This is a genomic window from Mesorhizobium sp. CC13 (assembly GCF_039907765.1).
Taxonomy (GTDB): Bacteria; Pseudomonadota; Alphaproteobacteria; order Rhizobiales; family Rhizobiaceae; genus Aminobacter.
On record NZ_JARDJI010000004.1, the window covers coordinates 169,032 to 283,398 of the forward strand.

The 114,367-nt window shown below is 66.7% G+C and carries 104 protein-coding genes, 1 tRNA gene, 2 pseudogenes and 1 riboswitch (2 of these 108 only partly in view); of the genes and pseudogenes, 65 read left to right on the forward strand and 42 right to left on the reverse strand.

The features are described from left to right. From PV773_RS08725 to PV773_RS08825, 21 genes are all read left to right on the forward strand, one after another. Positions 1–249 carry the 3' portion of a MotB family protein gene (locus PV773_RS08725; protein ID WP_347965974.1) on the forward strand. It extends 1,089 nt beyond the left edge of the window, so only the last 249 of its 1,338 coding nucleotides appear in the window; the start codon falls outside the window, past its left edge; it ends in the stop codon at positions 247–249. Then, positions 246–1,592, forward strand: a complete 1,347-nt coding sequence (locus PV773_RS08730; RefSeq protein ID WP_347965975.1) for a chemotaxis protein MotC — start codon at positions 246–248, stop codon at positions 1,590–1,592. Before PV773_RS08725 ends, PV773_RS08730 begins: the two co-directional genes overlap by 4 nt. Next, positions 1,589–2,875 carry a flagellar hook-length control protein FliK gene (locus PV773_RS08735; protein ID WP_347965976.1) on the forward strand — a complete coding sequence of 429 codons (1,287 nt, stop codon included), beginning with the start codon at positions 1,589–1,591 and terminating at the stop codon, positions 2,873–2,875. The genes PV773_RS08730 and PV773_RS08735 overlap by 4 nt, the downstream gene beginning before the upstream one ends. After that, positions 2,811–3,395, forward strand: coding sequence for a transglycosylase SLT domain-containing protein (locus PV773_RS08740; RefSeq protein ID WP_347966087.1), 585 nt, complete (start codon positions 2,811–2,813; stop codon positions 3,393–3,395). The genes PV773_RS08735 and PV773_RS08740 overlap by 65 nt, the downstream gene beginning before the upstream one ends. Positions 3,396–3,608: 213 nt before the next feature. After that, the gene (locus PV773_RS08745; RefSeq protein WP_340036714.1) at positions 3,609–4,277 is read left to right on the forward strand and encodes a response regulator transcription factor; all 669 of its coding nucleotides are present in this window, start codon (positions 3,609–3,611) and stop codon (positions 4,275–4,277) included. Between the two features lie 73 nt (positions 4,278–4,350). Beyond that, entirely contained in the window at positions 4,351–5,616 is a 1,266-nt protein-coding gene (locus PV773_RS08750; protein ID WP_347965977.1) for a flagellar hook protein FlgE, read from the forward strand. Between the two features lie 34 nt (positions 5,617–5,650). Beyond that, positions 5,651–7,105: a flagellar hook-associated protein FlgK gene (flgK, locus tag PV773_RS08755; RefSeq protein ID WP_347965978.1), complete on the forward strand. Its 1,455-nt coding sequence runs from the start codon at positions 5,651–5,653 to the stop codon at positions 7,103–7,105. A gap of 3 nt (positions 7,106–7,108) precedes the next feature. After that, the gene (locus PV773_RS08760; protein ID WP_347965979.1) at positions 7,109–8,155 is read left to right on the forward strand and encodes a flagellar hook-associated family protein; all 1,047 of its coding nucleotides are present in this window, start codon (positions 7,109–7,111) and stop codon (positions 8,153–8,155) included. 22 nt (positions 8,156–8,177) lie between these two features. Then, a complete protein-coding gene (gene flaF / locus PV773_RS08765) occupies positions 8,178–8,525 on the forward strand; it encodes a flagellar biosynthesis regulator FlaF (protein ID WP_340036710.1) in 348 nt (115 codons plus the stop codon). Further along, positions 8,522–8,962, forward strand: coding sequence for a flagellar biosynthesis repressor FlbT (flbT, locus tag PV773_RS08770; protein ID WP_347965980.1), 441 nt, complete (start codon positions 8,522–8,524; stop codon positions 8,960–8,962). Before flaF ends, flbT begins: the two co-directional genes overlap by 4 nt. Next, positions 8,962–9,387: a flagellar hook assembly protein FlgD gene (gene flgD, locus PV773_RS08775; protein WP_347965981.1), complete on the forward strand. Its 426-nt coding sequence runs from the start codon at positions 8,962–8,964 to the stop codon at positions 9,385–9,387. Before flbT ends, flgD begins: the two co-directional genes overlap by 1 nt. Continuing rightward, positions 9,384–9,650, forward strand: coding sequence for a flagellar biosynthesis protein FliQ (gene fliQ, locus PV773_RS08780; RefSeq protein ID WP_340036707.1), 267 nt, complete (start codon positions 9,384–9,386; stop codon positions 9,648–9,650). The genes flgD and fliQ overlap by 4 nt, the downstream gene beginning before the upstream one ends. Positions 9,651–9,785: 135 nt before the next feature. After that, entirely contained in the window at positions 9,786–11,426 is a 1,641-nt protein-coding gene (locus PV773_RS08785) for an MFS transporter (protein WP_347965982.1), read from the forward strand. Between the two features lie 475 nt (positions 11,427–11,901). After that, positions 11,902–12,843, forward strand: coding sequence for a helix-turn-helix domain-containing GNAT family N-acetyltransferase (locus PV773_RS08790; protein ID WP_347965983.1), 942 nt, complete (start codon positions 11,902–11,904; stop codon positions 12,841–12,843). A gap of 777 nt (positions 12,844–13,620) precedes the next feature. Beyond that, positions 13,621–15,711 (forward strand): flagellar biosynthesis protein FlhA, encoded by a 2,091-nt coding sequence (flhA, locus tag PV773_RS08795; RefSeq protein WP_347965984.1) that lies wholly within the window; start codon positions 13,621–13,623, stop codon positions 15,709–15,711. Beyond that, positions 15,708–16,460, forward strand: a complete 753-nt coding sequence (gene fliR, locus PV773_RS08800) for a flagellar biosynthetic protein FliR (protein WP_347965985.1) — start codon at positions 15,708–15,710, stop codon at positions 16,458–16,460. Before flhA ends, fliR begins: the two co-directional genes overlap by 4 nt. Before the next feature lie 2 nt (positions 16,461–16,462). Beyond that, positions 16,463–16,849: a hypothetical protein gene (locus tag PV773_RS08805; RefSeq protein WP_347965986.1), complete on the forward strand. Its 387-nt coding sequence runs from the start codon at positions 16,463–16,465 to the stop codon at positions 16,847–16,849. 62 nt (positions 16,850–16,911) lie between these two features. After that, positions 16,912–17,496 carry a rod-binding protein gene (locus PV773_RS08810; protein ID WP_347965987.1) on the forward strand — a complete coding sequence of 195 codons (585 nt, stop codon included), beginning with the start codon at positions 16,912–16,914 and terminating at the stop codon, positions 17,494–17,496. A 10-nt stretch (positions 17,497–17,506) separates the two neighbouring features. Beyond that, on the forward strand, positions 17,507–17,914 hold the full coding sequence (locus PV773_RS08815; protein ID WP_347965988.1) for a hypothetical protein: 408 nt from the start codon (positions 17,507–17,509) through the stop codon (positions 17,912–17,914). Next, a complete protein-coding gene (locus PV773_RS08820; protein WP_347965989.1) occupies positions 17,911–18,435 on the forward strand; it encodes a hypothetical protein in 525 nt (174 codons plus the stop codon). Before PV773_RS08815 ends, PV773_RS08820 begins: the two co-directional genes overlap by 4 nt. Positions 18,436–18,600: 165 nt before the next feature. Then, entirely contained in the window at positions 18,601–18,885 is a 285-nt protein-coding gene (locus PV773_RS08825; RefSeq protein ID WP_347965990.1) for an SCP2 sterol-binding domain-containing protein, read from the forward strand. 225 nt (positions 18,886–19,110) lie between these two features. On the opposite strand, the gene PV773_RS08830 is transcribed toward PV773_RS08825, so the two are convergent. After that, positions 19,111–19,677 (reverse strand): N-acetyltransferase, encoded by a 567-nt coding sequence (locus PV773_RS08830; RefSeq protein ID WP_347965991.1) that lies wholly within the window; start codon positions 19,675–19,677, stop codon positions 19,111–19,113. Positions 19,678–19,841: 164 nt separating this feature from the next. Beyond that, positions 19,842–20,975: an ornithine/lysine decarboxylase gene (odc2, locus tag PV773_RS08835; protein WP_347965992.1), complete on the reverse strand. Its 1,134-nt coding sequence runs from the start codon at positions 20,973–20,975 to the stop codon at positions 19,842–19,844. Between the two features lie 545 nt (positions 20,976–21,520). Here odc2 and PV773_RS08840 point away from each other — a divergent pair. The 4 genes from PV773_RS08840 to PV773_RS08855 all read left to right on the forward strand — a co-directional run bounded on the left by PV773_RS08840 (position 21,521) and on the right by PV773_RS08855 (position 25,439). Then, positions 21,521–22,729 carry an amidase gene (locus tag PV773_RS08840; RefSeq protein ID WP_347965993.1) on the forward strand — a complete coding sequence of 403 codons (1,209 nt, stop codon included), beginning with the start codon at positions 21,521–21,523 and terminating at the stop codon, positions 22,727–22,729. Positions 22,730–22,733: 4 nt separating this feature from the next. Then, the gene (locus PV773_RS08845; protein WP_347965994.1) at positions 22,734–23,648 is read left to right on the forward strand and encodes a LysR family transcriptional regulator; all 915 of its coding nucleotides are present in this window, start codon (positions 22,734–22,736) and stop codon (positions 23,646–23,648) included. Positions 23,649–23,710: 62 nt separating this feature from the next. Beyond that, positions 23,711–24,370 (forward strand): DUF1007 family protein, encoded by a 660-nt coding sequence (locus PV773_RS08850; protein WP_347965995.1) that lies wholly within the window; start codon positions 23,711–23,713, stop codon positions 24,368–24,370. Positions 24,371–24,374: 4 nt separating this feature from the next. Beyond that, positions 24,375–25,439: a nickel/cobalt transporter gene (locus PV773_RS08855; protein ID WP_347965996.1), complete on the forward strand. Its 1,065-nt coding sequence runs from the start codon at positions 24,375–24,377 to the stop codon at positions 25,437–25,439. A gap of 98 nt (positions 25,440–25,537) precedes the next feature. On the opposite strand, the gene denD is transcribed toward PV773_RS08855, so the two are convergent. From denD to PV773_RS08870, 3 genes are all read right to left on the reverse strand, one after another. After that, a complete protein-coding gene (denD, locus tag PV773_RS08860; RefSeq protein WP_347965997.1) occupies positions 25,538–26,509 on the reverse strand; it encodes a D-erythronate dehydrogenase in 972 nt (323 codons plus the stop codon). Between the two features lies 1 nt (position 26,510). Further along, entirely contained in the window at positions 26,511–26,717 is a 207-nt protein-coding gene (locus tag PV773_RS08865; RefSeq protein WP_347965998.1) for a hypothetical protein, read from the reverse strand. Between the two features lie 174 nt (positions 26,718–26,891). Beyond that, positions 26,892–27,578 (reverse strand): GNAT family protein, encoded by a 687-nt coding sequence (locus tag PV773_RS08870; RefSeq protein ID WP_347965999.1) that lies wholly within the window; start codon positions 27,576–27,578, stop codon positions 26,892–26,894. Positions 27,579–27,661: 83 nt separating this feature from the next. On the opposite strand from PV773_RS08870, the gene PV773_RS08875 reads away from it, so the two are divergent. Next, a complete protein-coding gene (locus PV773_RS08875; RefSeq protein ID WP_347966000.1) occupies positions 27,662–28,846 on the forward strand; it encodes a pyridoxal phosphate-dependent aminotransferase in 1,185 nt (394 codons plus the stop codon). Positions 28,847–28,905: 59 nt separating this feature from the next. On the opposite strand, the gene PV773_RS08880 is transcribed toward PV773_RS08875, so the two are convergent. The 3 genes from PV773_RS08880 to PV773_RS08890 form a co-directional block, all read right to left on the reverse strand. Further along, positions 28,906–29,661, reverse strand: coding sequence for an SDR family oxidoreductase (locus tag PV773_RS08880; RefSeq protein WP_347966001.1), 756 nt, complete (start codon positions 29,659–29,661; stop codon positions 28,906–28,908). Between the two features lie 280 nt (positions 29,662–29,941). Further along, complete coding sequence (locus PV773_RS08885; protein ID WP_347966002.1) at positions 29,942–30,697, reverse strand: tellurite resistance TerB family protein; 756 nt, start codon at positions 30,695–30,697, stop codon at positions 29,942–29,944. 99 nt (positions 30,698–30,796) lie between these two features. Further along, positions 30,797–31,729 (reverse strand): rhodanese-related sulfurtransferase, encoded by a 933-nt coding sequence (locus tag PV773_RS08890; protein ID WP_347966003.1) that lies wholly within the window; start codon positions 31,727–31,729, stop codon positions 30,797–30,799. A gap of 171 nt (positions 31,730–31,900) precedes the next feature. Here PV773_RS08890 and PV773_RS08895 point away from each other — a divergent pair, with 171 nt between their 5' ends. Continuing rightward, complete coding sequence (locus tag PV773_RS08895) at positions 31,901–32,764, forward strand: N-acetylmuramidase domain-containing protein (RefSeq protein ID WP_347966004.1); 864 nt, start codon at positions 31,901–31,903, stop codon at positions 32,762–32,764. Positions 32,765–32,862: 98 nt separating this feature from the next. After that, complete coding sequence (locus tag PV773_RS08900) at positions 32,863–33,501, forward strand: 2-dehydro-3-deoxy-phosphogluconate aldolase (RefSeq protein WP_347966005.1); 639 nt, start codon at positions 32,863–32,865, stop codon at positions 33,499–33,501. 109 nt (positions 33,502–33,610) lie between these two features. Here PV773_RS08900 and PV773_RS08905 read toward each other — a convergent pair whose 3' ends face one another. Together PV773_RS08905 and PV773_RS08910 are read right to left on the reverse strand one after the other, a co-directional pair. Continuing rightward, positions 33,611–35,284, reverse strand: a complete 1,674-nt coding sequence (locus PV773_RS08905) for a DUF882 domain-containing protein (RefSeq protein WP_347966006.1) — start codon at positions 35,282–35,284, stop codon at positions 33,611–33,613. Positions 35,285–35,675: 391 nt separating this feature from the next. Further along, positions 35,676–37,187: a sigma-54 dependent transcriptional regulator gene (locus PV773_RS08910; RefSeq protein WP_347966007.1), complete on the reverse strand. Its 1,512-nt coding sequence runs from the start codon at positions 37,185–37,187 to the stop codon at positions 35,676–35,678. A gap of 141 nt (positions 37,188–37,328) precedes the next feature. On the opposite strand from PV773_RS08910, the gene PV773_RS08915 reads away from it, so the two are divergent. The 6 genes from PV773_RS08915 (at position 37,329) to PV773_RS08940 (ending at position 43,990) form a co-directional block, all read left to right on the forward strand. Beyond that, positions 37,329–39,164 (forward strand): M3 family oligoendopeptidase, encoded by a 1,836-nt coding sequence (locus tag PV773_RS08915; RefSeq protein ID WP_347966008.1) that lies wholly within the window; start codon positions 37,329–37,331, stop codon positions 39,162–39,164. Between the two features lie 24 nt (positions 39,165–39,188). Continuing rightward, the gene (locus PV773_RS08920; protein WP_347966009.1) at positions 39,189–40,343 is read left to right on the forward strand and encodes an aminodeoxychorismate synthase component I; all 1,155 of its coding nucleotides are present in this window, start codon (positions 39,189–39,191) and stop codon (positions 40,341–40,343) included. Further along, the gene (locus PV773_RS08925; RefSeq protein WP_347966010.1) at positions 40,292–40,954 is read left to right on the forward strand and encodes an aminotransferase class IV family protein; all 663 of its coding nucleotides are present in this window, start codon (positions 40,292–40,294) and stop codon (positions 40,952–40,954) included. The genes PV773_RS08920 and PV773_RS08925 overlap by 52 nt, the downstream gene beginning before the upstream one ends. A 42-nt stretch (positions 40,955–40,996) precedes the next feature. Continuing rightward, the gene (locus PV773_RS08930) at positions 40,997–41,476 is read left to right on the forward strand and encodes a hypothetical protein (RefSeq protein ID WP_347966011.1); all 480 of its coding nucleotides are present in this window, start codon (positions 40,997–40,999) and stop codon (positions 41,474–41,476) included. Between the two features lies 1 nt (position 41,477). Next, complete coding sequence (locus PV773_RS08935) at positions 41,478–42,404, forward strand: DUF3445 domain-containing protein (protein WP_347966012.1); 927 nt, start codon at positions 41,478–41,480, stop codon at positions 42,402–42,404. A gap of 140 nt (positions 42,405–42,544) precedes the next feature. Then, positions 42,545–43,990 carry a homospermidine synthase gene (locus PV773_RS08940; protein ID WP_347966013.1) on the forward strand — a complete coding sequence of 482 codons (1,446 nt, stop codon included), beginning with the start codon at positions 42,545–42,547 and terminating at the stop codon, positions 43,988–43,990. Positions 43,991–44,060: 70 nt separating this feature from the next. Here PV773_RS08940 and PV773_RS08945 read toward each other — a convergent pair whose 3' ends face one another. The 3 genes from PV773_RS08945 to PV773_RS08955 are packed head-to-tail and all read right to left on the reverse strand — an operon-like array spanning position 44,061 to position 46,318. Then, a complete protein-coding gene (locus PV773_RS08945; RefSeq protein ID WP_347966014.1) occupies positions 44,061–44,348 on the reverse strand; it encodes a PTS sugar transporter subunit IIB in 288 nt (95 codons plus the stop codon). Between the two features lie 21 nt (positions 44,349–44,369). Continuing rightward, complete coding sequence (locus PV773_RS08950) at positions 44,370–44,831, reverse strand: PTS sugar transporter subunit IIA (protein ID WP_347966015.1); 462 nt, start codon at positions 44,829–44,831, stop codon at positions 44,370–44,372. A gap of 56 nt (positions 44,832–44,887) precedes the next feature. Continuing rightward, entirely contained in the window at positions 44,888–46,318 is a 1,431-nt protein-coding gene (locus PV773_RS08955) for a PTS transporter subunit IIC (protein ID WP_347966016.1), read from the reverse strand. Between the two features lie 270 nt (positions 46,319–46,588). On the opposite strand from PV773_RS08955, the gene PV773_RS08960 reads away from it, so the two are divergent. From PV773_RS08960 to PV773_RS08985, 6 genes are all read left to right on the forward strand, one after another. After that, positions 46,589–46,972 (forward strand): hypothetical protein, encoded by a 384-nt coding sequence (locus PV773_RS08960; RefSeq protein WP_347966017.1) that lies wholly within the window; start codon positions 46,589–46,591, stop codon positions 46,970–46,972. A 106-nt stretch (positions 46,973–47,078) separates the two neighbouring features. Next, positions 47,079–48,332, forward strand: coding sequence for an AMP-binding protein (locus PV773_RS08965; RefSeq protein WP_347966018.1), 1,254 nt, complete (start codon positions 47,079–47,081; stop codon positions 48,330–48,332). A gap of 133 nt (positions 48,333–48,465) precedes the next feature. Continuing rightward, positions 48,466–50,355, forward strand: coding sequence for a 5'-nucleotidase C-terminal domain-containing protein (locus PV773_RS08970; RefSeq protein ID WP_347966019.1), 1,890 nt, complete (start codon positions 48,466–48,468; stop codon positions 50,353–50,355). Between the two features lie 216 nt (positions 50,356–50,571). Further along, positions 50,572–51,636: a ferrochelatase gene (gene hemH, locus PV773_RS08975; protein ID WP_347966020.1), complete on the forward strand. Its 1,065-nt coding sequence runs from the start codon at positions 50,572–50,574 to the stop codon at positions 51,634–51,636. A 147-nt stretch (positions 51,637–51,783) separates the two neighbouring features. Further along, on the forward strand, positions 51,784–52,728 hold the full coding sequence (locus PV773_RS08980; protein WP_340036663.1) for an SPFH domain-containing protein: 945 nt from the start codon (positions 51,784–51,786) through the stop codon (positions 52,726–52,728). Between the two features lie 25 nt (positions 52,729–52,753). Beyond that, positions 52,754–53,218 (forward strand): NfeD family protein, encoded by a 465-nt coding sequence (locus PV773_RS08985; protein WP_347966021.1) that lies wholly within the window; start codon positions 52,754–52,756, stop codon positions 53,216–53,218. Between the two features lie 127 nt (positions 53,219–53,345). Here the strand turns inward: PV773_RS08985 and PV773_RS08990 are convergent, their stop codons facing one another. After that, complete coding sequence (locus tag PV773_RS08990) at positions 53,346–54,344, reverse strand: KpsF/GutQ family sugar-phosphate isomerase (RefSeq protein WP_347966022.1); 999 nt, start codon at positions 54,342–54,344, stop codon at positions 53,346–53,348. 206 nt (positions 54,345–54,550) lie between these two features. Between PV773_RS08990 and PV773_RS08995 the strand changes: the two genes are divergently transcribed. Continuing rightward, positions 54,551–56,197 (forward strand): outer membrane beta-barrel protein, encoded by a 1,647-nt coding sequence (locus tag PV773_RS08995; RefSeq protein ID WP_347966023.1) that lies wholly within the window; start codon positions 54,551–54,553, stop codon positions 56,195–56,197. On the opposite strand, the gene bluB is transcribed toward PV773_RS08995, so the two are convergent. Together bluB and galU are read right to left on the reverse strand one after the other, a co-directional pair. Beyond that, a complete protein-coding gene (gene bluB, locus PV773_RS09000; protein WP_347966024.1) occupies positions 56,194–56,946 on the reverse strand; it encodes a 5,6-dimethylbenzimidazole synthase in 753 nt (250 codons plus the stop codon). The genes PV773_RS08995 and bluB overlap by 4 nt on opposite strands. Before the next feature lie 25 nt (positions 56,947–56,971). Then, positions 56,972–57,155, reverse strand: a riboswitch (cobalamin riboswitch). 66 nt (positions 57,156–57,221) lie between these two features. Next, positions 57,222–58,109, reverse strand: coding sequence for a UTP--glucose-1-phosphate uridylyltransferase GalU (gene galU / locus PV773_RS09005; protein ID WP_347966025.1), 888 nt, complete (start codon positions 58,107–58,109; stop codon positions 57,222–57,224). 245 nt (positions 58,110–58,354) lie between these two features. Here galU and PV773_RS09010 point away from each other — a divergent pair, with 245 nt between their 5' ends. After that, entirely contained in the window at positions 58,355–59,581 is a 1,227-nt protein-coding gene (locus tag PV773_RS09010; protein WP_347966026.1) for a lytic murein transglycosylase, read from the forward strand. A gap of 16 nt (positions 59,582–59,597) precedes the next feature. After that, positions 59,598–60,830: a DUF459 domain-containing protein gene (locus tag PV773_RS09015; protein WP_347966027.1), complete on the forward strand. Its 1,233-nt coding sequence runs from the start codon at positions 59,598–59,600 to the stop codon at positions 60,828–60,830. A gap of 207 nt (positions 60,831–61,037) precedes the next feature. Here PV773_RS09015 and PV773_RS09020 read toward each other — a convergent pair whose 3' ends face one another. Continuing rightward, entirely contained in the window at positions 61,038–62,492 is a 1,455-nt protein-coding gene (locus PV773_RS09020; RefSeq protein ID WP_347966028.1) for a glutamate synthase subunit beta, read from the reverse strand. Between the two features lie 115 nt (positions 62,493–62,607). Further along, complete coding sequence (gltB, locus tag PV773_RS09025; RefSeq protein ID WP_347966029.1) at positions 62,608–67,338, reverse strand: glutamate synthase large subunit; 4,731 nt, start codon at positions 67,336–67,338, stop codon at positions 62,608–62,610. 490 nt (positions 67,339–67,828) lie between these two features. On the opposite strand from gltB, the gene PV773_RS09030 reads away from it, so the two are divergent. Continuing rightward, positions 67,829–68,887, forward strand: a complete 1,059-nt coding sequence (locus PV773_RS09030; RefSeq protein ID WP_347966030.1) for a low specificity L-threonine aldolase — start codon at positions 67,829–67,831, stop codon at positions 68,885–68,887. Here PV773_RS09030 and PV773_RS09035 read toward each other — a convergent pair. Both PV773_RS09035 and PV773_RS09040 read right to left on the reverse strand, forming a co-directional pair. Beyond that, a complete protein-coding gene (locus PV773_RS09035) occupies positions 68,879–69,346 on the reverse strand; it encodes a HEPN family nuclease (protein WP_347966031.1) in 468 nt (155 codons plus the stop codon). The genes PV773_RS09030 and PV773_RS09035 overlap by 9 nt on opposite strands. 111 nt (positions 69,347–69,457) lie before the next feature. Further along, on the reverse strand, positions 69,458–69,925 hold the full coding sequence (locus PV773_RS09040) for an Hsp20 family protein (RefSeq protein ID WP_347966032.1): 468 nt from the start codon (positions 69,923–69,925) through the stop codon (positions 69,458–69,460). Positions 69,926–70,374: 449 nt separating this feature from the next. Between PV773_RS09040 and PV773_RS09045 the strand changes: the two genes are divergently transcribed. Continuing rightward, a complete protein-coding gene (locus tag PV773_RS09045) occupies positions 70,375–71,334 on the forward strand; it encodes an alpha/beta hydrolase (RefSeq protein WP_347966033.1) in 960 nt (319 codons plus the stop codon). Positions 71,335–71,364: 30 nt separating this feature from the next. On the opposite strand, the gene hisN is transcribed toward PV773_RS09045, so the two are convergent. Both hisN and PV773_RS09055 read right to left on the reverse strand, forming a co-directional pair. Then, complete coding sequence (gene hisN / locus PV773_RS09050; RefSeq protein ID WP_347966034.1) at positions 71,365–72,138, reverse strand: histidinol-phosphatase; 774 nt, start codon at positions 72,136–72,138, stop codon at positions 71,365–71,367. A 221-nt stretch (positions 72,139–72,359) separates the two neighbouring features. Beyond that, on the reverse strand, positions 72,360–73,250 hold the full coding sequence (locus PV773_RS09055) for an N-formylglutamate amidohydrolase (protein WP_347966035.1): 891 nt from the start codon (positions 73,248–73,250) through the stop codon (positions 72,360–72,362). A 228-nt stretch (positions 73,251–73,478) separates the two neighbouring features. On the opposite strand from PV773_RS09055, the gene PV773_RS09060 reads away from it, so the two are divergent. Together PV773_RS09060 and PV773_RS09065 are read left to right on the forward strand one after the other, a co-directional pair. Continuing rightward, positions 73,479–73,841, forward strand: coding sequence for a response regulator (locus PV773_RS09060; RefSeq protein ID WP_018429348.1), 363 nt, complete (start codon positions 73,479–73,481; stop codon positions 73,839–73,841). A 203-nt stretch (positions 73,842–74,044) separates the two neighbouring features. Beyond that, positions 74,045–74,119, forward strand: a tRNA-Val gene (locus PV773_RS09065). Positions 74,120–74,209: 90 nt separating this feature from the next. On the opposite strand, the gene PV773_RS09070 is transcribed toward PV773_RS09065, so the two are convergent. After that, positions 74,210–75,697 carry an NAD(P)/FAD-dependent oxidoreductase gene (locus tag PV773_RS09070; RefSeq protein WP_347966036.1) on the reverse strand — a complete coding sequence of 496 codons (1,488 nt, stop codon included), beginning with the start codon at positions 75,695–75,697 and terminating at the stop codon, positions 74,210–74,212. An 85-nt stretch (positions 75,698–75,782) separates the two neighbouring features. Next, positions 75,783–76,235 carry a cupin domain-containing protein gene (locus PV773_RS09075; RefSeq protein ID WP_347966037.1) on the reverse strand — a complete coding sequence of 151 codons (453 nt, stop codon included), beginning with the start codon at positions 76,233–76,235 and terminating at the stop codon, positions 75,783–75,785. 221 nt (positions 76,236–76,456) lie between these two features. On the opposite strand from PV773_RS09075, the gene PV773_RS09080 reads away from it, so the two are divergent. Further along, a complete protein-coding gene (locus tag PV773_RS09080) occupies positions 76,457–77,452 on the forward strand; it encodes an AraC family transcriptional regulator (RefSeq protein ID WP_347966038.1) in 996 nt (331 codons plus the stop codon). Positions 77,453–77,457: 5 nt separating this feature from the next. On the opposite strand, the gene PV773_RS09085 is transcribed toward PV773_RS09080, so the two are convergent. Continuing rightward, positions 77,458–77,895, reverse strand: coding sequence for an Lrp/AsnC family transcriptional regulator (locus PV773_RS09085; protein WP_347966039.1), 438 nt, complete (start codon positions 77,893–77,895; stop codon positions 77,458–77,460). Positions 77,896–78,025: 130 nt separating this feature from the next. On the opposite strand from PV773_RS09085, the gene PV773_RS09090 reads away from it, so the two are divergent. Together PV773_RS09090 and PV773_RS09095 are read left to right on the forward strand one after the other, a co-directional pair. Then, positions 78,026–81,079: an aminotransferase class III-fold pyridoxal phosphate-dependent enzyme gene (locus PV773_RS09090; RefSeq protein ID WP_347966040.1), complete on the forward strand. Its 3,054-nt coding sequence runs from the start codon at positions 78,026–78,028 to the stop codon at positions 81,077–81,079. 114 nt (positions 81,080–81,193) lie between these two features. Then, positions 81,194–82,204 carry an amino acid ABC transporter substrate-binding protein gene (locus PV773_RS09095; protein WP_347966041.1) on the forward strand — a complete coding sequence of 337 codons (1,011 nt, stop codon included), beginning with the start codon at positions 81,194–81,196 and terminating at the stop codon, positions 82,202–82,204. Positions 82,205–82,261: 57 nt separating this feature from the next. Here PV773_RS09095 and PV773_RS09100 read toward each other — a convergent pair whose 3' ends face one another. Then, complete coding sequence (locus PV773_RS09100) at positions 82,262–84,457, reverse strand: esterase-like activity of phytase family protein (protein WP_347966088.1); 2,196 nt, start codon at positions 84,455–84,457, stop codon at positions 82,262–82,264. 226 nt (positions 84,458–84,683) lie between these two features. Further along, on the reverse strand, positions 84,684–85,454 hold the full coding sequence (gene phnF / locus PV773_RS09105) for a phosphonate metabolism transcriptional regulator PhnF (RefSeq protein ID WP_347966042.1): 771 nt from the start codon (positions 85,452–85,454) through the stop codon (positions 84,684–84,686). A 90-nt stretch (positions 85,455–85,544) separates the two neighbouring features. Here phnF and phnG point away from each other — a divergent pair, with 90 nt between their 5' ends. From phnG to PV773_RS09120, 3 genes are read left to right on the forward strand one after another with little or no spacing between them, the layout of a single operon-like run. Next, positions 85,545–86,009, forward strand: a complete 465-nt coding sequence (phnG, locus tag PV773_RS09110; protein WP_347966043.1) for a phosphonate C-P lyase system protein PhnG — start codon at positions 85,545–85,547, stop codon at positions 86,007–86,009. Beyond that, positions 86,009–86,617, forward strand: coding sequence for a phosphonate C-P lyase system protein PhnH (phnH, locus tag PV773_RS09115; protein WP_347966044.1), 609 nt, complete (start codon positions 86,009–86,011; stop codon positions 86,615–86,617). The genes phnG and phnH overlap by 1 nt, the downstream gene beginning before the upstream one ends. Before the next feature lies 1 nt (position 86,618). Continuing rightward, positions 86,619–87,728, forward strand: coding sequence for a carbon-phosphorus lyase complex subunit PhnI (locus PV773_RS09120; RefSeq protein ID WP_347966045.1), 1,110 nt, complete (start codon positions 86,619–86,621; stop codon positions 87,726–87,728). Between the two features lie 23 nt (positions 87,729–87,751). On the opposite strand, the gene PV773_RS09125 is transcribed toward PV773_RS09120, so the two are convergent. Together PV773_RS09125 and PV773_RS09130 are read right to left on the reverse strand one after the other, a co-directional pair. Continuing rightward, positions 87,752–88,183: a type II toxin-antitoxin system HicB family antitoxin gene (locus PV773_RS09125; protein ID WP_347966046.1), complete on the reverse strand. Its 432-nt coding sequence runs from the start codon at positions 88,181–88,183 to the stop codon at positions 87,752–87,754. 54 nt (positions 88,184–88,237) lie between these two features. Beyond that, entirely contained in the window at positions 88,238–88,441 is a 204-nt protein-coding gene (locus PV773_RS09130; RefSeq protein ID WP_347966047.1) for a hypothetical protein, read from the reverse strand. A 110-nt stretch (positions 88,442–88,551) separates the two neighbouring features. Between PV773_RS09130 and PV773_RS09135 the strand changes: the two are divergent. The 5 genes and pseudogenes from PV773_RS09135 to PV773_RS09155 all read left to right on the forward strand — a co-directional run. After that, a pseudogene (locus tag PV773_RS09135) lies at positions 88,552–89,412 on the forward strand (alpha-D-ribose 1-methylphosphonate 5-phosphate C-P-lyase PhnJ); the annotation flags it as partial. Positions 89,413–89,574: 162 nt separating this feature from the next. Then, positions 89,575–90,351 carry a phosphonate C-P lyase system protein PhnK gene (gene phnK / locus PV773_RS09140; RefSeq protein ID WP_347966048.1) on the forward strand — a complete coding sequence of 259 codons (777 nt, stop codon included), beginning with the start codon at positions 89,575–89,577 and terminating at the stop codon, positions 90,349–90,351. A 2-nt stretch (positions 90,352–90,353) separates the two neighbouring features. After that, positions 90,354–91,061 (forward strand): phosphonate C-P lyase system protein PhnL, encoded by a 708-nt coding sequence (gene phnL, locus PV773_RS09145; RefSeq protein WP_347966049.1) that lies wholly within the window; start codon positions 90,354–90,356, stop codon positions 91,059–91,061. Further along, the gene (locus tag PV773_RS09150; RefSeq protein ID WP_347966050.1) at positions 91,058–91,675 is read left to right on the forward strand and encodes a DapH/DapD/GlmU-related protein; all 618 of its coding nucleotides are present in this window, start codon (positions 91,058–91,060) and stop codon (positions 91,673–91,675) included. The genes phnL and PV773_RS09150 overlap by 4 nt, the downstream gene beginning before the upstream one ends. A 159-nt stretch (positions 91,676–91,834) precedes the next feature. Beyond that, a pseudogene (locus PV773_RS09155) lies at positions 91,835–91,951 on the forward strand (acetyltransferase); the annotation flags it as partial. A 276-nt stretch (positions 91,952–92,227) separates the two neighbouring features. Here the strand turns inward: PV773_RS09155 and PV773_RS09160 are convergent. After that, a complete protein-coding gene (locus PV773_RS09160) occupies positions 92,228–93,229 on the reverse strand; it encodes a Tim44 domain-containing protein (protein WP_347966051.1) in 1,002 nt (333 codons plus the stop codon). Between the two features lie 326 nt (positions 93,230–93,555). On the opposite strand from PV773_RS09160, the gene phnC reads away from it, so the two are divergent. The 6 genes from phnC to PV773_RS09190 all read left to right on the forward strand — a co-directional run bounded on the left by phnC (position 93,556) and on the right by PV773_RS09190 (position 99,770). After that, entirely contained in the window at positions 93,556–94,398 is an 843-nt protein-coding gene (gene phnC / locus PV773_RS09165; protein WP_347966052.1) for a phosphonate ABC transporter ATP-binding protein, read from the forward strand. Between the two features lie 92 nt (positions 94,399–94,490). Further along, positions 94,491–95,402 (forward strand): phosphonate ABC transporter substrate-binding protein, encoded by a 912-nt coding sequence (gene phnD, locus PV773_RS09170; RefSeq protein ID WP_347966053.1) that lies wholly within the window; start codon positions 94,491–94,493, stop codon positions 95,400–95,402. A 75-nt stretch (positions 95,403–95,477) separates the two neighbouring features. Further along, entirely contained in the window at positions 95,478–96,431 is a 954-nt protein-coding gene (gene phnE, locus PV773_RS09175; protein WP_347966054.1) for a phosphonate ABC transporter, permease protein PhnE, read from the forward strand. A 2-nt stretch (positions 96,432–96,433) separates the two neighbouring features. Beyond that, a complete protein-coding gene (phnE, locus tag PV773_RS09180; protein ID WP_347966055.1) occupies positions 96,434–97,819 on the forward strand; it encodes a phosphonate ABC transporter, permease protein PhnE in 1,386 nt (461 codons plus the stop codon). A gap of 105 nt (positions 97,820–97,924) precedes the next feature. After that, positions 97,925–98,632: a DUF1045 domain-containing protein gene (locus PV773_RS09185; protein WP_347966056.1), complete on the forward strand. Its 708-nt coding sequence runs from the start codon at positions 97,925–97,927 to the stop codon at positions 98,630–98,632. Between the two features lies 1 nt (position 98,633). Continuing rightward, positions 98,634–99,770 (forward strand): alpha-D-ribose 1-methylphosphonate 5-triphosphate diphosphatase, encoded by a 1,137-nt coding sequence (locus tag PV773_RS09190; protein WP_347966057.1) that lies wholly within the window; start codon positions 98,634–98,636, stop codon positions 99,768–99,770. A 6-nt stretch (positions 99,771–99,776) separates the two neighbouring features. On the opposite strand, the gene PV773_RS09195 is transcribed toward PV773_RS09190, so the two are convergent. The 12 genes from PV773_RS09195 to PV773_RS09250 form a co-directional block, all read right to left on the reverse strand. Then, positions 99,777–101,432 carry a GMC family oxidoreductase N-terminal domain-containing protein gene (locus PV773_RS09195; protein WP_347966058.1) on the reverse strand — a complete coding sequence of 552 codons (1,656 nt, stop codon included), beginning with the start codon at positions 101,430–101,432 and terminating at the stop codon, positions 99,777–99,779. Between the two features lie 10 nt (positions 101,433–101,442). After that, a complete protein-coding gene (locus PV773_RS09200; RefSeq protein ID WP_347966059.1) occupies positions 101,443–102,219 on the reverse strand; it encodes a 3-ketoacyl-ACP reductase in 777 nt (258 codons plus the stop codon). After that, positions 102,216–103,721: a GMC family oxidoreductase gene (locus PV773_RS09205; protein ID WP_347966060.1), complete on the reverse strand. Its 1,506-nt coding sequence runs from the start codon at positions 103,719–103,721 to the stop codon at positions 102,216–102,218. Before PV773_RS09205 ends, PV773_RS09200 begins: the two co-directional genes overlap by 4 nt. Before the next feature lies 1 nt (position 103,722). Continuing rightward, positions 103,723–104,838 (reverse strand): ABC transporter ATP-binding protein, encoded by a 1,116-nt coding sequence (locus PV773_RS09210; RefSeq protein WP_347966061.1) that lies wholly within the window; start codon positions 104,836–104,838, stop codon positions 103,723–103,725. A gap of 4 nt (positions 104,839–104,842) precedes the next feature. After that, the gene (locus tag PV773_RS09215; protein ID WP_347966062.1) at positions 104,843–105,724 is read right to left on the reverse strand and encodes a carbohydrate ABC transporter permease; all 882 of its coding nucleotides are present in this window, start codon (positions 105,722–105,724) and stop codon (positions 104,843–104,845) included. Further along, on the reverse strand, positions 105,721–106,641 hold the full coding sequence (locus tag PV773_RS09220; RefSeq protein ID WP_347966063.1) for a sugar ABC transporter permease: 921 nt from the start codon (positions 106,639–106,641) through the stop codon (positions 105,721–105,723). The genes PV773_RS09215 and PV773_RS09220 overlap by 4 nt, the downstream gene beginning before the upstream one ends. Positions 106,642–106,707: 66 nt before the next feature. Beyond that, the gene (locus tag PV773_RS09225; RefSeq protein WP_347966064.1) at positions 106,708–107,961 is read right to left on the reverse strand and encodes an ABC transporter substrate-binding protein; all 1,254 of its coding nucleotides are present in this window, start codon (positions 107,959–107,961) and stop codon (positions 106,708–106,710) included. 93 nt (positions 107,962–108,054) lie between these two features. Next, positions 108,055–109,575, reverse strand: a complete 1,521-nt coding sequence (locus PV773_RS09230; RefSeq protein WP_347966065.1) for an aldehyde dehydrogenase family protein — start codon at positions 109,573–109,575, stop codon at positions 108,055–108,057. Continuing rightward, a complete protein-coding gene (locus PV773_RS09235; protein ID WP_347966066.1) occupies positions 109,575–110,354 on the reverse strand; it encodes an enoyl-CoA hydratase/isomerase family protein in 780 nt (259 codons plus the stop codon). Before PV773_RS09235 ends, PV773_RS09230 begins: the two co-directional genes overlap by 1 nt. After that, positions 110,347–111,957, reverse strand: a complete 1,611-nt coding sequence (locus PV773_RS09240; protein ID WP_347966067.1) for an acyl CoA:acetate/3-ketoacid CoA transferase — start codon at positions 111,955–111,957, stop codon at positions 110,347–110,349. The genes PV773_RS09235 and PV773_RS09240 overlap by 8 nt, the downstream gene beginning before the upstream one ends. A gap of 2 nt (positions 111,958–111,959) precedes the next feature. Beyond that, entirely contained in the window at positions 111,960–112,961 is a 1,002-nt protein-coding gene (locus tag PV773_RS09245) for a Gfo/Idh/MocA family oxidoreductase (RefSeq protein WP_347966068.1), read from the reverse strand. Then, positions 112,958–114,001 (reverse strand): LacI family DNA-binding transcriptional regulator, encoded by a 1,044-nt coding sequence (locus PV773_RS09250; RefSeq protein ID WP_347966069.1) that lies wholly within the window; start codon positions 113,999–114,001, stop codon positions 112,958–112,960. The genes PV773_RS09245 and PV773_RS09250 overlap by 4 nt, the downstream gene beginning before the upstream one ends. Before the next feature lie 330 nt (positions 114,002–114,331). On the opposite strand from PV773_RS09250, the gene PV773_RS09255 reads away from it, so the two are divergent. Then, positions 114,332–114,367: the beginning of a dihydrodipicolinate synthase family protein gene (locus PV773_RS09255; protein ID WP_347966070.1), read on the forward strand. It continues 1,131 nt past the right edge of the window; the window shows 36 of its 1,167 coding nt (coding positions 1–36); it begins with the start codon at positions 114,332–114,334; its stop codon lies off the right edge, out of view.

Genomic DNA, 114,367 nt, shown 5'->3' on the forward strand with positions numbered 1-114,367 from the left:
GCCCATGACGGCAAGGTCTCGATCAACGGCCACACCGACGCGCGCCCGTTCAAGAGCGGCACCTACGACAACTGGCGGCTTTCTACCGCCCGCGCCCACTCGGCCTATTACATGCTGGTCCGCGCCGGGCTCGACGAGAAGCGCATCGTCGAGGTCGCCGGCTTCGCCGACCGCAAGCTGAAGGACCCGGCCAATCCCTACGCGGCCGTCAACCGACGCATCGAGATCCTGCTGGAGCACGACGAATGAGGCTGGTGGCGACCCTCTCCGGCGCCGCTGCCCTTGTCGCGCTGTTCGCCGCCGGCGCGCCCGGCGCTGCGCGCGCCGCCGAGGCGCCGGCGCTGGAACCCTACCAGATGGTGCGCTGCCTGCAGCTGGTGCAGGACCGCATCGCCGCCGGCGACCTCGCCTCGCTGCCGATGCAACGCAAGCTGCTGGAGCTGACCGACCAGCGCATGCGCTCCGCCGAACCCGGCGAGTTCAGCGACAAGAAGAACTTCCGCGCCCTGCTCATCTACGCCATGAGCGGCGGCAATCCCGTCACCATCGAGCAGGTCGTGTCGCGCCTCACCCTCGAGGAGGCCGACCGGACCATGGCCCAGGGCGTCATCGACTATCTGCGCGGCAAGCCCAGGGGCACCATCGCGGCGCTGGCAGCCGTCGAGCCGCTGGCGCAGACCTCCGAGCTCGGCGCCTTCCTCGCCCTGGTCAAGGGCTCGGTGGCGATCACCGAGACGCCGGAGACGGCGGTCGAGCTGTTCGACCAGGCGCGCCTGCTCGCCCCCGGCACGCTCGTCGAGGAGGCGGCGCTGCGCCGCTCGGTCGGCCTTGCCCCCCGGCTCGCCGACGGCGGCCGCTTCCTGCGCAACTCCACCCAATATGTCCGCGCCTATCTGCGCTCGCCCTACGCCAGCCAGTTCGCCGATGCCTTCGTTGCGGGCGTCGTCGCGCTTAACGGCCAGATCAATCTCGACGCGCTGGCCGACATCACCGCCATGATGGACGCCGAGCAGGAGAAGGTCGTCTACCTGCGCATCGCCCGCCGCGCCGCCATCGACGGCCTCACCGAGCTTTCCGCCTATGCCTCGCGCAAGGCCGAGCAGGGCCGCGACGGCCAGCGCAACGACGCCGACCCGCGCACCCAGCTCTATTCCGGCTTGTCCGCCGTCACCTCCGGCTCGGTCGAGGAGATGCTGGGCAAGCTCGGCGGCATCGACCGCGAAAAGCTCTCCAAGGGCGACCGTGCCCTCCTCGACGCCGCCGAGGCGGTGGCCTCCGAGGTGGTTTCCAGCGTGCCCACCGGCTCGCCGACCGGCGCCCCGCCCACCGACATCGGCGACCTGCCGCCGGCCTCGATCGACATCGACACCGCCGCTCCCGCCGACCCGATGGTGCCGGACGCCATGGAGCCCGTGCCCGAGGCCACGGCGGCCGCGCCCGCGACGATCCGCGAACCGGCCGTGCCGGCCGTCGCCGACCCCGCCCCCATTGCCGCGCAGCCGGCCGCCGCCGAGCCGGGCGATCCAAGGATCATCGACGCCCGCCGCAAGCTCGAGGCCATCGACGAACTTCTCGGAGGCTCCCCCAAATGACCGACGCCATCCGCCCGGCGCTGGCCGGCCCGCTCGCCAGGCAGGCGCCCGCAACCGGCCGTTCCGCCCTCGCCGGCGACGAAGAGGCCGCCGATTTCGGCAGCGCCCTGCTCGAGCCCAGGCAGTCGCCCAAAAGCCAGGCCGGCGCCGAAGCGCCGCACGGCAAGCGCCTGCAGCAGCTGCTCGAGCGGCTGGCCGAAGCATCGTCCGCCGCCGAACCGCCTGAGCCGCTGGCGACCGCCGCCGCGGTCGAGGAGAGCGAGGCAACTCCGTCCGACGAGACCTCGCCTGCCGTCGCCGAAGCCGACGCCGAGCCCAAGGCGGCGGATGAGGCGCCGGGCGCCGCCATGCCGTTGCTCATAGCGCTTAGCGAACTGCGCAAGGCTGCGAGCCAGCCGGCCGACGCCGCTTCGGAGGACGGCGAGGCCGCCGCCGAAAGACATCCCGGCGCTTCGGGCGACACGCCCGCCGCCAGCCGCCCGTCGCTCGTGCTCGCCGGCCTGCAGCCGCGCAATCCCTCCGACGGCATTTCGCCGCCGCCGGGCATGGCCGTGTCGGCCGAGGCGCGTGGCTCGGAGAAGCCGGGCGCAACCCCCGGCGAAGCCCCCGGCCAGCTGGTCAAGGACATCGTGGTCGATGCCGAGAGGCCGCGGCCCGCTCAGCAGTCCGGCCAGGCGGACCAGCCGGCCGCCCCTGCCCGCGTCTCCGTGGTTGCCGAGCAGTTCATTCCGGCACCGGCTTCCCCCGGCCCGAGCGGGACGACCGGCGCACTGGCGCTCGCCATCGCATCCTCAGCCCCCGGCAGGTCGGCTGCCGCCGCCGCAGCGCAGGTCCACGATGGCACTTCCGCGCCGGGCGCGACCCATGTTCTGAAGATCCAGTTGCGGCCCGTCGAGCTGGGCATGGTCACTGCCAGCCTGCGCCTCTCCGGAGAGCAACTCAGCGTTGAGATCGAGGTGGAGAACGCAGAGGCCTACCAGCGCCTTTCGGCCGATCGCGAGGCGCTCACCAGTGCCCTGCGCGGTCTCGGCTTCGAGGTCGATCGCCTCACCATCCAGCAGCCCCAGGCCAACGCCGGCACCCCGGCCCGCAACGACGGTTCGGCCTTCGCGGGTGGGGCGGGCGGACGCGACCAGCCGGCCTTCCAGTCGGGCGGCACGGGCAGCGAGAGCGGCGGGTCGGGCAGCGGCCAGGCAGGACGGAGAGCACCGGATGAAGATGGCAACCTGCGCAATATCTCGACGCTTGACCCTGGCCGTCCTGGCAGCAGCCTCTATATCTAGCGTTTCGCTGGCCTCGGCATCCGCCGCCGTCAATCCGTGCGAGCCGGAGATCCTGCGCGCCGCCGATCGCTACGGCGTGCCGGTCGGCATCCTCTATGCGGTCGGCCTAACCGAGACCGGCAAGAAGGGCAGTCTTCAGCCCAATGCATTGAATATAGAAGGAAAAGCGGTGTTTCCGCGCAATCCGGCCGAAGCCCTCGCGGCGTTCGAGGCCGCGCGCGGCGAAGGCAAGACCCTGATCGACCTCGGCTGCATGCAGATCAACTTCCGCTACCACGCGGCCGAGTTCAGCAGCGTCCGCGACATGCTCGATCCGCGCCTCAACGTCGACTACGCCGCGCGCTTCCTCGTCAGCCTGCGCAAGCGCCACGAGAGCTGGTCGATGGCCGTCGCCCGCTATCACGCCGGCCCCGACAACGACCCGGCGCAGAAGCGCTATGTCTGCCGCGTCATCGCCAACATGGTCGCCACCGGCTTCGGCCAATGGACCTCGAACGCCAGGAGCTTCTGCAACTCCTAGGCGTCTTGACCCCAACGCCCGGCCGCCCGCCGGGCCGTCGACCGCATTTTTCGAACCGCATTGCCGCTGCACGCATGTCGTGCAGCGCTGCAACCTGCGCGATTCACGACTCCCCAAAAAATATAGGCAAGATCTCGCGATTGGAGACACCCGCCGGCGACCGCTACCGATTGGTTAACGGGGCATTAACTTTTCGATTCGGAGGCGGGGCCGATGATAGTGGTTGTCGACGAGCGCGAGCTCGTCACCAAGGGATACAATTCGCTTTTCGACCGGGAAGGCGTGGCTTGCGCGGGTTTCCGCTCCACCGAATTCGGCGAATGGGTTTCGAGCGCTCCCGACGAGGATCTCCGCTCGGTTCGCGCCTTCCTCATCGGCGACTGCCGGGAGGGCGCCATCTCGCCGCGCCAGCTGCGTGACCGCACCAAGGCGCCGGTGATCGCGCTCAGCGAGCAGAACAACCTCGAAAACACCCTCAAGCTTTTCGAATCCGGCGTCGATGACGTCATTCGCAAGCCGGTCCACATCCGCGAGATCCTGGCGCGCATCTCGGCGATCCGCCGCCGTGCCCAGGAGGACACCGGCTTCACCCAGATCGGCGCGATGCGCATCTTCATGGATGGCCGCGATCCCGAGATCGACGGCGAGCCGCTGCCTCTGCCGCGCCGCGAACGCCGCATTCTCGAATACTTGGCAAGCAACAGCGGCCGCCGCGTCACCAAGACCCAGGTGTTCAACGCCATCTATGGCGTCTTCGACGAAGAAGTCGAAGAAAACGTCGTCGAGAGCCACATCAGCAAGCTTCGCAAGAAGCTGCGCGAGCGTCTCGGCCACGACCCGATCGATTCCAAGCGCTTCCTCGGCTACCGCCTGATCGTCTGACCTGAGCCGCCAGCCTCGCGCAAGACATGCCACGTAGCTTGCTCTCGTGGCATGAGATTTGGGGAGACCATCGATGAGCCTCTACGGAATGATGCGGACCGGCGTGTCGGGGATGAACTCCCAGGCAAACCGGCTCTCGACGGTCGCCGACAATATCGCCAATTCAAGCACCACCGGCTACAAGCGCGCCTCGACGGAGTTCTCCTCGCTGGTGCTGCCCAGCACCGCCGGCAGCTACAATTCCGGCGGCGTCACCACCACGGTGATCAACTCGATCAGCAAGCAGGGCGCGCTGCAGTACACCACCTCGGTGACCGACCTCGCCATCGACGGCGACGGCTTCTTCGTGGTCCAGGACCCGAGCGGCACCTCGTTCCTGACACGCGCCGGCGCCTTCGTGCCCGACAAGGACGGCTACCTCGTCAACACCGCCGGCTACAGGCTGCTGGGCTGGGACCTCGCCAACGGCCCGCGTCCCGACGCGCCGGTCAACCCCGGCGACATCGCGCCGATCAGGATCGACGACACCACGCCGCAATGGGCCGCCAGCGAAAACGGCAAGTTCGCGGCCAACCTGCCGAGCAGTGCCACCGCCGTCGCCGCGGCAAACCTGCCGTCCGCCAACGGTGCGGGCGGCGCCACGCCGGCCTACACCGCCAAATCCTCGCTCGTCGCCTACAACAGCGGCGGCGGCCAGGTCATCCTCGACGTCTACCTCACCAAGACGGCGGCCGGCGAGTGGGAGGTCGCGGTGTTCGACCAGGCGCAGGCGGCAGCCGGCGGCGGCTTCCCCTATGCCAGCGGCCCCCTCAGCACCGAGACGCTCGATTTCGACGTGGCAGGCAAGCTTGCCGCGGGCAGTGCGACCGACATCACCCTGACGGTGCCGGGCGGCGCCCCGCTGACCATCGACCTGTCCGGCATGACCCAGGCCGACGCGCCCTACAGCGTTTCCAAGGCCGTGCTCGACGGCAGCCCGCTGAGCAAGATCGAGCGCATCGAGATCGACAAGGACGGCACCGTCTACGCCCAGTACGCCAACGGCTCGATGAAGGCGATCTTCTCGATCGCCATGGCCAACGTGCCTAGCCCCGACAAGCTGACCGTCATCTCCGGCAACGTCTTCGGCCAGAGCGCGGATTCGGGCGCCATCAGCATCGGCTGGCCGACCGAGGGCAAGAGCGGCAAGATCGTCTCGGGCGCGCTCGAGAACTCGAATGTCGACATCGCCGAGGAACTCACCAACATGATCGAGTCCCAACGCAACTACACCGCCAATTCCAAGGTCTTCCAAACTGGTGCGGACCTCATGGATATCCTCGTCAACCTGAAGAGATAGGATTGACGGGCCCTAGGCCCGCGAAAGACTGCGCATGTCCCTGACGTCTGCTCTCAGCATTGCCCAATCGGCGCTCCAGAACACCTCGCGCCAGACCAGCACCGTTTCCCGCAACGTCTCGGAAGCGCAGAACCCCGACTATGCGCGCCGAACGGCCTTGCTTTCGAGCACGGGCCCCGGCGCGCGGGTGGTCGCGATCCAGCGCGTGACCAACGACCTGCTGTTCCGGCAGAACCTCTCGGCGCTCGCCTCCTTCTCCGGACAGAGCACCCTGCTCGCCGGCCTGCAGCGGCTTACGCTCGACGTCAACGGCAGCGACAACGCCACCTCGCCGGCCACCGTGCTCGGCAAGTTCCAGGAGGCGATGCAGCTCTATTCCGCCGCCCCCTCCAACCAGAACCTCGGCGTGGCGGCCATCGACGCCGCCCGCCAGGTGGTGCGCACGCTCAACGACGGCAGCGACGCGATCCAGAGCTTCCGCACCAGCACCGACGGCGACATCGCCACCGCCGTCTACGATCTCAACAAGCTGCTTTCGGATTTCGAGCAGGCCAACAAGGCCATCATGGCCGGCACGCGCACCGGCCGCGACGTCAACGATTCGCTCGACCAGCGCGATGCGATCCTGAAGCAGATATCCGAGATCGTGCCGGTCTCGACCTTCACCCGCGGCGACAACGACATGGTCATCACGACCACCGACGGCATCACGCTGTTCGAGACCGTGCCGCGCGCCGTCAGCTTCTCGCCCTCGGCCGGCTACGCCCCGGGCGCGCCCGGCAACAAGGTCTATATCGACGGCGTGCCGCTCCAGCCCGGAACCGGCGCCAACACCGACGCGGCCGGCAAGCTCGCCGCCATGCTGCAGCTGCGCGACAGCGTCGCCGTCACCATGCAGGCGCAGCTCGACGAGACGGCCCGCGGCCTCATCACCGCCTTCCGCGAAACGGCGGCCGGATCGCCCGACGCCACCGGCCTGTTCACCTGGCCGGGCTCGCCCGCCGTGCCGCCCGCCGGCACGCTGGTCAACGGCCTCGCCGGCTCGATCAGCCTCAGCCTGGCTGTCGATCCGCTCGCCGGCGGCAATCCGAAATTGTTGCGCGACGGCGGCATCAACGGCGCCGCCTACAACCGCAACCCGTCCAACAACGCCTCCTACGCCGAGCTGCTGATCGCCTATGGCGATCGCATCGGCGAGCCCATGGCCTTCGATCCGGCGGCCGGCATCAGCACCAATTCGAGCCTCAGCGACTTCACCACCAATGCCATCGGCTGGTTCGAGGGCATGCGCAAGCAGGCCTCGGCCGCTTCTGAAACCAAGGAGGCGCTCGCCGTGCGCACCGCCGAGGCGCTGTCCAACGAGACCGCCGTCAATGTCGACGTCGAGATGTCGCTGCTGCTCGATCTCGAGCAGGCCTACCAGGCCTCGGCGCGCCTCATCAAGGCGGTCGACGACATGCTGCAGTCCCTGCTCGCGGCGGTGAGGTAGTCGATGAAAACCACCTTCGTCTCGTCCTCGGCGGTCTCCAGCGCACTGCGCTATTCGATCCTGCGCCAGCAGGCCGAACTGACCAGGGTTCAGAAGGAGGCCACCACCGGCTTCGTCGCCGACAGGGGGCTGGCGCTCGGCGCCCGCACGGCCCAGTCGGTCACCCTCAACCGCGACCTGGAGCGGCTTTCCGGCATCGTCGATTCCAACGGGCTGGTCTCGTCGCGGCTGGCCGCCACGCAGAAGGGCCTCATCCAGATCGGCGACGCCGCCCAGTCGTTCCTGTCGAGCCTCACCAGTTCGGCCTCCGGCGACGCGGCCTACGCGCTGACCCAGAAGAGCGCGCGCAGCACGCTCGACACGCTGACCTCGGTGCTCAACACCAGCCTCAACGGCGAATACCTGTTCGCCGGCACCAACACCGACGTCAGGCCGCTCAACGATTTCGAGCCGGGCTCGCCCGCCAAGGCGGCCTTCGACGCGGCCTTCGCCGGCTATTTCACCTTCGCCAAGGACGATCCCGCGGCCCAGGGCATCACCGCCGCCCAGATGGACGACTTCCTCACCACCGTCGTCGAGCCGATGTTCCTCGGCGCCGGCTGGCAGGGCACCTGGTCCAACGCCACCGACCAGGGCATCACCAGCCGCATCACGCTCAACGAGACCACCGAAACCTCGGTCAGCGCCAACGACGAGGGCATCCGCAAGATCGCCATGATGTCGGCGGTGGTCGGCGACCTGCTCGACAGCAATGTCGGCAATGCCGCCCGCAAAGCGCTGGTCAACCGCGCCGTCTCGACCATCGGCGCCGCCATCGGCGAGATCAGCCAGCTCGAGGCGCAGACAGGTATCATCGAGCAGCGCGTCAGCAGCGCCACCGACCGCATCAAGATGCAGATGGACCTGTTCGAGCGCCACATCCTCGACACCGAGGGCGTCGATCCCTACCGGGCCTCGAACCGGGTTTCGGAACTGCTCTCGCAGATCGAGAAGTCCTACGCCATCACCGCGCGCATCCAGCAGCTGAGCATCCTCAACTACCTGTCCTGAACGGCAAGCCAAAGAGACGCATATGTATCAATTCTCCTATGCCGACATTCAGACCGATTCCGTCGCCGACGCGCGGGATCGCGAACGCCAGCTGCTCAGCCGTTCGGTCGAGCTGCTGATCAAGGCCAACGAGGCCGGCCCCAAGTCGCGCGAGGCCGTCGAGGCGCTCAACTTCACCAACCGCATCTGGACCTCGCTGATGGACGACCTCGGCAACCCCGAGAACGCCCTGCCCAAGGAGCTGCGCGCCAACCTCATCTCCATCGGCCTGTGGCTCCTGCGCGAGGCCGAGGACATTCGCCAGGGCCGCCGCGACAGCTTCGACGGCCTGATCGAAGTCTCGCAGATCATCCGCGACGGCATCCAATGAAGAACACCCTGAAGATCTCGCTGAAGGCCAACGAGAAGATCTACGTCAACGGCGCGGTCATCCGCGTCGACCGCAAGGTCTCGCTCGAGCTGCTCAACGACGTGCAGTTCCTGCTCGAGGGCCACGTGCTGCAGCCCGAGCAGGCGTCGACGCCGCTGCGCCAGCTCTACTTCATCCTGCAGGTGATGCTGATCGATCCCGACGGCGCCGGCGATGCGCGCGACATGTTCCGGCGCTCGCTGCCGCTGCTGCTCGCCACCTTCGACGACCCCGAGATCCTGGCGAGCCTCAAGCACGTCGATCGCCTCGTCGCCGAGGATCACGTCTACGAGGCGCTCAGGACCATACGTTCGCTCTATCCCCTCGAACGGCGCGTCATGGCCGGCACCGAAGCCGAGCAGCCGACAGCACGCGTCGCCGCCGGAGGCACATTCTGATGGCCATCGACTACACCACGACCCCGCCCGTCGGCACCAGCACCAAGACCGCCTCGGGCACCCAGTCGGCGGCGTCCAAGGCGCAGGTCGACTACAACTCGTTCCTGAAGCTGCTGGTCGCGCAGATGAAGAACCAGGACCCGACCAAGCCGATGGACTCGACCGAATACGTGGCGCAGCTCGCCACCTTTTCGCAGGTCGAGCAGTCGGTGCAGATGAACTCGCGGCTGGACCAGATCCTGCAGGGCTCGGCGCTCGCCCAGGCCGACGCGCTGATCGGCCGGACGGTCACCTCGCCGGACGGCAAGACCTCCGGCGTCGTCGCCGAGGTGCGCCTGTTCAAGGACGGCGTCGTCGCCGTTCTCACCGACGGCAAGCAGGTCGTCATCAATCCCGGGGTCTCGATCAAGGCCACGCCGGCGTGAACGAGGCCGATGCCCTCGACCTGGTCCAGTACGCCATCTGGACCGTGCTGACCGCCTCGGGACCCGCCGTGGCGGTGGCCATGCTGGTCGGCGTCGGCATCGCGCTCGTCCAGGCGCTGACCCAGATCCAGGAAATCACCCTCACCTTCGTGCCCAAGATCGTCGCGATCCTTTTGGTCACCGCACTCACCGGCCCGTTCATCGGCGCCCAGATCTCGTCCTTCACCAACGTCATCTTCGAGCGCATCGAAACCGGCTTCTGACGCGGCTGGCCCGCAGCAGCGGTCCCGCTGGCCCATGCAGCGGCCGACAAATGGGTTCACCCCGCCGCCCGATCGTGGTCTAGTCGTCCGAACGCGATTCAGAACGAGGACAGCCGGCTGGGCCGGCTGTGGCGCATGGACGACCACAAGATCGAGCAGGGCTCGGCGCTCGAGCCACTCAAGCACGGCATCTTCCGCTCGGTCTGGTTCGCAAGCCTCGGCTCCAATTTCGGCGGCCTGATCCAGTCCGTCGGCGCCGCCTGGCTGATGACCTCGATCGCCACCTCCTCCGACATGGTGGCGCTGGTCCAGGCCTCGATCACGCTGCCGATCATGCTGTTCTCGCTCGCTTCGGGCGCACTCGCCGACAGCTACGACCGCCGCCGCGTCATGCTCACCGCCCAGTGCTTCATGCTCGCGGTCTCGGCGCTGCTCACCCTGGTCGCCTATTTCGGCCTGATCACGCCCTGGCTGCTGCTCTCCTTCACCTTCCTCATCGGCTGCGGCACCGCCCTCAACAACCCCTCGTGGCAGGCCTCGGTGGGCGACATGGTGCCCCGCCCGGTCGTGCCGGCTGCGGTCGCGCTCAACTCCATGGGCTTCAACATGACGCGCAGCGTCGGCCCGGCCATCGGCGGCATCATCGTCGCCGCGGCCGGCGCCGCGGCCGCCTTCGCCGTCAACACGCTGAGCTATTTCGCGCTGATCTTCGTCCTGTTCCGCTGGCGCCCCGACTATCCCGGGAGCACGCTGCCGCGCGAGACGCTCGGCCAGGCCATGGGCGCCGGGCTGCGCTACATCGCCATGTCGCCCAACATCGGCAAGGTGCTCCTGCGCAGCTTCACCTTCGGCTTCACCGCGGTTGTCATCCAGGCGCTGCTGCCCCTGGTCGCGCGCGACCTCGTCGCCGGCGGCCCGCTCACCTACGGCATCATGCTCGGCGCCTTCGGCATCGGCGCAGTCGGCGGCGCGCTGATCAGCGGCCGCATCCGCCGCAGCATGTCGAGCGAGGCCATCGTGCGTTCGGCCTTCATCGGCTTCGCCCTGTCGAGCTGGATCGCCGCCTGGAGTTCGAACGCCTGGCTGACCAGCGCCGGCCTGCTCATCGGCGGCGCCTGCTGGGTGCTGGCGCTGTCGCATTTCAACATCTCGGTGCAGATGTCGACGCCGCGCTGGGTGGTCGGCCGGGCGCTGTCGATCTACCAGATGGCCACCTTCGGCGGCATGGCGCTGGGCAGCTGGGTCTGGGGCCTCGTCGCGGAGGGCCAGGGTCCTGCCGCGGCACTGGTCGCCGCCGGCCTCGTCATGCTGGTCGGCGCGGCCATCGGGCTCTTCCTGCCGCTGCCCGAGCACACCGTGCTCAACCTCGACCCGCTCAACCGCTTCCGCGAGCCGCATCTGGCGCTCGACGTGCAGCCGCGCAGCGGCCCCATCGAGATCACCATCGAGTTCATCATCCGCGAGGAGGACGTGCCGGCCTTCCTCGAGGCCATGGCCGAACGCCGCCGCGTCCGCCGCCGCGACGGCGCCCGCCACTGGACGCTCGCCCGCGACATCGAAAATCCGGAGGTCTGGGTCGAGAGCTACCACACCCCAACCTGGCTCGAATATGTCCGCCACAACCAGCGCGCCACCCATGCCGACGCTGAGATCGGCGACCGCCTGCGGGCGCTGCACAGCGGCCCGCAGCCGCCGCGCGTCCGCCGCGTCATCGAGCGCCCCACCTCCCTCGCCGCCGCCGTCGTCACCCCCAAGGGCCCGATCGACCTGCATTGAAGGGGCTGAGGCACTCGGTCGTCATCCCGGGGCGGCGAGGCGCGCAGCGCCGTCGCGGAGACCCCAGGATCCATGCCATGCCCCCTTTGCACGTGGACAGCTTCTCCACGGCGGGACAATTTTCTTCCAGGCCGTGACGGCGGAGCTGCCAATCTCCCCCCTTGCGGGGGAGATGGGCGGCAGCCCAGAGGGGGGTGGGAAGGAATGAGACGCCGACGACCGTTCAGCCGCATCGTCTGTGAATACTCCCACCCCTACCCCTCCCCACAAGGGGGAGGGGGACGTGCTCGCCGCCGTTGTCGCCAAAATCTTCGCCAGTTGGTGCGTGACGGCGGGCCACAGAATCCCCCTCCCCCTTGTGGGGAGGGGTTAGGGGTGGGGGTACCGCGCCGGTCGCAACTCCGCCTCCCAACCTCGTGTTGACTCAATCAACAAATCATTGTTGACTTGGTCAACACATACCGGACAACCGCACATGACCGACGAACACCCCGACATAGCCGCACTTCGCGCCTTCAATCGGCTCTATACCCGTCGCCTCGGCCTGCTCAACGCCCACCTCGACAAGAGCCCGTTCACGCTGACCGAGGCGCGCATCCTCTACGAGCTGGCCCATCGCACGCCCCCCACGGCGGCCGAGGTCATGCGCGCCCTCGACCTCGATCGGGGCCAGCTCAGCCGCACGCTGAAGCGGTTTGCCGGTCGCGGATTGGTCGAGACGGCAGGCCATCCCGAGGGCGGCCGGCGGCGTCCGGTTTCGTTGACGGCCGCCGGACGCAAGGCGTTCGCCGGGCTCGAGCGCAGCGCGCGCCAGGCGATGGGCTCCCTGCTCGACGGCCTGCCGCCGGATCAGCGCAAGGGCCTGGTCTCGGCCGTCAAGGACATCACTCGGATATTCGAACCTGCGAGTGCCCGCGAAATGCTGCTGCGCGACCCGAAACCCGGCGACCTCGGCTGGATCACCCACCGGCAGGCCGTCCTCTATGCCGAGGAATATGGCTGGAACGGCGACTATGAGGCGCTCGCCGCGCGCATCCTGGCCGATTTCGTGCAGTCCTTCGACCCCGCCCACGACGCGGCATGGGTGGCCGAGATCGACGGCCGCGTGGTGGGATCGGTCTTCCTGGTGCGCGGCGACCGGCCGAGGCTGGGAAAGCTGCGATTGCTCTATGTCGAGCCGGAAGCGCGTGGGGTGGGCGTCGGCGCCCGGCTCGTCGACGCCTGCATCGAGCGCGCCCGCGCCGTCGGCGACGAGCGGCTCGTGCTCTGGACCAACAGCGTGCTTGCCGCGGCCCGGCGCCTCTACGAACGCGCCGGGTTCAGGCTCGTCGACGAGGCGCCCCACCATTCCTTCGGCAAGGACCTTGTCGGCCAGACCTGGGAACTGGATCTCGGGAACGGCCCTGCCCCGAACTGATTTGTCAGGAACTCTGTCAGCAATCGGCGTGGAGAAACCGGCGCGTTTTTCCACCCCCTGCAAAACCTCCCGTATTCTTGTGCCATCGCCCTTGTCGGGACCTGGTGCGCACCGGGTGTCAGGAAGGGCGGCGGTGACCTCCCGCCACGGCTGCGGTAGCCGTGGCTCCGAGGGCCCGTCGACAGGCCGGCGTCGTCCGGCGCGCGCCGCAAATGGCGGGTGCCGGAGGATGCGGAGAAGCCGCGGGTTCAGGCCACGAAAAGACCGTGGGACGGACCTGTGACCGGCCGACCGAGGGACAGACACCGGGCGGGGCGCGGGGTTCGCGCCACGTATCAATCTATCGGACGGCTCGGCCGCGCGCCCCGCTTCCCGAACCACCTCCCGCAAAGGGAGTGTTCTTTGACAATGGCCAGGCGCGAAAGCGAGCGTGGCAATGGATAGGTGCGGATAGGCTTGCGGGACAGCACCCCCCTCTGGGCTGCCGCCCATCTCCCCCGCAAGGGGGGAGATTGGGCCTTCATCAAGGTCCCGACCTTGAGGAGAGGCAGAAAAGGGTGAGACGCCGAAGCTGCCAATCTCCCCCCTTGCGGGGGAGATGCCCGGCAGGGCAGAGGGGGGTGGGAAGGATGAGGCGTGGCAGCCCCATGAGGATCGGTGCGAGGTCGCCCGAGGCAGCGCGTGACGACGCCCCCCTCTCCCACCCTCGCGCAAGCTTGGAGCACTAGGGTCAGGCGGCCGTGGCATGGGTCGCGGCGGCATTCGATCGGGTAAGTCATGGCGATCAGCGAATCCATATCGGCGATAGGCGCTCCCAAGGGCAACGGCCGCGACGTCTTCTTCGCGCTCGGCATCGTCGTCATCCTGGCCGTGCTGTTCCTGCCGATCCCGGCCTTTCTGATCGACATCGGCCTCGCCTTCTCCATCGCGATCTCGGTGCTGATCCTGATGGTGGCGCTGTGGATCCAGCGGCCGCTCGATTTCTCGTCCTTCCCGACCGTGCTTTTGATCGCGACGATGCTGCGCCTGTCGCTCAACATCGCCACCACGCGCATGATCCTGTCGCACGGCAACGAGGGCACGGCGGCCGCCGGCTACGTCATCTCCGGCTTCTCCAACCTCGTGATGTCCGGCGATTTCGTCATCGGCCTGATCGTCTTTCTGATCCTCATCGTGGTGAACTTCATCGTCATCACCAAGGGTGCGACGCGTATCGCCGAGGTCGGCGCCCGCTTCACCCTCGACGCCATCCCGGGCAAGCAGATGTCGATCGACGCCGACCTCTCGGCCGGCATGATCGACGACAAGACGGCCCAGCTCCGCCGTCGCGAGCTGGAGGAGGAAAGCTCCTTCTTCGGCTCGATGGACGGCGCCTCGAAATTCGTCCGCGGCGACGCCGTCGCCGGCCTCATTATCACCGCCATCAACATCGTCGGCGGCATCGCCATCGGTTACTTCCGCCACGGCATGGGCATGGGCGAAGCCGCCGACGTGTTCATCAAGCTGTCGGTCGGCGACGGCCTGGTCACTCAGATCCCGGCGCTCATCGTCTCGCTCGCCGCCGGCCTGTTGGTGTCGAAGGGCGGCACCCGCGGCTCGGCCGACCAGGCCGTCTTCGGCCAGCTCGGCGCCTATCCGCGCGCGCTCTACGTCGCCGCCGGCCTGCTGCTCCTGCTCGCGCTGATGCCGGGCCTGCCGATGTTCCCCTTCGTCACCCTGGCGGCCGCCATGGCCGCGCTCGGCTACATCATCCCGCTGCGCCACAACCGCCGCGTCGCCGCCGCCGAAGCCGAGAAGAAGCAGGCCGAGGACGCCAAGGTCGAGGAGGAGAAGAATTCGGTGAAGGCCTCGCTCGCCACCGCCGAGATCGAGCTCCTGATCGGCAAGCAACTGTCCACGCGGCTGCTGTCGTCGCACCAGGAACTCGCCTTCCGCATGGCCAAGATGCGCAAGAAGTTCGCCACCCAGTACGGCTTCGTCGTGCCCGAGGTGCGGCTCACCGACGATTTCTCGATCCCGCCCAAGAGCTACCAGATCAAGATTCACGGCACCGTCGTCGCCGAGTACCAGATGCGCGTCGGCGAACTCATGGTGCTGCTCGGCTCGCGCGCCATGCCCGACATTCCCGGCGAGGAGGTGCGCGAGCCGGCCTTCGGCATGCGCGCCTTCTCGGTGCTCGATTCCTTCGCCGAGGATCTGAAGCGCGAGCAGTTCACCTTCGCCGACAACATGTCGGTGCTGCTCACCCACCTCTCCGAGGTGATCCGCAACAACCTGCCGCAGCTCTTGTCCTACAAGGACATGAAGGCGCTGCTCGACCGCCAGGACCCCGAATACCGCAAGCTCGCCGACGAGATCTGCTCCTCGCACATCACCTATCCCGGACTGCAGGCGGTGCTGAAGCTGCTGCTCGCCGAGCGCGTGTCGATCCGCAACCTGCATCTCATCATCGAGGCCATCGCCGAGATCTCGCCGCATGTGCGCCGCACCGAGCAGATCGTCGAGCACGTGCGCATCCGCATGGCCCAGCAGATCTGCGGCGACCTCAGCGAAGGCGGCGCGCTCAAGGTGCTGCGCCTCGGCAACCGCTGGGACCTCGCCTTCCACCAGAGCCTCAAGCGCGACGCCAAGGGCGAGGTGCGCGAATTCGACATCGACCCGCGCCAGCTCGAGGAGTTCGGCCAGGACGCGTCCAAGGCGATCCGCACCCATCTCGAGGCCGGCGAGCGCTTCGTCATCGTCACCGCGCCGGACGCGCGCCCCTATGTCCGCATGATCATCGAACGGCTGTTCCCGACCCTGCCGGTGCTCAGCCATGTCGAGATCGCCAAGGGCGTCGAACTGCGCGTGCTCGGGACCATCTCGTGAACGCCGCCGCGCAAGGTCTCGTCCTTGCGGCATTCCTCGCCTTCTGCCGCATCGGCGCCTGCTTCATGCTGATGCCCGGCCTGTCGAGCGCGCGCGTCTCGCTGCACATCCGGCTGTTCGTGGCGCTTGCCGCCACCGGCGGGCTGCTGGTCCACCTCTGGGACCAGATCGCGCCCTTCGTCGACCCACGCCCCGGCGTGCTGATGCCGATGATCGCCTCCGAGCTGCTGATCGGCGGCCTCATCGGCCTGATGGCGCGGCTCTACATCCTGGCGCTGATGTTCATCGGCTCGGCCATCGCCATGCTGATCGGCTTCAATGGCATCGGCGGCAGCGCCATCGAGGAGAACGAGCCGCAGACGGCGCTCGCATCGATCATTTCGTTCTCGGCGCTGATGCTGCTCTTCGTCTTCAACTTCCACCACGAGGTCATCCGCGCGCTGGTCGCCTCCTACAAGGTCGCGCCGGTCAACATGCTGTTCAATCCCCAGGCCGCCCTCGTCGACGTCACCGACACGCTCGCCGAAAGCTTCATGGTGGTGCTCAGGCTGGGCAGCCCGTTCATCGCCTATGCGATCCTGGTCAACCTGACGATCGGCTTCGTCAACAAGCTGACGCCGCAGATCCCGGTCTACTTCATCTCGCTGCCCTTCGTCGTCGCCGGCGGCCTGGTGCTCATCTATTTCGGCCTGGGCACCATGCTCAGCCTGTTTGCCGACGGCTTCGTCGACATCACCATCGGGAGATAGGAATGACCCAGCGCAGGGACAGGCTGAAGAAGCTGGTGAAGGTCCAGGAACAGCTCAAGGCGCTGCACGAGACCCGTCACGCCGGCTTTGTCGCGCAGGCCGTCGCGGCCGGTACGGAGGCGCAGGCGCTGACGGAAGCCTTCGGCGGCGACAGCCCGATGCCGCAGCTGTTTCCGGAACTCTATCACCAGCGCATCTCGGCAGCACTTGCCAGGCAGCAGCTCAGCATGGGCCTCGCCGGCGTGGAGGCCGCCAAGGTGGCGACGGCGACCGCCCGCACCAACATGGTCGAGCGCGCCTACCGTGACGTCCGCCGCCAGGACGAGCGCCACAGCGCCGACCGGGAACGTCTGGAAATCATTGAGAGAAGGTCAGGCGAAGACAAGTAAGGTTGCCGCAAGCTTGACCAACCACAATCAGCGATAACGAAACCCGAGAGAGGCGAGCCGGTTTGGCGATCTCCCCACCCAGCGACATCGTACTGGACGTAGCCAAGGCCGCCGAGCCGGCCGGCGTCCGGGCCGCACGCGCGGCCCTTGCGAACCGCACCGGTGCGGCGGCCGGCACGTTCTCGCTCGGCGAGACGCCGGCGGTCGCGGGTGGCAGCCTGACGCGCGAGACGGTCACCGACGGGCTCGAACGCCAGCCGGACAAGGCGGCGCCCGCCGAGAGCATGAAGCGCTTCGAGGCGATGGTGCTGCAGACCTTCATCGAGAACATGCTGCCGAAGAACACCGAAAGCGTCTACGGCCAGGGCATGGCCGGCGACATGTGGAAGTCCATGATGGCCGAGCGGCTCGCCGACACGGTCGCCGAGCGCGGCGGCATCGGCATCGCCAAGCAGGTCATGCGCGACTACTACGTCAAGGAAGAGAAGCCCGTTCCGGTCGGCGTCGTGACCGGCGGTCCCGAACAGGCAGCACTCGACCAGCAGGCCAGCCAGGCGACGGCGCTGCTCCAGCAAATGCAGCGGCAGATGCTGCAATCTCTCGCCGGAGACGGCGCCGTCTCTGCCGCCAGTGACACCGAATTGTAGAGGGTAAGACATGTCGGAAATGTCCGAATACCGGCCCGGCCTCCTGGCCGCCACCGAAGCCGCCAGCGCCGCGATGCCCGGCAATCTCGGGACCATCATCAGCCGCATAGAGGACGCGGTGGACGAGGAAACCGCCTCCATCCGCACCGACGTCCGCTTCGACATCAAGGCGTCGAACGCGCGCAAGAGCCGTTATCTCTACGAGTTGACCCGCGCCACCAAGGGCCTCGAAGGGGAATTCCCGACCGACCTCAAGATCGGCGTCGAACGCCTGCGCGACAAGCTCGTCGCCAACGAGCGCGCCATCCTCGCTCACCTCAGCGCCGTCGGCGAGGTCGCCAGCCTGCTCAAGGACGCCATCCAGCGCTCCGAGGCAGACGGCACCTACTCGGCCAGCGAATTCGGATGGGCGCGGTGATCAAGTTCGTCGCGGCGGCCCTCTGGATTGTCGCCGTCACGCTCGGCGCGGTGTTCTATTCGTTCCAGGCCGCGGCCAACAAGCCGCCCGTCGACCCGGCAAAGCCGATGCTCGGCGGCCTGGACTACGTCAAGACCGACGTCATCTCGGTGCCGCTGCTCAAGGACCAGCGCGTCCAGGGCTATTTCCTCACGCGCCTTGTCTACACGGTCGAACCCAAGGAAGCCGCCAAGATGTCGGTGCCGGCGGCCGCGCTGATCTCCGACCAGGTCTATTCCTACCTCTACGGCAATCCGCTGATCGACTTCACCCAGTACGACCGGCTCGACCTCGACGCGTTCCGCAACGGCATCCGCGACAGCATCAACGCCCGGATCGGCGAGAAGCTCGTGCAGGAGGTGCTGGTCGAGCAGGTCGAGTTCCTGACGCCCGACGACATTCGCGACAACGCCGTCCGCCGCCGCGAAACATCGGCAGCCGAGGCCGCCAAGAAGGCCGCGCCCCCGCCGACGTCGCACTGATCCTTGCGATCCCCACTACCGCCACAGGCACGTCAAAACTACGTTGACGTAAACGTCAACTGCCAGCTATAGCCTAACCAGTCCCGTGACGTTGCCGGCGCTGCCGGATCGGTTCGGGGAGGCCGGGCGCGAGACGCCCTATTTTCAGAGGTTCAGGAGAGAGCCATGGGCATTCAGGCAGTCGCGGATAAGATCAAGTCCAGGGTGGAAAACTCCGGCTTCGACCGTTCGGTGAAGTTCGACACCGGCGGCGACGGCGTCATCGTCATCGACGGCGGCACCCTTTCGACCACCGACGGCCCGGCAGATTGCACGATCAAGCTGTCGCTCGACGACCTGGAGTCGCTGATCGCCGGCGACCTGAACCCGACGATGGCTTTCATGACCGGCAAGATCAAGGTCGAGGGCGACATGAGCGTCGCCATGGGCCTGAGCAAGCTGCTCGGCTGATCGCGAACAGCGCGGCCCGGGCTGCGCCATGGCGCAGCCCGTCGCCACAGCAATCGGTTCACACCTGGTTCGGGAATGAGTGGCGGCGCCACGGACGGCAGCCCCTCTGATCCGCTGCGCGGATCGACCCTCCCACAAGGGGGAGGGTAAGGCCGGCCGCAGCGCCGGCTCTGTTTCATCGCAACGCGCACGAATACGACAGGTCGCCCGAAGTGGAAATCCCGATCAGGCAGCGAGCCGCGTCCGCTCCGACTTGAGCTTGCGGCCGGCGGCCTTCAGCACGCCGCGGGCATCGTCCAGCGCGCCCGCAACGAGTTCCAGAGCCAGGAACCGCTCGCGCTCGTAAGGGCCGGGCATCGAAAGCTGCCCGGTCTTGTCGGCATCGAATCCGAAACGCGCGTAGTACGGCGCATCGCCGACCAGGAGGACGGCGCGGTGGCCGAGCCGTCCGGCTTCGGCCACGGCATGGCGCATCAGCGCCGAGCCGATGCCCGCGCTCTTCACCGCCGGGTCGACGGCGAGCGGGCCGAGCAGCAGCGCCGCCGGACCGCCCTCGCCCAGGCGCACGTCCCACAGCCGCACGGTGCCGACCACGGCACCGGCCTCGTCGCGCGCGACGAAGGCGAGCCCCTCGGACGGGCGGCGGCCGCGCCGCAGCTTCTCCGACGACTTCTTGCGCCGCTTCGGGCCCATTGCACGGTCGAGCAGGGTCTCGCGCGCGGCGATGTCGGCATGGGTTTCAGCCACGATCACGATGTCGGGCGAGGTTTTGGCGATTTCTTCGGTGTTCATTCCGCGATCCTTCACGAGCGGAGATCTGTTCCACAAGCGAACCCGATCGGGCGCTGCCCGCGCATGTATCCGAGGCCTCGGGTCGAGGTAGGATCATGCGCACTGAAAAGCGCGCCCGCCGGGGTGATCTGAACGGCTCCGGCGCCTTACGCCGTTTCGAGCCGTCAGATCACGTAGGATCGGAGCGGCTCGAAGCCGTTGAAGGCGACCGCCGAGTAGGTGGTCGTGTAGGCGCCGGTGCCTTCGATCAGCACCTCGTCGCCGATGGTCAGCGACAGCGGCAGCGGATAGGGCGCCTTCTCGTACATGACGTCGGCCGAATCGCAGGTCGGGCCGGCGAGCACGCAAGGCGACTTCTCGTCCGCATCCCGCGCGGTCACGATCGGGTAGCGGATCGCCTCGTCCATGGTCTCGGCGAGGCCGCCGAACTTGCCGATGTCGAGGAACACCCAGCGCACGTTGTCGTTGTCGGCCTTCTTGGAGATCAGCACGACTTCCGACCTGATGACGCCGGCGTTGCCGACCATGCCGCGGCCCGGCTCGATGATCGTCTCCGGGATGTTGTTGCCGAAGTGCTTGCTCAGATACTCGAAGATCGCCTGGCCGTAGGCCTGCGCCGCCGGCACGTCCTTGAGGTAGCGCGTCGGGAAGCCGCCGCCCATGTTGACCAGACCGAGCACGATGCCTTCCTCGGCGAGCTTGGCAAACACCATCTTGGCGTCGGCCAGCGCGCGGTCCCAGGCCGACAGATCGGTCTGCTGGGAACCGACGTGGAACGAGACGCCATAGGCGCCGAGGCCGAGCGAATTGGCGTGGCGCAGGACGTCCACGGCCATCGCCGGCGCGCAGCCGAACTTGCGCGACAGCGGCCATTCGGCGCCCTCGCCGTCGGTCAGTACGCGGCAGAACACCCGGGCGCCGGGAGCGGCGCGCGCGATCTTCTCCACCTCTTCGACGCTGTCGACGGCAAACAGGCGGATGCCGAGTTCGAAGGCGCGCGCGATGTCGCGCTCCTTCTTGATCGTGTTACCGAAAGAGATGCGCTCGGCCGGCGCGCCGGCATCCATGGCCATCTCGATCTCGGCAACCGACGCGGTGTCGAAGGAAGAGCCCATCGCAGCAAGCAGGCGCAGGATTTCCGGCGCCGGGTTTGCCTTCACCGCATAGTAGATCTTGGAATCGGGGAGAGCCTTCTCGAAGGCGCGAAAATTGTCGCGCACGACATCGAGGTCGACGACGAGGCAGGGGCCGGACGGACGTCGGGTGGCGAGGAAATCGAGGATGCGCTGAGTGGCCATAGGTCTCTCCATTCGCGCGGGCCTGTCCGCGCAAAGCTCAAGCAGCGGGCGGTCGTTGCTTCGACCGGTCTGTCCCGCAGTGGACAAAGTGCATGACGACTGCCCACGAACCCGGCCTGTGGAGAACCCGGAACCATGAACGCGTTGTCACGCGGCGGTGAGCGAACGCCTTGCAGCGTATGCTCGCTTTGTCTGCCTTGGCTTGGATGGGAGACCCGTCCGCACTGCCGGCAATGAAGGTGTGCCTCTTCAGTAACCCCGATCTATGGACGATCGGCAGACACCAGAAAGGCCCGCACCGTCGTTGCTTCAAGGCGTCCTCGGATCTGCGGTTGGCCGCTGAACCGACCGGGCTCGTTACTTCCCGGGTACCGTCCCGATTGCCTCGCCATTCGAGGATCGGGGGACGCCCACAGGCACGTGCGACTTTGGGCAAGCCGGGATATATGCACCTCGCCCGTCACAATCAATCGAAAATCAAACCCCGCCTTGAAAAAATCGGTTCATCGAACAATGTTGAGCGGATCGTACACAGGTTTCAAACAATGCTGGTGACGTCCGACCCTTTCAACGCCTTCCTGGAAACTCCGCAAGTCACTGTTCCAAATAAGGAAAATGGAGCGCTGGCCGGACTTCGGCTGGCCGTGAAGGACATCTATGACGTCGCCGCGCTGGTGACCGGCTGCGGCAATCCCGAGATGGCGAAAAAAAGCCTTCCGGCGCGTCGGACGGCCCCTTCCGTGCAGGTGATTCTCGATGCCGGGGCGCGATTCGTCGGCAAGACCCAGACCGACGAACTGGCCTTCTCGCTGATGGGGCAGAACGCCCACTATCCGCACCCGGTCAATCCCGCCGCGCCGAACCGCGTCACCGGCGGCTCCTCCTCGGGTTCGGCGGCCGCGGTTGCGGCAGGCCTCGCCGACATCGCCGTCGGCTCCGATACCGGCGGCTCCATCCGGGCGCCGGCAAGTTTCTGCGGCCTGATCGGCCTGCGCACCACCCACGGCCTGATCTCGCTCGACGGCGCGATGCGGCTGGCGCCGAGCCTCGACTGCTTCGGCTGGTTCGCCAGGGACATCGACGCTTACGAGGCGGTGGCGAAGCTGCTCATTGCTGGCGATGCGCATGCGGGCGAGCTCGCCCGCCCGCTGCGGCTCGACATGCTCGATGCGCTGCTGGCCGGTCCCGCCGAAATCGCCGAATACGAGCGCATGCGCGCGATGGCCGAGAGCGCAATCGGCGACGTCGCGCCGGCAGCCGCGTTCGGCGCCTCGCTGGACGAACTCTACTGGTGCTTCCGCAAGGTGCAGGCTTACGAGGCCTGGCAGGAACACGGCGAATGGCTCGCCTCGGCCGACCGCAAGCTCGGGCCCGGCGTCAAGGAGCGCTTCGAATACGGTGCTGGCCTCGACGCGGCGAGCTACGACGCCGAAACCGCAAGGCGCGATGCCTTCCGCGAGGAACTGGCCGTGCTCCTGGGCGACGACGGCTTCCTCGTCCTGCCCACGGTTCCGGGTGCGGCGCCGCTGGCGGCCGGCTCGCATGACGAATTGCTCGCCTATCGCGAACGCGCTCTGAAGCTCCTGTGCCTGTCGGGCTTGTCGGGCTTTCCGCAGATCACGCTGCCCATCGGCATGGTCGACGCTGCCCCCTTCGGCCTGTCGCTGCTCGGCCCCGCCGGCAGCGACCTGGCGCTCGTTTCGCTCGGACGCCGCGTGATCGCTGCCGCCTCCGGCACATCCTCAAAGGACTGACGGCATGGACACGCTGACCCGCATGCGCGCCTTCATCGACGTGGTCGAGGCCGAGGGCTTTTCCGCCGCCGCCCGCAAGATCGGCCGCTCCAAGGCGCTGCTGTCCAAATATGTGCGCGAGCTCGAGGACGAGCTCGGGGCGCTGCTGCTCAACCGCACAACCCGCCAGTTCTCGCTGACCGAGGCGGGGCATACCTACTACCGGCGCGCCTCGGAGATCATCCGCGAGGTCGACAGCCTCGCCGACGACGTGCGCGAATCCTCGGGCGACGTGCGCGGCCGCATCAAGCTGTCGGCGCCGCGCACCTTCGCCGACGCGCCCATCGGCCAGGCGCTGATCGACTTCGCCAAGGAACACCCCGACATCGTGCTCGAGATCCACCTCGACGACCGTTTCGTCGACCTGGTGGAGGAAGGCTTCGACATGGCCATCCGCATCTCGCGGCTGGAGAACTCGTCGCTGATCGCACGGCGGCTCGCGCCTTTCAGCGTCAGGCTTTGCGCCTCTCCGGAGCTGATCGAGAAATACGGCATACCCCAGCGCCCGGCCGATCTCGCCAACGTGCCCTGCATCGTCGACACCAACGGCCGCTGGCTGTCCAACTGGCCCTTCAGCGGCGACACCGGCGACACCACGACCGTTTCGGTGAGCGGCCCCATGGAGGTCAACAGCCCGATGGCGGCGCGCGCCGCAGCCGTGGCGGGGCTGGGCTTCACCATATTGCCCGATTTCATCGCCGCCCCCGACATCGCGGCGGGAAGGCTGATACCGGTACTGGACGACCGCCGGCTGTCGGGCGGCGGCATCTTCGCCGTCTACCCGCATCGCCGCTACCTGCCGGCCAAGGTCCGCGTCTTCGTCGACTTCCTGGTGCAGTGGTTCAAGATCCATCCCTGCGAGTCCAAGCATGCGGGATGAAGGTCCCACTTTCGCCAGCTTTCTGGTAACTGTCGGCTTCGACCAACTTCCAGACCGGTGCAATGATTCTGAACATCCGTAGGACGGCGCTGGCAGCAGCAGCCCTGCTCGCCACCACGATACCGGCAAGCGTGCATCCGCACGTCTTCGCAGAGGCGCGGCTCGACGTCGTGCTCAACCCGGACGACACCGTCAAGGCGCTGCGCCATCTGTGGCGCTTCGACGACCTGTTCTCGAGCACGGTGCTGATGGAGTTCGACAAGAACGCCGACCTCAAGCTGGACGACAGCGAGCTGGCCGAGGTGTCGAAGACCGTTTTCGAATCCATCGGCGAGTACAACTACTTCCAGGTCGTGACCCATGACGGCAAGGACGTGGCGATGAAGCCGCCGGCCAACCTGATGGCCAATTTCGAGGAACAGCAGCTCATCATCCTGTTCGAGGCGGAACCGAAGGAGCCGCTGCAGCTCGCGGGCAAGCTCGACTTCGGCGTCTACGACCCGACCTTCTACACCGCGATGGACTTCACCGACGACGCCAACATGTCGGTCGCGAACCTGCCGGCGATCTGCACGCGCCAGGTGATCCGGCCCGATCCCGACGAGGCGATCGCCCAGAACCAGGCGAGCCTGACCGATGCCTTCTTCAACGATCCCGCCGGCACGGACATGAGCAAGATCTTCGCCACCAAGCTGGAACTGACCTGCCAGGCCAAGGGGTGAGACCGTGAAGAAGACGACGATCCGGCTGGTGTTCGCGCTGCTGGCGCTCGGCTATGTGCTCACGCTGTTTGCCGGATATGCGCATGCCCAGAGTTCGCTCGGCATCGGCAACAACGAGGCCGTGGTGCCCTCGACCGGCATGTTCTCCGGCATGCTCAACTGGATCAATCTCCAGCAGCAGCAGTTCTACCGCTCGCTGACCGGCGCGCTGAAGGCGATGCGCGACGGCGGCGGGGGGGTGTGGGTGCTGGTCGGCCTGTCCTTCGCCTACGGCGTGTTCCACGCCGCCGGCCCGGGGCACGGCAAGGCGGTGATCTCGTCCTACATGCTCGCCAACGAGGTGGCGCTCAGGCGCGGCGTCATGCTGTCCTTCGTCTCGGCCTTCCTGCAGGGCGTCACCGCGATCGTGATGATGACGCTGGTGTTCCTGGTCCTGCGCGGCACCTCGGTTTCGATGACCAACGCGACCTGGTTCCTGGAGACCGTGAGCTATGCCCTGATCGCCGCGTTCGGCGCCTGGCTGCTGTGGCGCAAGCTGCGCCCGATGCTGCGCGGCGCACAGCCGGTGCACAGCCTGTCGGCGGCCCACGCGCACGATCATGCGCATGATCACCATGACCATGCGAACTGCGGCCATGACCATCACGATCACAGCCACGACCATGGCCATCACCACCACGGCGAAGGCGAGGCCTGCGCCACCTGCGGCCATTCGCACGCGCCCGACCCGAAGCTGCTCGAGGGCAAGGATTTCGACTGGAAGGCGGCATGGTCGGCGGTCGCGGCGGTGGGCATCCGGCCGTGCTCGGGCGCGCTGATCGTGCTCAGCTTCGCCTTCCTCAACGGGCTCTGGGCCGGCGGCGTCCTGTCCGTCTTCGCCATGGCGCTGGGCACCGCGATCACCGTCTCGGCGCTCGCCGTGACGGCGGTGACGGCCAAGAACTGGGCCGTGGCCTTCGCCGGCGACGGCCGCGCCGGCAACCGCATCCACAACGCCATCGAGATCGGCGGGGCGGCACTGGTGATGCTGCTCGGGCTCGTGCTCCTGGCCGCCAGCCTCGAGGCCTAGAGCGATTCCAGGAAAAGCGCGAAGCGGTTTTCCGTCCGGAATTGCGTCAAAACAAGGAGATAGAGCGTTTCCGCGATTCGAAGAAAGGCGGAAACGCTCTAGGCATGTTCGCCCATCCCATCCTCGATGTGGGCGCGGATGATGTCGTCGAAGCTCTGCTCCGCCTGGAATCCGAGCGCATGCGCGCGCTCGGCCGAGAATTGCGTCGGCCAGTTCTTCACGATCGCCCAGACCGTCTCGTCGGGAACCTCGCGGATCAGTCGCGCCGCCGTCTCGCCCGCGATGCGGCGCAGCGCCTCGATCTGCTCGCCGACGGTCACGGCGACGCCGGGCATGGTGAGGTTGCGGCGCGGGCCGACGCGGCCGCCGTCGATTCCGGCGGCATGGACGAGGAAGCCGACCGCCGAACGCGGGCTGGCATGGGTGTGCAGCACCGAGCGCGGCACCGGCAGCAGTGCCTCCTGCCCGGCGAGCGGTTCGCGGATGATGCCGGAGAAGAAGCTCGACGCCGCCTTGTTGGGCTTGCCCGGGCGGACGCAGATGGTCGGCAGGCGGATGCCGACGCCGTCGAAGAAGCCGCGGCGGGTGTAGTCCGCAAGCAGCGCCTCGCCGATCAGCTTCTGCGTGCCGTAGGAGGTCAGCGGCGTCGGGTGGAAGTCGTCCGGGATGATTTCGGGGAACGGCGCGCCGAAGACGGCGATGGACGAGGTGAAGACGACGCGCGGCGCATGCCCGGCGAGCCGCAGCGCATCGAACAGGGCGCGGGTGCCGTCGAGGTTGACGCGGTAGCCGAGGTCGAAGTTGGCCTCCGCCTCGCCGGACACGACGCCGGCCAGGTGGAAGACGATGTCAGGCCGCTCGGCGGCCAGCGCTTCCGCCGAACCAGCTGCCGCGAGGTCGCCGGTGAGCGTCCGCACGGCGACGCCGTCGATGGAGGGAGCCGGCGCCGGCACGATGTCGTGCAGGTCGAGCATGGTGATCCGCCTGCCGGCCAGCATGCCGTCGGCGGCGAGGCGAGCGGCGAGCTTGCGGCCGACCATGCCGGCCGCACCGGTGATCAGCACGCGCATCTCAGTTACCCTTGTTGCGCTGGCTGCGGCCGCGCAGCCAGAAGACGCCGAAGAAAGCCACGACGAAAAACACCGCGATCGCGCCGGCCGCGACGGTGGAATAGTCGCCGACGGCGAGCATGATCTTGGGCATCAGGAATGCCACCACGCCGAAAGCGATCATGATCCAGAGGGCGGCGATGGCCGCGTTGCGGGTATTCCTGTCCATGGACGACGGTCCTGTGCGTTGCCTCGCGAAGCCGTGCCGGCCCCGCGACATTCCTTCTCTGCCCCGGCGCTGGACCCGAGCCAGCGTTGCATGCGGGATGCCACGGCACTTGGCAAGCCTCGGCGGCGTCCTGCAACCGCGAGAAGCAGGCATTGAGGCAGCATGCCGCGCCCCTCAGGCACCGAGTTCGGCGCGGAAGTCCTCGAGCCGGCGCTTCTGCCGGCCCTCAGCATCGAAATTCGCCGGATCGAGCCAGGCGTCGTAGGCGCGCTTCAGCGCCGGCCATTCTTTGTCGACGATGGAATACCAGGCGGTGTCGCGGTTCTCGCCCTTGACGATCATGTGCTGGCGAAAGATACCCTCGAACTTGAAGCCGAAGCGCTCGGCGGCGCGCTTGGACGGCTCGTTGCGGTCATTGCACTTCCACTCGTAGCGGCGGTAGCCGAGATCGTCGAAGATGTAGCGCGCGAACAGATATTGCGCCTCGGTGGCCGCCGGGCGGCGGGCGACGAGGTCGCTCCAGTAGATGTTGCCGATCTCGATGACGCCGTAGGCCGGGTCAATGCGCATCAGGGTCTGCCGTCCGGCGATCTTGCCGCTCGCCTTGTCGACGACCACGAAGAACAGCGGATCCTCGCTCGCCGCCGACTTGTCCAGCCACGGCTGGAAGGCCGCGCGGTCGCCGGGCTTGGTGTCGAACAGCCAGCGGAAGCGGCCCTCGGCGTCCTCGGCGGTCGCCATCGCAAAGAGACCGTCGGCGTGCTTGGCCGGGTCGAGCGGTTCGAGCCGGACGCAGCGCCCGTCGAGAACGATGCGTTCCGGGCGCGGCCGCGGTTTCCACTCCTGCAAGTTATCGGACAAGATAGACTCCAAACTGTTTGACATGGCCGGCCCCACTCTCCCAAAAATCGAAGCTCGACGAAAGAACCAGACGGATAGCCGGAATGCTCCAAACCATCGCCGCCTTCGACCGCCTCGGCGAAGAGAACGCCTTCGCCGTGCTGGCCCGCGCCACGGCGCTGCTGCATGAAGGGCGCGACATCGTCAATCTCGGCATCGGCCAGCCGGACTTCCGCACGCCCGAGCACATCGTCGAGGCGGCGATCAAGGCGCTGCGCGACGGCCACCATGGCTACACCCCGGCCAACGGCCTGCTGGCGACGCGCGAGGCGGTGGTGCGGCGCACGCTGACCACCACCGGCGTCGAGGTTTCGCCCGAGAGCGTGATGATCATGCCCGGCGGCAAGCCGACCATGTTCGCCGCGATCCTGATGTTCGGCGAACCCGGCGCCGAGATCCTCTACCCCGATCCCGGCTTCCCGATCTATCGCTCGATGATCGAGTTCACCGGCGCGACGCCGGTGCCAGTGCCGACCCGCGAGGCCAACGGCTTCGCCTTCTCGGCCGAGGAGACGCTGTCGCTGATCACGCCGAAGACCAGGCTGCTGATCCTCAACTCGCCGGCCAACCCGACCGGCGGGGTGACGCCGCGGGTCGAGATCGCCAAGCTGGTCAAGGGCCTGGAAGCCCATCCGCACGTCGCGATCCTGTCGGACGAGATCTACGACGTCATGACCTATGACGGCGAGAGCCACGCGTCGTTGCTGGGCTTCCCGGAAATCCGCGACCGGCTGATCATCCTCAACGGCTGGTCCAAGACCTGGGCGATGACCGGCTGGCGCATGGGCTGGTCGATCTGGCCGAACGGGCGCGAGAGCGGCCGCCTCTACGACAAGGTGCGCAAGCTCGCCGTCAACTGCTGGTCCTGCGTCAACGCGCCGAGCCAGTATGCCGGCATCGCGGCGATCGACGGCCCGCAGGACGACGTCGACAGGATGATGCGCGCCTTCGACAACCGCCGGAAGATCGTGGTCGAGGGGCTGAACGCCATCCCCGGCATTTCCTGCGTGACGCCCAAGGGCGCCTTCTACGCCTTCCCCAACGTCTCTGAGACCGGCTGGAAGGCCAAGCAGCTGGCCTCGGCGCTGCTCGAGGAAGCGGGCGTGGCGCTGATCGGCGGCCCCGACTTCGGCATCCTCGGCGAAGGCTACATCAGGCTGTCCTACGCCAATTCGGAGGAGAACATCCTGCGCGCGCTGGAGCGGATCGAGGCGTTCCTGGCGAAATAGCTGCTCTTCTTGGCCGCATCTGCGCGACACCAGACGGTTCGGTCTGAATGCAAGATGCGCTAGCCGCGCCCGACATAGGGCATCTTGGTGGCCATCACGGTCATGAACAGCACGTTGGCGTCGAGCGGCAGGCCGGCCATGTAGACCACCGCCTCGGCGACGCGGTCGACGTCCATCACCGCCTCCGCCGCGATCGAGCCGTCGGCCTGCTGGACGCCGACGGTCATCGGCATGGCCATCTCGGTCAGCGCATTGCCGATGTCGATCTGGCCGCAGGCGATGTCGAAGGGTCGGCCGTCGAGCGCGATCGTCTTGGTGAGACCGGTGATCGCATGCTTGGTGGCGGTGTAGGGCACCGAGCCCGGGCGTGGCGCATGCGCCGAGACCGAGCCGTTGTTGATGATGCGGCCGCCCATCGGGTCCTGCCGGCGCATGGCGGCGAAGGCGGCGCGGGCGCACAGGAACGAGCCGGTCAGGTTGACCGCCACGACGTCGTTCCAGGCCTCGACCGGGATCTCGTCGATCGTGCTCGCCTTGTAGCCCATGCCGGCATTGTTGAAGAGCAGGTCGACGCGGCCGAAGGCCTCGGTGATGGTCTCGAACATGTCGTCGACCTGGTCGGCCCTGGTGACGTCGCAGACCACGGCCAGCGCCCTGGCGTCGGTCTTGCCGGCCTCGGCGATCGCGTCGTCGAGCCCACTCTTGCTGCGGCCGCAGAACACCGTGTTCCATCCGTCCTTCAGCAGGGCCGTGGCCACCGCCTTGCCGATGCCCTTGCCCGCGCCGGTGACGACTGCAACCTTCTTGCTCGCCATGATGAGGCTCCTCCCCTGCAATGACCGATCGCCAGCGGGCGGATCATTCATGGTGCCCAATATTCTAGCGCAACGGTTGAAGCAAACCAGTTGGCGCGATGACGTTCGGCTGCTCCAGAGACACAAAAAGGGCGGTCATTGGCGACCGCCCAGTTTTCCGTCGAACCGTGCTTGGGAGGAGGAGAGCCGATCCGAGTAGGAAAAGGATGCGCCTGCTCGGTTAACAAATCCTTAACGCGAAAAACCGCATCCTAAAGGCCTCGCCGCTCCTCTGGCTGCGTCACCAGCGCGGGTTGGCCTGCGGATTGGCGCTGGGCGCTGCCGGCTCGGACGCGGGCACCTTCACGCTGGCAACGGTCGCCTCGACATGGTCGACCAGCGCGTCCGGCAGCTTGAGCCGGCCGGCGAGCAGGTCGAGATAGCCGCGCTCGGCGCGGGTGTCGGGATCGATGGCCAGGCGCGAAGCGGTATAGAGCTCGAGCTTCTGGGCGTCGGTCTGCGCGGCGTCCACGATGGCGTCGAGATCGAGCGGCGCATCGAGTTCGGCCATCAGGAACTGCTCGGCGTCGGAGCCGATGCCGGACAGGCTGAGCTTGTCGCCGATCTTCTTGCGTTCCGAGTCGTCGATGTGGCCGTCGGCCTTGGCGGCGGCGATCATCGCGCGGATCAGCGTCAGCGCGAATTCGGTCTCGCCCTGCGGCGCCTGCGAGGGATGGAAGGAATTGTCAGCCGGCGGCGGCAGCAGTTCGGGCTCGGCGTTCGGCGCCGCAGGCTGCGGCGCATTGCCCGCCTTGTAGTTCTGGTAGGCCTTGTAGGCGAGGCCGCCGATGGCCGCCAGGCCGCCGATCTTCAGGGCAGAGCCCGTGACCTTGCGGCCGGCGCCGGTTCCCAGGAGCACCGCCACCAGCGCGCCCGCCGCGAGCGGATTGTCCTTGGCGAGCTGGCTCGCCTGCCCGGCCTTTTCGCGCACGGTAGATTGCGTCCCCGGGATCTTGGAGCCGAGGAGATCGTCAAGCAGCTTCTTGGGGTCGAGCATGGATGCCTCCGGTTGTACCTGTCGCGTTGAGGTAGGCGGACGATCGCGACAATACAATGACGCTCGCCAAATTTGGCAAGATCATGCGGGACACGGCAATCAACTGCCGATGTGGCGGCCGGAGCCGCGTTCCTCGGCCAGTTCTACTTGGCGGTGACGCTCGGCGTAGCGGGCGCGGTCATCGTCGCTGCGCAGCTCGTGGCAATGCGGGCAGGAGACGCCCGCCTGGTATTTGGGCGACTGCCGCTCCTCGGGCATGAGCGGATGGCGGCAGGCGCGGCAAAGTTCGGCCTCGCCCTCGGCCAGGCCGTGGACGACCGAAACGCGCTCGTCGAAGACGAAGCACTCGCCTGCCCACAGGCTCTCCTCGGCCGGCACTTCCTCCAGATAACTGAGGATGCCGCCCTTGAGGTGGAACACCTCGTCGATGCCGATCGACTTCACATAGGCGGTTGCCTTCTCGCAGCGGATGCCGCCGGTGCAGAACATCGCCACCTTCTTGCCCTCGAGCTCGCCGCGATGCGCCTCGACCCAGGCGGGAAAATCGCGGAAGCTCGTGGTGTGCGGGTCGACCGCACCGGTGAAGGTGCCGATCGCCACCTCGTAGTCGTTGCGCGTGTCGACGACCACGGTGTCGGGGTCGGAGATCAACGCGTTCCACGCGGCCGGCTCGACATAGGCGCCGACGCTCCTGAGCGGATCGATGTCCTCGACGCCCATGGTGACGATCTCGCGCTTGAGCCGCACCTTCATGCGGTGGAACGGCATTTCGGCGGCGCTGCTGTATTTGACTTCGAGGCCGGCGAATGCCGGGATCGCCTCGAGATGCGACACCAGCGCGGCGATCGCCTCGCTGGTGCCGGCGACCGTGCCGTTGATGCCTTCGGAGGCGAGCAGCAGCGTGCCCTTGATGCCGCGCGCGCAGCAGAAGGCGGCAAGCGGCTGGCGCAGTTCCTCGAAGCGCTCCAGCCGGCAGAAGCGGTAGAGGGCTGCGACGCGGAAGCCGGGCGCGGGTGTGGATAAATCTTTCATGCCTGTGCCCCTACCGCCTCGACATGGCTTTTTCAATGCGGGCGGGAATGCTGCGATTGCAGAGGGTTGCCGAGTCGCGCCATGTGTCGCGGCTGACGGAATGCAAAAAACCTTTCAACACCCCTATTGGGCCGGGTGACAATTGCGCCGACAAACGGAGTCCGGAACGGGATGTTCAGCAAAGAAACGGCGGCGGAAATCGACAAGGCGGCAACGGAGTTCGGGATCGAGGGCGCAGCGCTGCTGGCAATCGCCGAGATCGAGAGCGGCGGGCAGGTGTTCGCCAGGATCGACGGACGCAAGGAACCACTGATCCGCTTCGAGGGGCACTATTTCGACCGCCGGCTTTCGGGGGAACGGCAGGCGCAGGCGCGGGCCGCCGGCCTTGCCTCGCCCACGGCCGGCGAAGTCGCCAATCCGCGCAGCCAGGCGGCGCGCTGGCAGATGATCGAACGGGCGGCGGCCATCGATCGCCGTGCCGCCTATGAATCGACCTCCTGGGGGCTCGGCCAGGTGATGGGCGCGCACTGGCAATGGCTCGGCTTCGGCGACGTCGACGGCCTCGTGACCGAGGCCCGTTCCGGCGCCGCCGGCCAGGCCCGGCTGATGGCGCGCTACATCGACAAGGCCGGCCTGACCGAGGCGCTCAACCGGCACGACTGGGAGGCCGTGGGGCACGGCTACAACGGCCCCGGCTTCCGCAAGAACGGTTACCACATCAAGCTTGCCGAGGCCTACCGGCGGCAGGTCGACGGCCCGGCGCATGGCGAAGAGACGATGAAGATGGGCTCGCGCGGCGAACCCGTGGCCGAGCTGCAGGAAGCGCTGCTCGCGCGCGGCTACCCGGTCGACACCGACGGCATCTACGGACCCGGCACGGCCGCGGCGGTGAAGCGGTTCCAGGAGGATCGCGGGCTCGCGGCCGACGGCATCGCCGGCCCGCGCACCCAGGCTGCGATCAAGACGGCGCCGCCGGCGCGCGGTTTCTGGAGTACGGTCAGGTCTTGGCTCGACGGGGTCTTCCGGCGACCATAGCGGCAGGTCGGCGGATCACCATGTCGCTGCCACGCTTCGTGGACTCGCCGGATGCGGTCTGTTAAATCGGTTGAAAAATCCAGGAGAGGTGCCCCGCCATGACCAGCAAGACCCAGAAACTGCTTTCGCTGCTGGATGGCCAGCCGGTCATTCCGGTGCTCAAGATCGAGCGCGCCGCCGATGCCGTGCCGCTGGCCCGCGCGCTCGCCCGTGGCGGCCTCAGGGCCATCGAGATCACGCTGCGCACGGAAGAGGCGCTGGAAGCCATCCGCCGCGTCGCCGGCGAAGTCGAGGACTCCATCGTCGGCGCCGGCACGATCCTCAACGCGCGCCAGTTCGAACAGGCCGAGGCCGCCGGCTCGAAGTTCATCGTCAGCCCCGGCCTGACGCGCGAACTGGTGGCCGCGGGCGCGGCAAGCCAGGTGCCGCTGCTGCCCGGCACCATCACGCCCGGCGAGATCATGGGCGCGCTGGAGGCCGGCCTCGACTTCCTCAAGTTCTTCCCGGCCGAGCAGGCCGGCGGCGCGGCCTTCCTCAAGGCGCTCGCCTCGCCGATCGCCGGCGTCAAGTTCTGCCCGACCGGCGGCATCTCGGCCAGGAACGCCGGCGACTACCTCGCCCTGCCCAACGTCGTCTGCATCGGCGGCTCGTGGGTGGCCCCCGACGACATGGTCAAGGCCGGCGACTGGGCCGGCATCGAGGCGCTGGCCGCCGAGGCCAACAAACTGCGCCGGTGAGAGGCAGTCGGCCGAAGCTTCGGCATTGAATGCAAGAAGCCCCGGGAAACGAGCGTTTCCCGGGGCTTTTTCGTCAGGGACCATGACCGCCTGAGGCGGCGCGTCCCGATCAGTTGTTCTGGAAGCGCGCCACCGAGAGGAACTTCACGGCGCTGCCGGAGAAGCGGTTGGCCTCCGCCATCTGGTTCTCCTGCTGGAAGCCGGCCGTATAGACCTCCTTCGGCGCGGTGCGGACCATGTTGTAGGCGAAGCCCGGGGCCTTGGTGTTGGTGGTCACGGTGACCACCTGCTCGCTGCTGCGGAGCGCCCAGCGGGCGGCGTCGGGAGCGGCGGCCACGACCACCGTCTTGGGATCGCGCTTGGCTTCCGCAGCCATCGGCCGCGAGGACTTGCGGGTGGTCTTCACCCCCGCCGCAGCCGTCTCGGACACGGCCGCCAGGGCCTGCGCCGCGGGCTTCGGCGCGGCAGCGGCCGCACCTTGCGGCTCGTCGAACACCGAGCGCGGCTCGCTCAGCGATGCGACCGCGAATTCGGCCTCATCCTCGGCGGGGATGTCGTCGGCGGCGGCAAGCGCTGCCTCGACGGTCATCGCGCCCGGCCGCGCCGAAGGCAGCGGCACGTCGCTGGCGATCGCCGGCTGATCGTCGCCGGCAAGGGCCATGAGCATTTCGCCTTCCGGCTTCAGTTCGGCCGGCGGCGTGTATTTGGGCCGCCAGGTCGGCAGCGGCACGTCGGCGGCGATCTGCTCCTCGGCCGAGCCGGCGAGCTCGCCTTCGTCCAAGGGCGCGGATGCGTTGCCGAACGGCACGTTCTGCGCCGTCGCCATGCCGACTTCGCCTTGCGGCCGCGGCGCGGCACCAGGCAGCGGCACGCTGCGCGCCGGCAGCGAGGCCAGGATGGTCTCCGGAGCCTCGTCGGCCGCCGGCGTCTCCTCGGCGATCTGCGGCAGTTCGGCGCGGCGGGCATTCTCCGGCGCAACGATCTGGATTTCGGAACTGGGCTTAGCCGAAGCCACCTGCCGGGCGGGTGCTGCCGGCTTGGCGACCGCAGCGACCTCGGATTCCCCGGTATCCTCTTCCTCGTCGGCGCCGCCTCCGCCGAACAGCGCGGCCAGCAGACCGCCGCTCCGCGACGAAGAGGACGGCGACGACGAAACGGCAGCGAGCGCCAGGTTGCCGCTCTGCTTGCGCGACTGGTAGGAGGCCAGCGCCTGCTCGAAGCCGGGCAGCGGCTTGCCGTCGGAAGGCACGTGCAGCGTCTTGCCGTTCGGGAAGACGGCGACCAGTTCCTTGCGGCTCATGCGCGGCCAGTGGCGCACGTTGCCGACGTCCATGTGGATGAAGGGCGAGCCGGAGCGCGGATAATAGCCGACGCCGCCGGCCTGGATGCGCAGACCCGAGTCGCGCAGCTTCTTGAGCGGCACGCCGGGGATGAAGAAGTCCATCGCCTTGCCCAGCATGTGCTGGCTCTTCTCGGCGACGCCCTTGGAGCGGCTGCGCAGCATCGAATTGGTCGCCGGCGAACGATAGGCCGAGACGACGTTGATGTAGCCCGTGGCGCCGGAGGCGCGGTAGGTCTCCCACACCACGTCGAACAGCCGTGGGTCCATCCTGGTGGGCTCGTTGCGGCGCCAGTCGCGAAGGAACTGGTTCAGCTTCTTGAGCCCGGCAGGATCGAACTTGCCGTTGCGCTTGTAGGTGATCTCGGCTTTCTCGCCGGTGTGGATGTAATAGAGCTTGAGCGTCCGCACTTCAGCGGCTGCCGGTGCCTGAGAAGCTGCCATGAAACCGACGGCGAGCATCGCGGCCGAGAGCCACTTACGCCAGACATTCGATTTCGAGTGACGCCCTTCGGTGTTCTCGATCCTGTTCAAATCAAAAGGCCCTGTTAGGCTGCCATCTGTCCCCGGATTTGAAGCCCGGACACGCTGTTGAATCGCGTCCGAATATCGATTCTAATGGTTAATGCCTGCTTATTGAAGGCCAAATGCGGTAACACCATGGCGTAGCCGCCTCAAATGGGAATCGCCGGCCATTGTGGTAAACCGCTGGTTTATAGCGACAAATGGCGATTAACGGCGACATGGCGACGCCTGATCGAATGCGTCATGTAAACGACAGGCAAGACCCTATCCGCAGGCGTTGCCACAATTCGCCGCAACTGCGGGAAAAATGTCACGACGCCAGCCCGGCCGAGCGCCCCGATTCGGGATCGATTCCATACTCCTTGAGCTTGCGGTAGAGCGTCGACCGTCCGATGCCCAGCCGGCGCGCCACTTCGCTCATCTGGCCGTTGTAGTGGTCGATCGCGAGCCGGATCATCTCGAACTCGACATCGGCCAGCGGCCGGACGTTGCCGCGCTCGTCGATGGCGCGCAGCGTTCCCGGCCGCACAGACGCCGCGGGAGCGGGAGGTGTCGGCTGCGACGCTTGGCCATGGCCGTTGGCGAGCGGCGCCCGGCCGGCCGGCGACGCCTCGCCGCCGAGATCGACGGTACCCTCGACTTGGGCGCGGATCTGCGGAAACTCCTCTTCGGTGAGCACGTCGCCCTCGGAGAGCACGCAGGCGCGGAACACCGCGTTCTCCAGTTGCCGGATGTTGCCGGGCCAGTCATAGGCCTGGAGCAAGGTCAGCGCGCCTTCGGAGATCGCCGGAATCCGGCCATGCGAACTGGCGGGCGCGACGCGCGAAATGAAGTGGCCGACGAGCAGGGCTATGTCCTCGCGGCGCTCGCGCAGCGGCGGCACGAAGATCGGATAGACGTTGAGCCGGTAGAACAGGTCTTCGCGGAACTTCCCGTCCTTGACCTGCTCCAGGAGATTGCGGTGCGTGGCCGAGATCAGCCTGATGTCGACCTTGACCGTGGCCCGGCCGCCGACCGGGTCGATCTCGCCCTCCTGCACCGCCCTGAGCAGCTTGACCTGCACGTCGAGCGGCAGGTCGCCGATCTCGTCGAGGAAAAGCGTACCGTTGTTGGCCTCGACGAACTTGCCGGTGTGCCTTTCGGTGGCGCCGGTGAACGAGCCCTTCTCGTGGCCGAACAGGATGCTCTCCACCAGGTTTTCCGGGATGGCGCCGCAATTGACGGTGACGAAGGGCTTCGAGCGCCGGTCGCCGGAACCCTGGATGGCGCGCGCCACGAGTTCCTTGCCGACGCCCGATTCGCCCTCGATGAGGATCGGGATGTTCGACGCCGCCGCCTTCTGGCCAAGCCGGATCACCCGGTCCATGGCCGGGCTCCTGGTGACCAGGTCGCGGAAGGTCAGCAGCCCGCTGCCGCGCCGCGCCGAACGCCGGACGGTGTCCTCGACCGCCTCGACCTTCAGGGCGCTGGTGATCGCCGCCTGCAGCTTCTCCGGCGAGGCCGGCTTGACCACGAAATCGAAGGCGCCGTTGCGCATCGCCGAAACGACGGTGTCGATGCCGCCCTGCGCGGTCTGCACGATGACCGGGATGGAAATGCCGCGTTCACGCATCGCCTTGAGCACGCCGATGCCGTCGAGGCCCGGCATGGACAGATCAAGGATCATCACCCCTACGTCGCCGCCGCGCGCTCCGTCGAGCACCTGGAGCGCCGCTTCTCCGCCCTCGGCGACGATCGCCGAATGGCCGAATTTCGTCACCGCGGCGTCGACCAGGCGACGTTGCACCGGATCATCATCGACTATGAGAATCGAACCTGCCATGTATGTCCGGAATGTGCCTGTCGGTGCCGATTGGATGTGGATCATCCTGGCACAGGGTTCTAAATAAGGTTTCAAAAAAGCCAGTGAACGAATCCCTTAGGATTTGAACGGACGGCCGAGGGAAGCGAAAGGTAAGTCGCAATGCGTTGGATTTGCGGGCAGGAGATGCAGGCTGCCGCGACCGCCAGGGGTGCGGCCGCGCTCGGCGATTTGCCCGAATGGGATCTCTCCGACCTCTACGCCGGGATGGAATCGCCTGACCTTCAACGCGACATCGAAAAGGCCGGCGCCGACGCCGTCGCCTTCGAAACCAGGTGGAAGGGCACGCTCGCCGTCGAGGCCGGGCGCGGTGCGTCCGGCGGCCTAGGCGAAGCGATGCGCGCCTATGAGGCGCTCGAAGAATTGATCGGCCGCGTCGTCTCCTATGCCGGCCTGATCTACGCCGGCGACACCTCCGACCCCAAGCGCGCCAAGCTCTACGGCGACATCCAGGAGAAGATGACGGATGCCAGCGCGCATCTGCTGTTCTTCGCGCTCGAGCTCAACCTCGTCGACGACGAGCTGGTCCTCGCCGCCCTCGATGCCGACCCCGCCTTCGGCCACTACCGCCCCTGGGTGCTCGACCTCAGGAAGGACAAGCCCTACCAGCTCGAGGACCGCGTCGAGCAGTTGTTCCACGAGAAGTCGATCACCGGCCGCGGTTCGTGGAACCGCCTGTTCGACGAGACGATGACGGAGCTGCGCTTCGACGTCGCCGGCGAGGAGCTGACGCTGGAGCCGGCGCTGAACAAGCTGCAGGACCCCGACGGCGAGGTGCGCAAGGCTGCCTCCGAGGCGCTGGCCGCGACCTTCCGCAAGAACCTGCGCGTCTTCACGCTGATCACCAACACGCTGGCCAAGGACAAGGAGATCTCCGACCGCTGGCGCGGGTTCCAGGACATCGCCGATTCACGCCATCTCGCCAACCGCGTCGAGCGCGAGGTCGTCGACGCGCTGGCCGCGGCCGTCCGCGAGGCCTATCCGCGCCTGTCGCACCGCTACTACGCGATGAAAGCCAAGTGGCTCGGCATGGAGACGATGAACCACTGGGACCGCAACGCCCCCCTGCCCGAGACGCCACAGGCGAGCATCGGCTGGGGCGAGGCCAAGGACACGGTGCTGACCGCCTACGGCAAGTTCTCGCCGCAGATGGCCGATATCGCCCGCACCTTCTTCGACCGCCGCTGGATCGATGCGCCGGTGCGCCCGGGCAAGGCGCCGGGCGCGTTCGCCCACCCCACGGTGCCGTCGGCGCATCCCTATGTGCTGCTCAACTACATGGGCAAGCCGCGCGACGTCATGACGCTCGCCCACGAACTCGGCCACGGCGTGCACCAGGTGCTGGCCGCCGGCCAGGGCGCGCTGATGGCCTCGACGCCGCTGACCCTTGCCGAGACCGCGAGCGTGTTCGGCGAGATGCTGACCTTCCGCTCGCTGCTCGAGCGCACCACCGACAGGCGCGAGCGCAAGGCGATGCTGGCCCAGAAGGTCGAGGACATGATCAACACGGTCGTGCGCCAGATCGCCTTCTACGAGTTCGAGCGCAAGGTGCACGCCGAGCGCAAGAACGGCGAGCTGACCGCCGACCGGCTCGGCCAGTTCTGGCTGGAGGTGCAGGCCGAGAGCCTGGGGCCCGCGATCATGCTGCGCGACGGCTACGAGGTGTTCTGGGCCTATATCCCGCACTTCATCCATTCGCCCTTCTACGTCTATGCCTATGCCTTCGGCGACTGCCTGGTGAACTCGCTGTTCGCGGTCTACCAGAACGCCGAACGCGGCTTCCAGGACAAGTATTTCGAGATGCTGCGCGCCGGCGGCACCAAGCACCACTCGGAGCTGCTGAAGCCTTTCGGGCTCGACGCCGCCGACCCGGCCTTCTGGCAGAAGGGCCTCGCCGTCATCAGCGGCCTCATCGACGAACTGGAAGCGCTGGACTGAGCCGGCGCTTCGCCTCCTGAAATCATGACAGACCTTGCTTCACCCTTCGTCCTGTTCCGGGACGATCCCGCCGGCCAGGAACTGCTGTTCGAGGCGCCGGACGAGATCATCGTCGCGCATGACGCCGGCGATTTTCTGCCTGCGCTCGAAAAAGCCCAGGCCGCGCATGATAGGGGAAAGTGGCTCGCCGGCTATTTTTCCTACGAAGCGGGCTACCTGCTCGAGCCGAAGCTCCGGCCGCTGCTGCCCGAGGGACGGCGCACGCCGCTGGTCAGCCTCGGCGTCTTCGACCAGCCGTCGGACCGCATGCGCCCGCCGGCCCGCAAGCCCGCCACCAACGGGCCGATCTTCGATGCCCGCGCCACCTGGTCGGAGGCCGACTACGAAAGCCGCTTCAGGCGCCTCCACCAGCACCTGCGCCAGGGCGACTGCTACCAGGCGAACCTGACCTTCCCGGTGAAGGCGCAATGGTCGGGCACCCCGCTCGACGCCTTCGACGCGCTGATTGCCCGCCAGCCGGTGAAATACGGTTCGCTCGTCTCGCTCGGCGGGCCGGTGGTGCTGTCGCGCTCGCCCGAGCTGTTCTTCGAGATCGACGCGGACGGCTGGATCGAGACGCATCCGATGAAGGGCACCGCACCGCGCGGCAGGACGCCCGAGGAAGACGCAGAACTCAGGGAGTTCCTGCGCAACGACGAGAAGAACCAGGCGGAAAACCGCATGATCGTCGACCTCCTGCGCAACGACATCTCGCTGATCAGCGAGGTCGGCACGCTCGACGTGCCCGAGCTTTTCCGCATCGAGAGCTATCCGACCGTGCACCAGATGGTGAGCACGGTCAGGGCGAAGCTCCTGCCGGGCCTCTCGATCGAGCGCATCTTCGCCGCGCTCTTCCCCTGCGGCTCGATCACCGGCGCCCCCAAGATCAGGGCCATGGAGATCCTGCACGATCTCGAAGGCACCCCGCGCGACGTCTATTGCGGCGCCATCGGCTGGGTGGCACCCGGCGGCACCATGCGCTTCAACGTGGCCATCCGCACCATCACGCTCTTCCCCGACGGCGAGGCCGTCTACAATGTCGGCGGCGGCGTGGTGTTCGATTCGACGGCGGAGGCGGAGTATGCGGAATGTCTTCTGAAAGCGCGCTTCGCGACGGGATCGGTGCCGGCTTCGAGCTGATCGAGACGATGCGCTGGGAGCCGCAGAGCGGCTTCCTGCGCGGCGAACGTCATCTCGCCCGGCTCGCGGCCTCGGCCGCAGCACTCGGCTTCGCCTTCGATCGGACCGTGGTCGAGCAGGCCGTGGCAAGAGCCGTCGGTGGCGACGCGCCGCTCAGGGTGCGGCTCGCGCTCTCGGCAGGCGGCAAGGCCGAGGTGACGGCGCAGACCTTCGTGCCGCTTTCGCCCGAAACCGTTTGGACGCTGCGCATCGCCGCGACGCGGCTTGCCTCGACAGATGCGCTGCTGCGCCACAAGACGACGCGCCGACAGGCTTATGAGGCCGCGCGCGCCGAATTTCCCCGCGAGGCGGCCGACGAGGTGATCCTGCTCAACGAGGCGGGTGAAGTCTGCGAAGGAACTATCACCAGCATCTTCCTCGACACAGGCGACGGCGGCCCGCTGAAGACCCCCGCCCTCGCCTGCGGCCTTCTTGCCGGGGTGCTGCGCGGCGAGATGATCGACAAGAGCGAGGCGGTGGAGGCTGTCACGAGTATTGAAATGCTGCGATCCGCCGATGCAGTCTATGTCGGCAACTCTCTTCGCGGGCTAATCTACGCCAACCTGAAGTGAAGGTGACAAATTCGCAGGCCGGCCTCACACGCGCTAAAATTCTTGGTCGTTGCACTTCTCGGTGGAAGCGCAATCGTTTTGCTCGTTGCTTTGATGGTCTTCGCGACCAGTTGGACGCCGCAATACGACGATGACGATCCGCGCTATCACTTTCTTACGCAACAGATCACATCAATTGCGGAACGCTGGTCAAAAGGCGACTTCGGGAACAACAGCGTCAACCTCACGCTTTTAAACGACGGTCGCTGGAAGGCAGCCTGCATCCTTGGCGGCTACAACAGCGCTCTGGATGAACTGGAAAAGCTTGGTGCCACTGTCAGCGAGGCAAACAAGGCGCGACTTGTTGAGCTCCGGGAGAATGGCTTTCGTATCTCCGAGGTCGAGGAATTTGAAATGATGATCGTGTTCGTCGACAGCGCCAACGAAGGACGGTTCATACACTTCGAGAGCGGTCTGGGTCCGGATGGCCAGCATCTCAAGAAGTGTACCTATAGATCGAACCCCAAGCTCGAATTGACCTGAATTGCCCGACGCGTCCCCCGCCCACACCCCCTACGACGGCACCTCGAAACCCTTTGCTATCGGCCTGAAGCAGGCCGAGCCGCGCGACTGGATCGAGCTCGACGGCCATCTCGAAACCTATCTGGCCGAGAAGGACAGGCTCTACGCGGAAATCCCCGACAGGGTGTTCGTCGCCGAGCCGGACACGCGGGCGGCGCAGCAGGAGGTGCTCGACCTTCTGGTCGCGCATCTGACCGAGCGTTTCCCCGAGACCTACAAGCTGGAGAATGGTCGCTGCGCGATCGCCGGCGCGGGACGGTCGGTCGAAGTCGCCGCTCCCGGCGACAATCCGCTCATCGCTGCCTCGAAGCTGGTGCAGGAAGACCTGATCCTGATGCGGCAGGGCGAGGATGGCTGGCGGCTGGCCGCCGGTTCGCTATGCTTTCCGTCATCCTGGAGGCTCACCGAGAAGTTCGGAAAGGCGATCCACAACATCCACGGCCCGGTGCCCGGCTTCGGCCCGGGCACCCGCATGGCCGAACTGATCGCCCGCATGTTCGACAAGCTCGCCGTGCTGGTCGAGCGCTTCAACTGGTCGGTCCAGGCCAATGGCGAGCTCTACCACCCGCTCTCCGACCGCCAGCGCCTCGCCCGCTCGGCCGAGGCGGATTCTACCTTTCCCGGCGCCGACGTGGCCGGCCACGCCTTCATCCGCGTCGAGCGCCAGACCCTGCGCAAGCTGCCGGCGTCGGGCGACATCCTGTTCACCATCCGCATCCATCTCGACCCGCTGGCGGTGCTGGCAAGGCACCCGGACAGGGCAACGCTCGCCGCGTCCTTCGCCGAGCAACTGACCAGTCTCGACCGCGACCAGCTCGACTACAAGGGGCTGACCGCCGACCGCGACAGGCTGGTTGCCTTCCTCAACGGCATGGTGCGTGCCGGCTAACCATAGCTGCATAACGTCCGGTTCCCACAGCATCTGGTGAGCCGGATTCGCTTTATTGTGACAAGCATGTATGGTTTAGCCATTGAAGCCGGGCCAATCATGGCCCGGCTCTTTTGGTGTGAGAAGGAGTGCCATAAAAAATGGCGAATGAAAAATGGCCCGTTTACGGTGAGATTACTGGTCCTGTTGTGATGATCGGCTTCGGTTCGATCGGCCGCGGAACGCTCCCCCTCATTGAACGCCATTTCAAGTTCGACAAGTCGCGTATGGTGATCATCGATCCCAGCGGCGAAAACCGGAAACTCGCGGATGAGCGCAACATCAAATTCATCCAGGAGGCGGTAACCAAGGACAATTTCAAGGAGCTGCTGACGCCCCTGCTGACCAATGGCGGCGGCCAGGGCTTCTGCATCAACCTCTCGGTCGACACCGGCTCGGTCGACATCATGCACCTGAGCCGCAAGCTCGGCGCGCTCTATGTCGACACCGTCGTCGAGCCTTGGCTCGGCTTCTATTTCGACAACGAGGCGAGCAACGCCGACCGCACCAACTATGCGCTGCGCGAGACGCTGCTCGCCGAAAAGCGCAAGCATCCCGGCGGCCCGACCGCGGTTTCGACCTGCGGCGCCAATCCGGGGATGGTCTCGTGGTTCGTCAAGCAGGCGCTGGTGAACCTGGCGAAAGACCTCGGCCACGAATTCGACGAACCCGAGCAGCACGACCGCGAGGGCTGGGCCGCGCTGATGAAGAAGGCCGGCGTCAAGGGCATCCACATCGCCGAGCGCGACACCCAGCGCACCAAGAACCCCAAGCCGATGAACGTGTTCTGGAACACCTGGTCGGTCGAAGGCTTCATCTCCGAAGGCCTGCAGCCGGCAGAACTCGGCTGGGGCACGCACGAGACCTGGAAGCCCAAGAACGCCAGGAAGTTCAAGAAGGGCTGCAAGGCCGCGATCTATCTCGAGCAGCCGGGCGCCAACACGCGCGTCCGCACCTGGTGCCCGACGCCCGGCGCGCAGTATGGTTTCCTCGTCACCCACAACGAGGCGATCTCGATCGCCGACTTCTTCACAGTGCGCTCGAAGAAGGGCAAGGTGAGCTACCGGCCGACCTGCCACTACGCCTATCACCCCTGCAACGACGCGGTGCTGTCGATGCATGAGATGTTCGGCGCAGCCGGCAAGCCGCAGCCGGTCCACCACGTTCTCGACGAGGACGAACTGGTCGACGGCAAGGACGAACTCGGCGTGCTGCTCTACGGCCACGACAAGAACGCCTACTGGTACGGCTCGCAGCTGACGCTCGAGCAGGCGCGCAAGCTCGCCCCCTACCAGAACGCCACCGGCCTGCAGGTGACGTCTGCCGTGCTCGCCGGCATGGTCTGGGCGCTCGAGAACCCCGAGGCCGGCATCGTCGAGGCAGACGAGATGGACTACAAGCGCTGCCTCGAAGTGCAGCAGCAGTATCTCGGCCCGGTCAACGGCCACTACACCGACTGGACCCCGCTCGACGGCCGCCCCGGCCTGTTCGAGGAGGATCTAGACCTCGAGGACCCCTGGCAGTTCCGCAACATCCTGGTGCGCTGAACGGCGGCATTCCGGAAACGAGAAAGGGCGCCGCGAGGCGCCCTTTTTGCTTGAAGCGTCAAAGCTGCCGTCACTTGCGCAGTTCGGCCTCGATGTCGTCGAGTGCCTTGTCCTTGCCGATGCCGGTGAGGAAGGCGAGGCCCTTGATCACCGGAATCTTCACCGACGCGGAGATCGGCGTCGTCGACACGATGAGGTCGGCGCTCTCGGCGAGGCTCGCCACCTCGGTCGCCTTGCACTGCATGGCGTTGAAGCTGAGCCCCCTCGCCTTCATGGCATCCGTCACCGTCGAATTGACCGCCGTCGAAGTGGCGACGCCGGTGCCGCAGGCAAAGAGTATGGTCTTCTGTTTGGCCATCGAGAATTTCCCGTCCGTCTATCAATTCAGAATGGAGCCGATGTCTTCGAGCGTACTGGCGTTCTTGAGGCCGGTCAGCGCCTCCTCGCTCTGGATCGTGTCCATGATTTCCTGCAGCATGTCTATCTGCTTGTCCTTGTCGTTGATGGCAAGCAGGAACACGATGCCCACCGGAACCGCCTCGTCGGGGTCCTCCATGTTGGCGAAAGTGACCGGCCGGGACAGCACGCCGAGCGCGATCCCCGGCTTCAGCACGTGCTCGGGATCGGTGTGCGGGATCGCGACGTTCTCATCGCGGCCGAGCGGCAGGCCGGTCGGCATGGTGGCTTCGCGCCTGACCACGGCATCGGCGTAGCTCGGCTTGACGCACCCGAGCGCCTCCAGCCTGCCGGCGAGCAGGCGGATCACCTCCTCGCTGCTGCTTGCCTCGACACGGAGGGCGACAGCCCCGGGGTCGATGTGGCTCATGAGGGTTCTGGGCATCGGGGTCTCCTTTTCCAGGGGAGCCGGCCGCGGACGGGCCGGCTCCGTATTCGCGATCAGCCGTTGGCGAGCCGCAGTTCGCCGGCCGCCGTTTCGGTTTCATCGGCCTCGGCGCCCGCCGCCCGCTCCCAGCCGGCCACGTTGCGGCGGTAGAGGCCGAAGAGCACCGCGATCACCAGCGCGATGAGCACCAGGCCGGCGACGCCGAGCCACTTGATGGCTTCGATGATGACGTAGGGGATCCACAGGAAGCCGTCGACCACCGAGGTGATCTGCACCGCGTTCGCCGGCATGGCGAAGCCGGACGACACGGCGGCACTGGTGAACAGCGGCGCGAGCGCGTTGGCGACGTAGAAGCCGACCGCAAGCGTGATCGTGCCGACGACGACCATGCGGAAGACGTTGCCCTTGAGCAGCGGCGCGGTCATGGCGACGATGAAGGGGATGACGGCAAGGTCGGCGAACAGGATCACGCGGTTGCCGGGCAGGATGACCGAAAGCACGATGGCGATGGGCACCAGGATCAGCGACGACGAGATCGCCGCCGGATGGCCGATCAGGATCGCCGAGTCGAGACCGACCAAAAGCTCGCGGTCGCCGGTGCGCTTGCGCACGAATTCCTGGGCGGCATCCGACACCGGCAGCAGGCCTTCCATCAGAACCTTCACCATGCGCGGCAGGAGCAGCATCACCGCGGCAAGCGTCATGCCGGTGGTGAGCACCTTGGACAGCACCGTGCCGAAGTCGCCGGCGTTGTAATAGGCGATGACGCCGAGCACGAGGCCGATGATCAGGCCCAGCACCACCGGCTCGCCGAACACGCCGAAGCGCTTCTCGATGGTCTCGGTCGAGATGTTGATGCGGTTGATGCCGGGGATGCGATCCATGATCCAGTTCAGCACGATGGCGATGGGCAGGATCTGCGCCGAAGCCAGATGCGGCACCGAAACGCCGGGAATGCCGTAGAATTGCTGCACGGCGCGCGCCGACCAGTCGGCGAAGAGCAGCGCGAGTGCGGCGACCAGCGCCGCGACGGCAAGGCCGTAGGCCAGGCTGTCGGTGGCGGCGGTGGCGAGCGAGCCGACGAAGGCGAAGTGCCAGAAGTTCCAGACGTCGACGTTGAGCGTGCGGGTCCAGCGCAGCAGCAAAAGCACGACGTTGACGGCGATGCCGATGGGGATGACCCAGAGGCCGACCGACGAGCCGAAGGCGATGGCCGCGGCCGACGGCCAGCCGACGTCGACGATGTCGCGCTGGATGCCGGTGTTGGTGACGATGGCCTTGGCCACGTCGCCGATCGAGCCCAGCATCAGGCCGAGCACGAGATTGATGCCGATAAAGGCGACGCCGATTGTGATGGCGGCACGGAACGCCCGGCCCACCCTGGCGCCGAGAACCACGGCGATGATGAAAATGACGATCGGCAACAGGACCGTTGCCCCAAGCGTGTCCACCGCCGACTTGAGGCCGGCCAAGAACGCATCCATGCTGTCTCCCCCCGAAACCGTTCCCGACATCAGTCAAGAACATTTGTGTATTGCAATATACGAAAGTTATCCGGATTCACGTTCATGTCAATCGCGTGCGGCCGTCATGTCCGGTACAGGCGGCGCATCGCACGCTGTTGCCGCGCGTCAACAGTCTTTCCCGAGATGACGCGGCGAGCGCCGGCGAGCGCCGAACGGACCCGTCCGAGCCTTGCCTTCATCGTCAATTCGGGCGATTGAAGAAATGCGGACTGAGGAGAGGATTACTTGATGACGACTTCGCGCAAACTGTATTCGGCCGGAGTGCTTGCCCTGCTTGCGGCCGCACTTGCTGCCTGCTCGACCAGCGGCCCCGGCGGCGGCGGCCCCGGCCGGCCCGCCCCGACCGGCGTGGAAGGCGCCTGGATCGACGCCAAGGGAACCGGCCTCTCGACCTTCCAGAACGGCGTGTTCCAGACGGTTGCGACCGACACCGGCCAGAGGCTGTCCGACGGCACCTACATCATGACCGGCGCCAACGCCGTGCAGATCAACGGCACCTCGCTCATTCGCCAGTCGCCGATCAGCTTCAACTGCCTGCTGATCTCGGCGAACCAGCTGAATTGCACGAGTTCCGCGGGCCAGCAGTTCACGCTCACCCGCCGCGCCGCCTGATACCGACTTTGTGCCCGCTTAAGCGGGCATCCAGCCCTCGACTTTGTGCCCGCTTGCGCGGGCACGGGGCTGTTGCGATAACCCTCTTGTCACGACGGGAGGTTCCATGGCCGAGCACTTCGACGACAGCGAAACCCGTGTCCCGGAAGCGCGCGAAGCGGCGCTGTTTGCCACCCTCCCCCGGTTCCTGGCCAAGGCCGCCGTCGCCGCGCCGGGCCTTGCGCATTGGCTCGACGGCGTCGATGTCGCGGCCTTGACCGACAGGCGCGCCCTGGCGCGGCTGCCGGTGCTTCGCAAGGCCCAGCTCATGGAATTCCAGGCCGCGAGCCCGCCCTTCGGCGGCTTCGCCGACCTTGCCGCGCTGCGCGGCAGCCGCGTCTTCCACTCGCCCGGTCCGCTGTGGGAACCGCAAGGCCTCGGCACCGATCCCTGGGGCGCGGCGCGCGCCTTCTTCGCCGCCGGCGCGCGTCCCGGCGACGTCGTCCACAATGCCTTCGCCTATCATATGACGCCCGGCGGCTTCGTGCTCGACGAGGGCGCCCGCGCCCTCGGCTGCACGGTCTTCCCGGCCGGAACCGGCAACACCGACATGCAGGTCGAGGCAGCGGCGAGCCTCAGGCCAGGCGTCTTCTGCGGCACGCCGGACTTTCTCAAGCTGATGCTCGACCGCGCAGCCGAGACCAACAAGGACCTGTCCTCGATCCGCATCGGGCTGGTGTCCGGCGGCGCGCTGTTCCCCTCGCTCAGGGCGGAATACCGCGAGCGCGGCGTCTCGGTCCTGCAGTGCTATGCCACCGCCGAGTTCGGGGTCATCGCCTACGAAAGTGTCGCCGAGGACGGCACGCCCCATCCCGGCATGATCGTCAACGAGGACCTCATCGTCGAGATCGTCCGCCCCGGCACCGGCGACCCGGTGGCGGACGGCGAGGTCGGCGAGCTGGTCGTCACCTGCCTCAACCCCGCCTATCCGCTGCTCCGCTTCGGCACCGGCGACCTGTCGGCGGTGCTGCCGGGGAGCTCGCCGTGCGGCCGCACCAACCTGCGCATCAAGGGGTGGATGGGCCGGGCCGACCAGCGCACCAAGGTCAAGGGCATGTTCGTCGACCCCAGGCAGATCGCCGAGCTCGTTAGCCGGCACAGCGAGATCGGCAAGGCGCGGCTGGTGGTGAGCCGCGACGGCGACCGCGACGCCATGGTGCTCCAGGTCGAGCCGGCCGGCGCAGACGTACCGGCGGCGGAGCGTATCGGGGCGACGCTGCGCGAAATCACCAAGCTCGGCGGCAAGGTCGAGGTGGTAGCCAGGGGCGCCCTGCCCAATGACGGCAAGGTCATCGCCGACGAGCGCGACTACTCGAAATAGGCCGGCAAGCAGGCCCGCAATTCCCCCTTGCATCCGATTTTTCGGAATGTGAACATATCGCCAGGAATGTGCGACATTCCGGTCAAGCGAAGCGTGACAAACGCCTTGCGGGGGTCATTCGGGAGAATTCATCATGAAGAGACTGGCTGCCATCGCGGCTTTGTCGGCATCGGCGTTCGGATATTCCGTCGCGCCGTCTTTCGCCGACTACACATTGACCATTCTTCACATCAACGACTGGCATAGCCGCATCGAAAGCAACAACAAGTTCGAATCCACCTGCTCGGCCGAGGAAGAGGGCAAGGGCGAGTGCATCGGCGGCGCGGCGCGCCTGGTGACGGCGATCGCCCAGGAGCGCAAGAAACTCGAAGGCCAGAACGTGCTTTTGCTCAATGGCGGCGACAATTTCCAGGGCTCGCTGTTCTACACCACCTACAAGGGCGCGGCCGAGGCCGAGTTCCTGAACCAGATGAAGTTCGACGCCATGACCGTGGGCAACCACGAGTTCGACGACGGCGAGGACGCGCTGGTGCCGTTCCTGGAGAAGATCCAGTTCCCGGTGCTGTCGGCCAACGTGAAGCCGAACGCCCAGTCCAAGGTCGGCGACCGCATCAAGCCGTCGATCGTGGTCGAGGTCGGCGGCCAGAAGATCGGCATCGTCGGCGCCGTCACCAACGACACGCCCGAAGTCGCCTCGCCCGGCCCGAACATCGCCATCGAGGACGACATCAAGAACATCACCGCCGAGGTCGAGAAGCTGAAGGCAGAGGGCGTCAACAAGATCATCGCCCTCACCCACATCGGCTATCCGCGCGAGAAGGAGATGATCGCCAGGATCCCCGGCGTCGACGTCGTCGTCGGCGGCCACTCGCATTCGCTTTTGTCGAACACCGACCCCAAGGCCGAAGGGCCCTACCCGACGATGGTCGACAACCCCGAGGGCTACAAGGTGCCGGTGACGCAGGCCGCGTCCTATTCCAAATATCTCGGCGAGTTCACCGTCACCTTCGACGACAACGGCGTGGTCAAGGAGGCCAAGGGCGACCCGATCTATCTCGACAATTCGATCAAGCCCGACGAGGCGGTGCTCGCCCGCATCAAGGAACTCGGCGCCCCGATCGAGGAGCTGAAGAACAAGGAAGTCGCCGAGACCACCGACCAGATCGACGGCAGCCGCGAGAACTGCCGCGCCCGCGAATGCGCCATGGGCAACCTGATCTCCGACGCCATCCTCGACCGGGTCAAGGACCAGGGCGTCACCATCGCCATCCAGAACGGCGGCGGCATCCGCGCCTCGATCGACAAGGGCGTGGTGACCATGGGCGAGGTGCTGACGGTGCTGCCCTTCCAGAACACGCTGGCGACCTTCCAGCTTTCCGGCGCCGACCTGCGCGCCTCGCTCGAGGCGGGCCTCTCCGAGATCGAGGAAGGCAAGGGCAAGTTCCCGCAGGTGGCGGGCCTGAAATATTCCTTCGACAAGTCGGTGGCGCCCAACGGCGGACGGCTGAAATCGATCGAGACGATGGAGGGCGGCGCCTGGGTGCCGCTCGACGACGCCAAGGTCTACACCGTCGCCACCAACAACTACGTGCGCCAGGGCGGCGACGGCTACAAGATCTTTGCCGCCAACGCCACCAAGGCCTACGACTACGGCCCGAGCCTCGAGCAGGTGGTCGCCGACTATCTGGCCAAGAACCGTCCGTTCACGCCCAAGCTCGACGGCCGCATCACCGAGATCGCCGCGACCGTGGCCGCCGCGCCCGCCACGGCCGAACCGGCAAAGCCGGCGGAAGCGGCACCCGCGACGGCCGAACCGGCAAAGCCTGCCGAAGCAGCGACCGCACAGGCCGCATCCGGCGGCGGCAAGACGCACACGATCGCCGCCGGCGACACCTTCTGGGACCTCGCCAAGACCTATCTCGGCGACCCCACCAGGTGGCAGGCGATCGCCGCCGCCAATCCGGACGCAAAGGCCAAGGACCTGCAGATCGGCGGCACGCTGGCAATCCCGGCGGCCAACTGATAGGTCAGACCTGACCTGACAAGCCCGCCCGGCACGCCGGGCGGGCATTCGCATTCCGGGTATCTGGAAGGGGAATACGGCAGTAAGGGAGTAGGGCAAACGCACTGCCCTACTCCCTTACTGCCCTAACACCCTACTCCCCTGCCAAGGTGCGGCCAGACGCGACATTGAACGGCCGCCCCGTTCAACTAGGTATCCCGTCAACGGAGACACCGAATGGACATGACGACGACGATCGACGACAAATCGGCCAAGGCGCTCGGCCCCCTCCCCGGCGGCCACCCCTCCGTGCGCAAGGGCAAGGTCGGCGTGCTCCTCGTCAATCTCGGCACGCCCGACGGCACCGACAGGAAGTCGATGTGGCGCTACCTGCGCGAGTTCCTGTCCGATCCGCGCGTCATCGAGATGCCCAAGGTGCTGTGGTACCCGATCCTCTACGGCATCGTGCTCAACACGCGGCCGAAGAAGTCGGGCCAGAACTACAGGAAGATCTGGAACACCGAGCGCGACGAATCCCCGCTGCGCACCTACACCCGCGGCCAGGCCGAGAAGCTCGCCGCGGCGCTGGGCGACCTGCCCGACGTCGTGGTCGAATGGGGCATGCGCTATGGCAGCCCCTCGACCGCGGGCGCCGTCGACAAGCTGATCGCCCAGGGATGCGACCGCATCGTCATGTTCCCGCTCTACCCGCAGTTCTCGGCGACGACGACGGCGACCGCCAGCGACCAGTTGTTCCGCGCGCTGATGCAGATCCGTGCCATGCCGTCGATCCGCACCGTGCCCGCCTATTACGACGAGCCGGTCTACATCGAGGCGCTGGCCCGCTCGATCGAGCAGCACCTGGCCAAGCTCGACTTCGAGCCGGAGGTGATCCTCGCCTCCTACCACGGCATCCCAAAACCCTATTTCGAGCGGGGCGACCCCTATCATTGCCACTGCGTGAAGACGACGCGGCTGTTGCGCGAGCGGCTCGGCATGGACGACAAGAAGCTGATGACCACCTTCCAGTCGCGCTTCGGCGCGCAGGAATGGCTGCAGCCCTATACCGACAAGACGGTCGAGCGGCTTGCCAAAGAAGGCGTGAAGTCGATCGCCGTCGTCAATCCGGGTTTTTCTGCCGACTGCATCGAGACGCTGGAGGAGATCGCCGGCGAGAACGCCGAGATCTTCCACCATGCCGGCGGCAGGAATTTCTCCCACATCCCCTGCCTGAACGACGGTCCGGAAGGCATGGCGGTGATCGAGGCGATCACCCGCCGCGAGCTGATGGGCTGGGTCTGAGCCCCCGCCTTCGCGGGCGCCCGGCACCACCACAACATTCCACTCCCGATGTCATTGTATCGATGCTGAAAGGCCCTTAAGTCTTTCGGCATCGCGCTCTGCGTTCATCCGAATCGCAGCGCTCAACTCGCGGGGGAGTGCCGAACGGTGTTCACTGGTCTCGACATCATCATTCCGGTCCTGGTCATCCTGGTGCTGTTGCTGCTGTTCACCGGCATCAAGACCATTCCGCAGGGCTACAACTACACCGTCGAGCGCTTCGGCCGCTACACCCGCACGCTGACGCCCGGCCTCAACCTGATCATTCCCTTCGTCGACCGCATCGGCGCCAAGATGAACATGATGGAGCAGGTGCTCGACGTGCCGACGCAGGAGGTGATCACCCGCGACAACGCCATCGTGGCGGTGGACGGCGTCGCCTTCTACCAGGTGCTCAACGCGCCGCAGGCGGCCTACCAGGTCGCGGGCCTGCAGAACGCCATCCTCAACCTGACCATGACCAACATCCGCACCGTGATGGGCTCGATGGACCTCGACGAGCTGCTGTCGAACCGCGACGCCATCAACGAGCGCCTGCTGCGCGTCGTCGACGAGGCGGCGCACCCCTGGGGCATCAAGGTCACCCGCGTCGAGATCAAGGACATCAACCCGCCGGCCAACCTGGTCGAGTCGATGGCCCGCCAGATGATGGCCGAACGCAACAAGCGCGCCCAGATCCTCGAGGCCGAAGGCCTGAAGGCGGCCCAGGTGCTGGAGGCCGAGGGCCGCCGCGAAGCCGCCTTCCGCGACGCCGAGGCGCGCGAGCGCGCCGCCGAGGCCGAAGCGCGCGCCACCCAGGTGGTGTCGGAGGCCATCGCCAAGGGCGACGTGCAGGCAATCAACTACTTCGTCGCCCAGAAATACACCGAGGCGCTGGCCAAGATCGGTTCTGCCAACAACAACAAGGTCGTGCTGCTGCCGATCGAGGCTTCGTCGCTGATCGGCTCGCTCGGCGGCATCGGCGCCATCGCCAAGGAAGTGTTCGGCGGCGACGCCCCGAGCGGCCAGCGCCCGGCGTCGCGCACGCCGAGGATTCCGCCGGAGCAGAACTGACCGGCGCGGGCAGCGGGAGGCGATCATGCTGGCCGGTGTCGTTGCGGAACTCGGACCGTGGAACTGGATGGTGCTGGGCCTCGTCCTCCTGGTCCTGGAGATCGTGCTGCCCGGCTTCTTCCTGCTGTGGATCGGCATTGCCGCGCTGCTGACCGGGGCGCTGTCGCTGCAGCTCTGGGACTGGGCCGCCTGGACCTGGCATGTCCAGGTGCTGGTCTTCCTCGCCCTGTCCCTGGTCGCGGCCTACGCCGGCAAGAAGATCATGAGCAGCAATGGCGAGGCCAGCGACCAGCCGCTGCTCAACCGGCGCGGCGCGCAGATGGTCGGGCGCACCGCGACCCTTGCCGAGCCGATCAGGGAGGGCCGCGGCCGCATCAAGCTGGGTGACACGACCTGGCGCGTCTCGGGTCCGGACCTGCCGGCGGGCACCAAGGTGCGCGTCGTCGCCGCCGGCGACACCGATCTGGAACTGGTTGTGGAGGCGGTCTGAGGCACCGTTGAGGCGCGGGACATTCGGCCGCCGATCGCAAGCGCCCCGGTAGCCCTGATGGTTCGACAGGCTCACCATGGGGACTACTGGGAGGTTGCCGCCAAACGGCACCTCAGATCAAAAGATCCTAAGCCGCGCCGATCCGGAGCAGGTCGTGGAAGTGCACGAGGCCGACCGGGCGGTCGCCCTCGACCACGATCAGCGCGCCGATGTTGTTCTCGTTCAGGAGCGCGATCGCGGCACCGGCCAGCATCTGGCGCGGGACGGTCTTGGGCCGCGTCGTCATGATCTCCTCGACCCTCGTCTCGACGAGGTTGCGGTCGAGGTTGCGGGAGAGGTCGCCGTCGGTGATGATACCGGCCAGCTTGCCGTCCGCGTCGACCACGCAGACGCAGCCGAAGCGCTTCTGCGACAGCGTGCGGACCGCCTCCGGCATCTTGGTGCCGATGGTGACGACGGGCATGCGGTCGCCGGTGTGCATGAGCTCGCCGACCGGCATCAGGCTGGCGCCGAGCTGGCCGCCGGGATGGAACGTGCGGAAATGATCCGGCGTGAAGCCGCGCGCCTCGAGCAGCGCCACGGCCAACGCGTCGCCTATCGCCAGCTGGAGCAGCGTCGAGGTCGTCGGCGCCAGCCCGTGCGGGCAGGCCTCCGGCGTGCGCGGCAGGAGCAGCACCACGTCGGCCTGGCGCGCCAGCGCCGAGGTCTCGCCGGCGGTGATCGCCACCAGCGGGATGGAGAAGCGGCGCGAATAGCCGACGATGCCCTTGAGCTCGGCCGTCTCGCCCGACCACGAGATGGCGACGATCGCATCGTCCCGGGTGATCATGCCGAGGTCGCCGTGGATGGCTTCCGCCGGATGGACGAAATAGGACGGCGTGCCGGTCGAGGCGAAGGTGGCGGCGATCTTCCTGCCGATATGGCCGCTCTTGCCGACGCCGGTGATGATCGCGCGGCCGTTCAGCTGGCCAAGCACCGAGACAGCGCGGGCGAACGGCTCGGCCAGCGGGCCTTCCAGCGACGCGAGGAGAGCCGCGATTCCGGCCTGTTCGGTGGCGATGGTACGAAGCGCCGAGGCGATCGAGGCCTGCGGGTCCGGCTCTTTTTTCAGCGATCCAGCGTGCATGGCGCATGCGTTAGCGCGTCCCAAGCCGGCTGTCCATCACTATCGCCCCCCGTTTGCGCGGTCGGCGCGCCAGCGAAACGCTCCATTAACCATGGCGATTTACGAGTTGCTAAGCACGGCGCCCATGCGCCTGCGGGGCATTGGTGGCGATGGAACGGGTCTTGCCGGAGCGAATAGGACGGCCGAACGGTGCGCGCATATGCGCCTTGCTGGCGACGGCAAGCGTGGCGGCCGTGGCGTGCCTGCTCCCCGCCCAGGCCCAGGAAGCCGGCCTGCGCGGCGCGGTCAGCGAAACCCAGGTCAGGGATGCGCTGATGTGGCGCAAGCGCCCGGCGGTCCAGCCGGTCGCAGCTGCCCAGGACCAGAACCAGGACACATATCAGCCCGCGAGCCCCGGGGCCGTTCCCGACCAGCCGGCCGGCGAGGCGGCCGACATCTTCAGCGAGCCGCCGAACGCCGACCAAACCTCCGCCTCGACCTATGCCCTGCCCCCGACCACGGCCCGGCAGCGCGCCGAAGAGGCCCGCAGGCGCCTCGCCGCGGGCACGGCGGCACGCCCCTCCCAGCAGAGCGGACCGGAGGCGCCGACGGAGCCGGACGGCGAGTTGACCACCGGCGCGGTGCGCCAGGGCACGGTCGATTCGGAATTTGCCCCGGCGAGCGGCTCGGAGGCACGCCGCCAGACGGCGATCGAGGGACGCTACGTGCCGCGCGACGACTATCCGTTCGCGGCACCCGGCATCCGCGTCGGCAGCTTCGTGCTGCGGCCCAGCCTGGAACAGGGCGTGACGGCGACGTCGAACGCCGATTCGAGCGCCAACGGCAAGTCGGCGGTGCTTTCCGAAACCGCGCTTCGCCTCAACGCCGTCTCCGACTGGGAGCGCCACTCGGCGACGATCGACGCCTACGGCACCTTCCGCAAATCCGTCTCCGGGCAGGAACTCGAGGAGGCCACGGGCGGCATCGACGGGCGGCTCGAACTCGACCTGACCGACGGTTTCCGCGCCATCGGCACGCTCGGCTACAATGTCAGGCCGGAATCGGCGACGTCGCCGGTGGTGATCGAGGACACTGTCTCGCGGCCCCTGCGGCGCACGCTCGACGGTAGCCTGGGTCTGGAAAAGGACGTTGGCAAGGTTCGGCTTGCCGCCACCGGTGAAGTGACCAACGAGCGCTTCGACGACGCCGAACTGTCCGGCGGGGGCACGCTGTCGCAGGAAGACCGGAATTCCACGCTCTATACCGGCCGCCTGCGCGCCGGCTACGAGATTTCGCCGGCCCTCGTGCCCTTCGGCGAGGTCGAGTTCGGCCGCCGCGTCTACGACCTCAGGTTCGACACGGCCGGCTTCGAGCGCTCGTCGAACCGCGTCGGCGCGCGCGCCGGCGTCGAGATCGACATGGGCGAGAAATTCGGCGGCGAGGTCTCGGCGGGCTGGATCGCCGAGGACTTCGACGACGACCGCCTGGACACGATTTCCGCAGCCACGCTCGCGGCCGATCTCCGCTGGTCGCCGATCCGCGGCACCATCGTCAGCCTCACCGGCACGACCGTGGTGGAAGGCTCGACGACGCCGGGGCAGAGCGGCTCGGTGCTCTATTCCGGGCGCCTCGCGGTCGAACGCCAGATGCGGGCCAACCTCACCGGCTTTGCCGCGGTCGGCACCGGCTGGCGCGACTATGCCGGATCGGACGACCGCGAGCTGACGCTCACCGCAGAAGCCGGGCTGACCTGGTGGCTCAACCGCTACGCCGGCCTGACCGGCCGGTTGAGACACGAAGCGCTCGACAGCACGCTCGCCGGCCGCGACAGCAGCACCAACAGCGTGTTCGTCGGGCTGAGGGTCCAGCGCTAGGGCTTCCCGCCGTCCGACATCGTCGAGACCGCGGCCTTCAGCACGTCCTCGCCCGCACCGGAATAGACCTCGCTCATGATAAGATCAGCGAGCGGCAGGCGGCTTGCCCAGCCATGCCGCTCCAGGTCGGGCCGCGCCGCGAACTCCGACACGCGGCCGACGCACAGATAGGCCACCGGCGTGACGTGCTCGGGAATGCCGAGCAGCCTTTTCAGCGCCTCGCGGTCGAGGATGCTGACCCATCCGACGCCGATGCCTTCGGCGCGCGCCGCCAGCCAGAAGTTCTGCACCGCGCAGACCGTGCTGTAGAGGTCCATCTCGGGATTGTGCCAGCGCCCGAGCGGCGAATGCCGCGACCGGCTGCGGTCGCAGGTCACGACCAGGTTGAGCGGCGTTTCCGAGATGCCTTCGAGCTTGAGCTTGCGGTAGAGCGCCTGCCGCTCCTCGGCGATATGCGGCAATTCCTCGCCGCGCGCGGCGAGGAAGAGGTCGCGCACCTGCTCCCTGCGGCCCGGGTCGCGGATGACGATGAAATTCCACGGCTGCATGAAGCCGACCGAGGGCGCGTGGTGCGCCGCCATCAACAGGCGCGCCAGCAGGGCGTCCTCGATCGGATCGGGCAGGAAATGGCTTCGCACGTCGCGGCGCGTGAAGATGGCGCGGTACACGGCATCCTGCGCTGCCGCATCGAAACAGCCCGTATCGGCATGGGTATGGTCGGCCGGCATCGCGTGTCCCCTGGCGAGCATATCGGTTTCCGCCGCCTGACCATGCGGTGGACGATTTCTGCCGGGCCGGTCTTCTGGCTCGAGTTCAGCCCGCCTTCGGCGCCTTCCCGTCCTGCGGACAGTGGCTTTTGCCGATGCGGTCCCTCTTACAGCGTTGGGCACGCCACGGATTTGCACCGTGTTCCCGATTCTCCCGCATCGCTGCGGGCACCTGGCAGGACATGTCTACTCGGCACTGATGCCGAAAACCACCGCGCCGCGCGTCCAATTCTGACGCGCGGGCGACATTGGGAAGGTCAGCGAGCCGGCTTCATCTCGCCGAGCAGGCTTTCGATGACGCCCGCCATGCGCTCGTTGATATCGGCCCGCGACAGCGCGAAGGCGACGTTGGCCTCGACGAAGCCCTCCGGCGAACCGCAGTCGAAGGTGCGGCCGCGATAGTGGTAGCCGAAGAAGGACTGCTGCTTCTCGAGCTTGAGCATCGCGTCGGTGAGCTGGATCTCGTCGCCGGCGCCGCGCTCCTGGTTGGCCAGGATGCCGAAGATCTCCGGCTGCAGGATGTAGCGGCCGTTGATGAACAGGTTCGACGGCGCCGTGCCGGGCTTCGGCTTCTCCACCATGCCGTCGATGCGGAAGCCGGTATGGACGGTTTCGCCCTTGCCGACGATGCCGTATTTGTGCGCCTCGGCGGGGTCGCATTCCTGCACGGCGATGATGTTGCTGCCGGTCTCGTTGTAGAGCTCGACCATCTCGCGCATGCAGCTCTTCTCGGACTGCATGATCATGTCGGGCAGAAGCAGCGCGAACGGCTCGTTGCCGACGAGCTCGCGCGCGCACCAGACCGCGTGGCCGAGGCCGAGCGGCACCTGCTGGCGGGTGAACGAGGTCTGGCCCGGCGCCGGCTGCAGGCGCTGCAGCCTTTCGAGCTGTTCGCCCTTGCCGCGCTGGGCGAGCGTGTCGTAGAGCTCGAACTGGACGTCGAAATGGTCCTCGATGACCGCCTTGTTGCGGCCGGTGACGAAGATGAAGTGCTCGATGCCTGCTTCGCGCGCCTCGTCGACGACGTACTGGATCACCGGCTTGTCGACGACGGTCAGCATTTCCTTCGGAATCGACTTGGTGGCGGGCAGGAAGCGCGTGCCCAGACCTGCGACAGGAAATACTGCCTTGCGAACTCGTTTCATGGGTGTTCGTCCGATGGTTGCATGTACCGGGCGTGGACACTGTCACGCCCCAATTGATGAATACTGAATGCGTTCACATATTCGGGGACGGCGGGCAAGACCAGCGATCACGCGAACTTGATCGAGTTGACTGGCCCTGGACAATTCGGCAGGCGGCTTTTCGTTCCCCCGGAGGACTATGGTAAACTGATTGATAACCGGCTTCGGCGATGAATCGACTTTCTGATCTCTCCAAGGAGGAAAGAATGCCTCTTCGCAAGACCGCCCGGGCCCTCGCCAGCGCCGCCGCAATCGCCGGTATCTCATTCGCGCTTTTGCTGCCTGCCGGTCCCGCCGCCGCCGAGCCGGGATTCCAGCGCTGGGTGGCGAGCTTCCGTTCGGTCGCGGCCGACAACGGCATTTCCGGTTCGACCTACGACCGCGCCTTCCGCGGCATCACCTCCGCCGATGCCGAAGTGCTGGAAAAGGCGCGCTTCCAGCCCGAATTCACCGCCCCTGTCTGGGACTATTTCGACAACCGCGTGCATGACCAGTCGATCGCCACCGGCCGCGAGATGGCGCGCAAGTGGAAGCCCTGGCTCGACCGCATCGAGGCCGCCTACGGCGTCGACCGCTACGTGCTGTTGGCCATCTGGTCGATGGAATCCAACTATGGCGAGATCCTCAAGAACGACAAGGTGATGCGCAACGTGGTGCGCTCGCTGGCGACGCTTGCCTATGGCGACCAGCGCCGCGCCAAATACGCCCGCACCCAGCTCATCGCCGCCCTCAAGATCCTGCAGCGCGGCGACATCAAGGAAAGCAACCTGATGGGCTCCTGGGCGGGCGCCATGGGCCATACCCAGTTCATCCCGACCAGCTACCAGGCCTATGCGGTCGACGCCGACGGCAACGGCCGCCGCGACATCTGGAATTCGGTGCCCGACGCGCTCGCCACCGCCGCCAACCTGCTCAAGAAGAACGGCTGGCAGGCCGGCAGGACCTGGGGCTACGAGGTGGTGCTGCCCGAGGGCCGCAAGTTCCCCAGCGGTTCGGCGACGCTGGACAAGTGGGCCTCGCTCGGCGTCGAGCGCGCCAACGGCAAGGCGTTCAGGCGCGGCTCGGATGTCGCGACGCTGAAGGTGCCGGACGGCCGCCAGGGGCCGGCCTTCCTGATGACCAAGAACTTCCAGGTGATCAAGCGCTACAACAACGCCGATAAATACGCCCTCGCGGTCGGCCTGCTTGCCGACGAGATCGCCGGATATGGCGGGCTGGTGCAGGACTGGAGCCGCCCGTTCACCAAGCTGTCCTTCGCCGAAAAGCAGGAACTGCAGCAGCGGCTGTCGGAGAGCGGCTATTACGACGGCAAGGCCGACGGCAAGATCGGCGAAGGCTCGCGCTCGGCCATCAAGGCGTTCCAGGCGCAGCTGGGCTTGACGCAGGACGGCCATCCGAGCATGGAAGTGCTCAAGAAGCTGCGGCAGAATTAGCCAGCGGAGGTTGTGCTTGGCATCGACGCGTCGCCCGAACACCATCGTTCTGCGCCTGACGATGCCTGCGGTCGCGGTGGCGGTCGCGCTGACCGCCATGACCGCGCCCTCCCCGGCCTTCGCCCAGGAGGGCATATTGCGGCGCTGGTCGCTGCGTGACCTTTTCCTGCCGCGCCGCGAGCCGCGCATCGACCCCTACATCTACGAGGAACCGCAGGTCAGGCCTCGGAAAACCATCCGCAAGGCGCCGCGCAAGCCCAAGGCGGCTGCAGTGAGCAAGCCGGCCGAACCGGCCGTGCCGGTGGTGGAGAAGCTGCCCGACGCGCGTGTCGTGCTGGTGATCGGCGACTTCCTCGGCGCCGGCATCGCCGAGGGGCTGAGCACCGTCTTCGCCGAGAACGCCAAGATCCGCATCGTCGACAAGACCAGCGGTTCGTCCGGCTTCGTCCGCGACGACTACTACAACTGGCCGGAGAAAGCCCAGGAGCTGATCGCCCAGGAGAAGCCGGCCGTCGTCGTGGTCATGCTCGGCTCCAACGACCGCCAGCAGATGCGGGTCGGCGAAAACCGCGAACCGGCGATGAGCCCGGCCTGGATGAAGGAATACACGGCGCGCGCCGAGCAGTTCGCAAAGACGCTGAGCGACACCAAGGTACCGTTCCTCTGGATCGGCATGCCGGCATTCAAGTCGTCGAAGATGAGCACCGACATGCTCGCCTTCAACGACATCTACAGGACCGTGACGGAAGCCTCCGGCAAGGAGTTCGTCGATGTCTGGGACGGTTTCGTCGACGAGAACGGCGCCTTCGTCACCTCCGGCCCCGACATCAACGGCCAGCCGGTGCGCCTGCGCTCGGACGACGGCATCAACGTCACCCGCGCCGGCAAGCGCAAGCTCGCCTTCTATGCCGAAAAGCCGCTGAACAAGCTTTTGGGCATTACCCCGCAGGGCACCGAGGTCGCGGTGCCGGCGAGCCTGCCGCAGGCAACGCCGGGCGAACTCAACGTGCCGGTCAACATCGACCGGACCGTGCCGGTGTCGCTCTCCGACCCCGAGCTCGACGGCGGCACGGAACTGATGGGCGGACAGGCGGCGGCCCCGGGCGATCCGAATTCGCCGGGCGGGAAGCTGGTGGTGCAGGGCGTCGCCCCGGCGGCACCGCCTGGCCGTGCCGACGATTTCTCCTGGCCGCCGAAGAAGCTGCCGGTATCGCCGGGCAGCGAGACGACGACCGCGATCAAGCGGTAACCGTCGTTCGGGGCTCGCCGAGAAGGTGTCCAGGCCAGACGAAGGCTCGAACCCTCATGGTGAGCCTGTCGAACCACGAGGGCGCCAGACTTTGCTTGCCCAAAAACCCGTGGTTCGACAGGCTCACCATGAGGGTTTTGGGGGAGCCCCGGGCTTCGTATCATAGACGTCAGCGGGCGAGCCTCGAAGGACGCGCCCGCGTCGTCGTCACCGCGGCAGCACCGTCGAGCCCATCAGCGCCGCGTCGATGGCATGCGCGGCCTGGCGGCCTTCGCGGATCGCCCAGACCACCAGCGACTGGCCGCGGCGCACGTCGCCGGCGACGTAGAGCTTGTCGATGTTGGTCCTGTAGTCCTGCTCGTTGGCCGCGACGTTGGACGAGCGGCGCGCGTCGGTGGTGATCTCGAGCTTGCCTTCGAGCTCCTTGGTGACGCCGCCGGCGATCGGGCCGGCGAAGCCGATGGCGATGAAGGCGAGGTCGGCGCGGATGACGAAATCCGTGCCCGGGATCGGCTTGCGCTTCTCGTCGACCTCGCAGCACTTCACGCCGGTCAGCTGGCCTTCCTCGCCGATGAACTCGAGCGTCGCCACCTGGAACTCGCGTTGCGCGCCCTCGGCCTGCGACGACGAGGTGCGCATCTTGGTCGCCCAGTAGGGCCAGACGGAGAGCTTGTTCTCCTTCTCCGGCGGCTGCGGGCGGATGTCGAGCTGGGTGACGCGCACCGCCCCCTGGCGGAACGCCGTGCCGACGCAGTCGGAAGCGGTGTCGCCGCCGCCGACGACGACGACGTGCTGGCCGCCGGCGACGATCGGCTCGGACGGCCAGGCGACCGACTGGATGTCCTCGCCGCCGAGGCGCTTGTTCTGCTGCACGAGGTAGGGCATCGCGTCGTGCACGCCCTCGAGGTCGGCGCCGGGAATGCCCGCGGGGCGCGGGGTTTCCGAACCGCCGGTGTAGAGCACGGCGTCGAACTCGGCCAAGAGCTCGGACACCTTCTTGTCGACGCCGACATTCACGCCGCAGTGGAAGGTCACGCCCTCGCCCGCCATCTGCTCGACGCGGCGGTCGATAAAGTGCTTCTCCATCTTGAAGTCCGGGATGCCGAAGCGCAGCAGGCCGCCGGGACGGCTCTCGCGCTCGTAGACATGGACCTCGTGGCCGGCGCGGCCGAGCTGCTGGGCAGCCGCCATGCCCGCCGGGCCGGAACCGATGATGGCCACCTTCTTGCCGGTCTTCTTTTCCGGCGGATAGGGACGGATGTAGCCGCCCTCATAGGCCTTGTCGGCGATCGCCTGCTCGACGGTCTTGATGGCGACCGGGATGTCCTCGAGGTTCAGCGTGCAGGCTTCCTCGCAGGGCGCGGGGCAGATGCGGCCGGTGAACTCCGGGAAGTTGTTGGTCGAATGCAGGTTGCGGATCGCGCTGTCCCAGTCGCCGTTGTAGACCAGATCGTTCCAGTCCGGGATCTGGTTGTGGACCGGGCAGCCCGTCGGCCCGTGGCAGAACGGGATGCCGCAATCCATGCAGCGCGCCGCCTGCTTTTCCACTTCCTTGTCCGACATCGGCAGCGTGAATTCGCGGAAATGCCGGATGCGGTCGGAAGCCGGCTGGTACTTGTGCACCTGCCGGTCGATCTCGAGAAAACCTGTAACCTTGCCCATCGTAACTCTCGTCGGTCGTGCCCGGCGTCTCGGCGCGGGCGTAGAATTCCACCACTTCAAATGAAGCATGCGATGGCGGGCGCCCGCAGGCACCCCGCCGGCCGGATGGTCGCGGCTATTCGGCCGCGACGTTCATCCTCATGCGCTCCATCTCGATCAGCGCGCGGCGGTATTCCACCGGCATGACCTTGCGGAATTTGGGTCGGTAGCTCGCCCAGTCGTCCAGGATTTGCTTGGCGCGGGTCGAACCGGTGTAGTGCATGTGGTTCGAAATCAGCTGCACCAGGCGCTCCTCGTCGTGGCGGGTCATGTCGCCCGACACGTCGACGCGGCCCTTGTGGGCGATGTCGCCGCCGTGATGGTGCAGCTTCTCCAGCATGTCGTCCTCTTCGGGGACCGGCTCGAGCTCGACCATCGCCATGTTGCAGCGTTCGGCGAAATCGCCCTCCTCGTCGAGCACGTAGGCGACGCCGCCCGACATGCCCGCCGCGAAGTTGCGGCCGGTCTTGCCGATGACCACCACGACGCCGCCCGTCATGTACTCGCAGCCGTGGTCGCCCACGCCCTCGACGACGGTGACCGCACCCGAGTTGCGCACGGCGAAGCGTTCGCCGGCCACGCCGCGGAAGTAGCACTCGCCCTCGATGGCGCCGTAGAGCACGGTGTTGCCGACGATGATCGAATCCTCGGCGACGATCTTGCTGCCCTCGGGCGGGCGGATGACGATGCGGCCGCCCGACAGGCCCTTGGCGACATAGTCGTTGCCGTCGCCGACCAGCTCGAAGGTCACGCCCCGCGTCAGGAAGGCGCCGAAGGACTGGCCGGCGGTGCCGGTCAGCTTCACCGAGATGGTGTCCTCGCGCAGGCCCTTGTGCTTGAAGCGCTTGGCCACCTCGCCCGACAGCATCGCACCGGCGGAGCGGTCGACGTTGCGGATGGTCGTCTCGATCTTCACCGGCTGGCGCGCTTCGAGTGCCGACTTCGCTTCCGCGATCAGCTTGCGGTCGAGCACGTCGTCGATCGGGTGCTTCTGGCGTTCGGTCCAGTGCGTCGCCGAAGCAGGCGCATCCGGCTTGTAGAACACCTTGGAGAAGTCCAGCCCGCGCGACTTCCAGTGGTTGATCAGCTCGCGCTTCTCCAGGAGGTCGCTGTTGCCGATGATCTGGTCGAGATGGGTGTAGCCCATGCTGGCCAGCAGCTCGCGCACCTCCTCCGCCACGTAGAAGAAGTAGTTGATGACGTGCTCGGGCGTGCCCTTGAAGCGCTTGCGCAGCACCGGGTCCTGGGTGGCGACGCCAACCGGGCAGGTGTTGAGATGGCACTTGCGCATCATGATGCAGCCCGCCGCGATCAGCGGCGCGGTCGAGAAGCCGAACTCGTCGGCGCCCAAGAGCGCGCCGATGACGACGTCGCGGCCCGTGCGCAGGCCGCCGTCGACCTGGAGCGCGACGCGCGAACGCAGGCCGTTCAGCACCAGCGTCTGGTGCGTCTCGGCGAGGCCCATCTCCCACGGGCTGCCGGCATGCTTGAGCGAGGTGAGCGGCGAAGCGCCCGTGCCGCCGTCGTAGCCGGAGATCGTGATGTGGTCGGCGCGCGCCTTGGCGACACCGGCCGCGACCGTGCCGACGCCCACTTCCGACACCAGCTTGACCGACACGTCGGCCGCCGGGTTGACGTTCTTCAGGTCGTAGATCAGCTGTGCCAGATCTTCGATCGAATAGATGTCATGGTGCGGCGGCGGCGAGATCAGGCCCACGCCCTGCGTCGAGTGGCGGGTCTTGGCGATCGTCGCGTCGACCTTGTGGCCGGGCAGCTGGCCGCCCTCGCCGGGCTTGGCGCCCTGCGCCACCTTGATCTGCATCATGTCGGAGTTGACCAGGTACTCGGTCGTGACCCCGAAGCGGCCCGAGGCCACCTGCTTGATCGCCGAACGCTCCGGGTTCGCCGAACCGTCGGGCAGCGGCAGGTAGCGGTCCGGCTCCTCGCCGCCCTCGCCCGTGTTCGACTTGCCGCCGATCCGGTTCATGGCGACGGCCAGCGTCGAATGCGCCTCGCGGCTGATCGAACCGAAGGACATGGCACCGGTCGAGAAGCGCTTGACGATCTCGGCCGCCGGCATCACGTCGTCGATCGAGACCGGCTTGCGGCCGCCCTCTTCCGCCGACCTGATGTGGAACATGCCGCGAATCTGCTGGGCACGTGCCGTCTCGCTGTCGATCTGGGCGGAGAACTCCTTGAAGGTCGACCACGAGCCCTGGCGCACGGCGTGCTGCAGCGAGGCGACCGCGTCCGGCGTCCACATATGGGCTTCGCCGCGCATGCGGTACATGTACTCGCCGCCGACGTCGAGCGCGTTGCGCAGCACCGGGTCCTCGCCGAAGGCCGAGGTATGGCGCGCCACGGTCTCGCCCGAGACCTCGTCCAGGCCGACGCCCTCGATGTTGGTCGCGGTCCCCGTGAAGTACTTCTCGACGAAATCGGTCTTCAGGCCGATGGCGTCGAAGATCTGGGCGCCGCAGTAGGACTGGTAGGTCGAGATGCCCATCTTGGACATGACCTTGAGGATGCCCTTGCCGATCGACTTGATGTAGCGGCCGACGACTTCGGAGCCGTCGATTTCCGGCGGGAACTCGCCGCGCTTGTGCATGTCGGTCAGCGTGTCGAACGCCAGATACGGGTTGATCGCCTCGGCGCCGTAGCCGGCCAGGCAGCAGAAATGGTGCACCTCGCGCGGCTCGCCCGATTCCACGACCAGGCCGACCGAGGTGCGCAGGCCCTTGCGGACCAGGTGATGGTGCACGGCGGCCGTCGCCAGAAGCGACGGGATGGCGATGCGATCCGGGCCGAGCTGGCGGTCGGACAGGATGATGATGTTGTAGCGGCCGGCAACCGCTGCTTCCGCACGTTCGCACAGGCGCTCGATCGCACCCTGCATGCCGGCAGCGCCCTCGCTGGCGGCATAGGTGACGTCGATCGTCTTGGTGTCGAAGCTCTCCTCGGTGTGGCCGATGGAGCGGATCTTCTCCAGGTCGGCGTTGGTGAGGATCGGCTGGCGTGCCTCGAGCCGCTTGCGCCTGGAGGTGCCGACGAGGTCGAGGATGTTCGGACGCGGGCCGATGAACGACACCAGGCTCATCACCAGCTCCTCGCGGATCGGATCGATCGGCGGGTTGGTAACCTGGGCGAAGTTCTGCTTGAAGTAGGTGTAGAGCAGCTTCGACTTGTCCGACATCGCCGAGATCGGCGTGTCGGTGCCCATCGAGCCCACCGCTTCCTGGCCCGTCGTCGCCATCGGCGACATCAGCAGCTTGGTGTCTTCCTGCGTGTAGCCGAAGGCCTGCTGGCGATCGAGCAGCGACACGTCCTTGCGCAGCGCGCGCGGCTCGACCGGCTTCAGCTCCTCGAGGATCAGCTGGGTGTTCGCCAGCCACTTCTTGTAGGGGTGCTTGGCGGCGATCTCGGACTTGATCTCCTCGTCCGAGATGATGCGGCCCTCGACCAGGTCGATCAGCAGCATCTTGCCCGGCTGCAGGCGCCACTTCCTGACGATGCTCTTCTCGTCGACCGGCAGCACGCCGGCTTCAGAGGCCAGGATCACCCGGTCGTCGTCGGTGACGATGTAGCGGGCCGGACGCAGTCCGTTGCGGTCGAGCGTGGCACCGATCTGGCGGCCGTCGGTGAAGCACACCGCCGCCGGGCCGTCCCACGGCTCCATCAGCGCCGCATGGTACTCGTAGAAGGCCTTGCGGTCGGCATCCATCGACTTGTTGCCGGCCCAGGCTTCCGGGATCAGCATCATCATGGCGTGCGCCAGCTTGTAGCCGCCCTGGAACAGGAACTCGAGCGCGTTGTCGAAGCAGGCCGTGTCCGACTGGCCCTCATAGGAGATCGGCCAGAGCTTGGAGATGTTGTTGCCGAACAGCTCGCTGTCGACCGACGCCTGGCGGGCCGCCATCCAGTTGTTGTTGCCGCGCACCGTGTTGATCTCGCCGTTATGGGCGACCATGCGGTAGGGATGCGCCAGCTTCCACGACGGGAAGGTGTTGGTCGAGAAGCGCTGGTGGACCAGGATCAGCGCCGTCTCGAAGCGCGGATCGCCGAGGTCCCTGTAATAGGCGCCGACCTGGTTGGCCAGGAACATGCCCTTGTAGACGATGGTGCGCGCCGACAGCGACACGCAATAGGCGCCGACGTCCTTGTTGTTGTTCTCGGCATAGATGCGGCCGGAGATCACCTTGCGCAGCAGATAGAGGCGGGCCTCGTATTCCTCGTCGTCCTCGATGTCGGGCGTGCGGCCGATGAACACCTGGCGGTGGTAAGGCTCGGCGGCCACGATCTCGGGCGCCTTGGACAGCGAGGCGTTGTCGACCGGCACGTCGCGGAAGCCGATCAGCGGCAAGCCTTCCGACTGCGCCGACTCGCGGATGATCTCGTCGATATGGTCGCGCATCGCCGCATCCTGCGGCATGAACCAGTGGCCGACGCCGTACTGGCCGGGCGCCGGCAGCTCGATGCCCTGCTTGGCCATCTCCTCGCGGAAGAAGGTATCGGGGATCTGCACCAGCACGCCGGCGCCGTCGCCGACCAGCGGGTCGGCGCCCACCGCGCCGCGATGCGTCAGGTTCTCGAGCATGAAGAGCCCGTCCTTGACGATCTGGTGCGACTTGATGCCCTTCATCTGGGCGATGAAGCCGACGCCGCAGGCGTCGTGCTCGTTGCGCGGATCGTAGAGGCCATGCGCTGCATAGCCGGTGGTGGTTCGGAGATGATCGGTTTTGTTGTTGGCCGCTTTCGTCTGCGCGGCCGGCACAAAACCCGTCGTCACAGATGGCGTCAACTCCGTCATCGTCTCTCTCTCCATTCCGGCCCGATCCGGGCATTTCGCTTTGGGACGGCTACGTGCCGGTCCGCTCACCTTTTGATATGCTTCGATATGCTTGCGGCGCAGTGCCGTTGGCCGGCACCGAACCGCCAGTCGGGGCGACAGAGCGGAAAGGCTCCGCTTCGGCCACTGACCCCTGCTCGCGGCGGCAGACGGACGTGGCGTCATCATACGCCAAATCCGTTCCGCTTTGGGCAGATAAATAAGACAGCACTACTGTCCTAAATTTCGTATGACAGAATTCTTGAATACGCACAAGACCGATTCACGAATTTTCCGCGCCGCCAGAGACAGAAAATTACAACGGACGCGCATGCCGCGTAATTTTTGAACACCCGGTCAAGTCCGCTTTTTCCGCTGCCACAATCGATTTCACCGCATCGGACTTGATGCAGGCGGTCAAATCCGCTCTAGCTCAGGACACTCTCCCAAAGCCAGGTTACGGACGGACGACATGTTTTTCGCATCTGACAACTGGGCCGGCGCCCACCCCAGGATCGCGGAAAGGCTCTCGGTGAGCGCTGCCGGCTTCAGCCGCGCCTATGGCGACGGCGACCTCGACCGCAAGGTGTACGAGCGCTTCAGCGAGGTCTTCGAGCGCGAGGTCGCGGTCTTCTTCGTGGCGACGGGCACTGCCGCCAACTCGCTTGCGCTGGCCGCCTACGGCAAGCCGGGCGGCATTTCCTTCGGCCACCGCGAGGCGCACATCATCGAGGACGAGTGCGGTGCGCCCGAGTTCCTCTCCGCCGGGTCGCGGCTCTTCCCGGTCGACGGCCCGCTCGGCCGCATGGATATCGGCAACCTCGAACGCGCCGTCGGCCGCTTCGCCTCGGAAAACGTCCATGGCGGACGCCCGGCGGCGATCTCGGTGACCCAGTCGACCGAGGTCGGAACCGTCTATGGCCTCGACGACATCTCGGCCATCTCGGCGATCGCCAAGCGCCACGGCGTGCCGCTGCACATGGACGGCGCCCGCTTCGCCAACGCACTGGTCTCGCTCGACGTTTCGCCCGCGGAGATGACGTGGAAGCGCGGCGTCGACATCGTCTCCTTCGGCGGCACCAAGAACGGCTGCTGGTGCGCCGAGGCGATCGTCATGTTCGACCTCGACCGCGCCATGGAAATGCACTTCCTGCGCAAGCGCTCGGCCCAGCTGTTCTCCAAGTCGCGCTTCATCTCGGCGCAGTTCGACGCCTATTTCGACGCCGGTCTGTGGCTGGAGACGGCCCGCCACGCCAATGCGATGGCGACCAGGCTGGCCGGCGTGCTCGACGGCTCGAAGGTGGCGCGCCTCGCCTGGCGCCCCGAGGCCAACGAGGTGTTCGCCATCATCGACAGGGCGGCCGCGGCAAGGGCGCTCGAAGCCGGTGCCGCCTTCTACGACTGGAATGTGCCGGCGACCCTCGCCGGCCAGGTCCGGGGCACCGAAGCGCTCTATCGCTTCGTCACCAGCTTCGCCACCACCACGGACGAGATCGGCCGCCTCGGCGAGTTGATTTCAGCACTACGTTGAATTCTCAACGCGTTCCGAAAATCGCAATATGAACTCAAAGAGATCCGCCCCGCTTATTGACACCGACCAATTGTCGACGGGGGCATTCTTCGGCCGATCAGAAAACGTTACGCGAACCTGCTTGAGCTCTCTCTCATCTCCCGAAAAATAAACACGCCGGTGCGAAAGTGAATTCCTGATGTGATAGCATAGTTCTCCAAGATTTTCACAAGATCCGATGCGAAAATCCCAAGCTGGCCAACCATTTCTCTGAAGTTCACTCAAATCAATCGCATCTATTTGACTAATTCCGCCTCGCTTTAAATGTTCGTACGGGAAAATAAGTAGACCTAGCATCGAATTTATCAATTCTGTGACGACATGGACATCAGCGCCACGTTCCTTGGCCTGCATGACGAACAAGAGGTTCTTCCTTACTCGGCGGGCGAATCCCGAAATTGTGTTACGATCGATGTCCAATTGGCCCTCCCGTAAGCAGATACAATTTTGTCTCCAAACATATAACATTACCACGCAACGAAAAAGGCGGCGCCCGAAGGCGCCGCCTTTTCTCCTTGGGAGGATCGGTCCTTAGTTGACCGTGTTGGCCTCGATCTGCTTGGCCTGGGCCGGAGCAGCCGAGATCGCGATCTTGCGAGGCTTCAGCTCTTCCGGGATGGTCCGCTTGAGATCGATGTGGAGCAGGCCGTTCTTGAGGTTGGCGCCTACGACCTCGACATGGTCGGCAAGCTGGAAGCGGCGCTCGAAGGCGCGCGAGGCGATGCCGCGATAGAGCAGCTCCGAGCCTTCGCCGGTGCCTTCGTTGCCGCGCTCGCCCTTGACCGTCAGCACGTTGCGGTGGGCCTCGATCGAAATCTCGGTCTCCGAGAAGCCGGCAACGGCCATGCTGATGCGGTAGGCGTCCTCGCCGGTGCGCTCGATGTTGTAAGGCGGATAGCTGGTGCCGCCTTCCGGCTGGCCGAGGCCGTCAAGCATGTTGAACAGCCGGTCGAAGCCGACGGTCGAGCGGTGGAGCGAGGAAAAATCAACGTGACGCATGGGTGTTCTCCATTGAGCAACAAGGTTTGCGTTTGATCCGGGGCGGAACCCTTCTGGCGTTCCGGCGGTGGTTCAGCGGCCCCTTCTGGGCGCCGCAGAAGACATTTGGGGGTGGCCCGACGGCATTTCAAGTCGCCTCTGGAAGGTCCTCGCCGCCCGCTTGATGAACCGCAGATGAACCGCGCCTTCGGCCTCCGTTCAGGCCCGGCCCCGTAAGGTGTTGCCAAGTTCAGAGACAGGCGGCGCCAGCCGCCAGCGAGGCCGAACCGGGTGTAACGTCCCTTCCTCCCGGATCGACAGAGGCCGGAGGCATCCCGCAAGCTGCCTCCGGCCTCGTACGTTCGCCGACGGCGGCCTTCGCGGAATTCCTTTGATTTTCGGCCCCACCCTTTCTATCACCCTCAGTTGTGGCCGGATCCCCGGCAGCCAATCCCGAGCCGAATCGCCTGATGACGGACCAGTTCCACGAGATCCCCGGCAATCCTGTTCCGGAGCGGGCCAGGAGCGGCAGTTTCGCCGCCCATGACGGCAAGCGCTTGCGCTATGCGCTGCTTCCGGCGACCTCGCATCCGTTCAAGGGCACGGTGGTGCTGCTGCCGGGCCGCAACGAGTGCGTCGAGAAATATTTCGAGACCGCCCGCGACCTTTCGGTTCGCGGTCTCGCCACCGCCACCTTCGACTGGCGCGGCCAGGGCGCCTCGGAGCGGCTGCTCAAGGACGCCCATCGCGGCTACGTCAGGAGCTTCGACCATTATGTGCGCGATCTCGAGGCCTTCTTCGAGCAGATCGTGCTGCCCGATTGCCGCGGCCCCTATTTCCTGATCGCCCATTCCAGCGGGGCGCTCGTCGCCCTGCTGTCGGCCCCCTCGATGGTCAACCGCATCCAGCGCATGGTGCTGATAGCGCCGTTCCTCGAGGTCGTCGGCGTGCCGCTGTCGATGAAGGCGATCGCCCGCATCGGCACCGTGCTGCGCTGCCTGGGCCTCGGCCGCCTCTACGCCGCCTGGGGGCCGCGGTCGCGCCAGGGAACGCCGTTCGAGACCAACAAGCTGACCAGCGACCAGCGTCGCTACCGCCGCAACCAGCTGCTCTACGAGACCTATCCCGAGCTTGCGGTCGGCGGGCCGACAATCTCCTGGCTCACCGAGGCGGCCAAGGCGTCGCAGGCGGTCCGCGACCCTGCCTTCATGGCAGCGCTCAAGGTGCCGATGCTGGTCGTCACCGCCGGTGCCGACGAGGTCGTGTCGAGGGCCGCGGCAGAGGATTTCGCCGCCCGCGCCCGGCTCGCCTCGCTGCTCACCATCGACGGCGCCCGCCACGAGATCCTGCAGGAAGCCGACATCTATCGCGAGCAGCTGCTGGCCGCGATCGACGCCTTTGTTCCAGGCACTCCGACGGCGGTCGACTGATACCGGCGAAACGGCGCCCGGAAGGCCGGTCTACCCGGCCAGCACCGCCAGCGCCGCCCTGTGCAGCTCGGGCGTCGCAGCGGCAATGACGTCGCCGCCGTTCTCCGCCGGCCCGCCCTCGAAGGTGGTGACGATGCCGCCGGCCTGCTCGATGATCGGGATCAGCGCGACGATGTCGTAGGGCTTGAGGCCGGGGTCGACGACGATGTCGACCTGGCCCGCGGCGACCATGGCGAAGGCGTAGCAATCGGTTCCGTAGCGTGCGAGCCGCACCCTGGCCTCGAGGTCGTCGTAGCGCTTGCGCATCTCCCCGCGGAACAGCGCCGGCGTGGTGGTGAAGATGGTCGCTTCCGACAGCGACGTCGTCTTGCGCACCGCAAGCCGGCGCGGCCCGCCCGGCCCCTCATAGTGCGCACCCTTGCCGTCGGCATAGAACAGCTCGCCGGTGAAGGGCTGCGACATCATGCCGGCGACCGCGTCGCCGTCGACCGTCAGCCCGACCAGCGTGCCCCACACCGGCAGCCCGGAGATGAAGGCGCGCGTGCCGTCGATCGGGTCGATGACCCAGACATGGCTGTTCCCGGTGTTCTCGCCGCCGTGCTCCTCGCCCAGTATGCCATGGTCGGGGAACTCGGCGTTGATCAGCGCGCGGATGGCGCGCTCGGCCTCCTGGTCGGCCTCGGTCACCGGATCGAAGCCGCCGGCGAGCTTGTTGGCCACCGCGCCCTGCTGGCGGAAGCGCGGCAGGGTCTGCGCGGCTGCGGCACTTGCGATCCGTCGCATGAACTCGGCGTCGACCATCATTCACCCCATGTCTGACCGTTGCGTGGATGCCACGCCGCCCGGTCAGCGGCAATAGCCACATCAACTTGAACTAAAAAAGCCCAAAGCGCCTTGACTTTTGTGCAGCGCACAATAATCTGATCCTCGGACAGGGCGACCTGTCCATGCCCTCCTTGGGCGTTTCCTCCCTAGACTTCGACCGCTCTCCGGAGCGGTCTTTTTTTAGCCGCCGGCGGCCATCCCTACTCCGCAGCGAGCGGCAGGTCGAGGAAATGGTGGTCCGGAACAGCCATCAAATCCGCCGAAAACCGCGCCAGATCGTCGAGAAGCGCGTCGAAGCCGGCCGACTTCTCCAGCGTCCGCTCGTCCATGTAGAGCCCGCGATTGATCTCGATCTGCAAGGCGTGGAGGTTGCGCGCCGGCCGGCCGTAATGCTCGGTGATGAAGCCGCCGGCATAGGGTTTATTGTGCGCCACGGTATAGCCCATTGCCGCCAGCAGGCCGATGGCCCGCTCGGTGAGCGCCGGCGCGGCCGACGTGCCGAATCGGTCGCCGACGATGAAGTCCGGCCGCACGCCATTGTCGCCGACACGCACGGAAGCGGGCATCGAATGGCAGTCGACGAGCACCGCATAGCCGAAGCGGGCGTGCGTGCGGGTGACCAGCCGCTTCAGCGTCTCGTGATAGGGCTTGTAGACGCATTCGATGCGGCCGACCGCCTCCGACAGCGGCAGCCGGCCCGGATAGATGTCGAGCCCCTCGCCCACCAGCTTCGGCACGGTGCCGAGCCCGCCCGCGACGCGGGCCGAGCGGATGTTGGCGAAGGGCGGCACCGGCTCGGCGAACATGCGCGGGTCGAGTTCCCACGGTTCGCGATTGACGTCGAGATAGGCGCGCGGGAAATGCGCCGTCAGCATCGGCGCGCCGAGCATCACCGCGGTGCCGAAGAGCTCGTCGACGTAGCAGTCCTCCGAGCGCCGGATGGCGCTGGCGTCGAGCCTCGTCATGGCCAGGAAGCGTTTGGGATAGCAGCGCCCGCTGTGCGGCGAATTGAACACGAAGGGCACGCGCTGCTCGGCACTCGTCCTCACTTCGAACGGTGGCAGCACCGAGAAATCTTCGGCTGGGGTCATCGGTTCTGATGGACCTGCAGGATACGCTCACTCATCGCTGGAAGGTGCCATCTGCGCGCGCCGGTGTCCAGCATGTCGCCGCCTGGAAAAGCCGTGGAAGCGGGCCTCGCGGCGTCACGTTTCGGGCGCGGCATTCACTTGATGTTTACCGTCCGGAACTCATATAGAAGATGGTTAACGAAGCCCCTTTGGGGGGCGGCTTCGACCGCTGATTCGGACGGGATACTGATGGCACGCATTCTTCTGGCAGAAGACGACGACGACATGCGCCGCTTCCTGGTCAAGGCGCTGGAGCGCGCCGGCTACCAGGTGAGCGACTTCGACAATGGCGCGAGCGCTTACGAGCGGCTGCGCGAGGAACCTTTTTCGCTGCTTCTGACGGACATCGTCATGCCGGAGATGGACGGCATCGAGCTCGCCCGCCGCGCCACCGAGATCGATCCCGACCTCAAGGTGATGTTCATCACCGGCTTCGCGGCGGTGGCGCTCAACCCCGATTCGAAGGCGCCGCGCGACGCCAAGGTGCTTTCCAAGCCATTCCACCTGCGCGATCTCGTCAACGAGGTCGAGAAGATGCTGCACGCCGCCTGAGGCGTGTGGCGAAGCAGAAGATTCGCCCCCAAGAGGGGCATTTCGGTTTGCCGGCACCATACCGGGTCTTTCGCGCCCCGCTGGCTGCACGGGGCGGCCGCGGTTTCCCCAGCGTCTTCGGGGGTTTTGACAAAAGGCGCAAAAATCCACCACCGGCGCTATTGACGCGCCGGATCAAAAGTGGTGTATCCGCCGCGTCGGATGGGCGTGTAGCTCAGCGGGAGAGCACTACGTTGACATCGTAGGGGTCACAGGTTCAATCCCTGTCACGCCCACCATCCGAACTCCCTGTTATCGCAAGACAAAACCGGGCAAAGAAACTTCCGCCCGGGTAGGTGCGCCGCCAGGCACGCGCCTGTCGCGCGGTGCTATGCCGCGCGATAGTCCGGCGCGCTCGCCAGATAGGCCGCGTAGGCGTCGGCATTCGGCGGCGCGAAGTTTTCGGCCAATGGGTTGCGCCGTCTCTTGCTTGCACCGATGTCGGCCAGCAGCTCGTCAAAATGCTTGAAATGATAGGGCGCGACGCACAGGCCGCCATAGACGCCCGCCGCCGGCCTCTCGCTGCGCTTCCAGTGCAGCATCATCTCGATGTTGTCGGCCATCTCCTGGCGCGTCGGCTGGCGTCCCAGCTTGCCGTCCGCATAGCGCACCAGCCAGTTGGCGGCGAGCTCGGCGCTCAGCACCGTGCAGAACGACGAGTTGAAGCCGACGAAGCCCATGTCGGGCAGGTCGGGATTGGCGATGACCCGGTAGAGCCGGTATTGCCCGTCCGGCTCGACCAGCTTGCGCTGGTACTCGTCCGGCAGGAACGGCACGCCGGATTTCCAGCCGACGGCAAGGATGGCCATGTCGGCCGACACGCGTTCCCCGCCCGACAGCAGCACGGTGCCCCGTTCGTAGCCTGAGATCGTTCCCTTGATCGCCTTGATGCGCCCATCCGCCACCATGTCGAAGAAACCCGGCGTGACGATCGGGACCGAGCAGTTGATGGTGGTTTCGATCGGCTTCGTCGGCCTGAGCCCGGTCTTCTTCAGCTTGAGCTGGACCGAGAGCAGGCTTTCCAGCGCCCGCCAGTTGGCCCAGACCAGCGGCTTGGCGAGAGCGTGCGCGAGCCGCGCCACAAGCGGCTGGTTCCAGCTCGGGAACATCACCTCCTGGGCGCGGACATAGAGGATGCGCTTGAAGTTGATCAGGCCGCCGATGAAGTACGGAATGCGCCAGACCGGTTCGAGATAGACGATGGTGACCCCGGCGGCACCCGAATTGACCGCGTTGACGGCGATGTCGGTGGCGGATTTCGAGAAGCCGAGCACGACCACGCGCTTGCCCTTAACGGTCGCGGGATCGTTGTATTCCGAGGAATGCAGCACCTGGCCGCCGGCCGCGGTGAAATCGTCCTGGCCCGGATGCACCAGCTCGCGCTTTTCGCTGAAATTGCCGGTGCAGACCGCAACGAAGTCGAAGTCCTCGCTCGCCGTCTGTCCGTCGCCGGCGGCGAGCCCGACGCTCCAGCCCTTCGCCCCTTCGCGCCGCCGCATGGACACGACCTTGGTGCCGTAGCGGATCAGCGGCACGAGCCCGTTCCGCTCGGCATAGCTCTTCAGATAAGCGTGGACCTGCGTGCCCTTCGGCCATTCCGGATAGTCGTCCGGCATCGGCATGGAGGTGTAGCGATAGAGATCCTTCGGGCTTTGCGTCTGCACGTCGGGATAGGAGCGCGACGGCTCCCACACGCCGCCCAGATCCGTGCCGCGCTCGACGACGTGCACCTCGTGGCCACGTTGCTTGAAGGCGTTCGCGGCCGCGAGCCCGCTCACGCCCGCGCCAACGACGCAGACTTTCTTCTTCTCGACCATTTTGCTTTCCTCCAGGACGCAAGTTCGCCCGCGCACGCGACGAGGTCGCGTGCGCCGTGGCGGGCGGCGGTCTCTGATCCGGTGGCTAGGCGTTCGCCTCGGGCGGCAGGAACTCGACCTCGTGCTGGGCCGAGATCTTCACCACTTCGGCCGGGTCGGCGAGGTTGTCGAGCTTGTTGAACAGCTCTTCCAGCATGCGCGCCGGCGACACCCAGAACAGCGCCCTTGCCGGCTTGTCCGACTTGTTGAAGTAGCCGTGCGGGATGCCGCGCGGCATGCGCACCAGGTCGCCGGCCCTGGCCTTCACCCATTCGCCGTCGAGCTTGAGATCGAGCTCGCCTTCCTGCACGAGGATGAACTCTTCCTGGGTCGGATGGATGTGCACGGGCACGAACTGGCCCGGCTCGCTGTTGGTCTCGAAGGCGAAGGTGGAATCGCACACCGCCTTCGGGAAATAGACCTGCCCGAGGATGTTCCATGTCTTGCCGGCATGGCCGTCGCCCTTGCGGGTGATGCCCTTGGCGAGTTCCTTGCTCATCGAATGCTCCCTCTGTTCGAAGGGCCTACCAGACGCGACCCTTTCATTTGTTCCGCGCCGAAGATTGCTGCAGACGTCGCCGAGGCACTAGCCGGAATGCGCGACGACTATCCAGAAAACGCAAAAATGCTGCGGGGCGCGGGCACCGCCACGCATTTTCATTGGCAGCCGGAGGATCGATGCTAGTCTCACCGATGCCGATGGAGGAGGCGTCCGGTCGGATGGTACCGCTTTCAAACCATGTCTTGTTTCAGTCGAGCGATCTCGATTACGCGAGGGAGCGCGTCGCCCAGAAATTCTGCGATCACCGGCTGGACATCATCGGTGATCGAAGCGCGTTTCGCGTCACGCACAATTACGTGCCCGGCGAGATGATCTCGCTCAACTACATCAGCTACGGCGCCGACGTGCTGATCGACCCGGGCGAACTCGGCGACTTCTACCTGATCCAGATGCCGATCGCCGGCACGGCGACCATCCGCAACGGCACGCGTGAATTCCTGACCAACCGCAACGTCGCTTCCGTCCTCAACGCCGACCTGGCGACCAGGATGAAGTGGTGGCAGGGCTGCGCCCAGTTGCACATCCAGGTGCGCAAGGCGCCGCTGCATGCCCTTGCCATGCGCCTGCTCGACCGCGACATCCCCGGACCGCTGATCTTCGACCCGCTGATCGATTTTTCCCGGCCCGAGATGCAGGCATGGCGGCGCTTGGCGAACTCGCTCTTCCACGCCGCCGACATGAAGGCGCCCTCGCCCGCTGCGGGCATCCGGCAGGCGATGCACGAGCAGCACCTCCTGGAGCTGTTCCTGCGCAGCCAGCCCAACAATATGAGCCTGTTCTTCGACGACCGCAGGCAAGGTGCGGCGCCCCGCCACCTCAAGCGCGCCGAGGAGTTCATCCGCGCCAACGTCGCCTCGTCCATCGGGCTGCTCGAGATCGCCGAGGCCGCCGGCGTGGCGCCCAGGACGCTGCAACTGGCCTACAGGAATGCCTTCGGCTTCTCGCCGATGCGCGCGCTGACCCGGGAACGCATGCGCCGCGCCCGTTTCGACCTGGTGGCGAGCGATGCCACCGTCACCGACGTCGCGCTCAAATGGGGCTTCACCCATTTCGGCCGCTTCGCCGCCGAATACCGGCATGAATTCGGCGAGCTTCCCCGCGAGACGCGGCGAACGCGCCACGACTTCGGCCACGCCCGGCCGGAAATGGGCTGACTGCCTCACTCGACCCGGTCGATGTCCCGCCGCAGGACGATCAGCGTCGTCAGGTCGTCGACGCTCGGATGGGTGGCGATGACGTCGCGCAGCGTGTTCAGCCTGTCGATGGAGGGCACCTCGACCTCGACGATGAGGTCGAGCTGGCCCGACACCGAGGAGACGCGCCGCACCTCCGAATGCCGCGCCAGCTGGTCGAGCACGCCGATGGCCGGAGTGCGGGCCAATGTCACCATCAGGAAGGCCGACACCAGCCCCTGGTCCATCTGGCCGATATCGGCGCGATAGCCGCGGATGACGCCGCTCTTTTCCAGCATCGCCACTCGCTCGGTGGTGGCACTTCGCGACAGCCCGATGCGCGCCGCAAGCGCCTTCATCGGGATGCGCGCCTCCTTCGACAGGATGCCGAGAATGTCCCTGTCCCTGGCGTCGAGTTCCTTCATCGTCCGCTTCCGTCGGTCGCCGTGAATGTGCCGGTCGATGCACGCGAAGTGCCGGTGTAACCGTCACATTGCCGGATGCCCGATTTTTGCGCCCGTGCCAAGCTTCGGCATCAGAAAATCCGGAATGCCGATGACCGACGTAAACCACCCCGCGCCGCAATTCTCCCGCGAAGAGGCCGCGGCACTCGCCGCCGGCCATTTCGGCATCGGCGGCGTCGCCACCCCGCTCGCCAGCGAGCGCGATCAGAATTTCCGCCTGATGTCGGCCGAGGGCGACTGGATCTTCAAGATCGTCAATGCCTCCGAGCCGCGCCAGGAAAGCGCGTTCCAGGTGGCGCTGCTCGATCACCTGGCAAGCACGAGCCCGAGCCTCGGCGCCCCTCGCCTCAAGCGCAACCGCGACGGAGCCTGGCTCGCCCGCACGGCGGCGGCCGGCGGGGGCGAGCACGCGCTGCGCCTGGTCTCCTGGCTGCCCGGCCTGCCACTGGCCGAAGTTGACCGCACGCCGCAGGTGCTCGCCGGTCTCGGCGCGGCCCTCGGCAAGCTCGACCGCGCCCTGCAGGGTTTCATCCACCCCGGCGCGCTGAGAAGCTTCGACTGGGACATCCGCCAGGCCGGCGCCGCCCGCGACCGCCTTGCCCATATCACCGACGCCAGCGACCGTGCCCTGCTCGAACGTTTCCTCGACCGCTTCGACGCCGACGTCGCGCCGAAGCTTCCGGCCCTGCGCGCCCAGGTCATCCACAACGACGCCAACGACTGGAACGTGCTGGTCGACGAAAACGACCATACCCGCATCGCCGGCGTCATCGATTTCGGCGATGCGCTGCACTCGCCCCTGATCGCCGAGGTGGCGGTCGCCTGTGCCTATTCCATCCTCGACGTCGAGGACCCGATCGGCGCCGCAGCCGCACTCGCCGCCGGCTTCCATGCCGAATATCCGCTGCGCGAGGATGAGATCGACCTGCTGTTCGACCTCATCGCCATGCGCCTGGTCATCTCCGTGTCGCTGTCGGCGGTGCGCAAGGCGCAGGTCGGCGACAATCCCTATCTCGCCATTTCCGAGGCGCCCGCCTGGCGCTTGCTGCGTCGCCTCGACGCAATGAACCGACGCTTTGCCACCGCGATCCTGCGCCATGCCTGCGGCTTCGACGCGGCGCCGGGTGCCAAGGCCGTCACCGCCTGGATCGCGGCCAACCGCAAGAGCTTCGCACCGGTGCTCGACCAGCATCCCGCAACGCTCGCCAAGGCGCTGGTGCCCTATGGCGATCCGGCCCATCCGATGACGGTCACCTCGGCCGGCCGAGAGCCCGACAAGGCCACCGCCTGGTGGGACGCATGGTGCGCCGAGAACAACATAGCCCTCGGCATCGGCCCCTGGGGCGAGGCGCGCACCGTCTATACGTCGGACATCTTCTGGTCGCGCTTCGTCGAGGGTGCCCGCCGTATCCATCACCTCGGTCTCGACCTGTTCATGCCGGCGGCTACCCGGGTCTACACGCCGCTGGCCGCCACAGTGAAAAGCGTCGAGATCGAGGACGACCCGCTCGGCTACGGCTGCCTGATCGCGCTCGAGCACGCGCCCGAGGGCTGCCCGCCCTTCGTCACGCTCTGGGGCCACATGGCGCATGAGGCGATGGCGCGCCTCAAGCCGGGCGACAAGCTGGCCGCCGGCGCGCTCGTCGGGGAGATGGGCGCGCCCGCCGAGAACGGCGGCTGGGCGCCGCATCTGCATTTCCAGATTTCGACCGACCCCGATCTCGCCGCCCGCGACATCCTCGGCGTCGGCGAGGCGCGTTATCTCGACGTCTGGGCCGAACTGTTCCCGGATGCGGCGACGTTGGCCGGCATCCCGCCCGAGACCTTCCACCAGTCCGGCCGCACCCGGCCGGAGATCGTGGCGGCGCGGAAAACCTCGCTGCTGCCCAACCTGTCGATCTCCTATTCCGAGCCGATCAAATTCGTGCGCGGCGAGGGCGCCTGGCTGATCGATGACCGCGGCCGCGCCTATCTCGATTGCTTCAACAATGTCTGCCACCTCGGCCACGCCCACCCCGACGTCGTCGAGGCCATCGCCACCCAGGCGGCCAGGCTCAACACCAACACGCGCTACCTGCACGACGCCATCGTCACCTATGCCGAACGGCTGACCGCGACCTTGCCGGAGGGCCTGTCGGTCGCGTCCTTTGCCTGCTCGGGCAGCGAGGCCAATTCGCTGGCGCTGCGCATGTCGCGCACGCTCACCGGTCGCAATGACGCGCTGGTGCTCGACTGGGCCTATCACGGCACCACCCAGGAGCTGATCGACCTCAGCCCCTACAAATACAAGCGCAAGGGCGGCAAGGGCCGGCCGGCCCATGTCTTCGAGGCGGCCATCCCCGACAGCTACCGCGCACCAAGCGACTGGCCGGTCGAACAACATGCAAGGCGCTTCGCCGAAAGCATCGCCGAGCAGATAGAGACCATGCGCAGAGAGGGCCGCGCGCTGGCCTTCTTCATCGCCGAATCCATCCCCAGCGTCGCCGGCCAGGTTTTCCTCCCCGAGGGCTACCTCCGGGAAGTCTACGCCATGGTGCGTGCCGCCGGCGGCCTGTGCATCGCCGACGAGGTGCAAGTCGGCTTCGGCCGCGTCGGCAGCCACTGGTGGGCCTTCGAGACGCAGAGCGTGGTCCCCGACATCGTCACCATGGGCAAGCCCATCGGCAACGGCCACCCGATGTCGGCGCTGGTCACCACGCGCGACATCGCCGACCGCTTCAACAACGGCATGGAGTATTTCAACACCTTCGGCGGCAACCCGGTGTCCTGTGCCGCCGGCCTCGCCGTGCTCGATGTCATCGAGCGCGATCGCCTGCGCGACAACGCGGCCGCTGTCGGCGCCTATCTCGTCGAGCGTTTCCGCGACATGCAGAAACGCTACGAGGTCATCGGCGACGTCAGGGGCATGGGCCTGTTCCTCGGCATCGAGCTGGTCGCCGACCGCAATACCAGGGAGCCGGCCACGGCCTTCGCCCGCAGGGTCAATGACGGAGCCCGCGCCCGCGGCGTGCTCATCGGCACCGAGGGCCCGCACGACAACGTGCTCAAGATGCGCCCGCCGATGATCTTCAGTCGTGCCAATGCCGATCATCTCGTCGGCGTTCTCGAGGAGACCTTTGCCGCCGTGGAGGCCAGCGGCCAGTAAATACCGCGCGGTAAGCGCGGCTGCATTCGACACAAGCGACCAACAGCAACTTCCGGCGCCCGGCGCCGGCGGCACGAAGAGGCTTTGCCTCGAACCCAGGGAGGAGGAAACACAATGAAACATCTGATCTCAGCACTTCTGCTCGGCACGACGGCGATTACCGTGCCGGCCAAGGCCGACACGCTCGACATCGTCAAGCAGCGCGGCACCGTCACCTGCGGCGTCAGCCAGGGCGTCGCGGGCTTCTCGGCGCCTGACGACGCCGGCAAGTGGTCGGGCTTCGACATCGACATCTGCCGCGCCGTGGCGGCTGCCGTGCTCGGCGATGCCGAGAAGGTCAGCTACGTGCCGCTGTCGACCAAGGAGCGTTTCACCGCCGTGCAGTCGGGATCCGTCGACCTTCTGTCGCGCCAGACCACCTGGACGCTGTCGCGCGATTCCAGCCTCGGCCTGCGTTTCGTCGGCACCGCCTATTATGACGGCCAGGGCTTCATGGTGCGCAAGGACCTCGGCGTCGACAGCGCCCTGAAGCTGTCGGGCGCCACCGTCTGCACCGAGCAGGGCACCACGACCGAGCAGAACGTCGCCGACTATTTCAGCGCCAACAAGCTGAAATACGAGCCGGTCGTCATCGATTCCGCCGACGGCATCATCAAGGCCTTCGACACCGGCCGCTGCGACGTCTACACCACCGACGCTTCCGCGCTTTATGCGCAGCGCCTCAAGCTCGCCAATCCGGCCAACTACACCGTGCTGCCCGAGATCATCTCCAAGGAGCCGCTTGGACCGGCCGTGCGCCAGGGCGACGACAAGTGGTTCAGCATCGTCCGCTGGACGCTGTTCGCGCTGATCGAGGCCGAAGAGCTCGGCATCACCAAGGACAACGCCGAAGCCGGCCTCACCTCGGCCAACCCGGCCATCAAGCGCTTCCTCGGCGCCGATGGCGACAGCGGCCAGCAGCTCGGCCTCGATCCGCGCTGGGCCTACAATGTCGTCTCCAAGGTCGGCAACTACGGCGAAATCTTCGAGCGCAATCTCGGCCAGTCGAGCCAGCTCAAGATCGACCGCGGCATCAACGCCCAATGGAATGCCGGCGGGCTGATGTACGCCCCGCCGGTGCGCTGAACCCCTCGCATGAAAAAGCCGCGGCACCTCGTGCCGCGGCTTTCCACTTTCATCCGGTCAGTTGACGGCGGCGATGTTGCCCAGGCGGATGAACAGCGTCTCGCCCGAGGAGTCGTCGACGCCGTCATTGTCGGTCACCACGAAGGCCTGGCCGTCCTTGTCGATTGCAAAACCCTCGACCTTGTCGACGACGTAACCATTGGTCGCCGCCTTGAGGTCGGGCATGAGGTCGCGCACCAGCGTCTTTGCGACCACCGGCAGCTCGCCGCCGAGCTTGGCCGGCTTGAAGCCGTCGAGCGCCACTGCATAGACGCGCTTGATCCCGGCTTCCTGGCCGATCAGGTTGTCGCGCTCGACGACATAGAGCTTGCCGTCATGGGCGGTGATCTCCGACAGGCCGACCCAGCCTTTCTCGCTGGCGTCGAGCGGATAGCGCACCGCCGACCACTCCTTGTCCTTGGGCTTGTAGGCGACGAGCTTGACCTGGCCCTTGGGGTCGTCGCCCCATTCGCGCTGCACGGCCGTGACGAGCATGAGTTCGTCGCCTTCGCCGATGGTGGTGATGCCTTCGAGGCCGTAGCGGGTCTCGCCGGCGAGCAGTTCCGCCGGGAAGGCGATCTCCTCCTTGATCGCGCCCTTGGCGTCGACCTTGTAGACGGCGTGCGGCACGAGCTTGTCGCTGCGGCCTTCCGAGGCCAGCCAGAAGCCGTCCTTGCCGTCGGAGACGATGCCTTCGAGGTCGAGCTTCTGCGCCGGGGCGCCGTCGCGGGTGACCACGGTCCTGGCCGAGATCACGGCAGGGGTCCTGGTCGTGTCGATGGTGTAGATCGACGGCTGCGAGCGGTAGACCGAATCGGACACGGCATAGAGCCTGCCGCTCTCCTTCGGGTCGGCGGCGAGGCCCGAAAGCGCGCCCCAGCCGAGCGGCGTGCCGTCCTCGCCGAAGCTCGACACGATCTGCGGATAGGCGGCATCGCCTTCGCCGCGCTCATAGACCATCACGTGCGAGCGGGCGAGGCCGTCCTCGACCAGGTCGGTCTCGTTGGCGGTGACGAGCAGGTTGCGCTGCGGGATCGCCACCAGCCCTTCCGGGCCGATGCCCGAGGGCAAGAGCTGCAGGAACTCCGGCTCCTTGCCGGTGTCCTTGTAGACGCCGACCAGCGAGGCGCGCTCGGCCGCGACGAAGATCAGCTTCTGGTCGCCGAAGCTCGCGACCTCGATGCCTTCGGGCTCGATGCCCTTCTTGTTGCGGTGGTCCGGATAGTGGCCGGCCGCCGCCGCCTGGTACTCGAAGGCCGGACCGGATTCGTAGAGCACCTCGCCCGCCTTGGAGAAGATGGTGAAGCCGCGGGCGCCGCCCTTGTAGTCGCCCTCGTTGGCGACGACGAGGCGGTCGTCGTCCAGCCACTTCACGGCATCGGGCTCGCGTGGAGAATTCTCGACCTTGCCGGTGAAGCCGATCGCCCCGTCCTTCTTGGTGTCGACCTTCTCGAGCGTCACTTCGCCGGCCGAGAAATGCGATACGATCTTGGCGGTCGCGGCGTCGACGATGGCGACGTGGTTGTTCTCCTGCAGCGTGACGGCGATCTCGCCCTTGTCGTTGAAGGAAACGAATTCCGGCTCCGGATCCTCCGGCGCCACCATGGCGATGCCGGTGAGGTCGACGGTATTGATCGTGGCGCAGTCGGGCGTGCCGTCCGTGAGCGCCACGATCTTCAGGTTGCCGGCCGGCAGCTGCGGCAGCTCGCCGTCGTTGAGTTCCTCGTCGCGCTCGTTCTCGATGGCGATGGCCAGGTACTTGCCGTCCTTGCTGAGCGCCACCGAATCGGGCTGGCCGCCGAGATCGCAGCTGGCGTCGATCTTCTTGGAGGCGAGGTCGATGACGGTGAGGTTGCCCGACGGCTGCTGCTTGCTCTTCGAGGTGTTGACCCCGGCGAGAACCTTGGCGCCGGCGATGACGACCGAGGTCGGCTCGCCCTCGATCTTGACGATGCCGGCGGCCTTCGGCGCCTTGGCGTCGGTGATGTCGACGAAACCGACCGCGCCCAGCGGGCTGTCGGAATAGACCAGCGTCATGCCGTCCTGGCTGGCCGTGACGATCTCGGACGAGGTCGGCGTCGCCGGGTCGATGTCGGCCGGCAGGTTCCGCGCGACCGGGAAGGTGGCGATGCGGTTGAACGTTTCAGCCGCGTGGGCCGGGATCGCCGCCGACGCCGCGAGAGTGGCGGTCAGAAGCAGGAGCTTGCGGGGCATCATGCCCGAAATGTCGCCTGACATGGAAAACCTCTTTGCCTGAACGGATTCTGCGGATTCCGTTTGGGCGAGCGAGATTTCAGCACGATGACGGCTGCACGACGGTTTGGTGACAACCCAGAGCCCAGAGCAATTCGAGGAAAAGTGCGTAGCGGTTTTCCGTCCGGAATTGCGTAAGAACAAAGCGATAGAGCCTTTCCGCGATTCGAAGAAAAGCGGACAGGCTCTAGGCTTCGGTCGAGACGCTGAGTTCGACCCGGTCGGCGACGAAGCGCGTTTCGGCATACTGGATCGGCACGCCGTCGGCATCGACATTGACGGCGACTGCGACCAGCACGATGGCGCCGGCCGACAGCTTGAGATCGGCGAGGTCGGCCGCGTCGGCATGGCGCGCCGACACCAGGGTGGACTTGCGGAAATAGTCCTCGATGCCATAGCGCTGGAAGGCGAGCGTGATCGAGCCCGTCTCTGCATAGGCCTCGGCATATCCGGGAAAACGTTCGGCATCGAACCAGCTGGTGGCGCGCGACACCGGGCGGTCGTCGGCTTCGCTCAGCGTCTCCAGCCGGACCACCGGCGCGCCTTCTGTCAGGCCGAGCCCTTCGGCGACGCGCTTGGTCGCCGGCTCCACCGCATGGGAGAGCAACAGGCTACGCCTGTCGCGCGTCTGGCTGCGCACGCCGGTGGAGAAGCGCGTCCGCGCCGAGATCGGGTAGGACAGTTTCTGCCGGCTTTCGACGAATGTGCCCCGGCCCTGCTCTGCCCTCAACACGCCCTCCTGCACCAGCGCCGCGATGGCGCTGCGCAGCGTGTGTCGGTTGACTCCGAAACGCTCGGACAGGACCATTTCCGGCGGCAGCTTGCCGTCGGCGCCCAGCGTGCCAGCTGATATCGCCTGCCTGACCTGGTCGGCGATCTGGCGCCACAGCGCCACGCCGCTCTTGCGCGTCACCGCCTGTTCCTGTTCCTGCCCGCTCAAATTCACCGTCCCTGTCATGCGCCCGTCACGGAGCCTCTCTACAAGCCCATTGTATGTTGTTCGGTTGTATAGAACAATAGACAAATACGAAGTGGAGCGGCAATCGAGATGGACCGACGGCAAGAACGAGAACTGGAAGCGCAGCGGAAAGCGGCCATGGCGGCGCTCGCTTTGGCGCCCGTGCATGAGTTGAAGCGGCTGTGCGCGGAGGCAGGCATTTCCAGTGAGGCCGAAATGCTGCGCGGGCCCGAGACCGGCCTCGTGTCGGTGCGCGGCCGCATCGGCGGCGGCGGCGCGCCCTTCAACTTCGGCGAGGCGACGGTGACCCGCGCCACGGTGCGTCTGCCCTCGGGCGAGATCGGCCATTCCTATGCGCTCGGCCGCGACAAGGAAAAGGCCAGGCTGTCGGCCATCGCCGACGCGCTCTGGCAGAACCCGGCGCGCCGCGCCGAGATCGAGGTCAAGATTCTCGCCACCCTGCGCGCCGCCCAGGTCGAGGCCGATGCCACCAGGCGCGCCGAGACGGCAGCCACCAAGGTCGACTTCTTCACCATGGTTCGCGGAGAAGACTGATGGAACAGCTCGACGTCATCGACGGCGGTTTCGCCGCCCCCGTATTCGACGCCCAGGCGGTGTTTCGCGCCGTCATGGACGCCATGGCGCGCCCCGGCACGGTCCAGCCGGTCGTTGCCCTCGCCCAGCCGCCTGCGCCGCTGTCGGCAACCGCAGGTGCGGTGGCCCTCACCCTGTGCGACCACGACACGCCGCTGTGGCTCGACACCCCGCTCCAGGTCTCGGCGGCGGCAAGGTCCTGGCTCGCCTTCCACAGCGGCGCGCCGCTGGCCCCAACGCCGGCGGACGCGCATTTCGCCCTCGTCGCCAATCCGGCGACGCTGATCGCGCTCGAGAATTTTGCGCAAGGGACCCAGGAATATCCAGATCGCTCGACCACGCTGATCCTGCAGGTGGAAAGCCTGACGGCGGGCGAACCGCTGGAACTCAAAGGCCCCGGAATCGAGACGACCGCAATGATCGCGCCGACGCCGCTGCCGCGCCATTTCGTCGAGCAGTGGAAGCAGAACGGCGCACGCTTCCCGCGCGGCACGGACCTCATCCTGGCCGCACCCGACGCGGTCGCCTGCCTGCCCCGCACCACACGCATAAAGATGATGGAGGCCTGACATGTATGTTGCAGTCAAAGGCGGCGAGGCAGCCATTGCCAACGCGCACCGCCTGCTCGCCGACCGCCGCCGCGGCGACCGTTCGGTGCCGGCTCTGCGCCTCGACCAGATCGTCGAGCAGCTGGCGCTCGGCGTCGACCGCGTCATGTCGGAAGGCTCCCTCTACGACCGCGAGCTGGCGGCACTCGCCATCGTGCAGTCGCGCGGCGACCTGATCGAAGCGATCTTCCTCGTCCGCGCCTACCGCACCACCCTGCCGCGCTTCGGCTACACCAGGCCGATCGACACCGCCGCCATGCAGGTCGAGCGCCGCGTCTCGGCCACCTACAAGGACCTGCCCGGCGGCCAGCTGCTCGGCCCGACCTTCGACTACACCCACCGCCTGCTCGACCCCGAACTCGCCAACGACCCTGCCATCGCCGAGCCCGAGCAACGCGAGGGCGACGGCCAGCGCATGGCGCGCGTGTCCGAGATCCTCGCCCATGAGGGCCTGATCGAGGCCGACGGCGAGCTGCCCGAGGATCATATCACCGGCGACATCACCCGCGAACCGCTGGAGTTCCCGATGGAACGGGACATCCGCCTGCAGGCGCTGTCGCGCGGCGACGAGGGTTTTCTCCTCGCGCTCGGCTATTCGACCCAGCGCGGCTATGGCCGCAGCCATCCCTTCGTCGGCGAGGTCCGCATCGGCGAGGTCGAGCTGGAGCTCGACGTGCCGGAACTGCCCTTCCCCGTCACGCTCGGTCGCATCCGCGTCACCGAGTGCCAGATGGTCAATCAGTTCAAGGGCTCGGCCAAGGCGCCACCGCAGTTCACCCGCGGCTACGGACTGGTCTTCGGCCAGTCAGAGCGCAAGGCGATGGCGATGGCGCTGTGCGACCGCGCGCTACGCGCAGGCGAGCTGGGCGAAGACATCACCGCGCCCGCGCAGGACGAGGAGTTCGTCATCTCGCACTCCGACAACGTCCAGGCCACCGGCTTCGTCGAGCACCTGAAGCTGCCGCACTATGTCGACTTCCAGGCCGAACTCGACCTCGTCCGCCGCATGCGCGGCGAACACGAGAAGCGCAACCAGACATCAGAAGCAGAACAGCGGGAGGCGGCGGAATGAGCGCCTACCCACTGGATGCGGCCCTACGCAGCGTCGCGCACCGAAATCACGATGTCCTTGCCGAGCAGCGCGAGCGCCGCTTCGAGCGCCTGGACCTTGGTCGGATGATCAGGATCAAGGATGCGGCGAGCCTCCCCCTCTGCCTTGCCCAGCAGACGTCCAAAGTCCGACTTCGACATGCCACTGGCACGAAACGCTTCGATCACGGCCAGCTTCAACGCCGTGGTGGCGCTGACCGGAATTGCCACCAGTCCCTTGCGCTTGGCGATCGGCGCCGGAAGCGGCCGGTTGAGAGCCAGATAGCCGCGCAGGGCGAAACCAAGCGCCTCTGCCGCGCTGGAGCGTGCCTCGGCCAAATCGTCTCCGAAGGTGATCGCCTCGGGGACATCCGGGAAGGTTACGATGTACCCACCATCGGGATCCGCCTGAAAATCGGCAGCAAAGACGTATTCCATGTCCGTTTCCTTAGCTGCAGCAGCCGTAGGCAGTACAAGAGGCAAATCGAGCCGTCATTCGATGCCGAGTTGCCTCTTCACGAGCGCCACGTAACCGGGTTTGAGCTCTCCCGACTTGCCCGCTTTGAGCATGGTGAAACGGTCGCCAAAGACAACCCGGTAGTGGGATCCCTTGCCATGGTCCTGAAGCACTTCGAAGTGCTTTCCGGTCTTCCGTGCCAAAGCCCGAAGCTCCCGGATCAGAGCCTCCCGTTTCATCCATCGCATCCCCTCGCCGCAAGCAAATTCGCACATTTTTGTACGGATCGCAAGCGCAAGGAGGGTCGCAACGCCGAGAGGCGCTGTGCAACGGCCAGGAAGTCCAGATCATGACTGACATCGCAACCTACAACTTCGCCTATCTCGACGAGCAGACCAAAAGGATGATCCGCCGGGCGATCCTCAAGGGCATCGCCATTCCCGGCTACCAGGTGCCGTTCGCCAGCCGCGAAATGCCGATGCCCTATGGCTGGGGCACCGGCGGCGTGCAGGTGACGGCCTCGATCATCGGCCCCGACGACGTGCTCAAGGTCATCGACCAGGGCGCCGACGACACCACCAACGCGGTCTCGATCCGCGCCTTCTTCCAGAAGGTCGCCGACATCGCCGTCACCACCGAGACGGCACGCGCGACCATCATCCAGACCCGCCACCGCATCCCCGAGCATCCGCTGACCGAGGGCCAGACGCTGGTCTACCAGGTGCCGATCCCCGAGCCGCTGCGCTTCCTCGAGCCGCGCGAGACCGAAACCCGCAAGATGCACGCGCTCGAGGAATACGGCCTGATGCACGTCAAGCTCTACGAGGACATCGCCAGGCACGGCCGCATCGCCACGACCTACGCCTATCCGGTCAAGGTCGAGGGGCGCTACGTGATGGACCCCTCGCCGACGCCGAAGTTCGACAATCCGAAGATGCACATGTCGCCGGCGCTCCAGCTGTTCGGCGCCGGCCGCGAAAAGCGCATCTACGCCGTGCCGCCCTTCACCGAGGTCGTCAGCCTCGACTTCGAGGACCATCCTTTCGAGATCCAGAGCTTCGACCAGCCCTGCGCCCTTTGCGGGGCCGAGCAGGTCTATCTCGACGAGGTCATCCTCGACGATCACGGCGGGCACATGTTCGTCTGTTCCGACACCGACCATTGCGAGACGCGCCGCAAGGACGGGCATGTCGGGCATCTGAATCCCGAAACGTCGAGCTGCCCCTCATCCCCTGCCGGACCTTCTCCCCGTAAGAACGGGGAGAAGGAGGAGGCTCCAACGTCCATGCCCCCCCTCTCCCCGTTCTGCACGGGGAGAGGGTAAGGGTGAGGGGCAGCGCGGCGCCGAAGAGACCAGAAAGGAGATTTCAAAGTGACCGACGAACCGCTGCTGCGCGTCACGGCGCTGTCCAAATATTACGGCTCGCGCATCGGCTGCGAGGACATCTCCTTCGACCTCTGGCCGGGCGAAGTGCTGGCCGTTGTCGGCGAGTCCGGCTCGGGCAAGACCACCCTGCTCAACTGCCTGGCAACCCGCCTGCTGCCGACGTCGGGCACCGCCAGCTACCGCATGCGCGACGGCCAGTGGCGCGACCTCTACCGCATGAGCGAGGCCGAACGCCGCTTCCTGATGCGCACCGACTGGGGTTTTGTTCACCAGAACCCGGCCGACGGCCTGCGCATGACGGTTTCCGCCGGCGCCAATGTCGGCGAGCGGCTGATGGCCGTCGGCAACCGCCACTACGGCAACATCCGCGGAACCGCCATCGACTGGCTGTCCCGCGTCGAGATCGGCGAGGAGCGGATCGATGATGAACCTCGCGCCTTCTCCGGCGGCATGCGCCAGCGCCTGCAGATCGCCCGCAACCTCGTCACCGGCCCCAGGCTGGTGTTCATGGACGAGCCGACCGGCGGCCTCGACGTGTCGGTGCAGGCGCGCCTGCTCGACCTGTTGCGCGGGCTTGTGACCGATCTCGGCCTGGCTGCCATAATCGTCACCCACGACCTCGCCGTCGCCCGGCTCCTGTCGCAGCGCATGATGGTGATGAAGGACGGCCATGTCGTGGAAAGCGGTCTCACCGACCGCGTGCTCGACGACCCGCGCGCGCCCTACACCCAGCTCCTCGTTTCCTCGATCCTTCAGGTGTGACAATGGCAACGCCACTCATCGTCTCCGAGGTCGCCAAGGCCTTCACCATGCACCTGCGCGGCGGCATCCGGCTGCCCGTGGTCGCCAACGTCTCATTCTCGGTCCGCGCGGGCGAATGCGCCGTGCTCGGCGGCCCCTCGGGCGCCGGCAAGAGCTCGATCCTGAAGATGGTCTACGGCAACTACGGCGTCGACCAGGGCCAGATCATCGTCGAGCACCGCGGCCAGCTGGTCGATCTCGCCACCGCCAACCCGCGCACGGTGCTGGCGGTTCGCCGCGACACCATCGGCTATGTCAGCCAGTTCCTGCGCACGGTGCCGCGCGTTTCGGCGCTCGACGTCGTCGCCGAGCCGCTGCTCGCCCGCGGCACCGCCCGCGACGAGGCCAATGCCCGCGCCTCCGACCTGCTCGGCCGGCTGAACCTGCCCGAGCGCCTGTGGAGCCTGCCGCCGGCCACCTTCTCCGGCGGCGAGCAGCAACGCGTCAACATCGCCCGCGGCTTCATCACCGACCATCCGCTGCTCCTGCTCGACGAGCCGACGGCCTCGCTCGACGCCACCAACCGCGAGGTCGTGATCGGCCTGATCGAGGAGAAGAAGCTGAGGGGCACAGCCCTGCTCGGCATCTTCCACGATGCCGATGTGCGCGAGGCGGTCGCCGACCGCATCGTCGACGTCACCGCCTTCGCCGCCGGAAAGGTTGCAGCATGAGCCGCAAGCTGTCCGAACAGCCCTGGATCCATCCGACCGCCGAGGTGACGCAGTCGACACTCGGCCGCTGGACCGAGGTGTCCGAGCGCACCCGCATCGGCGAAAGCTCGCTCGGCGACTATTCCTACGTCATGCAGGACTGCAGCCTGTGGTGCACCACGGTGGGCAAGTTCGCCAACATCGCAGCAAGCGTCCGCTGCAACGCCACCAATCACCCGACCTGGCGGCCGACGCTGCACCACTTCACCTACCGCGCCTCCGACTATTGGGAGGATGCCGAGCACGAGACCGAGTTCTTCGAATGGCGCCGCTCGAATGCAGTGACCATCGGCCACGATACCTGGCTCGGCCACGGCTCGACGGTGCTGCCCGGCATCACCGTCGGCGACGGTGCGGCGGTCGGCTCGGGCGCCGTCGTCACCAAGGACGTCGCACCCTACACCATCGTCGCCGGCGTGCCGGCCAAGCCGCTGCGCGAGCGCTTCGACCGCAGGACGGCGGAGCGTTTCCAGGCGCTGGCTTGGTGGGACTGGGATCATGCCAGGCTACGGACGGCGCTCGATGACTTCCGCAATCTCTCGGCCGAAGAGTTCCTCGAGAAGCACGGCGGGTAACTTAAGTTCCTGCTGCCCCTCACCCTTACCCTCTCCCCGTGAAAGACGGGGAGAGGGAGGCGTCAACGTTGCGGACAGCCCCCTTCTCCCCGCCTGCGGGGAGAAGGTCCCGGCAGGGGGATGAGGGGCCAGGTCGCGGGTGCTCAGGTCTGCTGGATCGCCGAACGCTTCCAGGCGCTCGCCTGGTGGGACTGGGACCATGCCAGGCTGCGCACCGCGCTCGACGATTTTCGCAACCTCTCGGCGGAAGAATTTCTGGAAAAGCACGGCGGCTGACAGGGCAATCGCCGATACCCCCACCCCTACCCCCTCCCCACAAGGGGGAGGGGTACTTTGCCGCACCACCGTCCGGTGCCAAGACTTGGAGCTGCGGGCATCCTGACGAATGCAATGCCGCCGCTCCGGCTGTTCTTCTTGGCCGCATTCGCGACGCCAGACACGACCGTCTGGCTGCAAAATGCTGTCGATGATTTTGGCCGGCGACGGCGGAGAATTTGTCCCCCTCCCCCTTGTGGGGAGGGGCTAGGGGTGGGGGTACAAGTCGCCCAAGCCCTACGCCTGCTGGATCGCCGAGAGCTGCCAGTCGCCGCCGTTCTGGCGGACGAAGGTCCAGAGTTCGGTCGTCTCCGTCGGCTCGTTCTCATCGCCGTCCACCAGAGCGCCGGTCGTCCGGTTGCGGGTCACGTCGATCGACTGATAGTTGAGCGCGGCCGTCGCATAGTCGCGGTCGCCCTCGTTCCACGCCTCGGCGATGTCGGCCTGCAGCAGCTGCACGTCGGTCACGTCGTTGCGCACGCCGTCCTGGGCGTTCTCGGCCAGTTCCTCGGAGAGGTACGAAACCATCTCCGGCGTCAGCAGCCGGCGCAGCGCCTTGTGGTCTTCGCGGCCGAAGGCCTCCTGCACCTCGGTCAGCATGCGCTGGAAGGTGTCCAGGTCGCCCTGGTTGACCTCGATCTCCCTCGTCGCCCGCTGCTGCGCGGCCGAGCCCAGCCCGCCGCCGATGTTGGGGATGTTGAAGGCGCGCTTGCCCTCCTCGCGCGGTGCAGCGTCGCGATAGTTGAAGTTGCCGCCGCCGGCCGGGCCGCCGGCCATTGCCGGGCCGGAGTTGCGCGCCGGCTGCGAGCGGAACAGGCGTAAGGCCAGCCAGATGGCGCCGCCGATGAGCAGCACCTGCAAGAGCATGCCGAACATGCCGGCGAGACCGCCGAAGCCCTGGCCGAGCAGCATGCCGATCAGGCCACCCATAAGCAGGCCGCCCAGCATCGAGCGGCCGAAGCCGTTCATGAAGCCGGGCCGCTGCGGCTGCATGGCCGTGCCCGGCCGCGCGGCGCTGTTCGGCGTCGCCTGGCCGGTGTTCGGCGTCATCGACCGCTCGGTGGGCGCGGTCGGCTGCGGCGCGGTGCGCGTCGGCGGCGCCGACTGGAAGGTGCGCGTGCCGCGGCTGCCGAAGCTGCCGTTGCGGCGGGCATCGGCCTGGTCGACCGCGACCATGGAAAAGGCGAGGAACAGGCCCGCGAAAAGGGTGGCGAGGCGGGTCGTTCGGGACAGTTTCATCGGCGGATCCTCAAGTGACGTCGGCTCTCATATAATGACTAACAAACGTAGTGACAGGGTTGCCACTTCAAGTTTTTGCGAAGTCTCGGCGAATTCGACCAAAGCGTTGAAACGACTCTGCCTTTGCAGGCCGCGCCTCGCCGCCGACGGCGGCCGGACCGGCATCTCCGGCCGTCACCACGAGGCGCCTTCCCGGGCCGCATTTTTCCGCCGCGTCCCTGTGTCTCGTAACAGAACTGACATGATCCCGACATTTCAGCTTCATCTGATGGGTCTAGGCCGATCCCGGACAAGGGCGAAAAGCCCGCTGGGACAGGGAAGCCACGATGCTCGAAATCCGCAACGTCACGCGCCGCTTCGGCAAGAATGTCGCCGTGAACGGTGTCAACCTTCAGATCAAGCAGGGCCAGATGGTCGGCATCATCGGCCGTTCCGGCGCCGGCAAGTCGACCTTGCTCAAGACCATCAACCGCCTGATCGACCCCAGCGAGGGCTCGATCTCCTTCGACGGCACCGAAGTGTCGTCGCTGCGCGGTCCGCAGCTCCGCCGCTGGCAGCGCGACTGCGCCATGATCTTCCAGCAGTTCAACCTGGTGCCGCGCCTCGACGTGCTGACCAACGTGCTGCTCGGCCGCCTCAACCACCGCTCGACCGGGCTCAACCTGCTCGGCATCTTCTCCCGCGAGGAGCGCATCCGCGCGATCGCCGCCCTCGAGCGCCTCGACATCGCCCGCACCGCCCTGCAGCCGGCGGGCACGCTGTCGGGCGGCCAGCAGCAGCGCGTCGCCATCGCGCGCGCCCTGATGCAGGAACCCAAACTGATCCTCGCCGACGAGCCGATCGCCTCGCTCGACCCGCTCAACGCCAAGGTGGTGATGGACGCTCTCCAGGACATCAACCTGCGCGAGGGCATCACCGTCATCACCAACCTGCACACGCTCGACACCGCCCGCACCTACTGCAACCGCATCATCGGCATGCAGGGCGGCGCGGTCGTCTTCGACGGCGCGCCCGAGGATCTCACCATCGAGGCCGTCCGCCTCGTATACGGTGCCGACGCCGATGGCGCAGAGATTTCCGAAGCCATCACCTCGACCAGCATCCGCCCGGCCAAGGTCAGGGTTCCCGCATCCGCCGCCCCTCTCGAACCGGCATACGCCCCGGTCTGAGGCCATCAGCGGTCGTCTCGCCCGCGTCAAGGGCCGGCATTCAGCAACCGAAAATGACCCGGCATGCCGCCGGGCCGAACTGGAGACATGTGATGTTCAAGAAAGCACTTCTGGGTGCCGTTTCGCTCGCCGTGCTGGCGATCGGTTCGGCCCATGCCGCAGACCTCAAGGAATTCCGCATCGGCCTGATCGGCGGCGAAAACGAAGCCGACCGCCTGCGCAACTTCCAGTGCCTCGTCGACCAGCTGCCCAAGGCCATCGGCGTCGAGAAGGTGTCGCTGTTCCCGGCCGCCGACTATGACGGCACCATCCAGGGCCTGCTCGGCGGCACGCTCGACTACGCCGAGCTCGGCGCTTCGGGCTACGCCAAGATCTACCTGCAAAACAAGGACGCGGTCGAGCCGATCCTGACCACCGTCCAGACCGACGGCGCCACCGGCTACTATTCGATCATGGTCGCCAGGAAGGACTCGGGCATCACCAAGCTCGAAGACCTCAAGGGCAAGAAGCTCGGCTTCGCCGATCCGGACTCGACCTCGGGCTACCTGATCCCGGTCACCTCGCTGCCCAAGGACCTCGGCGGCACCGCCGTCAAGGACTACTTCGGCGAGACCGGCTTCGGCGGCGGCCATGAGAACCTCGTCCTCGAAGTGCTCAAGGGCACCTTCGACGCCGGCACCACCTTCGGCTCGGGCGTCGGCGAGTTCAAGGACGGCTACACCTCGGGCAACCTCAAGAAGATGGTCGACAAGGGCATCCTCGACATGGACGACCTAGTCGAGGTCTGGAAGTCGCCGCTGATCCCGAACGGCCCGATCGTCGTCCGCACCTCGCTCGACGCCGACATCAAGACCAAGTTCAAGGACTACATGATGAAGCTGCCGCAGACCGACCCGGCCTGCTTCTCGGCCATCCAGGGCGGCGACTTCAAGGGTTTCACCGAAGTCACGCCTGAGTTCTACCAGCCTGTGATCGACGCCCGTAAGGCGCAGATCGGCAGCTAAGCCGCACGGCGACACGGACGCGCCGCGCGAGCGCCGCGGCGCGTCCTTTTTCATCCGGGATCGGACGGAACCTTCATGACAATGCCCCTCACGGAAGCCGGCCTCGCGGTCGAGCGCCACTGGCGCGAACTCGCCAGCCGTCGCCGCCTGCACACCATCGGCGGCCTCATCCTGCTGTTCCTCGCCCTTTCCGGCTCGCTCTGGTTCGCCAACGACAGCAATGCCGGTAAATTCTTCGACCGGCTGCCGCATTTCTTCGACTTCGTCGACCAGCTGATACCGCGCGACGGCTTCGAGGTCTGGCGCGCCATGTTCGACCTGCCCTCGCCCTATGCCGACGGCAGCCTGAAGTTCGACTACCCCGAAGGCCGGGTCTATCTGATCGGCTCGGTCTACATGCCCGAATACGTCTACAAGATGCTGGAGACGATCAACATCGCGCTCGTCTCGACGCTGATCGGGTTCGCCTTCGGCTTCCTGCTCTGCTTCCTCGCTGCGTCCAACCTCGTCACCCAGCGCTGGCTGCGCTTCTTCGTCCGCCGCTTCCTCGAAATCCTGCGCGCCTTCCCCGAGATCGTCATCGCCGGCTTCTTCCTCGCCGTGCTCTCCATGGGCGCGATCCCGGCGATCATTGCGGTCTCCCTGCACACCGTCGGCGCGCTGGGAAAACTGTTCTTCGAAGTGGTCGAGAATGCCGACATGAAGGCCGATGAGGGCCTGCGCGCCGTCGGCGGCAACTGGCCCGAGCGCGTCTGGTTCGGCATCGTGCCGCAGGTCATGCCCAACTTCCTGAGCTACGCGCTGCTGCGCCTCGAGATCAACGTCCGCGCCTCGACCATCATCGGCGCCGTCGGCGGCGGCGGCATCGGCGAGGCGCTGCGCCTGTCGATCAGCCGCAACCACGAGGCCAAGACCATCGCCATCATCCTCCTCCTGTTCTGCACCATCGTCGCGGTCGACCAGTTCTCGGCCTGGCTGCGCAAGAAGCTGGTCGGCGAACAGGCCTTCGCCTTCGGTCGCGGAGAATAATCATGACCACCCTTTCCATGGCCGACATGCAGGCCATCGCCGGCCGCCATCCCGGCGTCTTCTCCGGCTCCTGGCGCAAGAGCCTGATCGGCTGGGCCATAGGCTGCGGCATCGTCGCCTACCTCGTCTTCGCCTGGTGGTTCTTCTCGGTCGGCACAGTCCTTGCCGGCGGCAACTGGGGCATCGCCGGCACCTACCTGGCCGACTGGGTGAGCTACGAGGTCCGGCCGCAGGTGAGCTTCAAGGACGGCCGCCTCGACGTCGGCTACCCGCGCTTCTCGTCCTACCGCGCCGACCGCCACCCCGACTGGCTCGACATCACCCGGCCGGCCGGCGCTGCAACCGCCGCCAACAAGGCTCCGGCCGACCGCGTCGTCGCCCATATCGGCTCGGGCACCGCAATCGACATCGCGCCCGAGCGTGTCGTCGTCACCCATGGCGGCGAAACGCTCGACGTGACCGTCACGCCGCGCCAGGGCATTGCGGTCGTCGGCGCCCTGCCCGCCTGGGCGGCGCAGAAGGCGCCAGGCGAGAAGATCGTCGCCGATTTCGGCTTCGCCGGCGGCGTCCAGATCGACGAGGACGACGTCAAGATCCGCCACCGCTTCCTCGGCTGGGAGAACTTCTTCTTCGACGCCAACTCGCCCTTCTGGGGCAAGCCCTTCGCCGAGGTCGCCTCGCTGGCCGTCTCCGGCGAACGGCTCGATCCGGGCATGTCGAATGCGGCACTTGCCTGGAACAACATCGTCAACAACGCCGAATGGCAGCATGGCGACGTCTGGCTGAAGCTTGCCCAGACCATCGTCATGGCCTTCGTCGGCACGCTGTTCGCCAGCCTGCTCGCCTTCCCGCTGGCCTTCATGGCCGCCCGCAACATCACCCGCAACCGCCTGGTCAACCAGGTCGCCAAGCGCTTCTTCGACTTCCTGCGCTCGGTCGACATGCTGATCTGGGCGCTGTTTTTCACCCGCGCCTTCGGCCCCGGCCCCATCGCCGGCATGTCGGCGATCTTCTTCACCGACACCGGCACCTTCGGCAAGCTCTACTCCGAGGCGCTGGAGAACATCGACGACAAGCAGCGCGAGGGCATGCGCTCGGTCGGCGCCTCGCCGGCCTCGGTGCAGCGCTACGGCGTGGTGCCGCAAGTGCTGCCGGTGCTCGTCAGCCAGTCGCTCTACTTCTGGGAATCGAACACCCGCTCGGCCACCATCATCGGCGCCGTCGGCGCCGGCGGCATCGGCCTCAAGCTGTGGGAAGCCATGCGCACCAATTCCGACTGGGAGAACGTCGCCTACATGGTGCTGCTGATCCTGGTCGTGGTGTTCATCTTCGACAATATTTCCACGGCGTTGCGCCACCGCCTGATCGGGGGCAAGTCCAGCCACTGAACTTTTTGGGCCGGCCCTTGCAAAGCCAAGAATGTCGGCCACTACTTCGTCAAACTGTCACGCAAATCATCTATCGGGCCTTCGTCTCCAAGGAAGAATCGCGCCATGCGCTACGCCATCTATTTCACGCCCGAGCATGACGATCCGCTGTGCCGCGTCGCGGCCGGCTGGCTCGGGCGCGATGCCTTCGGCGGCGCGGCCACGCCCGCAAAGGCCCATGGCGAACTGTCGGCGGCCGAGGTCGCCTTCCACACCGCGGCCGCCCGCCGCTACGGCTTCCATGCCACGCTGAAGGCGCCGTTCCGGCTTGCCGACGGCGTGAGCGAACAGATGCTGGTCGACGCCGTCGACGCCTTCGCGGCGCAAACCCTTCCCTTCGACATTCCGCGCCTGGAGCTCGCCCAGATCGACGGCTTCTTCGCCCTCGTCCCGACGGAGACCCCGCCCGAGCTCGACCGTTTCGCCGGCGACGTGGTCAGAGCCTTCGAGCCGCATCGCGCGCCGCTGACCGACGCCGAGCTCGCCCGCCGCAATCCCGACGCGCTCGGCCCGCAGGAGTGCCGCTACCTCAGCCAGTGGGGCTACCCTTACGTCTTCGACGCCTTCCGTTTCCACATGACCCTGACCGGTCGCGTCGCCTCCGAGGAGGTGCTGCGCGTCCGCGCCGCAATCGAACACTGCCTGGGCAACGTGCTCGACAGGCCGGTGTCCGTCGCCGGGCTCGCCGTCTTCGTCGAGCCGACCGCCGGTGCCCCCTTCGAGGTGCTGAGCTACCACGCTTTGGGCAGGCAAGCCGAAAGAAAGACCGCCTGAGATGACCGACCTTGTCCTGAAAAATGCCCGCATCGTCCTTGCCGACGAGGTGATCGACGGCACGATCGTCGTCCGCGACGGCAAGATCGCCGAAATCTCCAGCGGCCGGAGCGCCATCGGCGAGGACATGGGCGGCGACTTCGTCATCCCCGGCCTCGTCGAGCTCCACACCGACCATCTCGAAGGCCACTATGCGCCGCGCCCGCGCGTGCGCTGGAACCCCATCGCCGCCGTGCTCGCCCATGACGCCCAGGTGGCGTCCGCCGGCATCACCACCGTCTTCGACGCGCTGCGCGTCGGCATGGACGAGGATGCCGACATGACCGCCACCGACATGCGCAAGCTGGCCGACGCCATCGAGGACAGCGTACGCGCCGATCGCGTCCGCGCCGACCACTTCATCCACCTGCGCTGCGAGGTCTCGGCGCCCGACTGCCAGGACGGCTTCGCCTATTTCGACGGCGACGACCGGGTGAAGCTCGCCTCGCTGATGGACCATGCGCCGGGGCAGCGCCAGTTCGTCGATTTCGACACCTACGCCTATTACTACCAGCGCAAGCTCAAGCTCAACGACGTCGAGTTCAAGGCCTTTTGCGACAAGCGCATGGGCGACTCGGCCCGCAATTCGCGCCCCAACCGCGACGCGATTTCGACCGCCTGCCACGCGCGCGGCATCGTGCTCGCGAGCCATGACGACGCCACCGTCGCCCATGTCGACGAGGCGATCGCGCAAGGCATCCGCGTCGCCGAGTTCCCGACCACGGTCGAGGCCGCCGGCGCCTCGAAGGCCGCCGGCCTCGGCGTGCTGATGGGCGCGCCCAACGTCATGCGCGGCGCCTCGCATTCGGGCAACGTCTCGGCCCGCACGCTGGCCGAGCAGGGCCTGCTCGACATCCTGTCGTCGGACTACATCCCCTTCAGCCTGATCCAGTCGGCCTTCTTCCTCGGCGAAGTCGTCGAGGGCATCTCGCTGCCGCAGGCGGTCGCCATGGTGTCGAAGAACCCGGCCGAGGCCGTCGGCCTCGCCGACCGCGGCGTGATCGAGATCGGCCGCCGCGCCGATCTGGTGCGCGTGCGCGTCGACGAGCACGTGCCGGTGGTCCGCACCGTCTGGCGCGAAGGCCGCCGCGTCGCCTGAGGCGGGCTACCGCACCTCGGCGCGCGCCCGTGGCCGCGCGTCGTTGCGCTCATGGGCGAAGATCGCCGCCGGCAGCGGCGCGCGGTTGCGGATGATGTCGGCGCCCTTTTCGCCGACCATGATCGTCGGGCCGTTGGTGTTGCAGGACGGCACGCGCGGCATCACCGAGCTGTCGCAGACACGCAGGCCGTCTAGGCCATGCACCTTGAGCTCGAGGTCGACCACGGCCATCTCGTCGGTGCCCATCTTGCAGGTGCCGACCGGGTGGTGGTCGGTCTTGGCGTTGGCGCAGCCATAGTCGAACAGTTGTTCCTCGGTGACCTTGTCCGGCCCCGGCAGCCGCTCGGCCATTACGAAGGGCTTGAGCGCAGCTTGGCTCATGATCTCGCGCGCGACCCTGAGGCCTTCGATCGACATCTTGCGGTCGTGCGGATCGGCCCAGTAATTCGGGTCGATCAGCGGCGCCGCGGCAGGGTCGCTGGAGGCGAGCCGCACGGTGCCGCGCGAGCGCGGATGCAGGTAGGCCGAGTTCAGCGTCACGCCCGCGTTCTTGAGCCTGGCGACGCCAGCCTCGATCCCCGAGCCGAGGCCCAAGTGGAACTGGATGTCGGGCGAGCGCGCGTCGGGGTCGGCATACCAGAAGCCGCCGGTCTCGAAGAGGCTCGACGTCACCGGCCCGGTGCGGAACAGCACATATTGCAGCCCGGCCCACAGCGTCCGGTGCAGCTTGGCGACATTGTCGTAGGTGTGATCGCCGGTGCATTCGGAGATGACGAACAGGTCGAGGTGATCCTGCATGTTTTCGCCGACGCCCTTGAGGTCGTGCACGACGGGAACGCCGACGCTTTTCAGGTGATCGGCCGGGCCGATGCCCGACTGCAGCAAGAGCTTGGGCGAGCCGATGGCGCCTGACGACACAAGCACTTCGCGTGTCGAGCGAATGACCTCGGTGCCGCTGCCGCGCGCCACCTCGACGCCGACCGCCCTGCCCTTCTCGACGATGATGCGCGTCACCCGCGCGCCGAGCCGGACGGTCAGGTTGCGCCGGTCCCTGATCGGGTCGAGATAGGCCATCGCCGCCGACGAGCGGCGCTTGTTGCGCTGGGTCAGCTGGTAGAAGCCGACGCCGGCCTGCTGGCGGCCGTTGAAGTCGTGGTTGTAGGGAATGCCCAGCTCCTGGCCGGCGCGGATGTAGGCGTCGCAGATCGGCAGCGCCGCCGACGGCATCGAAACCCCGAGCGGCCCGCCGTAGGAATGATAGTCGTCGGCGAAGCGCTGGTTGTCCTCGCAGCGCTTGAAATAGGGCAGCACCGAGCGGTAGTCCCAGCCGGTGCAGCCGTCCTCGCTCGCCCAGAGGTCGTAGTCGACGGCGTTGCCGCGCGTGTAGAGCTGGGCGTTGATGCTGGAGCCGCCGCCGATCACCTTGGCCTGGGTGTAGCGCAGCACGCGGCCCTTCATGTGCTTCTGCGGCACGGTCTCCCAGCCCCAGCTCGCCACGCCCTTGGTCATCTTGGCGAAGCCCGCCGGCATGTGGAACAGCGGGTTCCAGTCGTCGCCGCCGGCTTCGAGCAAGAGCACGCGCACGTCGGCATCCTCGCTCAGCCGGTTGGCGAGCACGCAGCCGGCTGGACCCGCACCCGTGATGATGTAGTCGTAGGTCATCTCGAAACTCTCAGAGACGCGCGACGGACAATGCGCCGTCGGCCTTGATGATAGTGCCGGTGGCAAAGCCGAAGCCGCCGCAGGCAAGCGCTGCCGCGATGCGGCCGATGTCGTCGGGCTCGCCCCAGCGCCCCGCCGGCACCAGCCCTTCGCCGATCAGCCGGTCGTATTTCTCGGAAACCTTCGCCGTCATGTCCGAGCGGATGATGCCGGGGCGGATCTCGAACACGTCGATGCCCGCACTTGCCAGCCTGAGCGTCAGCCCCTGCGTGAAGGCGGCGAGCCCGGCCTTCGACATGCAGTAGTCGAGCCTTTCGGGCGAGGTCATCTCGGCCGAGATCGAGGTGATGTTGATGATTGAGCGCCGCTGGGCCGGCTGCGGCAGGCCGAGCATCGCCCGCAGCACGGCCTGGGTGAAGAACACCGTGCCGCGCAGATTGACCGCCATGATGGCGTCGAAGTTCTCGGGCGTGAGCTCGAGGAAGTCGCCGCGCACCTTCGAGGCGATGCCGGCATTGTTGACGAGGCAATCGATCCGGCCGAAATGCTTCACGATCTTCTTGACTGTCCCGGCATGGCCGTCGATGTCGGCGAGGTCGGAGGCGACGAACAATATCTCGGCGCCATGCTTTTCGAGCCCCGCGACGACCTCTGCCGCAGCCTTGTCCTTCTCGCGATCGGTGATGGCGAGATCGAAGCCTGCTTCGGCCAGCGTCTTGGCCACCGCCAGCCCGATACCGCGGCGCGCGCCGGTCACGATGGCGACGGGCTTGGCGTTGGCGCTCATGCCGCGAGGTCCTTGCTGGCGATGTGGTCGGCGACGCGCAGCGCCTGGGCCGCGATCGTCAGCGCTGGATTGACCGCCGCCGAGGTCGGCAGGAAACCCGCGTCGACCACGAATAGGTTGGGGTGGTCGAAGGCGCGACAAAACACGTCGAGCGGCGCCTCCTTGGGATCGGTGCCGATACGCACCGTGCCGCACTGGTGCGACGGCGTGCGCTTGTCGAACGCGCGCGACACGACCACCGGAAAGCCCGCGCTGCGCAGCACCTGCTTGAGCTTGGCCACCAGCCGCTCATGCGCCTCCCAGTTGCTGCGCACCCATTTCAGCACGATGCGGTCGCCGTCGACCATGACGCGGCTCTCCGGCGACGGCAGGTCCTCGCTCATGGCGTAGAAATCGATCGAATGCGCCGTGACCCGGTCGAGCAGCCATTCCGGCACGGCCGGCATCGCCCCCTTGAGGATCGGGCCAGAGATGCGCCCGAGCAGTTGCACGTTGCCCAGCGGCGGCCCGCCCTCGCCGTCCGAGAGGTAGAAATCGTTGAACCCGAAAGTCTTCTGGTAGACCGAGTCGTTGCGGAACCACGGGCTCATGGCGATCACCGCCGTGGAGTTGTGGTTCATGAAGTTGCGGCCGACCTGATCGGAGCGGTTTGCAAGCCCGGTCGGATTGGCATCATTCGCCGAGCGCAACAGGAGCACCGCCGACTGCACCGCGCCCGCCGCCAGGATCACCAGTTTCGGCCTCACGACGTGGCTTTCGCCGTTGCGCTCGTAATGCACGGCGACGATGCGCCCGTCGGCCGCTGCCTCCAGCCGCGTCACGCGCGAACCGGTCTGCAGCTTGACGTTGCCATATGTGAGTGCCGCAGCCAGCGCCGTCGTCTCGGCGTCCATCTTGCCGTCGAAGCAGTTGGGATGCGCGTCCCACGGCGTCTTGCCCTTGGCCAGCCAGCGCTCGATGTCGACGCCGAGCGGCAGCGAAAACGGATGCACGCCCTTGGCCTTGAGTTTTGCCCGCACGCTGGCGATCGCCGGCTCGTCGGCGACGGGCGCATGCGCATAGGTGCCGGAATGCACGGGCTCCGTAGGGTCTTCGCCCAGCGCCCCGCGCACCTGGTAGAGCTCCTCGGCCAGGCCGTACCAGGGCTCCAGTTCCTCGTACGGAAACGGCCAGGCGGGCGAGACGCCGTCGAGATGCTGCATCTCGTCAAAGTCCTCGCGCCGGTAGCGCGTCAGCACGGCACCGTAGAACTTCGAGTTGCCGCCGACATTGTAGTAGTTGCCCGGGTTGAAGCCGGTGCCGTCGGCCTCGTACCAGGTCTCGTCGGGGCGAAAATGCCCGCGCTGGAAGATGGCGCGCTGGTCGCGGTTCTCCGGCCGGTCCTCGATATGGCCGCCGGCCTCGAGCACGAGGATATCCGCACCGGTCGTGGCCAGGCCGGCGGCGACGCTCGCGCCGCCGACCCCCGAGCCGATGATGACGATGTCAGGCGATCCCGGCATGTCAGGCGATGCGCAGCTGGCTCTTGGGGTCGAAGAACACCGCCTTGTCGAGGTTGAAGGCGAGTTTCGTCTTCTGGCCCGCATGGATCGACGCGTCCGCGCGCAGCCGCGCCACCACTTCCTTGCCGCCGAGCTTGGTCACCGCGAAGGTGTCGGAGCCTGCCGGCTCGACCACCTCGATCAGGCATTCGCCTTCGGCGAGCGACTTGGCGTTGCGGTCCGCACCGTCCGGGTCGGTCAGCGCCTCGGGCCGCACCCCGAAGATCACCTCCTTGCCCGAATAGGCGCCGAGCGCGCCGTTGGCCAGCTTGATCGGCAGCGCCAGCGGCTTTTCGCTCGGCCGGTCGAGCACGACGTTGAGCCCGCCCTCCCTTCCCTCGAGCCGTGCCGACAAGAGGTTCATCGCCGGCGAGCCCATGAAGTCGGCCACGAACATGTTGGCCGGGCTGTTGTAGATCTCTGCCGGCGTGCCGAACTGCTGCAGTACGCCGTCCTTCAGCACGGCGATCTTGGAGGCCAGCGTCATCGCCTCGATCTGGTCGTGGGTGACGTAGACGATGGTCGTCTTCATGCGCTGGTGCAGCCGCTTGATCTCGGTGCGCATGTCGACGCGCAGCTTGGCGTCGAGGTTGGACAGCGGCTCGTCGAACAGGAACACCTGCGGATTGCGCACCAGCGCCCGGCCCATGGCGACGCGCTGGCGCTGGCCGCCGGACAGCTGGCTCGGCTTGCGGTCGAGCAGGTGCCCGATCTGCAGGATGTCGGCCACCTGCTTGATCGCCTTGTCGCGCTCGTCCTTCGGCACGCCGCGGATTTCCATGCCGAAGGCGATGTTCCCGGCCACCGTCATGTTCGGATAGAGCGCGTAGGACTGGAACACCATGGCGATGTCGCGCTTGGACGGGTGCAGTCCGTTGACCGACTTGCCGTTGATGGCGATGTCGCCCGAGGTGATCGGCTCCAGCCCGGCGATGGTGTTGAGCAACGTGGACTTGCCGCAGCCGGATGGGCCAACGAGCACCAGGAAGCCGCCCTTGTCGATCTCGATGTTGATGTCCTTGAGGATCTCCACCTGGCCGTAGTTCTTGTAGAGATTGGTGATCTTGAGAAACGACATGGGCTTACCCCTTGACCGCGCCGGCCATCAGGCCGCGCACGAAGTAGCGTCCGGAGACGATGTAGACGATGAGGGTGGGCAGGGCTGCGAGGATCGCCCCGGCGAAGTGGACGTTGTATTCCTTCACGCCGGTCGACGAGTTCACCAAATTGTTCAACGCCACCGTGACGGGGATCGAGTCCACGCTGGAGAATGACGAGCCGAACAGGAAGTCGTTCCAGATGTTGGTGAACTGCCAGATGACCGTGACGACGATGATCGGCCCCGACGACGGCAGGAGGATGCGCCGGAAGATCTGGAAGAAGCTGGCGCCGTCGATCTGCGCGGCCCGCACCAGCTCGGTCGGGAACGCCTCGTAGTAGTTGCGGAAGAACAGCGTGGTGAAGCCGAGGCCATAAACCGCGTGGATCAGGATCAGGCCGGGCACGGAGCCCGCCAGCCCGAGCAGGCCGAGGATGCGCGCCGACGGGATCAGCACGATCTGGAACGGGATGAAGCAGGCGAGCAGCATCATGCCGAACACGACGTTGTCGCCCCTGAAGCGCCATTTGGTCAGCACATAGCCGTTGAGCGCGCCGAGGATGGTCGAGATGGCGACGGCCGGCACCACCATCATCACCGAGTTGAGGAAGTAGGGCTTCAGGCCGGTCGGCTGCACGCCGATCTGCGCCGTCGACCATGCCGACAGCCAGGGCGCGATCGTCCACTGCTGGGGCAGCGCCAGCATGTTGCCCTGGCGGATCTCGTCCAGCGGCTTCAGCGAATTGACGATCATGACGTAGAGCGGCAGCAGGTAGTAGACCGCAAAGATGATCAGCACGACATAGATAAGTGCGCGGGCGAAGACGCCGTTGCGGGTGGCGACATCCTGGGAGGCGGCGCTCATTTCTTCTTCCCCCCGAGCTCGGAGTAGAGATAGGGCACGATGATCGCGAAGATCATCATCATCATCACCATGGCGGAGGCGGCACCCATGCCCATCTCGTTGCGGCCGAAGGTGAATTTCTGCATGAACAGCGCCGGTGTCCACGTCGCCGTGCCAGGGCCGCCGTCGGTCATCGCCACGACGAGGTCGTAGGACTTGATGGCGAGGTGGGCGAGCACCACGAAGGCCGACAGGAACACCGGCCGCATCAGCGGGATGATGATCCGCCGGTAGATGGTCATGGTCGAGGCACCGTCGATCTGGGCGGCCTTGATGATCTCGTTGTCGACGCCGCGCAGGCCGGCGAGGAACATCGCCATGACGAAGCCCGACGACTGCCAGACCGCCGCGATGACGATGGTGTAGATCGCCATCTGCCCTTCCTTGATCCAGCGGAACGAGAAGCTCTGCCAGCCCCATGTCTGCATGACGTGTTCGAGGCCGATGCCGGGGTCGAGGAACCACTTCCAGGCCACGCCGGTGACGATGAAGGACAGCGCCATCGGGTAGAGGTAGATCGGTCTCAGCACGCCCTCGCCGCGGATCTTCTGGTCGAGGAAGATCGCGAGCCCCAGCCCGATGACGCTGCAGACGCCGATGTAGAGGATCGAGAAGATCGCCAGGTTCTTGAGCGCCGTGATCCAGTTCGGGTGGTTGAACAGCCTCACATAGTTGCCGAAGCCGACCCAGGTCGAAAAGTCGGGCAACAGCTTCGAGCCGGAGAACGACAGGAAGGCCGTGAAGATGATGAAGCCGTAGACGAAGAGGAGGATGATCGCGAAGCTCGGCGCAAGCACGATCTTCGGCAACCACTCCTGCAACGTTGCACGCGTATCCGTCGCCGTGCGCGGCACAGCGGTCGTCGTGAGGTCTGCCATGGTTCCAGCCTCTGCTGATCTCGAAAAATGTGCCCCGGCCGAAGCCGGGGCACGTCATGCTAGGCCTCAGCCCTTGGCGGCGGCGATCGCCTCGACCAGCGCGGCGGCGGCGGCCTTGGAATCGAGCTCGCCGTTGAAGTGGCGGGTCACGACGTCGTAGAGCGCGTTCTTCACCGCTGCCGGTGCGGCATAGCCGTGCGCCATCGAGCCGAACAGCTTGCCGCCCGTATTGGCTTCGGCCAGGTCCTTGATGCCCTTCTTGCCGCAATCGTCGAAGGCGGTGTCCGGCACGTCGGTACGCGCCGGCACCGAGCCCTTGACCACGTTGAAGGACGACTGGAAGGCCGGGTCCTCGATGTCCGAGGCCATCTTCATCTGCGCCGCCTTCTTGTCGTCGCCGACCTTGAACATCATGAACATGTCGGAGTTGAAGGTCACCGCGCCCTGGGTGCCGGGGAAGCGGATGCAGACGAAGTCGGTGCCGGGCTTCTGGCCGGCCTTGAGGAACTCGCCCTTGGCCCAGTCGCCCATCATCTGCATGCCGGCCTTGCCTTCGATGACCATGGCCGAAGCCAGGTTCCAGTCGCGGCCGGAGAAGTCCTTGTCGACATAGCTCTTCAGCTTGGCCATGCGGTCGAAGGCCTCGACCATCTTGTCGCCGCCGAGCGCGGCCGGGTCGAGGTCGATGAACGCCTGCTTGTAGAAGTCGGTGCCGAGCGACAGCACGACCGCGTCGAAGATGGTGGCGTCCTGCCAGGCCTGGCCGCCATGGCCGAGCGGCGTGATGCCGTTGGCCTGCATCTTGTCGAGCACGGCGACGAGTTCGTCCCAGGTCTCGGGCACCTTGCCGCCGGCAGCGTCGAGCGCCTTCTTGTTGATCCACACCCAGTTGGTCGAGTGCACGTTCACGGGCGCTGCAATCCACTTGCCGTCATATTTGGCGAAGTTCTGCAGCGCCGCCGGCACGACCTTGTCCCAGCCTTCCTTGTCGGCCACTTCGCCGAGGTCGCCGACCACGCCCTGCTTGGCCCAGTCGGTGATGTCGAAGCCCAGCGCCTGCACGGCGGTGGGCGGATCGCCGGCGGTGACGCGGGCGCGTAGCGCCGTCATCGCGGCCTCGCCGCCGCCGCCGGCCACCGGCATGTCCTTCCAGGTGACGCCCTGGCTCTCGAGGTTCTTCTTGAGCACGTCGAGCGCCGCCGCCTCGCCGCCCGAGGTCCACCAGTGCAGCACTTCGACGCTTTCGTCGGCGAACGCCAGCGGCACCGGCGCCGCAAGCAGCGTCGCAATGGCTGCGGTACTCATCAGAAACTTACGCATTCCAGTTCCTCCCGGGTTGCAAGCTAACTCACGCGTGATTGCGTGACACAAGTTCCCATTGGCCCCGCCGCAGGGAATTCCTCCTTGGCCGCGTCAGGCTCGTGCCTCCTTGGGCATCCAGTGCCCCGTCCGCGGGCCGATATGCATGTTCAGTGTCTTCGTCTCGGTGTAGTCCTCCACCGCATGGCGGCCGAGTTCGCGGCCGATGCCCGACTGCCGGTAGCCGCCGAAGGGCAGTTCCGACGCGCCGTCCATGAAGGTGTTCATCCAGACGGTGCCGGCCCGCACGCGGCGGCCGACCGTCAGGCAGGTGTCGAAGTCGCGGCTCCACACCCCGGCCGAGAGGCCATAGTCGATCGAATTGGCGATGCGGATCGCCTCGTCCGTGGTCTCGAAGGCAAGCACCGAAAGCACCGGTCCGAACACCTCCTCTTTCGCCACCGCCATGTCTGGCGCGACCGACGACAGGATCGTCGGTTCCATGAACTGGCCGAGGCCGAGATCGGCGGCTGCGCCACCGACGGCGACATTCGCGCCATGTTCGCTCGCACCTTTCACGTAAGCAACGATCTTCGCAAGATGCTGCGCGGTGATGATAGCACCAACCTGGGTCGAAGGGTCCAGCGGATCGCCGACCTTGACCTTGGCCGAAAGGGCAGCGACCCGGCTGGTCACCTCGTCGGCGATGTCGCGATGCACGATCAGGCGCGAGCCGGCGTTGCAGCATTCGCCGGCGTTGAAGTAGGCGCCGAACACCGCCGCATCGATGAAGTCGTCGAGATTGGAATCGGGGAAGACGATCTGCGGGTTCTTGCCGCCGAGCTCCAGCGACACCTTCTTCAAGGTCTGCGCGGCATTCGCCATGGTCAGCCGCCCGATACCGGTCGAGCCGGTGAACGATACCATGTCGATGTCGGGGTGGCTGGTCAGCGGCGCGCCCGCCTCCGGGCCGGTGCCGACGATGATGTTGACCACGCCCGCGGGCACGCCGGCGGCCTCGAGTATCTCGCCCAGCACCAGCGTCGAGCCCGACGTCAGCTCCGACGGCTTGACCACGGCCGTGCAGCCCGCGGCCAGCGCGAAGGGCAGCTTCTGGCTGACGATCAGGAACGGGAAGTTCCACGGCGTGATGATCGAGACGACGCCGATGGCCTCGCGCAGCACCACGCCCAGCGTGCCGTCGCCCAGCGTGTTGTAGCTCTCTCCGTGCAGGTCGCGGGCGAGCGCCGCCGCATAGCGCCAGATGTCGGCGGCGCCGCCGAGTTCGCCCTTGGCCTGCGAGATCGGCTTGCCGGATTCGATGCAGTCGAGGAAGGCGAGTTCGTCGGCGCGCTCGTCGATGATGTCGGCGGCCCTGAGCAGGATGCGCGAGCGCTCGGCGCCGGTCATGCGCGGCCAGTGGCCGTCGTCGAAAGCCCTGCGCGCCGCTGCGATGGCACGGTTCGCGTCGACGGCGGTCGCCGCCTCGTAGCGGCTGACGACGCTGCCGTGGCCTGGGCTGGCACGCTCGATGGTCTTGCCTTCGGCGCCGCCGGTCCACTTGCCGTCGATCAGCATCTTGAACTCGCGGACCTTGAAGCCGTCGAGCGGCTTGGGGCGCGTCAGGACCGTCATCACCATTCTCCCGAAAATTTCGCCGCGCGCTTCTCGCTGAAGGCCGCGAGCCCCTCCTTGAGGTCGCCGGTCTTGGCGACGAGGATCGAGCCCAGCGCCTCGACGGCGGTTCCGTTGTCTTCGCCGTTGGCGGTGGCGATCATCAGTTTTGCGACCTCGACCGCCGCCGGACCGCGCGCCGCGATCCGCGTCGCATAATCATGCGCGGCAGCCACGGCCTCGCCGGTCTCGACCACATGGTCGACCAGCCCGAGCGCCGCCGCCTCCTCGGCAGAAAAAACCTCGCCGCCCAGCGCCATGCGCCGCACGACCTGCGCACCGGCGCGGCGCACCAGACGCTGCGTGCCCGACCAGCCCGGCACCATGCCGAGCCCGGTTTCCGGCAGGCCGATCTTCACATGACGCTCAGCGATGCGGATGTCGGCGGCGATCGCCAGTTCCAGCCCGCCGCCCAGCGCATGGCCGTTGATCGCCGCGATCAGCGGCACGCGCAGCGTCGCCAGCCGCTCGAACACCCGATGGCCGAAGCGCACCCAGGCATGGCCGAACTCGTTGGCCGTCATGCCGCCCCAGGCCTTGATGTCGCCCCCGGCCGAAAACGCCTTGCCCTCGCCAGTGAGGATCGCAACGCGCACATCGGCATTGGCCTCGACCTCGTCGCAGGCCTGAGACAGCGCCTTCAGCATGTCGATGTCGAAGGCGTTGAGCTTGTCCGGCCGGGCCGCCGTGATGACCGCGACCGCACCCTGGAACTCGACCTTGATGCGCCGGTCAGCCATGGACGGCCTCCAGCTTGCGCACCGGCTTGCGCGGCAGCTTCAGCCCGATGGGCGCTTCGGCAAACAGTGCTGCGTCCATCTCTTTGAGCTTGTCCGAGACGATCAGCGGAAACTCGGACTGGTCGAGGATATGCGCCTGCAACTCGACGCCCGGCGCGATCTCGGTCAGCACGATGCCTTGAGCCGTCAGCTTCATGACGCAGCGCTCGGTGACATAGGTGATGTCCTGGCCCTGCTCGACGCCGCGGCGGCCCGAGAAGGTGACGTGCTCGACCTCGTTGACCAGCTTCTTGAGCTTGCCTTCCTTCTCCACCACCAGACGGCCGGCCTCGATGCCGAGCCTGGCGCCGGCGTTGAGCATGCCGGAGAACACGATCTTCCTGGCCCGCGCGGTGATGTCGACGAAGCCGCCCGCGCCCGCCGTCACATGCGGCCGGAAGCTGAGCTTGGAGACGTTGACCGAGCCGCTCTTGTCGATCTCGAGGAACGACAAAAGCGAAGCGTCGAAGCCCGCGCCCTGGAAATAGGTGAACTGGTAGGGCGACGGCATGAACGCGTCGGCGTTCGACGCGCAGCCGAAGGCGAAGTCGAGCAGCGGCACGCCGCCGACAGCCCCCTGCTCGATCACCCAGGTGACCTCGCCGTGCAGGCCCTCTTCGAGCAGGATACGCGGCACGTTGGCCGAGATGCCGAAGCCGAGATTGACGGCGCTCCCCGCTTCCAGCTCCTGCGCCACGCGGCGTGCGATCACCTTCTGGATGTTGAATTCCGGCACGCGGAAGCTGTCGAGCGGCCGCATGATCTCGCCCGAGATCGCCGGGTCGTAGAGCGTTTGGGTCGTCTGCTTCTGCTCGGGGTCGACGACGACGTAGTCGACCAGCATGCCCGGCACGCGCACGTCGTGCGGGCGCAGCGAGCCGTCCTTGGTGATGCGCTTCACCTGCGCGATGACGATGCCGCCATTGTTGCGGGCGGCGAGCGCCTGGTCGAGCCCGCCGAGATAGGCGCCCTCGTGCTCGTAGGTCAGGTTGCCGCGCTCGTCGGCCGTCGTCGCCCGGATGATCGCCACCTGCGGCTTGATCGCAGGGAAGAACAGCCAGTCCTCGCCCTCGAAGCTGACCTTCCTGACCAGCGGTTCGGCCGCGGCGCGGGCATTCATGGCGCAGCCTTGCCTGTCAGGATCGACGAAGGTGTCGAGCCCGATCTTGGTCATCACGCCCGGCCGCTTGGCCGCCGCCTCGCGGTGCATGTCGAACATGATGCCCGACGGCACGTTGTAGGCCGCGACCTCCTCGTTGCCGATCATCTGCCAGATCAGCGGCGGCTCGGCGCTCGACGGTCCCGACGGATAGGAGCCGCCGATGATCTTCTTCAGCAGGCCCTTCTTGGCAATGTAGTCGACACCCTTGATGCCGCTCATGTCGCCGGCGGCGATGGGGTGCAGCGTCGTGAGATCGCGCGGATGGCCGGTCGCCTCGAAGAGCTCGCCGATCGCCTTCAGCATCAGGTCGGGGCAGCCGAGCCCGCTCGACGACGACACCGAAACGATGGCGCCATCGGGAATGAGCGCTGCGGCCTGTGCCGGGGTGACGTGCTTGCCCATGCTCAGAGCCCCGCCTCGATGGCGACGGCCTTGCCGGTCGCGGCAGCCTTGACCACTGCCAGCCCCGTCGCCAGCGACCACACGCCGTCCTCGCCCGTCGCCGCAGGCTTGCCCTTGCCGGCGATGGCCTGATGGAACGAGGCGAGCCCCGCCTCGTAGAGATTGCGCTGGTCGAGCTTGATTTCCTGCTCGCCCTCGGCGTTGCGCAACACCACCGAGCCGACCGGCCGCTGCGTCATCACGTTGCGCGCGATCAGCGAACCCTCGGTGCCATGCACCTCGAAACCCGTCTCGGCGAACTTGGTGGTGAAGCCGTCGTGGAACTGGGCGATCACCCCCGACTTGAAGCGCAGCACGCCCATCACCGCATCTTCCAGCCCCGCCTGCCCCATTCCGCCGCTCTGGCTGAAGGCAATCGCCTCCACCGGATCATCGCCCAGCACGAAGCGCAGCGTGTCGGCGTCATGCACGGTGATATCGAGGATGACACCGCCGCCGGCCTGCGGCTTGTCGAGCCGCCAGCCCTGCAAATGCGGCGGCAGGTAGACGGCGTGGAACACCCGCGCCGCCAGCGGCTTGCCGATGCGGCCCGCCAAAATCGCCTCGCGCATCGCCCGGTGGCTCGCGGCATTGCGCAGATGGTGGTTGGTGCCGAGGATTACGCCGGCTTCACGCGCGGCCTTCACCATCGCCAACGCGTCGGCGAGCGTCAGCGCCAGTGGTTTCTCGCACAGCACATGCTTGCCCGCGCGTGCCGCTAATATGGCCTGCTCGCGGTGCAGCTCGTTGGTGGTCGAGATGTAGACGGCGTCGATGCCGGCATCGCCGACGATTTCCTCCAGCGAGGTCACCGACTTCGCGATGCCGTTCGCCTCGGCATAGGCCCGGCCGCGCCCGGCGTTGGTGCTCATCACCGACACCACCTCGCCGCCGGTCGCGCGGATCGCGCCGATCACCCACTCCCTGGCGATGGTGCTCGCCCCGATCAGACCCCAGCGCGTCATGCCGTCACCGCCTCTCGTTTCATCCGCTGTGCCGCTCCGCAGCTCTCGCGCACCACCAGCCGCACCGAGGCGACCAGCGCTTCCGGCTCGAAACTCCCGGCATTGATCTGCTTGAGCAGCAGCTGCGCCGCCCGCCGGCCCATGCCCTGCGGGTCGACCGAAACCGTGGTCAGCGCCGGCACTGCGGTCTTCGCCTCGATCACGTCGTCGAAGCCGATGACGCCGAAGTCGACGCCCGGCTCGATCCGGGCACTGCGCAGCCCGTCGCAGGCGCCGAAGGCCACCGCATCGTTGAAACACAGCGCCGCCGTCGGCCGGTCGGCCATGGCCAGCAGCCGCTCGACCGCAGCCACGCCGCCAGCGCGCGACGGCGCCGAGCTGATCACCAGTTCGTCCGAGGCGTCGAGCCCGGCCTCCACCAGCGCATCGCGAAAACCGCGCATGCGCTCGTCGAACACGGCCGTGTCGTTGAAGCCGCCGAGGAAGGCGATGCGGCGATGGCCGAGCTCGAGCAGGTGGCGGACGGCTGCCGCGGCTCCCGCATGCCCGTCCGACACCACGGACGACACCTTGAGGCCGGGCACGTTGCGCGCCACCAGGACGACCGGGATGCCGCTGTCGACCAGCGGCCGGAGGTCGGCCGCCGTCGTGCCGCGCGCCGGCGACAGGATCAGCCCGGCCATGCCGTGCTCGCGCATCGAGGCGATCACCTCGGCCTGGCGGTCGGCATTCTCGGCGGAGTTGGCCATGAACTGGATGTAGCCGGCCGACTGCACGACCATGTCCATGCCGACGGCCAGCTCGGCGAAGAAGCTGTTGGTCAGGTCGTTGACGACGATGCCGACGATCTTGGATTTCGACTGGCGCAGGTTGGCGGCGCTGCGATTGTAGACATAACCGAGCTCGCGGATGACGGCACCCACCTTGGCCCGGGTCGCCTCGTTGACCAGCGAACTGCCCTGCAGGACCAGCGACACGGTCGACTTCGACACGCCGGCGGCGCGCGCAACATCGACGACTGTCACCTTGGATTGCTTCAACGCCATCCTCCCAGAAGGGCTTGCAGGCGGGCATCTTCGGCCCGTTTTGCGAGTCCAATAATTGGAACGTTCCAAACTGTCAAGCACGGAAGACCGCTTGCATCGTCGTTTTCCCGCAATCTGCACATGTCGACGCACGGCCGCCGAAATGCTCAAATTGTGCACAATTCCATGTTTCAAACGATTTACCATACCAAACCGGAACGCGACCGCCGACAACTGCGTGAACTCGAGCCGATCGCGCCATCCCGGCGAAGTCGAGCGCAAAATTCCAACTTGAAATTTGGAACGTTCTAAATTACGAGATGCAGCCGATCAGGGGAGGAACCCATGGCCAGGCCAGTGAAGCTTCCGCGAGCCGACCGC

Bases quoted from the DNA above. Each gene is read 5' to 3' on its own strand.
- PV773_RS08730 (WP_347965975.1), top strand. From the start codon at position 246: ATGAGGCTGGTGGCGACCCTCTCCGGCGCCGCTGCCCTTGTCGCGCTG.
- PV773_RS08735 (WP_347965976.1), top strand. From the start codon at position 1,589: ATGACCGACGCCATCCGCCCGGCGCTGGCCGGCCCGCTCGCCAGGCAG.
- PV773_RS08740 (WP_347966087.1), top strand. From the start codon at position 2,811: ATGGCAACCTGCGCAATATCTCGACGCTTGACCCTGGCCGTCCTGGCA.
- PV773_RS08745 (WP_340036714.1), top strand. From the start codon at position 3,609: ATGATAGTGGTTGTCGACGAGCGCGAGCTCGTCACCAAGGGATACAAT.
- PV773_RS08750 (WP_347965977.1), top strand. From the start codon at position 4,351: ATGAGCCTCTACGGAATGATGCGGACCGGCGTGTCGGGGATGAACTCC.
- flgK (WP_347965978.1), top strand. From the start codon at position 5,651: ATGTCCCTGACGTCTGCTCTCAGCATTGCCCAATCGGCGCTCCAGAAC.
- PV773_RS08760 (WP_347965979.1), top strand. From the start codon at position 7,109: ATGAAAACCACCTTCGTCTCGTCCTCGGCGGTCTCCAGCGCACTGCGC.
- flaF (WP_340036710.1), top strand. From the start codon at position 8,178: ATGTATCAATTCTCCTATGCCGACATTCAGACCGATTCCGTCGCCGAC.
- flbT (WP_347965980.1), top strand. From the start codon at position 8,522: ATGAAGAACACCCTGAAGATCTCGCTGAAGGCCAACGAGAAGATCTAC.
- flgD (WP_347965981.1), top strand. From the start codon at position 8,962: ATGGCCATCGACTACACCACGACCCCGCCCGTCGGCACCAGCACCAAG.
- PV773_RS08785 (WP_347965982.1), top strand. From the start codon at position 9,786: ATGGACGACCACAAGATCGAGCAGGGCTCGGCGCTCGAGCCACTCAAG.
- PV773_RS08790 (WP_347965983.1), top strand. From the start codon at position 11,902: ATGACCGACGAACACCCCGACATAGCCGCACTTCGCGCCTTCAATCGG.
- flhA (WP_347965984.1), top strand. From the start codon at position 13,621: ATGGCGATCAGCGAATCCATATCGGCGATAGGCGCTCCCAAGGGCAAC.
- PV773_RS08805 (WP_347965986.1), top strand. From the start codon at position 16,463: ATGACCCAGCGCAGGGACAGGCTGAAGAAGCTGGTGAAGGTCCAGGAA.
- PV773_RS08815 (WP_347965988.1), top strand. From the start codon at position 17,507: ATGTCGGAAATGTCCGAATACCGGCCCGGCCTCCTGGCCGCCACCGAA.
- PV773_RS08825 (WP_347965990.1), top strand. From the start codon at position 18,601: ATGGGCATTCAGGCAGTCGCGGATAAGATCAAGTCCAGGGTGGAAAAC.
- PV773_RS08830 (WP_347965991.1), bottom strand. From the start codon at position 19,677: ATGAACACCGAAGAAATCGCCAAAACCTCGCCCGACATCGTGATCGTG.
- odc2 (WP_347965992.1), bottom strand. From the start codon at position 20,975: ATGGCCACTCAGCGCATCCTCGATTTCCTCGCCACCCGACGTCCGTCC.
- PV773_RS08840 (WP_347965993.1), top strand. From the start codon at position 21,521: ATGCTGGTGACGTCCGACCCTTTCAACGCCTTCCTGGAAACTCCGCAA.
- PV773_RS08845 (WP_347965994.1), top strand. From the start codon at position 22,734: ATGGACACGCTGACCCGCATGCGCGCCTTCATCGACGTGGTCGAGGCC.
- PV773_RS08850 (WP_347965995.1), top strand. From the start codon at position 23,711: ATGATTCTGAACATCCGTAGGACGGCGCTGGCAGCAGCAGCCCTGCTC.
- denD (WP_347965997.1), bottom strand. From the start codon at position 26,509: ATGCGCGTGCTGATCACCGGTGCGGCCGGCATGGTCGGCCGCAAGCTC.
- PV773_RS08865 (WP_347965998.1), bottom strand. From the start codon at position 26,717: ATGGACAGGAATACCCGCAACGCGGCCATCGCCGCCCTCTGGATCATG.
- PV773_RS08875 (WP_347966000.1), top strand. From the start codon at position 27,662: ATGCTCCAAACCATCGCCGCCTTCGACCGCCTCGGCGAAGAGAACGCC.
- PV773_RS08880 (WP_347966001.1), bottom strand. From the start codon at position 29,661: ATGGCGAGCAAGAAGGTTGCAGTCGTCACCGGCGCGGGCAAGGGCATC.
- PV773_RS08885 (WP_347966002.1), bottom strand. From the start codon at position 30,697: ATGCTCGACCCCAAGAAGCTGCTTGACGATCTCCTCGGCTCCAAGATC.
- PV773_RS08890 (WP_347966003.1), bottom strand. From the start codon at position 31,729: ATGAAAGATTTATCCACACCCGCGCCCGGCTTCCGCGTCGCAGCCCTC.
- PV773_RS08895 (WP_347966004.1), top strand. From the start codon at position 31,901: ATGTTCAGCAAAGAAACGGCGGCGGAAATCGACAAGGCGGCAACGGAG.
- PV773_RS08900 (WP_347966005.1), top strand. From the start codon at position 32,863: ATGACCAGCAAGACCCAGAAACTGCTTTCGCTGCTGGATGGCCAGCCG.
- PV773_RS08905 (WP_347966006.1), bottom strand. From the start codon at position 35,284: ATGGCAGCTTCTCAGGCACCGGCAGCCGCTGAAGTGCGGACGCTCAAG.
- PV773_RS08910 (WP_347966007.1), bottom strand. From the start codon at position 37,187: ATGGCAGGTTCGATTCTCATAGTCGATGATGATCCGGTGCAACGTCGC.
- PV773_RS08915 (WP_347966008.1), top strand. From the start codon at position 37,329: ATGCGTTGGATTTGCGGGCAGGAGATGCAGGCTGCCGCGACCGCCAGG.
- PV773_RS08920 (WP_347966009.1), top strand. From the start codon at position 39,189: ATGACAGACCTTGCTTCACCCTTCGTCCTGTTCCGGGACGATCCCGCC.
- PV773_RS08925 (WP_347966010.1), top strand. From the start codon at position 40,292: ATGTCTTCTGAAAGCGCGCTTCGCGACGGGATCGGTGCCGGCTTCGAG.
- PV773_RS08940 (WP_347966013.1), top strand. From the start codon at position 42,545: ATGGCGAATGAAAAATGGCCCGTTTACGGTGAGATTACTGGTCCTGTT.
- PV773_RS08945 (WP_347966014.1), bottom strand. From the start codon at position 44,348: ATGGCCAAACAGAAGACCATACTCTTTGCCTGCGGCACCGGCGTCGCC.
- PV773_RS08950 (WP_347966015.1), bottom strand. From the start codon at position 44,831: ATGCCCAGAACCCTCATGAGCCACATCGACCCCGGGGCTGTCGCCCTC.
- PV773_RS08955 (WP_347966016.1), bottom strand. From the start codon at position 46,318: ATGGATGCGTTCTTGGCCGGCCTCAAGTCGGCGGTGGACACGCTTGGG.
- PV773_RS08960 (WP_347966017.1), top strand. From the start codon at position 46,589: ATGACGACTTCGCGCAAACTGTATTCGGCCGGAGTGCTTGCCCTGCTT.
- PV773_RS08965 (WP_347966018.1), top strand. From the start codon at position 47,079: ATGGCCGAGCACTTCGACGACAGCGAAACCCGTGTCCCGGAAGCGCGC.
- PV773_RS08970 (WP_347966019.1), top strand. From the start codon at position 48,466: ATGAAGAGACTGGCTGCCATCGCGGCTTTGTCGGCATCGGCGTTCGGA.
- hemH (WP_347966020.1), top strand. From the start codon at position 50,572: ATGGACATGACGACGACGATCGACGACAAATCGGCCAAGGCGCTCGGC.
- PV773_RS08985 (WP_347966021.1), top strand. From the start codon at position 52,754: ATGCTGGCCGGTGTCGTTGCGGAACTCGGACCGTGGAACTGGATGGTG.
- PV773_RS08990 (WP_347966022.1), bottom strand. From the start codon at position 54,344: ATGCACGCTGGATCGCTGAAAAAAGAGCCGGACCCGCAGGCCTCGATC.
- bluB (WP_347966024.1), bottom strand. From the start codon at position 56,946: ATGCTCGCCAGGGGACACGCGATGCCGGCCGACCATACCCATGCCGAT.
- galU (WP_347966025.1), bottom strand. From the start codon at position 58,109: ATGAAACGAGTTCGCAAGGCAGTATTTCCTGTCGCAGGTCTGGGCACG.
- PV773_RS09010 (WP_347966026.1), top strand. From the start codon at position 58,355: ATGCCTCTTCGCAAGACCGCCCGGGCCCTCGCCAGCGCCGCCGCAATC.
- PV773_RS09020 (WP_347966028.1), bottom strand. From the start codon at position 62,492: ATGGGCAAGGTTACAGGTTTTCTCGAGATCGACCGGCAGGTGCACAAG.
- gltB (WP_347966029.1), bottom strand. From the start codon at position 67,338: ATGACGGAGTTGACGCCATCTGTGACGACGGGTTTTGTGCCGGCCGCG.
- PV773_RS09030 (WP_347966030.1), top strand. From the start codon at position 67,829: ATGTTTTTCGCATCTGACAACTGGGCCGGCGCCCACCCCAGGATCGCG.
- PV773_RS09040 (WP_347966032.1), bottom strand. From the start codon at position 69,925: ATGCGTCACGTTGATTTTTCCTCGCTCCACCGCTCGACCGTCGGCTTC.
- PV773_RS09045 (WP_347966033.1), top strand. From the start codon at position 70,375: ATGACGGACCAGTTCCACGAGATCCCCGGCAATCCTGTTCCGGAGCGG.
- hisN (WP_347966034.1), bottom strand. From the start codon at position 72,138: ATGATGGTCGACGCCGAGTTCATGCGACGGATCGCAAGTGCCGCAGCC.
- PV773_RS09055 (WP_347966035.1), bottom strand. From the start codon at position 73,250: ATGACCCCAGCCGAAGATTTCTCGGTGCTGCCACCGTTCGAAGTGAGG.
- PV773_RS09060 (WP_018429348.1), top strand. From the start codon at position 73,479: ATGGCACGCATTCTTCTGGCAGAAGACGACGACGACATGCGCCGCTTC.
- PV773_RS09070 (WP_347966036.1), bottom strand. From the start codon at position 75,697: ATGGTCGAGAAGAAGAAAGTCTGCGTCGTTGGCGCGGGCGTGAGCGGG.
- PV773_RS09075 (WP_347966037.1), bottom strand. From the start codon at position 76,235: ATGAGCAAGGAACTCGCCAAGGGCATCACCCGCAAGGGCGACGGCCAT.
- PV773_RS09080 (WP_347966038.1), top strand. From the start codon at position 76,457: ATGGTACCGCTTTCAAACCATGTCTTGTTTCAGTCGAGCGATCTCGAT.
- PV773_RS09085 (WP_347966039.1), bottom strand. From the start codon at position 77,895: ATGAAGGAACTCGACGCCAGGGACAGGGACATTCTCGGCATCCTGTCG.
- PV773_RS09090 (WP_347966040.1), top strand. From the start codon at position 78,026: ATGACCGACGTAAACCACCCCGCGCCGCAATTCTCCCGCGAAGAGGCC.
- PV773_RS09095 (WP_347966041.1), top strand. From the start codon at position 81,194: ATGAAACATCTGATCTCAGCACTTCTGCTCGGCACGACGGCGATTACC.
- PV773_RS09100 (WP_347966088.1), bottom strand. From the start codon at position 84,457: ATGCCCCGCAAGCTCCTGCTTCTGACCGCCACTCTCGCGGCGTCGGCG.
- phnF (WP_347966042.1), bottom strand. From the start codon at position 85,454: ATGACAGGGACGGTGAATTTGAGCGGGCAGGAACAGGAACAGGCGGTG.
- phnG (WP_347966043.1), top strand. From the start codon at position 85,545: ATGGACCGACGGCAAGAACGAGAACTGGAAGCGCAGCGGAAAGCGGCC.
- phnH (WP_347966044.1), top strand. From the start codon at position 86,009: ATGGAACAGCTCGACGTCATCGACGGCGGTTTCGCCGCCCCCGTATTC.
- PV773_RS09120 (WP_347966045.1), top strand. From the start codon at position 86,619: ATGTATGTTGCAGTCAAAGGCGGCGAGGCAGCCATTGCCAACGCGCAC.
- PV773_RS09125 (WP_347966046.1), bottom strand. From the start codon at position 88,183: ATGGAATACGTCTTTGCTGCCGATTTTCAGGCGGATCCCGATGGTGGG.
- PV773_RS09130 (WP_347966047.1), bottom strand. From the start codon at position 88,441: ATGAAACGGGAGGCTCTGATCCGGGAGCTTCGGGCTTTGGCACGGAAG.
- phnL (WP_347966049.1), top strand. From the start codon at position 90,354: ATGGCAACGCCACTCATCGTCTCCGAGGTCGCCAAGGCCTTCACCATG.
- PV773_RS09150 (WP_347966050.1), top strand. From the start codon at position 91,058: ATGAGCCGCAAGCTGTCCGAACAGCCCTGGATCCATCCGACCGCCGAG.
- PV773_RS09160 (WP_347966051.1), bottom strand. From the start codon at position 93,229: ATGAAACTGTCCCGAACGACCCGCCTCGCCACCCTTTTCGCGGGCCTG.
- phnC (WP_347966052.1), top strand. From the start codon at position 93,556: ATGCTCGAAATCCGCAACGTCACGCGCCGCTTCGGCAAGAATGTCGCC.
- phnD (WP_347966053.1), top strand. From the start codon at position 94,491: ATGTTCAAGAAAGCACTTCTGGGTGCCGTTTCGCTCGCCGTGCTGGCG.
- phnE (WP_347966054.1), top strand. From the start codon at position 95,478: ATGACAATGCCCCTCACGGAAGCCGGCCTCGCGGTCGAGCGCCACTGG.
- phnE (WP_347966055.1), top strand. From the start codon at position 96,434: ATGACCACCCTTTCCATGGCCGACATGCAGGCCATCGCCGGCCGCCAT.
- PV773_RS09185 (WP_347966056.1), top strand. From the start codon at position 97,925: ATGCGCTACGCCATCTATTTCACGCCCGAGCATGACGATCCGCTGTGC.
- PV773_RS09190 (WP_347966057.1), top strand. From the start codon at position 98,634: ATGACCGACCTTGTCCTGAAAAATGCCCGCATCGTCCTTGCCGACGAG.
- PV773_RS09195 (WP_347966058.1), bottom strand. From the start codon at position 101,432: ATGACCTACGACTACATCATCACGGGTGCGGGTCCAGCCGGCTGCGTG.
- PV773_RS09200 (WP_347966059.1), bottom strand. From the start codon at position 102,219: ATGAGCGCCAACGCCAAGCCCGTCGCCATCGTGACCGGCGCGCGCCGC.
- PV773_RS09205 (WP_347966060.1), bottom strand. From the start codon at position 103,721: ATGCCGGGATCGCCTGACATCGTCATCATCGGCTCGGGGGTCGGCGGC.
- PV773_RS09210 (WP_347966061.1), bottom strand. From the start codon at position 104,838: ATGTCGTTTCTCAAGATCACCAATCTCTACAAGAACTACGGCCAGGTG.
- PV773_RS09215 (WP_347966062.1), bottom strand. From the start codon at position 105,724: ATGAGCGCCGCCTCCCAGGATGTCGCCACCCGCAACGGCGTCTTCGCC.
- PV773_RS09220 (WP_347966063.1), bottom strand. From the start codon at position 106,641: ATGGCAGACCTCACGACGACCGCTGTGCCGCGCACGGCGACGGATACG.
- PV773_RS09225 (WP_347966064.1), bottom strand. From the start codon at position 107,961: ATGCGTAAGTTTCTGATGAGTACCGCAGCCATTGCGACGCTGCTTGCG.
- PV773_RS09230 (WP_347966065.1), bottom strand. From the start codon at position 109,575: ATGACGGTCCTGACGCGCCCCAAGCCGCTCGACGGCTTCAAGGTCCGC.
- PV773_RS09235 (WP_347966066.1), bottom strand. From the start codon at position 110,354: ATGGCTGACCGGCGCATCAAGGTCGAGTTCCAGGGTGCGGTCGCGGTC.
- PV773_RS09240 (WP_347966067.1), bottom strand. From the start codon at position 111,957: ATGGGCAAGCACGTCACCCCGGCACAGGCCGCAGCGCTCATTCCCGAT.
- PV773_RS09245 (WP_347966068.1), bottom strand. From the start codon at position 112,961: ATGACGCGCTGGGGTCTGATCGGGGCGAGCACCATCGCCAGGGAGTGG.